The sequence below is a fragment of the Sphingomonas sp. SRI_018 genome (assembly GCF_057586275.1).
This window is the reverse complement of record NZ_JBYCZO010000001.1, coordinates 1,412,834-1,527,493: the sequence shown is the minus strand read 5'-3', so window position 1 is coordinate 1,527,493 and position 114,660 is coordinate 1,412,834. Positions and strand designations below refer to the sequence as shown.

Annotated in this window: 96 protein-coding genes, 1 tRNA gene, 3 pseudogenes and 1 riboswitch (1 of these 101 running past the window's edge); of the genes and pseudogenes, 50 read left to right on the top strand and 50 right to left on the bottom strand. The window is 67.5% G+C overall.

What is annotated here, in order from left to right:
• Positions 1-25 precede the first annotated feature (25 nt).
• From AC2YHA_RS06960 to AC2YHA_RS06865, 20 genes are all read left to right on the top strand, one after another.
• Entirely contained in the window at positions 26-382 is a 357-nt protein-coding gene (locus AC2YHA_RS06960) for an HK97-gp10 family putative phage morphogenesis protein (RefSeq protein ID WP_487400896.1), read from the top strand.
• Complete coding sequence (gene gp17 / locus AC2YHA_RS06955) at positions 372-815, top strand: tail completion protein gp17 (RefSeq protein WP_487400895.1); 444 nt, start codon at positions 372-374, stop codon at positions 813-815. Before AC2YHA_RS06960 ends, gp17 begins: the two co-directional genes overlap by 11 nt.
• A gap of 15 nt (positions 816-830) precedes the next feature.
• Positions 831-1,061, top strand: coding sequence for a hypothetical protein (locus AC2YHA_RS06950; protein WP_487400894.1), 231 nt, complete (start codon positions 831-833; stop codon positions 1,059-1,061).
• The gene (locus AC2YHA_RS06945) at positions 1,058-1,297 is read left to right on the top strand and encodes a hypothetical protein (protein WP_487400893.1); all 240 of its coding nucleotides are present in this window, start codon (positions 1,058-1,060) and stop codon (positions 1,295-1,297) included. Before AC2YHA_RS06950 ends, AC2YHA_RS06945 begins: the two co-directional genes overlap by 4 nt.
• A gap of 63 nt (positions 1,298-1,360) precedes the next feature.
• Positions 1,361-1,807 carry a phage tail tube protein gene (locus tag AC2YHA_RS06940; RefSeq protein WP_487400892.1) on the top strand — a complete coding sequence of 149 codons (447 nt, stop codon included), beginning with the start codon at positions 1,361-1,363 and terminating at the stop codon, positions 1,805-1,807.
• On the top strand, positions 1,804-2,292 hold the full coding sequence (locus tag AC2YHA_RS06935; RefSeq protein ID WP_487400891.1) for a GTA-gp10 family protein: 489 nt from the start codon (positions 1,804-1,806) through the stop codon (positions 2,290-2,292). Before AC2YHA_RS06940 ends, AC2YHA_RS06935 begins: the two co-directional genes overlap by 4 nt.
• Before the next feature lie 8 nt (positions 2,293-2,300).
• Complete coding sequence (locus AC2YHA_RS06930) at positions 2,301-2,468, top strand: hypothetical protein (RefSeq protein WP_487400890.1); 168 nt, start codon at positions 2,301-2,303, stop codon at positions 2,466-2,468.
• 9 nt (positions 2,469-2,477) lie between these two features.
• Entirely contained in the window at positions 2,478-4,775 is a 2,298-nt protein-coding gene (locus tag AC2YHA_RS06925) for a phage tail length tape measure family protein (protein WP_487400889.1), read from the top strand.
• Positions 4,776-4,816: 41 nt separating this feature from the next.
• Entirely contained in the window at positions 4,817-5,290 is a 474-nt protein-coding gene (locus AC2YHA_RS06920) for an HNH endonuclease signature motif containing protein (RefSeq protein WP_487400888.1), read from the top strand.
• Complete coding sequence (locus AC2YHA_RS06915) at positions 5,290-6,009, top strand: hypothetical protein (RefSeq protein WP_487400887.1); 720 nt, start codon at positions 5,290-5,292, stop codon at positions 6,007-6,009. The genes AC2YHA_RS06920 and AC2YHA_RS06915 overlap by 1 nt, the downstream gene beginning before the upstream one ends.
• Entirely contained in the window at positions 6,006-6,551 is a 546-nt protein-coding gene (locus tag AC2YHA_RS06910; RefSeq protein ID WP_487400886.1) for a hypothetical protein, read from the top strand. The genes AC2YHA_RS06915 and AC2YHA_RS06910 overlap by 4 nt, the downstream gene beginning before the upstream one ends.
• Complete coding sequence (locus tag AC2YHA_RS06905) at positions 6,551-6,922, top strand: hypothetical protein (protein WP_487400885.1); 372 nt, start codon at positions 6,551-6,553, stop codon at positions 6,920-6,922. The genes AC2YHA_RS06910 and AC2YHA_RS06905 overlap by 1 nt, the downstream gene beginning before the upstream one ends.
• The gene (locus AC2YHA_RS06900) at positions 6,919-9,117 is read left to right on the top strand and encodes a hypothetical protein (RefSeq protein ID WP_487400884.1); all 2,199 of its coding nucleotides are present in this window, start codon (positions 6,919-6,921) and stop codon (positions 9,115-9,117) included. Before AC2YHA_RS06905 ends, AC2YHA_RS06900 begins: the two co-directional genes overlap by 4 nt.
• A complete protein-coding gene (locus AC2YHA_RS06895; protein WP_487400883.1) occupies positions 9,118-10,248 on the top strand; it encodes a hyaluronate lyase N-terminal domain-containing protein in 1,131 nt (376 codons plus the stop codon).
• Between the two features lie 80 nt (positions 10,249-10,328).
• Complete coding sequence (locus AC2YHA_RS06890; protein WP_487400882.1) at positions 10,329-12,191, top strand: hypothetical protein; 1,863 nt, start codon at positions 10,329-10,331, stop codon at positions 12,189-12,191.
• 79 nt (positions 12,192-12,270) lie between these two features.
• A complete protein-coding gene (locus AC2YHA_RS06885) occupies positions 12,271-12,708 on the top strand; it encodes a hypothetical protein (protein WP_487400881.1) in 438 nt (145 codons plus the stop codon).
• Positions 12,701-13,309, top strand: coding sequence for a glycoside hydrolase family 19 protein (locus AC2YHA_RS06880; protein ID WP_487400880.1), 609 nt, complete (start codon positions 12,701-12,703; stop codon positions 13,307-13,309). Before AC2YHA_RS06885 ends, AC2YHA_RS06880 begins: the two co-directional genes overlap by 8 nt.
• A complete protein-coding gene (locus AC2YHA_RS06875) occupies positions 13,306-13,689 on the top strand; it encodes a hypothetical protein (protein WP_487400879.1) in 384 nt (127 codons plus the stop codon). The genes AC2YHA_RS06880 and AC2YHA_RS06875 overlap by 4 nt, the downstream gene beginning before the upstream one ends.
• Positions 13,686-14,087 (top strand): hypothetical protein, encoded by a 402-nt coding sequence (locus AC2YHA_RS06870; RefSeq protein WP_487400878.1) that lies wholly within the window; start codon positions 13,686-13,688, stop codon positions 14,085-14,087. The genes AC2YHA_RS06875 and AC2YHA_RS06870 overlap by 4 nt, the downstream gene beginning before the upstream one ends.
• On the top strand, positions 14,087-14,362 hold the full coding sequence (locus AC2YHA_RS06865; RefSeq protein WP_487400877.1) for a hypothetical protein: 276 nt from the start codon (positions 14,087-14,089) through the stop codon (positions 14,360-14,362). Before AC2YHA_RS06870 ends, AC2YHA_RS06865 begins: the two co-directional genes overlap by 1 nt.
• A gap of 243 nt (positions 14,363-14,605) precedes the next feature.
• Here AC2YHA_RS06865 and AC2YHA_RS06860 read toward each other — a convergent pair whose 3' ends face one another.
• Both AC2YHA_RS06860 and AC2YHA_RS06855 read right to left on the bottom strand, forming a co-directional pair.
• Positions 14,606-15,064, bottom strand: coding sequence for a hypothetical protein (locus AC2YHA_RS06860; protein ID WP_487400876.1), 459 nt, complete (start codon positions 15,062-15,064; stop codon positions 14,606-14,608).
• The gene (locus tag AC2YHA_RS06855) at positions 15,061-17,004 is read right to left on the bottom strand and encodes a DNA cytosine methyltransferase (protein ID WP_487400875.1); all 1,944 of its coding nucleotides are present in this window, start codon (positions 17,002-17,004) and stop codon (positions 15,061-15,063) included. The genes AC2YHA_RS06860 and AC2YHA_RS06855 overlap by 4 nt, the downstream gene beginning before the upstream one ends.
• Before the next feature lie 655 nt (positions 17,005-17,659).
• Between AC2YHA_RS06855 and AC2YHA_RS06850 the strand changes: the two genes are divergently transcribed.
• Positions 17,660-17,998, top strand: coding sequence for a hypothetical protein (locus tag AC2YHA_RS06850; RefSeq protein WP_487400874.1), 339 nt, complete (start codon positions 17,660-17,662; stop codon positions 17,996-17,998).
• Between the two features lie 77 nt (positions 17,999-18,075).
• On the opposite strand, the gene AC2YHA_RS06845 is transcribed toward AC2YHA_RS06850, so the two are convergent.
• The 4 genes from AC2YHA_RS06845 to AC2YHA_RS06830 all read right to left on the bottom strand — a co-directional run bounded on the left by AC2YHA_RS06845 (position 18,076) and on the right by AC2YHA_RS06830 (position 19,854).
• The gene (locus tag AC2YHA_RS06845; protein WP_233786238.1) at positions 18,076-18,726 is read right to left on the bottom strand and encodes a PilZ domain-containing protein; all 651 of its coding nucleotides are present in this window, start codon (positions 18,724-18,726) and stop codon (positions 18,076-18,078) included.
• A gap of 252 nt (positions 18,727-18,978) precedes the next feature.
• Positions 18,979-19,128, bottom strand: a complete 150-nt coding sequence (locus AC2YHA_RS06840; protein WP_233786240.1) for a hypothetical protein — start codon at positions 19,126-19,128, stop codon at positions 18,979-18,981.
• Between the two features lie 12 nt (positions 19,129-19,140).
• A complete protein-coding gene (locus AC2YHA_RS06835) occupies positions 19,141-19,335 on the bottom strand; it encodes a hypothetical protein (RefSeq protein ID WP_487400873.1) in 195 nt (64 codons plus the stop codon).
• 339 nt (positions 19,336-19,674) lie between these two features.
• Positions 19,675-19,854, bottom strand: coding sequence for a hypothetical protein (locus AC2YHA_RS06830; protein WP_487400872.1), 180 nt, complete (start codon positions 19,852-19,854; stop codon positions 19,675-19,677).
• Positions 19,855-20,024: 170 nt separating this feature from the next.
• Between AC2YHA_RS06830 and AC2YHA_RS06825 the strand changes: the two genes are divergently transcribed.
• Positions 20,025-20,861, top strand: a complete 837-nt coding sequence (locus tag AC2YHA_RS06825; RefSeq protein ID WP_487400871.1) for a hypothetical protein — start codon at positions 20,025-20,027, stop codon at positions 20,859-20,861.
• A 350-nt stretch (positions 20,862-21,211) separates the two neighbouring features.
• Here AC2YHA_RS06825 and AC2YHA_RS06820 read toward each other — a convergent pair.
• The 4 genes and pseudogenes from AC2YHA_RS06820 to AC2YHA_RS06805 form a co-directional block, all read right to left on the bottom strand.
• Positions 21,212-21,478, bottom strand: a pseudogene (locus AC2YHA_RS06820) (arsenical resistance protein ArsH); the annotation flags it as partial.
• Between the two features lie 10 nt (positions 21,479-21,488).
• Positions 21,489-24,284, bottom strand: a complete 2,796-nt coding sequence (locus AC2YHA_RS06815) for a TonB-dependent receptor (protein ID WP_487400870.1) — start codon at positions 24,282-24,284, stop codon at positions 21,489-21,491.
• A gap of 154 nt (positions 24,285-24,438) precedes the next feature.
• Positions 24,439-25,938 carry a glycoside hydrolase family 30 protein gene (locus tag AC2YHA_RS06810; protein ID WP_487400869.1) on the bottom strand — a complete coding sequence of 500 codons (1,500 nt, stop codon included), beginning with the start codon at positions 25,936-25,938 and terminating at the stop codon, positions 24,439-24,441.
• A 187-nt stretch (positions 25,939-26,125) separates the two neighbouring features.
• Positions 26,126-27,304: an MFS transporter gene (locus tag AC2YHA_RS06805; RefSeq protein ID WP_487400868.1), complete on the bottom strand. Its 1,179-nt coding sequence runs from the start codon at positions 27,302-27,304 to the stop codon at positions 26,126-26,128.
• 81 nt (positions 27,305-27,385) lie between these two features.
• On the opposite strand from AC2YHA_RS06805, the gene pdxR reads away from it, so the two are divergent.
• The gene (gene pdxR / locus AC2YHA_RS06800; protein ID WP_487400867.1) at positions 27,386-28,798 is read left to right on the top strand and encodes a MocR-like pyridoxine biosynthesis transcription factor PdxR; all 1,413 of its coding nucleotides are present in this window, start codon (positions 27,386-27,388) and stop codon (positions 28,796-28,798) included.
• 74 nt (positions 28,799-28,872) lie between these two features.
• Here the strand turns inward: pdxR and AC2YHA_RS06795 are convergent, their stop codons facing one another.
• From AC2YHA_RS06795 to AC2YHA_RS06780, 4 genes are read right to left on the bottom strand one after another with little or no spacing between them, the layout of a single operon-like run.
• Positions 28,873-29,616, bottom strand: a complete 744-nt coding sequence (locus AC2YHA_RS06795; protein WP_233786256.1) for a proteasome-type protease — start codon at positions 29,614-29,616, stop codon at positions 28,873-28,875.
• A 19-nt stretch (positions 29,617-29,635) separates the two neighbouring features.
• Complete coding sequence (locus AC2YHA_RS06790) at positions 29,636-30,478, bottom strand: transglutaminase domain-containing protein (RefSeq protein ID WP_487400866.1); 843 nt, start codon at positions 30,476-30,478, stop codon at positions 29,636-29,638.
• 1 nt (position 30,479) lies between these two features.
• Positions 30,480-31,415: an alpha-E domain-containing protein gene (locus AC2YHA_RS06785; RefSeq protein WP_487400865.1), complete on the bottom strand. Its 936-nt coding sequence runs from the start codon at positions 31,413-31,415 to the stop codon at positions 30,480-30,482.
• Between the two features lies 1 nt (position 31,416).
• On the bottom strand, positions 31,417-32,826 hold the full coding sequence (locus AC2YHA_RS06780; protein WP_487400864.1) for a circularly permuted type 2 ATP-grasp protein: 1,410 nt from the start codon (positions 32,824-32,826) through the stop codon (positions 31,417-31,419).
• 107 nt (positions 32,827-32,933) lie between these two features.
• Between AC2YHA_RS06780 and AC2YHA_RS06775 the strand changes: the two genes are divergently transcribed.
• Positions 32,934-33,263 (top strand): hypothetical protein, encoded by a 330-nt coding sequence (locus tag AC2YHA_RS06775; protein WP_233786261.1) that lies wholly within the window; start codon positions 32,934-32,936, stop codon positions 33,261-33,263.
• Positions 33,264-33,387: 124 nt separating this feature from the next.
• Here the strand turns inward: AC2YHA_RS06775 and AC2YHA_RS06770 are convergent, their stop codons facing one another.
• From AC2YHA_RS06770 to AC2YHA_RS06755, 4 genes are all read right to left on the bottom strand, one after another.
• Entirely contained in the window at positions 33,388-33,789 is a 402-nt protein-coding gene (locus AC2YHA_RS06770) for a group III truncated hemoglobin (protein ID WP_487401717.1), read from the bottom strand.
• A 131-nt stretch (positions 33,790-33,920) separates the two neighbouring features.
• Positions 33,921-39,275 carry an autotransporter outer membrane beta-barrel domain-containing protein gene (locus AC2YHA_RS06765; RefSeq protein WP_487400863.1) on the bottom strand — a complete coding sequence of 1,785 codons (5,355 nt, stop codon included), beginning with the start codon at positions 39,273-39,275 and terminating at the stop codon, positions 33,921-33,923.
• 172 nt (positions 39,276-39,447) lie between these two features.
• A complete protein-coding gene (locus AC2YHA_RS06760) occupies positions 39,448-40,818 on the bottom strand; it encodes a class II 3-deoxy-7-phosphoheptulonate synthase (protein WP_487401716.1) in 1,371 nt (456 codons plus the stop codon).
• Between the two features lie 1,158 nt (positions 40,819-41,976).
• Entirely contained in the window at positions 41,977-43,407 is a 1,431-nt protein-coding gene (locus AC2YHA_RS06755) for an 8'-apo-carotenoid 13,14-cleaving dioxygenase (protein WP_487400862.1), read from the bottom strand.
• Between the two features lie 63 nt (positions 43,408-43,470).
• Between AC2YHA_RS06755 and AC2YHA_RS06750 the strand changes: the two genes are divergently transcribed.
• Positions 43,471-44,070, top strand: coding sequence for a TetR/AcrR family transcriptional regulator (locus AC2YHA_RS06750; protein WP_487400861.1), 600 nt, complete (start codon positions 43,471-43,473; stop codon positions 44,068-44,070).
• Positions 44,071-44,191: 121 nt separating this feature from the next.
• On the opposite strand, the gene AC2YHA_RS06745 is transcribed toward AC2YHA_RS06750, so the two are convergent.
• On the bottom strand, positions 44,192-46,219 hold the full coding sequence (locus tag AC2YHA_RS06745) for a prolyl oligopeptidase family serine peptidase (RefSeq protein ID WP_487400860.1): 2,028 nt from the start codon (positions 46,217-46,219) through the stop codon (positions 44,192-44,194).
• A gap of 109 nt (positions 46,220-46,328) precedes the next feature.
• Between AC2YHA_RS06745 and AC2YHA_RS06740 the strand changes: the two genes are divergently transcribed.
• From AC2YHA_RS06740 to AC2YHA_RS06730, 3 genes are all read left to right on the top strand, one after another.
• Positions 46,329-46,404, top strand: a tRNA-Glu gene (locus AC2YHA_RS06740).
• Positions 46,405-46,496: 92 nt separating this feature from the next.
• Positions 46,497-46,676, top strand: coding sequence for a glutathionylspermidine synthase family protein (locus AC2YHA_RS06735; protein ID WP_487401715.1), 180 nt, complete (start codon positions 46,497-46,499; stop codon positions 46,674-46,676).
• 357 nt (positions 46,677-47,033) lie between these two features.
• On the top strand, positions 47,034-47,270 hold the full coding sequence (locus AC2YHA_RS06730) for a hypothetical protein (RefSeq protein WP_487400859.1): 237 nt from the start codon (positions 47,034-47,036) through the stop codon (positions 47,268-47,270).
• 104 nt (positions 47,271-47,374) lie between these two features.
• Here AC2YHA_RS06730 and AC2YHA_RS06725 read toward each other — a convergent pair whose 3' ends face one another.
• The 5 genes and pseudogenes from AC2YHA_RS06725 to AC2YHA_RS06705 form a co-directional block, all read right to left on the bottom strand.
• Positions 47,375-47,842, bottom strand: a complete 468-nt coding sequence (locus tag AC2YHA_RS06725) for a YaiI/YqxD family protein (RefSeq protein ID WP_487400858.1) — start codon at positions 47,840-47,842, stop codon at positions 47,375-47,377.
• Positions 47,839-49,530 carry a DEAD/DEAH box helicase gene (locus AC2YHA_RS06720; protein ID WP_487400857.1) on the bottom strand — a complete coding sequence of 564 codons (1,692 nt, stop codon included), beginning with the start codon at positions 49,528-49,530 and terminating at the stop codon, positions 47,839-47,841. The genes AC2YHA_RS06725 and AC2YHA_RS06720 overlap by 4 nt, the downstream gene beginning before the upstream one ends.
• An 82-nt stretch (positions 49,531-49,612) precedes the next feature.
• Positions 49,613-49,798 (bottom strand): annotated as a pseudogene (locus AC2YHA_RS06715) (LuxR C-terminal-related transcriptional regulator); the annotation flags it as partial.
• A gap of 108 nt (positions 49,799-49,906) precedes the next feature.
• A complete protein-coding gene (locus AC2YHA_RS06710) occupies positions 49,907-51,271 on the bottom strand; it encodes an MBL fold metallo-hydrolase (protein WP_487400856.1) in 1,365 nt (454 codons plus the stop codon).
• 255 nt (positions 51,272-51,526) lie between these two features.
• Positions 51,527-52,432: an AraC family transcriptional regulator gene (locus AC2YHA_RS06705; protein ID WP_487400855.1), complete on the bottom strand. Its 906-nt coding sequence runs from the start codon at positions 52,430-52,432 to the stop codon at positions 51,527-51,529.
• Between the two features lie 99 nt (positions 52,433-52,531).
• Here AC2YHA_RS06705 and AC2YHA_RS06700 point away from each other — a divergent pair, with 99 nt between their 5' ends.
• Entirely contained in the window at positions 52,532-53,281 is a 750-nt protein-coding gene (locus AC2YHA_RS06700; RefSeq protein WP_487400854.1) for an SDR family oxidoreductase, read from the top strand.
• A gap of 81 nt (positions 53,282-53,362) precedes the next feature.
• Here the strand turns inward: AC2YHA_RS06700 and AC2YHA_RS06695 are convergent, their stop codons facing one another.
• The gene (locus tag AC2YHA_RS06695) at positions 53,363-54,247 is read right to left on the bottom strand and encodes an SDR family oxidoreductase (RefSeq protein ID WP_233786287.1); all 885 of its coding nucleotides are present in this window, start codon (positions 54,245-54,247) and stop codon (positions 53,363-53,365) included.
• A gap of 104 nt (positions 54,248-54,351) precedes the next feature.
• On the opposite strand from AC2YHA_RS06695, the gene AC2YHA_RS06690 reads away from it, so the two are divergent.
• The 4 genes from AC2YHA_RS06690 to AC2YHA_RS06675 all read left to right on the top strand — a co-directional run bounded on the left by AC2YHA_RS06690 (position 54,352) and on the right by AC2YHA_RS06675 (position 58,521).
• Complete coding sequence (locus AC2YHA_RS06690; RefSeq protein WP_487400853.1) at positions 54,352-55,239, top strand: LysR family transcriptional regulator; 888 nt, start codon at positions 54,352-54,354, stop codon at positions 55,237-55,239.
• A 116-nt stretch (positions 55,240-55,355) separates the two neighbouring features.
• Positions 55,356-56,117, top strand: coding sequence for a 3-keto-disaccharide hydrolase (locus AC2YHA_RS06685; protein WP_487400852.1), 762 nt, complete (start codon positions 55,356-55,358; stop codon positions 56,115-56,117).
• The gene (locus AC2YHA_RS06680) at positions 56,114-57,826 is read left to right on the top strand and encodes a GMC family oxidoreductase (protein ID WP_487400851.1); all 1,713 of its coding nucleotides are present in this window, start codon (positions 56,114-56,116) and stop codon (positions 57,824-57,826) included. The genes AC2YHA_RS06685 and AC2YHA_RS06680 overlap by 4 nt, the downstream gene beginning before the upstream one ends.
• Positions 57,823-58,521, top strand: coding sequence for a gluconate 2-dehydrogenase subunit 3 family protein (locus tag AC2YHA_RS06675; protein ID WP_487400850.1), 699 nt, complete (start codon positions 57,823-57,825; stop codon positions 58,519-58,521). Before AC2YHA_RS06680 ends, AC2YHA_RS06675 begins: the two co-directional genes overlap by 4 nt.
• 210 nt (positions 58,522-58,731) lie before the next feature.
• Here AC2YHA_RS06675 and AC2YHA_RS06670 read toward each other — a convergent pair whose 3' ends face one another.
• Positions 58,732-59,955, bottom strand: coding sequence for an MFS transporter (locus AC2YHA_RS06670; RefSeq protein ID WP_487400849.1), 1,224 nt, complete (start codon positions 59,953-59,955; stop codon positions 58,732-58,734).
• A gap of 90 nt (positions 59,956-60,045) precedes the next feature.
• On the opposite strand from AC2YHA_RS06670, the gene AC2YHA_RS06665 reads away from it, so the two are divergent.
• Positions 60,046-60,810 (top strand): AraC family transcriptional regulator, encoded by a 765-nt coding sequence (locus AC2YHA_RS06665; RefSeq protein WP_487400848.1) that lies wholly within the window; start codon positions 60,046-60,048, stop codon positions 60,808-60,810.
• 3 nt (positions 60,811-60,813) lie between these two features.
• Here the strand turns inward: AC2YHA_RS06665 and recJ are convergent, their stop codons facing one another.
• The 4 genes from recJ to AC2YHA_RS06645 all read right to left on the bottom strand — a co-directional run bounded on the left by recJ (position 60,814) and on the right by AC2YHA_RS06645 (position 65,159).
• The gene (recJ, locus tag AC2YHA_RS06660; RefSeq protein ID WP_487400847.1) at positions 60,814-62,574 is read right to left on the bottom strand and encodes a single-stranded-DNA-specific exonuclease RecJ; all 1,761 of its coding nucleotides are present in this window, start codon (positions 62,572-62,574) and stop codon (positions 60,814-60,816) included.
• Between the two features lie 178 nt (positions 62,575-62,752).
• Positions 62,753-63,436 (bottom strand): prolyl hydroxylase family protein, encoded by a 684-nt coding sequence (locus AC2YHA_RS06655; protein WP_487400846.1) that lies wholly within the window; start codon positions 63,434-63,436, stop codon positions 62,753-62,755.
• Between the two features lie 82 nt (positions 63,437-63,518).
• Positions 63,519-64,499 (bottom strand): RcnB family protein, encoded by a 981-nt coding sequence (locus AC2YHA_RS06650; protein ID WP_487400845.1) that lies wholly within the window; start codon positions 64,497-64,499, stop codon positions 63,519-63,521.
• Between the two features lie 102 nt (positions 64,500-64,601).
• Positions 64,602-65,159, bottom strand: a complete 558-nt coding sequence (locus AC2YHA_RS06645; protein WP_487400844.1) for a (2Fe-2S)-binding protein — start codon at positions 65,157-65,159, stop codon at positions 64,602-64,604.
• A 118-nt stretch (positions 65,160-65,277) separates the two neighbouring features.
• On the opposite strand from AC2YHA_RS06645, the gene AC2YHA_RS06640 reads away from it, so the two are divergent.
• Entirely contained in the window at positions 65,278-65,496 is a 219-nt protein-coding gene (locus AC2YHA_RS06640; RefSeq protein ID WP_487400843.1) for a hypothetical protein, read from the top strand.
• Here the strand turns inward: AC2YHA_RS06640 and AC2YHA_RS06635 are convergent, their stop codons facing one another.
• Genes AC2YHA_RS06635 through AC2YHA_RS06625 form a run of 3 tightly spaced genes read right to left on the bottom strand, consistent with a single transcriptional unit; the run spans position 65,497 to position 71,414 of the window.
• Positions 65,497-66,969, bottom strand: coding sequence for an efflux transporter outer membrane subunit (locus tag AC2YHA_RS06635; protein WP_487400842.1), 1,473 nt, complete (start codon positions 66,967-66,969; stop codon positions 65,497-65,499).
• Positions 66,966-70,193, bottom strand: coding sequence for an efflux RND transporter permease subunit (locus AC2YHA_RS06630; protein ID WP_487400841.1), 3,228 nt, complete (start codon positions 70,191-70,193; stop codon positions 66,966-66,968). Before AC2YHA_RS06630 ends, AC2YHA_RS06635 begins: the two co-directional genes overlap by 4 nt.
• Before the next feature lie 12 nt (positions 70,194-70,205).
• Positions 70,206-71,414: an efflux RND transporter periplasmic adaptor subunit gene (locus AC2YHA_RS06625; protein WP_487400840.1), complete on the bottom strand. Its 1,209-nt coding sequence runs from the start codon at positions 71,412-71,414 to the stop codon at positions 70,206-70,208.
• Between the two features lie 173 nt (positions 71,415-71,587).
• On the opposite strand from AC2YHA_RS06625, the gene maiA reads away from it, so the two are divergent.
• From maiA to AC2YHA_RS06595, 6 genes are all read left to right on the top strand, one after another.
• Positions 71,588-72,220 carry a maleylacetoacetate isomerase gene (gene maiA / locus AC2YHA_RS06620; RefSeq protein ID WP_487400839.1) on the top strand — a complete coding sequence of 211 codons (633 nt, stop codon included), beginning with the start codon at positions 71,588-71,590 and terminating at the stop codon, positions 72,218-72,220.
• Between the two features lie 19 nt (positions 72,221-72,239).
• Positions 72,240-72,426, top strand: a riboswitch (cobalamin riboswitch).
• A 144-nt stretch (positions 72,427-72,570) separates the two neighbouring features.
• Positions 72,571-74,415, top strand: a complete 1,845-nt coding sequence (locus tag AC2YHA_RS06615) for a TonB-dependent receptor plug domain-containing protein (protein WP_487400838.1) — start codon at positions 72,571-72,573, stop codon at positions 74,413-74,415.
• 5 nt (positions 74,416-74,420) lie between these two features.
• Positions 74,421-75,230 (top strand): ABC transporter substrate-binding protein, encoded by an 810-nt coding sequence (locus AC2YHA_RS06610; RefSeq protein ID WP_487400837.1) that lies wholly within the window; start codon positions 74,421-74,423, stop codon positions 75,228-75,230.
• The gene (locus AC2YHA_RS06605) at positions 75,227-76,201 is read left to right on the top strand and encodes a FecCD family ABC transporter permease (protein ID WP_487400836.1); all 975 of its coding nucleotides are present in this window, start codon (positions 75,227-75,229) and stop codon (positions 76,199-76,201) included. Before AC2YHA_RS06610 ends, AC2YHA_RS06605 begins: the two co-directional genes overlap by 4 nt.
• Positions 76,198-76,947, top strand: coding sequence for an ABC transporter ATP-binding protein (locus tag AC2YHA_RS06600; protein ID WP_487400835.1), 750 nt, complete (start codon positions 76,198-76,200; stop codon positions 76,945-76,947). The genes AC2YHA_RS06605 and AC2YHA_RS06600 overlap by 4 nt, the downstream gene beginning before the upstream one ends.
• Positions 76,948-76,968: 21 nt before the next feature.
• Complete coding sequence (locus tag AC2YHA_RS06595; protein ID WP_487400834.1) at positions 76,969-77,832, top strand: glucosamine kinase nucleotide-binding domain-containing protein; 864 nt, start codon at positions 76,969-76,971, stop codon at positions 77,830-77,832.
• A 125-nt stretch (positions 77,833-77,957) separates the two neighbouring features.
• Here AC2YHA_RS06595 and nagA read toward each other — a convergent pair whose 3' ends face one another.
• Entirely contained in the window at positions 77,958-79,109 is a 1,152-nt protein-coding gene (nagA, locus tag AC2YHA_RS06590; RefSeq protein WP_487401714.1) for an N-acetylglucosamine-6-phosphate deacetylase, read from the bottom strand.
• A gap of 59 nt (positions 79,110-79,168) precedes the next feature.
• On the opposite strand from nagA, the gene AC2YHA_RS06585 reads away from it, so the two are divergent.
• Positions 79,169-80,059, top strand: coding sequence for an N-acetylmuramic acid 6-phosphate etherase (locus tag AC2YHA_RS06585; RefSeq protein ID WP_487400833.1), 891 nt, complete (start codon positions 79,169-79,171; stop codon positions 80,057-80,059).
• Here the strand turns inward: AC2YHA_RS06585 and AC2YHA_RS06580 are convergent.
• From AC2YHA_RS06580 to mtnB, 5 genes are all read right to left on the bottom strand, one after another.
• Positions 80,045-80,881, bottom strand: a complete 837-nt coding sequence (locus AC2YHA_RS06580; protein ID WP_487400832.1) for an MlaA family lipoprotein — start codon at positions 80,879-80,881, stop codon at positions 80,045-80,047. The genes AC2YHA_RS06585 and AC2YHA_RS06580 overlap by 15 nt on opposite strands.
• Before the next feature lie 297 nt (positions 80,882-81,178).
• Complete coding sequence (gene mtnA, locus AC2YHA_RS06575) at positions 81,179-82,228, bottom strand: S-methyl-5-thioribose-1-phosphate isomerase (RefSeq protein ID WP_487400831.1); 1,050 nt, start codon at positions 82,226-82,228, stop codon at positions 81,179-81,181.
• A complete protein-coding gene (gene mtnC, locus AC2YHA_RS06570) occupies positions 82,225-82,872 on the bottom strand; it encodes an acireductone synthase (RefSeq protein WP_487400830.1) in 648 nt (215 codons plus the stop codon). The genes mtnA and mtnC overlap by 4 nt, the downstream gene beginning before the upstream one ends.
• Positions 82,869-83,420: a 1,2-dihydroxy-3-keto-5-methylthiopentene dioxygenase gene (locus AC2YHA_RS06565; protein WP_487400829.1), complete on the bottom strand. Its 552-nt coding sequence runs from the start codon at positions 83,418-83,420 to the stop codon at positions 82,869-82,871. The genes mtnC and AC2YHA_RS06565 overlap by 4 nt, the downstream gene beginning before the upstream one ends.
• Before the next feature lie 3 nt (positions 83,421-83,423).
• Positions 83,424-84,074 carry a methylthioribulose 1-phosphate dehydratase gene (gene mtnB, locus AC2YHA_RS06560; RefSeq protein WP_487400828.1) on the bottom strand — a complete coding sequence of 217 codons (651 nt, stop codon included), beginning with the start codon at positions 84,072-84,074 and terminating at the stop codon, positions 83,424-83,426.
• Positions 84,075-84,160: 86 nt separating this feature from the next.
• On the opposite strand from mtnB, the gene AC2YHA_RS06555 reads away from it, so the two are divergent.
• The 5 genes from AC2YHA_RS06555 to dacB all read left to right on the top strand — a co-directional run bounded on the left by AC2YHA_RS06555 (position 84,161) and on the right by dacB (position 91,927).
• Complete coding sequence (locus AC2YHA_RS06555; RefSeq protein ID WP_487400827.1) at positions 84,161-85,324, top strand: aminotransferase; 1,164 nt, start codon at positions 84,161-84,163, stop codon at positions 85,322-85,324.
• A complete protein-coding gene (locus tag AC2YHA_RS06550; protein ID WP_487400826.1) occupies positions 85,321-87,492 on the top strand; it encodes a penicillin acylase family protein in 2,172 nt (723 codons plus the stop codon). Before AC2YHA_RS06555 ends, AC2YHA_RS06550 begins: the two co-directional genes overlap by 4 nt.
• A 50-nt stretch (positions 87,493-87,542) precedes the next feature.
• Positions 87,543-89,129, top strand: coding sequence for an N-acyl-D-amino-acid deacylase family protein (locus AC2YHA_RS06545; protein ID WP_487400825.1), 1,587 nt, complete (start codon positions 87,543-87,545; stop codon positions 89,127-89,129).
• 109 nt (positions 89,130-89,238) lie between these two features.
• On the top strand, positions 89,239-90,498 hold the full coding sequence (locus tag AC2YHA_RS06540) for a dicarboxylate/amino acid:cation symporter (protein ID WP_487400824.1): 1,260 nt from the start codon (positions 89,239-89,241) through the stop codon (positions 90,496-90,498).
• Entirely contained in the window at positions 90,479-91,927 is a 1,449-nt protein-coding gene (gene dacB, locus AC2YHA_RS06535; protein ID WP_487400823.1) for a D-alanyl-D-alanine carboxypeptidase/D-alanyl-D-alanine endopeptidase, read from the top strand. Before AC2YHA_RS06540 ends, dacB begins: the two co-directional genes overlap by 20 nt.
• Positions 91,928-92,078: 151 nt before the next feature.
• Here dacB and AC2YHA_RS06530 read toward each other — a convergent pair whose 3' ends face one another.
• Genes AC2YHA_RS06530 through AC2YHA_RS06520 form a run of 3 tightly spaced genes read right to left on the bottom strand, consistent with a single transcriptional unit; the run spans position 92,079 to position 97,819 of the window.
• Positions 92,079-93,482, bottom strand: a complete 1,404-nt coding sequence (locus tag AC2YHA_RS06530; protein WP_487400822.1) for an efflux transporter outer membrane subunit — start codon at positions 93,480-93,482, stop codon at positions 92,079-92,081.
• Positions 93,469-94,632 carry an efflux RND transporter periplasmic adaptor subunit gene (locus AC2YHA_RS06525; RefSeq protein ID WP_487400821.1) on the bottom strand — a complete coding sequence of 388 codons (1,164 nt, stop codon included), beginning with the start codon at positions 94,630-94,632 and terminating at the stop codon, positions 93,469-93,471. Before AC2YHA_RS06525 ends, AC2YHA_RS06530 begins: the two co-directional genes overlap by 14 nt.
• A complete protein-coding gene (locus tag AC2YHA_RS06520; protein WP_487400820.1) occupies positions 94,625-97,819 on the bottom strand; it encodes an efflux RND transporter permease subunit in 3,195 nt (1,064 codons plus the stop codon). The genes AC2YHA_RS06525 and AC2YHA_RS06520 overlap by 8 nt, the downstream gene beginning before the upstream one ends.
• Positions 97,820-97,999: 180 nt before the next feature.
• Between AC2YHA_RS06520 and AC2YHA_RS06515 the strand changes: the two genes are divergently transcribed.
• Entirely contained in the window at positions 98,000-98,947 is a 948-nt protein-coding gene (locus AC2YHA_RS06515) for a LysR family transcriptional regulator (RefSeq protein WP_487400819.1), read from the top strand.
• On the opposite strand, the gene AC2YHA_RS06510 is transcribed toward AC2YHA_RS06515, so the two are convergent.
• Positions 98,891-101,203, bottom strand: coding sequence for a TonB-dependent siderophore receptor (locus AC2YHA_RS06510; protein WP_487400818.1), 2,313 nt, complete (start codon positions 101,201-101,203; stop codon positions 98,891-98,893). The two genes, AC2YHA_RS06515 and AC2YHA_RS06510, sit on opposite strands and share 57 nt — an antisense overlap.
• A gap of 239 nt (positions 101,204-101,442) precedes the next feature.
• Between AC2YHA_RS06510 and AC2YHA_RS06505 the strand changes: the two genes are divergently transcribed.
• A complete protein-coding gene (locus AC2YHA_RS06505) occupies positions 101,443-102,309 on the top strand; it encodes a FadR/GntR family transcriptional regulator (RefSeq protein ID WP_233786324.1) in 867 nt (288 codons plus the stop codon).
• Positions 102,310-102,527: 218 nt separating this feature from the next.
• Here AC2YHA_RS06505 and AC2YHA_RS06500 read toward each other — a convergent pair whose 3' ends face one another.
• The 5 genes and pseudogenes from AC2YHA_RS06500 to AC2YHA_RS06480 form a co-directional block, all read right to left on the bottom strand.
• Complete coding sequence (locus AC2YHA_RS06500) at positions 102,528-104,534, bottom strand: MGH1-like glycoside hydrolase domain-containing protein (protein WP_487400817.1); 2,007 nt, start codon at positions 104,532-104,534, stop codon at positions 102,528-102,530.
• A gap of 97 nt (positions 104,535-104,631) precedes the next feature.
• A complete protein-coding gene (locus AC2YHA_RS06495; protein WP_487400816.1) occupies positions 104,632-107,502 on the bottom strand; it encodes a TonB-dependent receptor in 2,871 nt (956 codons plus the stop codon).
• A gap of 308 nt (positions 107,503-107,810) precedes the next feature.
• A pseudogene (locus tag AC2YHA_RS06490) lies at positions 107,811-108,842 on the bottom strand (glycoside hydrolase family 43 protein); the annotation flags it as partial.
• Positions 108,843-108,847: 5 nt separating this feature from the next.
• Entirely contained in the window at positions 108,848-109,864 is a 1,017-nt protein-coding gene (locus AC2YHA_RS06485) for an arabinan endo-1,5-alpha-L-arabinosidase (protein WP_487400815.1), read from the bottom strand.
• A gap of 19 nt (positions 109,865-109,883) precedes the next feature.
• A complete protein-coding gene (locus tag AC2YHA_RS06480; protein WP_487400814.1) occupies positions 109,884-111,434 on the bottom strand; it encodes an alpha-N-arabinofuranosidase in 1,551 nt (516 codons plus the stop codon).
• A gap of 141 nt (positions 111,435-111,575) precedes the next feature.
• Here AC2YHA_RS06480 and AC2YHA_RS06475 point away from each other — a divergent pair, with 141 nt between their 5' ends.
• Positions 111,576-112,337, top strand: a complete 762-nt coding sequence (locus AC2YHA_RS06475; protein ID WP_233786328.1) for a FadR/GntR family transcriptional regulator — start codon at positions 111,576-111,578, stop codon at positions 112,335-112,337.
• A 196-nt stretch (positions 112,338-112,533) separates the two neighbouring features.
• Here the strand turns inward: AC2YHA_RS06475 and araD1 are convergent, their stop codons facing one another.
• Together araD1 and AC2YHA_RS06465 are read right to left on the bottom strand one after the other, a co-directional pair.
• Positions 112,534-113,514: an AraD1 family protein gene (gene araD1, locus AC2YHA_RS06470; protein WP_487400813.1), complete on the bottom strand. Its 981-nt coding sequence runs from the start codon at positions 113,512-113,514 to the stop codon at positions 112,534-112,536.
• Between the two features lie 31 nt (positions 113,515-113,545).
• Positions 113,546-114,660, bottom strand: the 3' portion of a protein-coding gene (locus AC2YHA_RS06465) for a sugar MFS transporter (RefSeq protein ID WP_487400812.1). The gene runs 205 nt beyond the window's last position; 1,115 of the gene's 1,320 nt are visible here — the last part of the coding sequence; the start codon falls outside the window, past its right edge; its stop codon occupies positions 113,546-113,548.

Below are 114,660 nucleotides of genomic sequence, written 5' to 3'. Positions count from 1 at the left end.
CATCCAGAGCTTGGGCGGTCCCGACATGGTGCGGGAGGTTGGAAAGGCCTTGTACGCCGGCGGACAGATCCTTGAACTGGATATGGTCGATTCGATTGTCGCGGGCTCGGTAAGTGGCAAGGGACATATTGCGTCGCTGCCTGGGTCCCCCCCTAATGCCGATACCCACTTCCTTGATCGCTCGATCGAGACCGCGCTGGTGGCACCGCTGCGGGTTGAGGTCAGCGTCAACGCCCCCTATGCCCGGCCGCTGAACTACGGCACTTCGCGCATCGCCCCGCGACCCTTCGTAGAGCCTGCGGTAGCCCGGAAGAAGCGCGAGATCGTCGACCTCGTCCGAGGCGCCGTTCGCAAGATCACGCGAGGCGGCAATGGCGGTTGATTCGACGCTCCAAGTGCGCAGCGGCATGCTCGCGCTGCTGAAGGCCGACGCGCCGCTGGTCTCGCTGGTGGTGAAGACCTCGATGTTCACGCAGTGGACCGCTGCGGTGCCGGCCTATCCGTTCATCCGCTCTGGGCCACCGTCGGGTGTCCCGATCCGCGGTGCATGTCTCGACGGTCTGGACATCACCGTGGCTTGGCACGGGTTCTCGAACGGCATCCGGAACGCCAGCGGCCAAATCATCCTCCCTGCCGAGGACCACGCGGGCCAGATCGGCGCGGCGATGGCGAAGGCCCTCGACCGTAAGGTGATCGTGCTGCCGACGGGCCGCGCCCGCATCCGGTGGGCCGGCGGCCAGCTGCTGCAGGATCCGGAGGAGACGCAGGTGTTCCATACCGTCCAGAATTTCCAGGTGCGGGCAATCACCTCCTGATGTAGCTTCCGCGCCGTGACCGCTCACGATCGCATCCTTGAGGCCCTGATCCGGCTGCTACTGCGTCGCGGCGACCTCGACGGCGGCGAGATCAACGACATGGCGTCGGAGTTGGAGCGCTCCGACCCGAATGCCGCCCATCAGCTTCGGTGCATGTTGGTCGAGGCGAGTGCGCCAGCGGATGCGGATTGGCGCGCGGCAAAGGTGAGGGATCGGTTCCGCGTGATTGAGGGGGACGGGGAATGAGGGCGATAGCATTGTTGGCGGTGCTAGCGTTGACCGGATGCAATGCTGCGGCACACAAAGCCGAACAGCGCTATGCGACCGTCACGACGGACGAAGAGAAGTGTGCCGCCGCAACTGATGCGGCCAAGGCGTGGTCTGAGGCGGGCGATCAGCAGAAGTACAGGAACTGGAGCCTGAACCGCGACATCTACTGCAGTTCCGTCGATTCGAAGCGGAAACTCTACAGCGGGTACTGACCGCCGTAATAGGCCAACTCGCCCCGCCATAGTGTCGCTCCAGCAAACCCGCGGGAGCCGTTCATGTCCTATCCCACCGAGATCGATTGGGCGCTCATCAAGATGGGCGACGGCGCCACGCCCGAGGTCTTCACGCTGATCTGCGGCATGCAGGATGCGACGGTAAACACCACCGCCCAGACGCAGGACCGCTTCGTCCGCGACTGCGCCAAGCCCGGCAGCATCCCGAAGCGTAAGGTCAAGACGACCGGCCTCCAGCAGGATATTACTGGCTCAGGCCTGTCTAACGCCGACACCGTCGCCGACATGCAGGCGGCGCTCGGCAAAAAGAAGAACTACGAGATCGAGTGCTACGCCGACGACGGCACCGATGCCGGTGAACTGCTCGGCACCTTCGCCGGTGCCTATGTCATGACCGCGACTAACCTCAACCTCACGCGCGAGAATGCCGCGTCCGCCGAAATCACCCTCGCCTCGGACGGCGACTGGACCTGGACGCCGGCGGCGTGAGCCTGTCCGCTGAGATCGATCTGGAGTTCGCGGATGGGGAGTACCATTTCGCTCTGCCGCTGCCCCAGGCCATCGAAGTGGAAGAGAAATGCGGCTTTGTTGACGCCCAGGGAAATAGGCGCAGGCGCGGGTTGATCGCGATCTTCGGGGATATCGTCGACGGACTTGCTGTCGTTGACGGGAAGATCGTCGCTGTTCCATCTCAAGGGCGAGCATCGGCGTGGGATTGCCGAGAGATCATTCGCCTCGCCTTGATCGGTGGCCGCTATGGCATCGTGGACGGCAAGCGCGTGGAGGTGACGCCAATCTTGGCGCGCCAGCTCTGCGAGCGCTATGTGGATGGTCGACCGTTGGTAGAGCGCTGGACGCTGGCAGCCGCCATCCTAAAGGCAGCGGTGGAGGGTTTCGAGCCCCCAAAAGTCGAGCCGGCCAAGGCGCCGGCGACCGCAAAGCGAGGACGAGCCCGGAAGAGCCGATCGACGTAGCAGCGGTCATGGCCAACTGCCGCATGATGAATGGGCTGGATTGGCGAACGGTCGGATGGGCCGAATACCAGACCATGCTCGCAGGCTGGAACGCGGCGCACGACACCGAAGGAACCAAGGCCCCGGTCGACGTTGCCCGGCTGGAGCGGTTCATGGCCGCCCATACGGTGCAGTAGGAGGGCACGATGGCGCTCGACGCGAACAGCATCGTAATCGAACTCCTCGCCAAAACCGACGAGTTCAACAGCAAGATTGACAGTGCCACCACCGCGTTCGAAAGCGCGATGGACCGCCAGTCAGATGCCGCCAAACGGTCGGAAGTGGCGCGTGGAGGATCGCTCGATCGCATCCTCGCCGCGATCGAGAATGCCGCCAGCAGGCAGATCGCCGCTATCGAGCAATCGTCCGCTGCGGAGATTGCAGCCGCTGGCCAAGTCGCGAAAGCCCAACAGGGTACGGCCGACGCGATTACCTCATCCGCGGAGCGGATCGCCAGCGCTTTTCAACGCGAGTCAAATGCCGCCGCCGCGTCCGCAGCCGCAGAGGAGCAGGCATCTCAGCGCCGCAGGCGGGCGCGCAAGGACGAGGACGCCGAGGCACAGTCGCTCTCTGATCGTGATGTCGCGCGTCGTCTGCGCTTGCAGCAGCAGATTCGCGGAACCGCGGAAGTTGTCGAACGCAGCAGCGCGGCCGCAGCAAATGCAACGCGCAACCTCTCGTTCCAGATCGGCGACGTAGGGACGCAGCTTGCCAGCGGCGCGTCGCCCTTCCTCATCATCGCGCAGCAGGGGCCGCAGGTCACGCAGGCGCTGCAGGATATTACCGCATCTGGGGCCACGCTCGGTCAAGTGATGAAAGGCATCGCGTTGCCGGGGTTCCTCGCGATCCTTTCTGTGCTTCCATCCTTGATCCAGTACCTCACCAGCGGCTCCGACGCGGCCGAGGCTCATGCCAAGGCGGAAAAATCGTTGGCCGATGCGATCCGTGACCAGGAGGCGGCATCGCGCGCCGCAATCGCGACTGGTCAACGACAAATCTACGTCGATCTCGCTCGCGCTGATGCCGCACTGAAGGTGGCGGTGGCGAAACGCGAAGAACTAAAGGCCTCGCTGGCGAATCGACGAGAGCAGGCATCAGCTGCCGCCGCTGGCGAGCGGACTGGACTCCTGACCCTTGGAATCCCGGGACGGGGCGCCTCCTCGCAGCAGGCAATGGTCCGAGATTTGGAGCGACAAATTGCCGCGCAGGACAGCGCGATCTCAACCGCCCAGGCGAATGTCGTCCGCCGGAGAGCGAAGATCACGCAACAGCTCGTGACCGAGGCGCTCGATCCAGTGGCGCGCGCCACTGGCCATTACGAGCGGCAAGTTGACCTTCTCAACAGCCGCCTCCAGCGCGGTCAGGTCACTGAGGGGCAGTATCGGAGCGAATTGATCCGTCTGACGCGTGAGCGTGATGCTGCCACCTCGGCGACAGAGAAACACACCCGTTCTACCTCGCGTTCGGCCGGCGCATCGAGGGAGCATGCAAGCGCGGCTCGCGAACAGGCCAAGGCACTCGACACCCTTAAGTCCGATCTTGAGAGCTTGGAACGGCAGCTTGATCCCAGCGCCGTCGCCGCCGAGGACTTCGCGAAATCGTTAGATACAATCAGGCGCGCCAGGCTTTCTGGGTTGGTCGACGATGCGCGTGCCGCGGAACTCGCATTCAAAGCGACGATGGCCGAGGAAAAGCGCCTTCGGGAGGAACGAGAGAAGCGCGCGAAGGAAATATTCGGCGATCCGACGCTGGTCCGGCCGGGCTCAACCGTTCAGGAGCAGATCAGAGCCGAGCAGGAGGCCCGCGACCGTGCCGAGCAGGAGACGCAGCGCAAGCGCGAGTCCAATGTGCGCGACCTCGCCTACCTTTACGAGGACCTGTTTACCGGCGGTGTCCGGTCGGTATGGGACGACTTCAAGCGCATGGGTCTGCGGGCCATCGCCGAATTGTTGGCGCAATGGACACTCGCTGCCTTCTCGCCCCAGAAAGACGGTGGCGGCCTCGGCGACATCTTCGGCTTCCTGCCTGGCGCCAGCAATGTCGGATATGGTCGAGATTGGGGCGGCGCGTTTGGATCAAGGTCGAGCGGAATTCCCGGCCTAATCCTATCCCTCTTCGGCCGCGCCAGCGGCGGCTACGTCGCGCCGAACAGCGTCCACCGCGTCAACGAGTCCGCCGGCGGCGTCGAGCTGCTCAAGATGGGGCCGCAGGGCGGTGCCGTGATCCCGCTCGGTCGGGCAAAGGCGGCGCAGCCCGCGGCCGGCGTCACCGTGCTCCAGACCGTCTCCGTCGACGCCCGCGGCGCGGTGATGAACGACCAGTTCGCCTCCATGATCCTGTCGCGCGCCAATCAGGACGCACAGCAGATCTCGGCGGCCTACAGCGGAGCGGCGGTCCAGGCCAGCCCGGCGCGAACCCAGCGTCTCCAGACCTTGGGCACGTGACCGCCGTAATAGGTCGAGCACCCGCCCCATAACGTCCGGGCATGCCGCAGCCCAAAGGCCAGGAGATTCGGATAGAAACGCTCCGACGGATGGCCCGCGACTGCGACCGATCCTCCTGTGTCGAGTGGCCCTTCGCTCGATACAGCACCGGCTACGGAGCAGTTTGGGACGGTCGCGCGAACGTAAAAGCGCACCGCGTCGCCTATGAAGTGGTGCGCGGCCCGATCCCAGCTGATCTCGTAATTCGACATCGATGCGATAACAGAGGGTGCATCAACCCACACCATCTCGAGGTGGGCACGACTGCCGACAACATGCGGGATAAGGTGGAGAGGGGACGGACGGCGCGCGGCGAAAGTCACGGCCGGGCAAAGCTAACCGATAATGATGTCGCTTTGATCCGCGGATCAGCGGAGTCGAGCCGTAGTCTAGCAGCCAAGTTCGGTGTTTCCGCCAAGACGATCAGCAACGTGCGCGGGAGCAAAAACTGGACGCATGTCGAGGCTGCGCGATAATGGCAGCCCTAAGGTACCTGCACCTCTGCCAATTTCAGTTCGCAGACCAGGACATCCGCGTCGTCGGCACCGAGCTAGACGGCGGCACCTCGCTCAGCGGCATCTCCGAACCGATCCAGATCGACGGCGGCGGCTACTGGCAGGCCGACTTCAGCAACGCCGACTTCGGCGGTCCCGACGAGGATGATCGCGCGGCTACGCTGGCCTGGCGGGCGGTCAATGCTGGTCTTGGTGGTGGCGCGCGTGTCGTGTTGCTCCTCTGCGACCGCCATCACCAGCCCGTCGGGCCGTTCGCCACCGTTCCACACGGTGACGAAACGCCCTTCAGCGACGGCAGTGAATACGTAAATCCTACGGTCGAGGCATCCGTTACCGCTGTGCTCAACGGTCAGGCCGGTGGTCTTAATTGTACGTCAATTGACATCTCGTTCATCGGCCCGAAGCCGCTTATTGGCGGGGAGAGATTCACCTACCTAGGTGCTGGCGGGTGGGGCGATCGCTGTGCCGAGATTTATTCGGTCGAGCAAATCAGCGGCGGCTACCGGCTGAAATTCACTCCTCCTATTCGCGGCGGCATCGCTGTCGGCGACACCATTGATTTCGAGAACCCCCGCTGCGTCGTCCGCCGCGCCTCGGCGGCGACGAACGCCCTCAATATGGGGCTCTGGTCAACCGCCTCGATCACCTTCGTCGAGGACATGCGGAAGCCGCCGGAATGAGGCAGTCGATCCTCGTCCGCATCGCATGCGATCCGCCGGCGCGGGTCTGCTCCGGGGTCAACCCGATCCTGATCTCTGCCGACGCGGTGGAGGATGAGGACGGAGCCCTCTACCTCGGCGGCGGAAACCTCGTGTCGGTGCCGGACCTCGAGCAGATCATCAACGGCACCGCGAGCCGCATCCAGGTCACCGTCTCCGGCGTCGGCGCCGACACCCTCCGCCTCGCCATGGAGGACGCGCCGAGCGTCAAGGGTGCCCGCGTCGACATCGGCACGGTGCGCTTCGATGATGCGTGGCAGATCGTGGAGGTTGAGTGGATCGGGCGCCTCCGCGCCGATTCGCTGACCACCGACAGCCAGTCGTCCCAGGGCGGCCGCACCCGCGCGATCACGCTCAGCATCGCCACCGACGACACCGACCGTTCCCATGCGCCGATCAGCTATTGGACGGACGCCGATCAGCGCCGCCGCTCACAGACGGACGCCTTCTTCGACCACATCGCCGGGCAAGGAACGAGCCGACGTTTCGGGCCGCAGGACTGATGGAGCTCGGCGAGTTCCTCAAGCGCCGCGCCGGTTACACCGGGCCGTGGAATTGCAGCACGATGCCGGCGGACTGGTGCATCGAGTGCGGTCACCCCGATTTCGCAGCGAAGTGGCGCGATCTCACCGATGTCGCCGAATGCGACCAGATCCAGCGCGATCACGGTCTCCTCGAGCTCTGGGACGAGGGCATCGGCGATGCTCTGCCGGTGATCGACACGCCCGAGCCGGGCGACATCGGCATCATCGAGTGCATGGGAATCCAGGCCGGGGCCGTCTTCACCGGCGAGCGCTGGGCAGTCCAGGGATTCCGCCGCGTTCACTTCCTGGCACCGGGTCAGCTCGTCGTCGCGAAGGCGTGGCGGCCATGAGCAAGTCGCTGGGTTCGATCCTCATGCTTGCTGGTTCTGCTGCGCTCGTTGCTACAGGCATCGGCGCGGCGGCTGGTCTCGCCCTGTTTGGAACCACGGCGGGCGTATCGGTGGCGGGCATCGGTCTCACCACCTTGCTCACCGCGTCGACAGCGCTGACGGCAGCGGGTAGCCTGATCGCGCGGGCCGGCATCAAATCCCCGCGCCCTGAGCAGATGGAAGGCGCGCTCAAGGCCGCGACACCGCCCCGCGTCTCCGGCTACGGCACCAACCGCTACAACATGGCCTATGCCCTGTTCACGACAGCTTCCGACGGTACCGCGGTCGACGCCGGCGTCTTCCACGACGGCCGCGCATCGGCGATCCGCGCACATTACATCGGCGACAAGCGCGTCACGCTCACCGGCTCCGGCTTCGTCATCGGCCTTCCCGACGGCCAATTCGGCGAGAACGACGATAACGTCCGCGTCGGAACCCGGCTTGGCAATGCCGTCGAAACCGCATTCTCCGAGGTCATCGCAAAGGTCCCGGATCAGTGGACCACCAACCACCGCGGCGACGGCTGCGTCACCGGCTTCATGCTGTCGAAGGCGGTCAAGACCAAGAACTACCAGAAGATCTATCCGTCCGGCGGGCCGAACCAGACCCCGCTGAGCCTCGTGCTCGATGCTCAGCCTGTGTTCGACTGGCGCGATCCGACGCAGAGTGTCGGCGATCCCCGGACCTGGAAATTCAGCGAGAACGCCTGCCTTCACCACGCCCACTACGAGCTGGTGCGCAAGGCACCGTCGCCGACGCTGCCGCCCTCGGACCCGGGCTATTGGTCGGAGATCGCCGCCACCTACACCGCGCGCTGGAATCGGCTGTTCGCGCCAACGCTGAGCTACTGGACCGCGGCAGCGAACGACTGCGACAGCCCGGTCCCGCTGAAGGGCGTCCAGACCATCATGCTCGAGGCGGCCGACAGCGGCAGCGGACATATCACGGTCGCAGCGGTTACCGGTCTCGCTACTGGCATGGCGATCGCCATCTCGGCGACCGGCGATACCTCGCTGACCGAACTGCGCACCGTCACCGGCATCACCACGGGCGGCGGCGGATTCGTGCTGGCGCTCAACGACGACCTCGACAACGGCCATCCCGAAGGGTCTCAGGTCACCTGGTCGTCGAACCCGTCCAGCCCTGCCACCGAGCCCCGCTATCGCGGCTGCGTCGCCCACAAGCACACCGACGACCACAAGAGCGTCATCGCGAGCCTGCTGGCCTGCTATGACGGTTGGGTCAGTCCCCGCGCCGACGGGGCCTTGGTGGTGTTCTCGGGCCGCTATCAGGCCCCGACTGTCGAGATCGGGCCTGACCAGATCATTTCCTACTCGATCCAGGACGGCGTCGACGAGGAGAACGCGATCAACACCGTCGCGGTCAGCTACATCTCGGCGAACCACGACTACAGCGTGGTCGAGACGACCCCGTGGGTCGACGAGGACGACATCGCCGGCCGCGGCAAGGAGCTGTCCACTACGCTCGCCAATCAGGTTCCGAGCCATGCCCAGGCGCGGCGGCTGGCGAAGCGGGCAATGGCGCGAACCATGGCCGCCAAGCGCGGTACGGTCTCGACGAATTACCATGGCAAGACCGTGATCGGTCAGCGCTATGTCCGTCTGCGGATTGTCGAGGCCGGCACGACGTTCCTCGACTCCCCCGTCGAGATCACCAAGCTGGTTCGCAACATCTCGACCGGCGGCGTGACCTTCGAATGGATCCTGGCCGATCCGAACGTCGATGCCTGGAATCCGGTGACGGAGGAAGGCAGCCCGGCACCGGTCGGCAACAACGCGCCGGCGCAGCCGCTCGAAACTCCGGTCATTTCGAGCGCATTGCCCGAGTTCGATTCCGATGGGGTGCGTATCGCGCTCACGGTGGATGCGCCTGATCGCGCCGACCTGACATGGTATGCGCATTGGCGTCTCACCGGAGCGGCGATCTGGGGGCCGGACGAGGTCTATACCGATACCGACCCTGGCCCCGCGGTGGCGCTGCGCACCGGCCTCGTGATCGCCGACGCATCGATCGAGATAGAAGTGGCCTACCAAGTCGGCGATGGTCGGCTCTCGACGTGGTCACCGACGGCGACGGTCGATACCACGGGAGACGGTACCGAGTTCGACGGCGGCGACGCCGGAGGGGTGGTGTAGATGGCTGTCCTGGCGATCTTCCGTATCCGCCGTGACACAGCCGCAAATTGGTCGGCTGTGAATCCAGTTCTCGCTTTGGGCGAACCTGGATTGGAAACCGACACACGCCGGGTGAAATACGGTGACGGCGTTACGGAATGGAGCGAGCTGCTCTATTCCTCAGCGGCGACCACCTGGGGTGCAATCGGCGGCTCTCTTGCCGATCAAGCGGACTTGAAGGCGCAACTTGACGCAAAGCAGCCATTAGATGCTGATCTCACTGCGATTGCCGCTCTCACGACGACAAGCTTCGGCCGTGGGCTGCTGACCGCGCTTGATGCTGCCTCGCTGCGCACGACAGCCGGATTGGGGTCGCTGGCGACGCAGAATGCTAGCGCAGTAGCCATCACGGGCGGCGCCGTCGTCGGGCTAAGCTCGCTGGGCGTAGGCAACAGCACCCCTTCCGACCTGATCCATCTTCAGGGCGCAACCTTTCCGCGCATCCGTCTGGAACGCACCGGCGTCGGTAATTGGGCGCTGGGCAATGCCAGCACGGGGGGGACAAGCAACACGTTCTCGATCTCGCTCAATGGCACGTCGATCATCAATGTGACCACTGGCGGCGCTCTTCACCCTCAAGGAGACAACACGCAATCGCTCGGCCTGTCCTCAAATCGCTGGAGCACGGTGTTTGCTGGAACGGGAACGATCAATACTTCGGACGAGCGCGAAAAGTCGTGGATCGGACCGATGAGTGAAGCGCACCTGCGAGCGGCGCGCCGCATCGCCGATGAGATTGGAGTGTTTCAATGGCTCTCGGCGCGCGCTCTCAAGGGCGATGCCGCGCGTATCCATGTCGGCGTGCGCGCACAGCGGATCGCTCAGATCATGGTGGACGAAGGTCTGGAAGAGCCGTTCACCGACAGCACCCCCTCCTTTCGCCACGGGTTCCTTTGCTATGATGCCTGGGATTCGGTCTATGAAATGGCTCGCTGCCGTGACGGTAAGCCGCTTCGCCGGCGCAAAGTGCGCGCTGCCGGTGACCGCTTCGGTGTTCGCCCGGATGAACTGGCGCTCTTCTTGATAGCTGCTCAGGAACGGCGTCTTGAGCAGATCGAAGCTCAAGTCGCGCAGTTAACCCCTACCGGATAGCCTTGGTCGCATCCCAAGCGCCGTAATCCCTGGGCGATGTCGGCATATCGCTTATCCTGAGTTCTCCAGGAGAAGTATTCATGACAACCGGTACCGACGCGCTCGCGATGGCGTTTCGTGATTTCATCGTCAATGGCGTGCCGGCCTCCGGACCAAACGAACCGGACAAGCCCGAGATTCGGGCTGCGATCGTACAGATCGGCGCGGAGATCGGTGCTGGTATGCTCGATTTCCAGCCGTATGAGACGCTTGCCGCGATGAACGCGGACACCGCGCAGCCCGCGGGCAAGCTCGGCTACGTCTACCGCAACAACGGCTCCCAAGACGACCCGGCGAACGGCTTCTACCAGTGGACCGGATCGGCATGGGAAGACGCGGCATGGGTAATGGGTGCTGTTGCCGCCGCAGCAAACCCACTCATCGCCCAAGCTATCGCAGACACGACACTCAAGGTCGGCGCCAATACCGTAGTGGGCGCGGCTGCGCTGACAGCCAGTTCGCCCGGCGTCGGGAACTCCGCCTTTGGCGAGGCCGCGCTGCGGGACAATACTAGCACGAACAATACGGCCGTTGGCGCTCAAGCACTCAGAGACAATGTCAGCGGCAACGACAACACCGCCATCGGAGCCGGTGCTGCAGGCGCGAATTTGGACGGCGCTCGGAATGTCGCCATCGGCTCGGGCGCGTCGCTGTCGGCCACCTCTGGCGATGACAATGTGATCGTCGGCTTCGGCGCGCATTCCTCCGCAGCCGGGGGTTCGCTCAACGTTGCGGTGGGTCGTGACGCGCTTGCCGCTTATGCTGGAAACGAGGCGGTAGCAGTCGGCGCAAATGCGCTGCCCGCAGCCACCGGCATTCGCAACACGGGAGTTGGCGCCAATGCCGGGCTCGCGGTGATCAACGGCGATTATAACCTGTTCCTCGGCTACAATGCGGGCGGCGGCGGTGCACAATCCGCCAGCGTGACGAACAGCATCGGGATCGGCTTCAATGCGGTCACGACCCGCGAGAATCAGATCACGCTTGGGAACAACGGCAATGACGAGCTGAGGCTCTTCGACTTCACGATGTTCCGCAAAGCGGGGCTCGGCGGGCAGGCGATCTTCATCGGCAATGCCGGCAATTTCACCGCAACGGGAGGCGCCAATATCGCGATCGGCATCACCGCTGGTTTCAGCCTCGCCAATGCGGACAGCAATACGCTCATCGGCTATGAGGCGGGCTACAATATCGTCAGTGGCGGCAACAATGTCGCGCTTGGGGCGCGGGCGCTGATCTCCGGTACGACGGCGCGCGACTGTACGGCCGTTGGAGCGGGTGCGCTCAACAAGATGATCGATGGCGTCGGCGTGACTGCGATCGGGCGCTATTCGCTTCAGTCGCTCGTGCAGGGCGGGAACAATACGGCGCTCGGAGATTCCTCCGCCCGCAACCTTTATGGCGGAGCCGACGCATCCGCCGCCGGCCTGGGCCAGGGCGAGCAGAACTGCATCATCGGCTACGGCACCATGCGGTACGGCTATTACAACAGCTATAATGTCGTGATCGGACAAGGCGCTCTTTATAATGCCGGAAAGCCGGTCGGGCCGTTGCCGGAAGATGGCGGCACGCCGACAGACCCTGGCACGCCCAGCAGCTACAACGCGATTGTCGGCTGGTTGGCGTTCGAGAACACGTCTGGCGGAGGTCATACGGGCCTTGGAGCCAACGCTGGACGGTCGCTCACCGGCGGCAACGACACGATCTTTATCGGGCGCGATGCCGGCTTCGGTGCCGGGCAAAAGATCGATGCGAGCGGCAGCGTGGTGATCGGAGTCGGGGCTGTTTCCACGCGAGACAATGAGATCGTGATCGGCAAGGATGAGGACACGCATCTCACTATCGCAGGCGTGACCTTCACCAAGGCGCAGCTCGAGGCGCTGCTGGCATTGGTGAGCCCATGATCGGCGCCAGAGACTACGATGACCCCCGAATCTGGACTCTCCTCGGCCAATTCGGGCCGCATCGCGGTGAGCTATAACCATGGGTGAGCCGAAGTTGCTCGATCTCGGCGTCCAGGCAGCTGCCGGCGGCGGCAGCTTCGCGCTCACGCTCTATGCGATCCGGTGGGCCTTGAACTGGCTGACGGGCCGCGTCGATCGGCGCGAGGCGCTCGTCCAGGCACAGGAAGAAAAGGTTGACCGCGAATGGCAGATGATCCGCGAGGCGCTTGAGGGGCGGATCGAGAAGCTTGAGACGCAGGTCGACAAGGTGACCCGTGAGAATGAGGCGTATCGCCTAGCGTTCCACCATGTCGCCAAGGCTCTGGTTGCGGCCGATCCGAACAGCCCCGCGCTCACGATAGCCGATCAGATCCTGTCGGTGGCTTTCCCGCTCGACCTTCGCACGCTGGCTGAGCGTGCTGACCTGGCGCTGGACCGCGCCGTTGCGAACAAGCCGGCGGGAGGTGGGAATGAATAGCCACGCGCGCTTCTTCGACTCCGTCCGATCCGGACTGCTCGGCCCAACGCTTTCTCCTCCCGAGGTCTCCGGCTGCTCCGCGATTCTGGCCGCAATGGCCGGCGCGCCGCTGGCATGGACGGCTTATGCGCTCGCCACCGCCTACAAGGAGACGGCGCACACGATGCAGCCGATCGGCGAGTACGGCGGGGATGCCTACTTTTTCCGCCGCTACGACCCGCATGGACAGCGGCCGGATATCGCTGCGCGGCTCGGCAATTCGGAGCCTGGAGACGGGGTCCGCTTCCACGGCCGTGGCTATGTCCAGTTAACCGGACGTCGCAACTACGCGCTGGCATCGACGAAGCTCGGGGTCGACCTCGTCGGCAATCCGGACCTTGCGATGGACCCGGATATCGCCGCGAAGGTCATGCGCAAGGGGATGCAGGAGGGTTGGTTCACCGGCAAACGGTTCGCCGACTATCTTCCCGGTACGGGACGGGCATCGCCGGCCGCCTATACCGAGGCGCGCCGCATCATCAACGGCCAGGACTGCGCCGCAGAGATTGCGGGCTATGCGGTCCAGTTTGAGGCGGCGCTGATCGCAGGCGGCTGGGAATGAAACCGCAGCCCCAGACCTACGCCGAACGCCTCCGCGGCACCATGAGCTGGGCGCTCTTGATCGCCGGCATCGTCTGCGCGGCCATGGCCATCGGTGCGCTTATGATCGCCTGGCGCGGCGGCTGGCCGACGGGGACCGAGCACCAGCGCCTGTCGATCGTCGGATGGGCATTGCTGGGGGCGCTCTCCGGCATGGGCGCGGTGATCGTCAGTCTGGCAATCGGCGGCCCTGTCGGGCGGTTCAAGGCCGGTGTCGGGCGGGGAGGGGCCACTGTCGAGGCCGAGGATCATGATGTGCCGCCGGCGGCAACCGTGACTACGACGACGGTGATCGCGCCGTCGACGTCTCCGCCTCCGTCAGCACCGGAGCCACGCCCATGACCGCGCTCGCTATCCTCGTCCGCTACTGGCGCGAGATCAGCATCGGGATGCTGCTGCTGGCGATCGGCGGTCTGGTGCTGCTTGACGGCCATCATGCCGCTCAGCGGGATAAAGCTCGATCTGAACTCGCTGCCGAACAGGCCCGACATGCTGTCACCCGGCAGTCGGTCGAGACGCTGTCCACCGCGCTCGACGCCAAGAACCGGGAAAGTCTTGCTCGCGCCGAAGCGCTGGAGCGCAGCAAGGCCGAGGACGCCAAGGCCATCGCCGAGCTGGACGCCCGCTACAAGGCCACGGAGAGCCGCGTGGAAGCGCTGCGGGCGATGGCGAAGCAATTCCCCGCCAATCCGTCCTGTCGGGCTCCTGCGGCCTTGCTGGCGCAGCTGGAGGGCTTGTGATGCGCCTCGCCGTCCTCGCCGCGCTATTGCTCGCCGGCTGTAAGACCCCGCCGGCGCCAGGGATTGAGGTGCGGACCGTCATGAAGACGGTTGAGGTGCAGCGGCCATGTGCGGTCATCAAGCCGAAGCGCCCGGCGCCGATCCCGAAGCCATATCCAACCGACGCCCTCCAGCTTGGCGCGCTTCTCGGAGCGAAATTGGCAGAATATGCAGGGCCGGGCGGTTACGCCGAGCGTGCCGAGACCGCGATCGATATTTGCCGGGCGACGCCTTAGGTTCCCCGTGTCTGCGCCTGTGGTTGCGCTGAGAGGCGTGCTTCACGGATAGGGGGTCGTTATGGTCTATCGGCATGGGCCACTCCTTCTGAGCGGGATATAATGAGGCCCGACCGCATCGAGGGCGGTTGCGCGGACCATCCCTCAGCCTGACTCGACTCTCGCCGCCGTTCTCATCATGTTCCGGCGAGTATGCCGACACTGCGACTCACCCAGGAACAGGCCGCCAAGCTGGCACGATGGCTACGAACAGCCGGCGCAGCAATGCGATCTCGCGGGAAGGAGCTTGAGGATGCAGCAGCCGGCCACTCCATGGGCGAGGCCATCCGCAAGAACGCCGAAGTCGAATACGCCAGTGCAGATCACGCCGAACGGCTGGCGGATCGTCTCGATCCCGCCTTCCGCGAATCGCTGGAGCGGACAGGGCTCGGATAGGTTGTCGCGGGCGGTTGGAACACAGCCAGCGAGGCGCCGACCGCGATGAAGCGGTTGGAGCAGGCGGAATCCTATTTGGCAAGGTCCCCTCCTGATCCGCAGCCGCCGTTCACCGATGCGCTCGATCGTCACCGTCTCGCCGTCAGCAAGCTTGTCGATCACGCCGCCGATCACGCGTCTCGCGATCATGCCGGTGGGGACCTCCACAGCATCGCCATCACGCCAGTCTCTGCGCAGCTTGGCGAGGCTCGGGCCGATGTCGGTCATGCTGCCAGCCGCTTGCGCGACGCGCTCGGCTGATTGGCCAGCACCAGCGCCTGTGCCACTGGCGGGCAAACGCTGTTCCCGATCGCGCTGATCTGCTCGGCAATAGTGAGGGGCCGTTCTACCCACTTGCCCCGTAGAAACTTGCAGACGATCGGATCCAGCTTGTAGCTCGGCGGGAAGCCCTGAGCATTTGCCAGTTCGCGCGGCTTAAGCATTCGCAGACCGATATCGACTATGACATAGGTCTTGGCATCGATGGTGACCGTGACGACGGCGTAGCGCGCCAGGGTGGTCACCACGTCCATCGGCTTGTCAACTGCCTGGTGCTGACCGACCTCAGAGCCATAGTACTTCACGAGGAAAGCGGCGACCTTAACCGCGCGCTCCATCATCGCCGGCGGAAGCGCCCCCTCCTCGATCATTGTCGTTTCGACGATGCGCTGCTGCGCACCAGTCGTAGTGGCGGTCGAAAGCGGCCGCTGGGCAGAGCGGCCGGAGAGGTTCTTGTTGCGCGGTCCTCCGTTCGCCTGTTCGAGGTGCGCCGCGACCACGGCATGGTGCTGCCCGCCGGCACGCGCTGTACGCGTCGGCTGCTCCGGATCGCCGCCGGCAGCTGCTTTGTCGCTGCCATAGAAGCTCGACAGGAACGCAGTCACCGCGGCAGCCTGCGAACCCTTGGCGGTGACAGTTCCATAGGGTCTGCCGATGTCCAGCGCGCGCGGGTCCTGCCCCTCGCGTTCGCCGTTGCCCATCTTGACCATTGTGGCGCAGGCGATGCCGTTGGTGTCCTTCTTGGAGGCCGTGACAGTATGATGCGCCTTGTCGATCCGTCGATTGAGTCCGCCCTGCTGCCCATAAGTCGCGAACGGCGCGAGCTGAGCGCCGACCAGCCCCAGCGGCATCGCACCAGCTGGTCGCGTTGGTTCGCCATTCGCGGTAACGGTCGGCATCTCCTTATCGATCGGCGAGCCGACGCTACCGGTGCGAAACTTGGTGATATGCGGGGCGACCTCGACATCAACCGCCGCGATTTCGCCGCGATGGGCGCCGGTGATCGTGCGGAAGGGCTCCTCGCTATCATGAACCCGGACGCTACCCTGGTGCGTGACCGGCACGAGGAATGGCTTCGCCGCATTCACGACATAGCGCATCACGCCGTGGGCGATCCGCCGCTTCGTAGCATCTGCCAGCTCGCGCTTCCTATCGAAGATCGACGGGCAAGGGATGCTCCAATCGATGCACTCGGCCGCGGTGCGATAGGGCAGCAGCTTTCCCTTGAGGACCGCGATCGCATCGGGGGCGCCATGGGTCGGCCTCGGCCAAACGATCGGCAGGCCGTCACACCGCATGACCATGTACAGCCGCTTCCGGCTGGTCGGCGCGCCATAGTCGCAGGCCTTGAGGATGCGCCACTGCACCCGGTATCCGAGAGCGCGTATCGCGCGCACGAAGCGCTTGAACTCGCGCCCTTCCTGGCCTGGGATCGGGCGCCCATCATCATCGAGGGGCGCGGCGTATTCGAACTCCTCGACGTTCTCCAGATAGCCGCACGTCGGGCGCACGTCCTTGAGCCAGGAGATGACCTCCCAGCAAAGCGCGCGAATGCTGCGGTCCTTGACCGGGCCGCCCTTGGCCTTGCTGAATTCCTTGCAGTCGGGCGAGAACCAAGCGCCGGCAACATAACGGCCGCCCGTCGTCTGCTTCGGCAGGAACGGCATCCGAATGTCGGTGCAGTGATGCTTGGTATCTGGGTGGTTCGCCTTGTGGATCGCGAGCGCGGTCTCGCTGTGATTGATCGCGATATCGGGGTCGCGCCCAATGGCCCAGGCAATGCCAGTGCTCGCGCCGCCGCCGGCGAATCCGTCGATGAAGAGGCCATCTACCTCTATCGGCGTGAAGGCCAGCGCGCCCGCGGCGAGGAAGCCGGTAACTGCGCTCATGCCGCCTGCGCCTCCGCCGCAATGGCGGTGAATTCGTGCCCCCGACCTCGTAACGCATTGATTCCATTTGAAGCGGTTTCACCGCCAGTCCGGGCACGAGCCGTTGATTCTATGGAACTTTTTGGTTCCACGGCTGAAACACGGGTTCGATTCCCGTAGGGGTCACCAATAAAATCAATGACTTAGCGGTGCTGGCGATCGAACGAGGTATCGACCCGGCCGGGCCGGGAGCGCCGGAGACGATCCGCTAGGCTGTCGCGCGCTTCGAAGCAATCGCGAACACAACGTTCAAGACAACAGCTGGCCGTGTCGAGGACTGGCCGCAATCGTTTCGGCGCGAGGTCGCGCGCAACATCTCAGTCTTCGCGACGGAGCCGTCGAATTGGAGCTCGCAGAAGCGCCCGACAATCTCGATCGCCGATCTGGGCGAGGGCCACACCGCAAGCGCCTTCCCAACTACGTTCATGTCGCTCGGTTGCCGCAACAAGGTTTCCATCCCTTTCGTTCAAGGCAAGTTCTGCCGGGGCGGCTCCGGGGCGCTACGTTATTGCGGTGAGGACAAGCTTCAGCTGATTGTTTCGCGTCGCAACCCGGCTCTTCTCGGCGCCGCCGCCGCGCCGAGTGATTACCCGAGTGACCCGTCGAGCGATAATCATTGGCGTTTACGATCGTCCGTCGAGAGGCCACGACCGGCGCGCAAAAATGTCGTCGTACAGCTACATGGCACCGCTCGGGGCGGATAAGGCGCCGCGAAAAGGGGGCGTACTTCATTTTCCGGCCAAGCGTATGCCGCTCTTTCCCGAAGCGGCCCAGCAAGACCGACATCAACGCCGATGAAACGGTGGCCTGGTTCAAGAACGAGATGAAGTCGTTCACCGTCGCCGATCTTGAGGAGGTCGAAAAGCGAGGGCGGGATCTCCTTTCGCGCGTCATGCAGGAGACGACGAAGACGGGTTACCAGCGAGCGCTGGAAAGGCATCATCAAGCGAGCTGAGCTTTAGACACGAGAGCGACGGGCGCTCAGTGGTGCCCGCCACCCTCCAAAGATCGATGTGGAGCGGCCGCGGCGATTCACATCGATTTGCCGAGCAGCCTGGATTGCATCTCCGCGATTCCGATCGCTCGGATTGCCGCCTCCCGGTCGGGCGCGATCAGGACTCTCGCCAGATGGCCGAGCATCTGATCGGCAATGTCAAAGTTTTGTAGCATAGGAGCGTGCCGGTTGAGGATTGCCGGATCTCGGATCAGTTGAGAGCTTACGTCTTCAAGAAGGCGCCGAACGTAGGAGACTTCCCGCGCCAGTCGCTCGTCGAGGCCTTCCTGGACATACTCGCTGTTCCTGCTCGTCTCGGCGAGTTCAGCCAGAGGCGTGCCGATGCGCGCCGCGGTCTGGATCGCGTCGACTCTGGCTTGCCCGGCGGGCGTCGCCCCTCGCTTGCCGGCGATCCAATCCAGAACAAATATCCGCCCACGGAACTCCACGCCGCAGCGCGGGGCTGCAATCCATACCACTTTGGCCTCAACCTGCAGCTCTTGCCGCGTGAGGGTTATGATGGTCCCAACCGGGGGGAACGCAGGACCTTCCAGGAGAGCGCCCGTCTCCGACAAGTTTCGGATGCGGACGGTGCTTCTCGTTCCTCCTCCCTCAATCGAGGCAGCGAGAAACAATGCCGCCCGCGGCGCCCGTCGTTTATCCTCGCCGTCTGGTTGATGATCGTCCACGAAACTGTCTCCGACTCAGTATCTTGGAAGTCTGATTTCGCCTTCGCACATGTGCGATACAACGCCGGAATGTCATCGGCGTAGGCGAATGCAGGATGTTCGTCCCTCCTAAGGTCGAGGACGTGAGTTATGCGGATCTCGTGGTAATCGGTCGCGTCGAGAATTATGGAATCATTCGCGACGAAGCGTTCCGCAGGCGGATGCTGGCGTCACCCCATCTGTCTGCGGACCGGTGCAAGCTGTATGAGGACCCTAGAGGATGATCTTGAGGATGCGTCCGCCGGTTTTCCATTCCTGGCTGGCAAGGCTCAGGGCATCCTCGAACTCCTCGAAGATGATCTGCAGGATGCGATCGATCTCCTGCCGCTTCTGCTCCGGAAGATGGTCGAGCCCTGATTTCATCGATCCAACCTATCAGCCTCGGGCGACGAGGCCACCTCCTTCATCGCCTCGATCCTCCTGCATACCGCCGCTCGCAATTTGTTCGAGTTCGCCGATCCGCTCCTTGCATACAGTCTCCACCAAGCGCGCGAGTTCCTGCGCCTGATCGCCGAGCCAACGCAATTGCTCGCCCGTGATGCTGTAATGCTTTGAGTAGCGCGCCTTCACATATGCCTCCTTCAGCAAATTGAACGCGGCGCGTTGCCAATGCGTATCCTCGGGCCAGACATAGGAATCGGCGGTCGATCTTGGCCGCTTGGTCCCGCAGATATCCTACGTTATGGACATGAGGAGTATAAAGCGTCGTCACCAAAAGTGTGGTATGGTACAGTTGTTCGACGCATTGATGTGACTCGAATGCTGCCTTCTTGAATCCTTTCTTCCGCAAGTTCGCTACCTAATCATCGTAAAGCTCCCCGGCGTCGGGGTGCAATTTCTCGATACTCCCGTGCGAGCGCGAGCTCACGTTCCGGAGTCTTCGGTCGCGGCTTGGGGAACGGCTTGCCGTCATCCTGATACAAAAGCGATGCCATCACGTGCGACATCGACGAAGAAGTAGCGACCATCGGCGAGCGAGCTGTTGAAGTGCTGCCGCGAATGAACGATGATTTCGACAGGCAGCTTCACGACGTTGCGGATAAGAAGATCGACGAAATAGCTTGTCGGTTTTCCACCAGAAATCGCCATCAACGATGCGCTGGTGATTGACGATGATCAGGAGGTCGTAATCGGAGCGGTAGCCCGCCGCCGCGCCGGGAGAGAAGGATTGCGGGCACGGCGCTCACCCGGAATTGCTGGCTGGCGCCAGGAGAGGATTTCAAGAATGATGCCGCCGGCTGGTCAATCGGGGAGCCGCTATGTTCTATACAATCATCCTCGTCTTGATCGCCAATTTCATAGCCGCTGAACGCCCCATCCATGAGCAAGGCTCGACCGGATTACCGAATGAGATATCGACCGTCGTTCGAGCCTGCTCGGCGTGGTTTGCCAGCCGAACGTCCGGCTCCGATCCCGCGGTGCTGAAAACGTCCAGGGAATCCTTCTGCTTCGACGGTCTCATCGATTCGACTGGATCGGCTGCGCTGATTGCCGCCCTTAAACCTGTTCAGGCGGACAGGCCGGTATTGATCGTTGTCAGGTCGCAGGGCGGAGGAATCTCGGAGAGTCTGGACGTCTCCGACGCGCTCGCGGGCCGGGATGTGACAGTCGTGGTCCACACCCTCTGTGGCTCGGGCTGCGCGAACAGCATCTTCCTGCCCGCGCGAAGACGGATCATCCTCGATGACGCAGTTGTTGCCTTTCACGGCGGCGCATCCCTTACCCTTGCCGAGAAGTTCGAGAACGACAGGGAGAAATTCCTCGCTGCCAACCCCGGGGCGGATTTCGATCGATTGGCGCGGGAGTGGCGAAAGAAGCTCGAGAGGGACGTCGCCCGTCAGAATGCGATGCTGCGGAACGCGGGTGTCGACAGCGATTTCTTCGCCTGGTTCGACCGCATGGCCGACCAGCCCATTTCGAGTCAGAGCCCGGATTGCGCCGCCAACCCTGAAGCAGAGGCGATCGTCTTTTCGGAGAGTTTCCTTAGCAGGAGGGGGGTCCTGATCTCCTACAATGGCGGGCCTCGAACTGCTGAAGATCTCCGTCGGCTCAACGCGATGCGCGGCTGGGGACGCCGTTCCTGCTTTTGGCAGTGATCAAGGAGGCCAGAGTAAGTTCTGCGCGGGAACAAGTTTTCCTCCATGCCGCCTCCGCCGCGGAAGAGACATTCGGACTGCCCGCGCCGATGCAAGGAGGGTTTCCTCCCTGGGTGACTACCAAAGGCTGCACCATCATAGCGCCGAGCGGGAGCCGGATCGCTCAAGCCGGGCCGAACTCGGCCGCAATCAATCGAGCAGCGCCGGCGTTTCGTCAAAGTGGACTGCTGCGCCATCGTCACCGGGGGAGAGTCAGAGATAGGGTCGACGATATTAGTCGAGTTTCGCCACACCTAACGCCCGACCGACTTGTTCGGCGCGATCGACTATCGGGCTGAGATCGCGCCGCCTCAGCTTCGGCACATTGCGATGCTCGACAGGTCCTTGGTCGGATCGACGACGGTCTTCGCCAATTTGCGCTCGGAATAGCGATCGACGAGCTGGTCGGCGTGCGGGCTGAGCAGCACGGTGAACGCACCAGCTCCTCCATCACGTCGACGATGCGATCATAATAGCTCGACGGCTTCATGCGGCCGTTCTCGTCGAACTCCTGGAACGCCTTTGCGACACTCGACCGGTTGGGGATGGAACATCCGCATCCACCGCGCGAGCAGCCGCTCTCGACGATCAATAGGTCGCCCGCAGCGAGATGCCGAAGCGGCGGTCGTTGAGCTGATACTGCAGCGGCGCGGCCGGCGTACCGATGTAGAGCACATTCATCCGGTTGTTGAGGTTCACCGCGTCGACCGACACCGCGACATGCTTGGTGATGTCGAAGCTCAGCGACGCATCCAGCGAAGCATAGGGCCTGGCATATTGCGGAATGCCGTTGGCGCCGCTGCCGGTCGTCTGGTCGAGGTAGCTCGAGCGCCAGCTCCAGGCGACGCGCGCGGTGACCGGGCCCTTCTCGTACAGGCCGATGACGTTGTAGCTGTGCTTCGACAGCTTCTCGAGCGGCACCTGCTCGGGGATGTTCGATCCCGGCGTCGCGAACGGATTGGTGACGCTGCTGTCGACATAGGTGTAGTTGGCCTGGAGACCGAGGCCGCTCAGCACGCCGGGCAGGAAGTCGAAGAACTGCTGATAGCCGATCTCGGCGCCCTTCACCTCGCCGTCGCCCGAGTTGACCGTCGTGTTCACGTCATAGGCGATGCCATTGAAGGTCCGGACGACGGTGCCGCTGGCCAGGAACCCCTTCACCTTCTTGTAGAACAGGCCTGCGGTGAGCGATCCGCTAGGAGCGAAATACCACTCCGCCGTCACGTCGAAATTGTCCGATTCGATCGGCTTCAGATAGGGATTGCCCGAGCTCGCGCTCGGCCGGCCGGTGATCGGGCTGGTCTGATTGGGCGGGTTGAGCGTGACGTTGGTCGAAAGCTGGTCGAAATTCGGGCGCGCCAGCCCCTTCGAGTAGGCGAAGCGCATCTGGAAGCTGTCGGTGAGCCGCGCACGCGCGTTGAAGCTCGGCAGAGCCCGCGTGTAGCTGTTGTCCACCGCGATCGGGGCGAGCGTGCCGTCTGAGTTGAACTGGGTGCCGATCGACGTCGCCTCGGTCTTCACCAGCCGCACGCCGGCGCCGCCGTCGAAGCGGATGCCGCCGAGCTCGAAGGCATAATCGGCGACGCCCCAGGCGGTATACGTCTTCTCGGTCTGGCTGTTGAGGTCGTTGGGTCGGAAATAGTCCTGGGTCTGCGCGCCGAGCAGCGCATAGAGCGCCTTGGTCTGCTCCCACACGCCGTCGCCCTTGGGGAACGCCGGATAGAGCAGGCCGCCCGGAACGGTCTTGCCGTCGAACCAGTTCTTCGACGGTCCCGGCATCGACAGCTCCGGATTCTGCGTCAGCGGCACGAGCGGGGTTCCGGCCGGCGCCGAGCAGCTCGGATCGGCGCCGAGCGACGTCACGCAGACGCCGTGCCACGTCCCGCGCAGGTCGACGCTGCTGTCGGCATAACGCAGGCCGCCGCGCAGCTTGGACAGGAAGCCGCCGCCGACGTCATATTCCACGTCATAAGCGAACGCGAGCGTATCGGCGTCGTTCCGCTGGAGCGCGTCGGCGATATACGGCGTGGTGTAGTTGGCCGGATTGGTGAGCACCGCCGGGTCGCGCACGTTCCAACGCGGATATTTGCCGGTCAGGTCGAAATCGACGATGCTCGGATGCGGCGCGGTGAGACCCGTCTGCCCCGAATGGCTGTAGAGCGACAGCACGTGCCCGTTGCGGTCCGCATTATAGTAGGACTTCAGATACTGGGCATCGACGTTGATCTTGATCCGGTCGGTCGCCTGCCACGCCAGGTTCAGCGTGTAGTTCTGGCTCGCGCTCCACAGCTGCTGGTCGTAGCGGCCGGTCTCGAACGTCTGGTGCTGCAGCGAGCCCTTGGTCGCATAGCCCTCGTCATTGAACTCGAAGGCCGCGCCCGGGAGAGGATCGGTCCCGTAGCTGATGATGTTGCCCTGCGCGTCCTTGACGTTCGTGCGGTTGTTGTAGTCGTAATAATAGGCGCCGGTGCGGTTGAACCAGTATTTGTTGCCCTGGTACTGCGCGGTCACGAGCAGGTTGTCGCTTGCCTGCCATTGCAGTGCGGCCGCCATGCCGAAGCGCTTGCGGTCGCCCTTGTCGTCGTAGATCTCGAAGCCATAGGGGACCTGCGCGTTGGCCGGCGCCCCCGCGATCGATCCGGGCTCGACCTCAGCGAACGGACCGGCGAGCAGACCGTCCTGGCGATACTGGCTCTTGCTGTAGACCGCGTTCACCAGGATGCCGATCTCGCCGATCCCGGTCTCGAAGCGGTTGCTGTAGAGGCCCGAGATGCTGCCGCCGAACTTGTCGACGCGGTCGTAATAGTTGCCCCGCACGGTGACGCTCATGACCTGGCCGGGCGAATCGAACGGTTTGCGCGTGCGCAGGTTCACCGCGCCGCCGACGCCGCCCTCGATGATGTTGGCGGGGGCATTCTTGTAGACGTCGATGCCGGCCAGCAGTTCCGGCGGGACGCCCTCAAGGTCGAAGGCGCGGCCGCCCGAAGCTGAATAGACCGCCCGCCCGTCAAGGAAATTCTGCACCTGGGTCAGGCCGCGAACCGTGATCGCAGGCTGAGTGCGGTGGTCGAAGTCGGTGGCGCCTTCGCCGTAGCGGCGCTGGATCTGCACGCCGGTGATGCGCTGCAGCGCCTCGGTGGTGTTGGCGTCGGGGAGCTTGCCGATGTCCTGTGCCTGGACCGAATCGACGATCTGGTCGGCGTTGCGCTTGATCGCCTGCGCCGAACTGAGGCTCGCCCGGACGCCGGTGACGACGATATCGCCGGTCGGTTCCGCGGCGCCGGGCGCACCGCTCTGGTCCTGCGCGAGCACCGGCTGCGCGACGGCGATCCCCAACGCGGCAACGGACGCACCGAGCAGATAACGAACGCAAACCACTTTCATCGGGCAGCCTCCTCCTTGGTACGCGTCAGCCGTGGACACATATGTCTTATTTGTCCGACTTTATCGCAGGAATTATTGTCCGACAAAAGATTTCAAATCAGGTTCGGATAGTCGCCTGATCGCGCGGCAGGAACGGCCGAACGCGAACGATGCATCAGCGGCGGCGGAGGAGGAAGGTCGCGATCGAGCGCGGCGGCGCGCGCAATGCTTCACCGGCGGCGATCCGCTCCGCGCGGCGGCCGGCATCGGTGACGATCGTCTCGGCACTCCAGTTGCCCGACAGGGCCGCATCGAGCCGGCGCGGTGAAAGTCCGCCGTTGACGTGGATCAGCACCAGCGTCCGCCCGTCGGGTGAGAGCGCGCCGGCGGTGTCGGGATCGTCGATCGCGACCAGCCGGTATCCCGGCCGGATATAGCGGCTGAACTGCGCCATCGCCCAATATTTCCGCGTGACGTAGAGCATATGAGACCCCGTGGCGGGCGCGCCGAGGTCCGCCTTGACGAGGCCCCAATTGCTTCCCGGCTTGCCGTCGCGTGCGCTCAAGGTCTCGACCGCCTGCCAGAACACCCAGGCCCCGGGCTCCAGCCGCTTTAGATCCTCGACGATGTGCTCGGCGAGGGCGAGCGCCGAGGCGATCCCGTCGAAGTCCTCCGGGTCCTTGGGCAGCGGCGTGTCGTTCTCGCTCATCCACAGCCGGATGCCGGAGGTGCGGGCGATATCGCGCACAGCGGTCTGGTGGACGGAGCCGTAGCTGTGGACGTTGAGCTGCCCGATCCGCGCGCGTGTCGCCGGCGGATAGGCCGCCCAATCCTCGACGAACAGATGTGAATTGGTCTCGTCCGGGGCGGCGATGCGCGTGGCGAGGCGGCGCGCCTTCAGCGCCGCGTCCGCAGCATCGATCATCTTAGCCTGGCGCTCCGGGCTCCAGTGGGTGCCCTCCTGCGTGTTAGCGGCGTACCAATAGTCGGTGTTGGGCTCGTTGAACGGCGAGAGCGTACGGAAGGCGATGCCGTGCCGGCGCTGCAATTCGTCGACGACGCGCGCCAGATAGGCGGCGAACGCCCTCTCCTGACCGGGGCGCAGATTGTCGTCGGTCGCCTTCTCCGCGCCCGAGACGCGGCCGCTCACCGTCATAAACCAGGGCGGCGAGTTGGAGAAGGCCTCGAAGATTGGCGCCTTCACCCGTTCGCGGACCGCGTCGAGCCACCAGCGCTGGTTGGCGTCCTGCGACCAGTCCCACATCGCCGGATGGTCGGGCCGCCACCAATCCTTGCCGCTCCCGCTCGCCGACTGACGCCAGAAGCCGGGCACCGCGGCGCCGACGCGCAGATAGGGCGGCGTCGCCGCCGCATTGCCGCCGCCGATATTGTAGCGCGCGATCGTCCAGCCGAGCCCGTCCGGGCCATAGAAGAGGTCGGCGAGCCGGGCGCGGTCGGCCTCCGGCCAGCCGCCGGTCACATGGGCGAACCAGGCAAGCGCGGTGCCCCAGCCCTCGAACTCGGTTCCGGGCCGTTCGACCGCGGGCCGGATCGTAATCACGACCTCCGCCTCGACCGTCGGGGGAGGCTGCTGCGCCGCGGCCGGGAGCGGGAGCATCAGCGCGGCAAGCAGTGCCGGCGGGATCATGCCGGCTGCGGCACGCGTGCGCCACACACCCCAAGCCTCGCTTTCCCGGTGTTCGACAGCGTGCCCGCGCTCATCCGGCAGCTCACCCCTTGCTGGTTTCTGAACTCGGCGACGGTAGGCACGTTTATCCCCCAAGGAAACACCAATGCTGGTTCCGAAAGGTGCGATGCAGGGTTGAGCAGTGCGCCGGCGCCTCCGTACAGAAAGGGGCGCCTCAGCAGGCCGCTCTCGGCGCTTCGAAAAGCTGGAGGACGAGCAAGGCGACCACCGCGATTCCACCGCCGGTGATCGCGAAGGCGGCGGCATAGCCCGAGGTGGTGGCGAGAGCTCCGAGGACGAAGCCGCCCATTCCGAGTCCGGCGTCATAGGCGGCATTCCACAGAGCGCTCGCGCCATCGGCCTGGCCCGCAGGGGTACGATCAAGCAGTTGTGCGAGGCTCGCCGTCTGTACGATACCGAATGCGACACCGCTGAGCGTCATGCCGGCGAGCACTGCGGTGCTGCCTTCGAAGGCGAGCACCACAATCGCGCCTACCGCAAGGGCGAGGCCGATCGTCATCGCCCCTTGTGGGCCGTGGCGATCGACCGGCCGTCCCGACGCGCAGCGGGCGACCGCCGAGCCCAGCCCCTGCAGCAGCAGGGCAAGCACGATTGTGCCGGTGCCTATCTCCTTGTGCGCCAGCGGCAGGAAAGTGATGGTGGCACCGATGACGATCGCGCTCAGCGCGATCGCGACCGCTGGCCAGGCCGCGCCGCGCAACTGCGGCAGGCGGTGTGAGTGAGGCGCTTGTTCGGGCTGATTGCCATGGCGGGGCAGCGCGACGAGGCAGGCAAGACCAGGCAGGGTCACTGCGGCCGCGACCACGCCGATCGCGCCGGGTCCGAGTTGCGCCAGCACCCAGGGGCCGAGCGGTACGCACAGGATCGCGGGGATTGCCGAGGCCAGCCCGTAGACGCCCATGGCTTCTGCGCGCCGGGTCGGCGGCGCGAGCGCCGCAGCGAGACCGCATGCCGCCACTAGCAGGACGCCAAGCCCGAGCCCCCGTGCCGCGCAGCTCAGCAGTACCAGCACCAGGCTCTCCGAGAAGCTTGCCGGGGCGGGAACCGCCAGTACTAGCAATGCCACCATCATCGCAGTCTTGCGGTCGAGCCGGGAAATGATGCGGGGGGCGTAGAGCTCTCCCGCGATCGTCGTCGCCATGAGCACGCTCGTCGCCAGCCCTGCTGCGAAGTCGCCGTCGAGGGTGGCACTATGTGCGGGAACGGCCGAAAGCAGCAGATAGAAGCCGCTCATCGCCGCCAGCATCAGACCGGACAATGCAAGCATGGATCGTGTGAGAAGGGGTTCTGCACGGCCGGCTGGAACCGGTGCCTCCAGGGGGATCGTCGCCATTTTCCTCTCCAGCGTGACTGTGGAGGTCGTGTTTATCGTGCTACTGGATCTGCAAACATGACCAGTGTAGATTGAGAATCATTGACCAGTTTAACGCCTGACCTACCACTGGTGCTCGACCGCGGTGCAGCCGAGAGCCTCGGATCGCAGCTCCGGCGGCGCCTGCTCGAGGCAATCCGCTCGGGTGCGCTCCGCAGCGGCGTTCGCCTTCCCTCGACGCGCGCGCTCGCCGCACAGCTGGGTATTTCTCGCCCGCTCGTCGTCGACGCCTATGCCCAGCTCGCCGCTGAGGGCTATCTTGCTCTTCGGCAGGGGGCCCGGCCGGTGGTGATTGCCGACGGCAGCGGTGCGCCCATAACAGAGCCTCCGCCGCCATCGACGGGTGATCCCATCCGTTTCGATCACCGGCCTGCAATGCCCGATGTCACTCTGTTCCCGCGCAAGGCATGGGTTCGCGCGATCCGGACGGTGCTCCGCGACCTTTCGGCAAACGACCTTGGTTATGGCGACCTGCGCGGCAGCCCGCTCCTACGCCGCGCGCTGGCGGACTATCTCGGACGGGTGCGTGGTGTGATCGCCGATCCGTCGCGTATCTTCATCACCAGCGGATTTGCTGAGGCGCGCGCGCTGGTTTGTGCGGCGTTCCACGCGCGCGGCATTCGCCGTCTCGCGGTCGAGGATCCGAGCTACAGCGACTGGATCGCCGTGGACAAGGCCGGCCTCTCCCGCATCCCGGTGCCGGTCGACCCGCAGGGGATGCAGGTCGAGGCGCTGGCGAGCTCGGACGCCGAGGCGGCTTTCGTCACGCCGGCGCATCAGTTTCCGATCGGCGGCGTTCTCAGCGCCGGCCGACGCCAGTATCTCGTTCGATGGCTGCGCGATCGGGATGCGCTGGCACTCGAGGATGATTACGACGCCGAGTTCCGATACGATCAGGCGCCGGTCGGCGCACTTCAGGGACTGGCACCGGATCGGATCGTCTATGCCGGCACCGCCAGCAAGACCCTGGCGCCGGCCTTGCGTCTCGGATGGCTCGTCGTCCCGCCCGGCTTCGTCGGCCTGATGAATACGGAGCTGCGCCGCTGGAGCGAAGGCCCTCCGCGTATCGACCAGGATGCGCTTGCGGATCTGATCGTTTCGGGCGGCTATGACCGCCATTTGCGCAGGATGCGGCGTCTATACCGCGATCGCCGCAATCACCTGCTGTCGCGGCTCGAGGATGCCTTGCCCGGGCTCGAAGTGGAAGGCGCGGCCGCCGGTCTGCACGTCACGGTGCGGCTGCCGGAGAAGATCGACGCGAACGGAGAGACGGCGATCCTCGCGGCATTGCTGCGCCGAGGCCTCGCGGCCGAAGGACTCCGACGCTACAGCGACACCGCAGCCGGTCCACGCAGACTGTTTCTCGGCTATGGTCGAATATCGGAGAGCGGCATCGATCACAGCATCCGGATACTGAGCGAGGTTATCCTGGGCGGTCGAGGGCATAGCAGATAACCGCTGATGGCATTTACTCTCGAGCGGGAGAGCTGATTTGCGCCGTTATATTGCCGTTCGGACCGAGTACCGTTCTAAGCGCTCGAACCGATCTCCGGCAGGCCCTTGAACGCCTTGCGGAGTGCCTCGCCCCAATGCTGTGAGATGGCCAGGAAGCGCGGATCGTCGGCCTCGATCCGCTCCCGCGTGTCGAACGCCAGGCTGTCCCGGCGCATCACGGCCAGGTCGAGCGGCATCCCGACCGACAGGTTCGAGCGCAATGTCGAATCCATCGATACGCAGGCCGCCTTCACCACCTCGTCGAGCGGCATCTCGATTGAGAGAACGCGATCGAGGATCGGCTTGCCGTACTTGTGCTCGCCGATCTGGAAATAGGGGGTATCCTCGGTCGCCTCGACGAAATTGCCCGCCGAATAGACCATGAACAGGCGGTGCTGCCCGCCCTTGCACTGGCCGGCGACGAGGATCGTCGCGTCGGCGCCCGAGCCCTCCGCCTGGATCGAGCTGCGATAGCGGTCCTGCAGTCCCTGCATCGCCTCGCCGACCAGTTCCGCGACGCGGTACATGCTGTCGGCATTGAGGATCGTCTCGACCGAGGCGTCCTCGCCCGATTTCTCGATCGCCGTGTTGATCCGGTTGATGACGCCCTGGGTGATCGAGAGATTGCCGGAGGTCATCATGCCGATCGCGCGCTCGTCCGCGGCCTCCCAGATGAACATCTTGGAGAATCGCGAGATGTTGTCGACGCCGGCATTGGTCCGCGTGTCCGACAGCAGCACGAGCCCCTCGGCGACCCGCACCGCGACGCAATAGGTCATGTGATGTGGGGCCCCCGGCTCATTGCTGCTGTTGCTGCTGGATCGCTGCGATGTCGCCCTCGCCGCGAGCGATGCGGACATCGGCGGAGACGGTGCCCGGCCCGCCGCCGGTCACGATCCCGCGTACGGGCGCGGCATCGCGGGCGTCAAGCCCCGTGCACAGCCGGACGTAGCGCTCGGTCGGGCAGATGCCGTTCGTCACGTCGAACCCGATCCATCCGAGGTTCTCGACGAACGCTTCGGTCCAGGCGTGCGTCTCGAACTGCTGGTCCGTTTCGTCGCCGGCCAGGAGATAGCCCGCGACATATCGTGCCGGCACTCCCCGGATCCGCGCCGCGGCGATGAAGATATGCGCGTGATCCTGGCACACGCCGCCACCACCGGCGAGTGCGGCAGCGGCCGATGTCCCGCTGTCGGTGATGCCGCCGCGATAGGGCAGTGCGTCCCTTACGCGGGCGCTCAGCGCGTGGAGGCCGGCGAGCACGTCCGCCCCTTGGCTCAAGCCGTCGCCGAGCGCGGTGATCGCCCCATCCGCCGCCGTCAACGGCGTGTCGCGGAGGAAGATCGCCGGCGGGCACGCATGGCGCAGCCCCTGGACGATGCCGGCCTTGTCCTCGGTCTCGATGCAGCCATGGGCGACGATCTCCAGCTGGTCGCGGTGTCCCGGGCTCAGCCACTGCGCGAAACGCTCGCCATAGCCGCCGACGATCGAGGGCGCGATCTCCTCGCCGTCGACCTCGACATGCCAGTCCGTAACCCGCTGGCCCTCGAAGCTCTGCGGAAACAGCTTGAGCCGCAGCGCCAGGCCGGCCGCGCCTTCGGGATAGCGCATATGGGTCAGGTGGCGGACGACGAGCAGCATGTCAGGCGAAGTGATAGGCCTGCGCGATCTCGCGCGACAGCCGGTTGGTGACGGCGAGGGCGGTCTGGACGAACTCGTGCAGACCGCCCTCGAAAATCTCGCCGCTCTCGCGGCCGTGCAGTTCGGACAGCATGGTCGCGGCGGTTTCATGCGCCTCGCTGCGCCGACCATGCGCGCGTGCGAGCCGTTCGAGATGCCATCCGATCTGGCCGAAGCAGAACGACACCGACCGCGGGAATTGCGGATTGAGGAACAACAGGTCCGCGATCCGCCAGGGGGTATAGTCGCCGCCGCCATAGACATGATGATAGGCGCGCGCCGCCGACAGGGCGTGCAGGACCGACGTCCACTGATAATGATCGCGCACGCCGCCGACGACGGCGGTCTCAGGCAGCAGCACATAATATTTCACGTCGAGCAGCCGGAGCGTCATCTCCGCGCGCTCGAGCGCGCCGCCGATGCGCAGGAAATCATGGCCTTCGTTGCGCAGCTGCCCCGTCTCGACCGCGCCGCGGAACGTGGACGCCCGGGTCTTCACCCAATCGATCAGCTCGGCGAGATCGCGGCGGGCCCGCGCGAGATCGTAATGCTCCAGCCGCCGCCAGTCCTCGTTGAGCGCCTCCCACATGTCCTGCGTGAGCGCGGTGCGTACGGCGCGGCCGTTGTTGCGGGCGCGCTGGAGGCAGGCGCGGATCGACGACGGGTTGCCCTCGTCGAGCAGCAGCAGATGGACGATGTCCGCCTCCGCCACCGGGCGATCGCCCTCGATCAGGCCGTCGCATCCGGTCACGCGCAGCACCGAGCGCCATTCCTCGCGGTGAATCGGTCCCGGCAGGATCGCCATGCGCTGCCCCATCTGGATCAGCCGCGCCGTGCTTTCCGCCCGCTCGATGTAGCGGGCCATCCAGAAGATGTTCTCGGCGGTGCGGCTCAGCATGTCAGTCGTCCAGCACCCAGGTGTCCTTGACGCCGCCGCCCTGTGACGAATTGACGACGAGCGACCCCTCGGTCAGCGCCACGCGCGTCAGCCCGCCCGGGGCGAGGCGCATCCGCTTGCCGACCAGGCAATAGGGCCGGAAGTCGACATGACGTCCGACGATCTCCCTCGTGCCCAGCACCGGGGCGGTCGAAAGGTCCAGCGTCGGCTGGGCGATGAAGTCGGCGGGGGCGGCCCGGATCCGCTCGGCATAGGCGGCGATCTCCGCCCGGGTCGCCTTCGGGCCGATCAACATGCCGTAGCCGCCCGAGCCGTGCACCTCCTTGGCGACCAGCTCGTGGAGATGCTCGATCACATAGGCGCATTCGTCGGGCAACGCGCACCGCCAGGTCGGCACGTTCTGCAGGATCGGCGTTTCCGACAGGTAGAAGCGGATCATCTCCGGCACGAACAGATAGATCGCCTTGTCGTCGGCAATGCCCGCGCCGGGTGCCGAGCACAGGGTGACGCCGCCCGCGCGATAGGCGCCGAACAGGCCGGCCACGCCGAGCATGGAATCGGGCCGGAAGGTGAGGGGATCGATGAAGTCGTCGTCGATCCGCCGATAGATCACGTCGACGCGCTTCGGACCGTGGGTGGTCTTCATCCACACCTTGTCGTCGTCGACATAGAGGTCCATCGGCTCGACCAGCTCGACGCCCATCAGGTCGGCGAGGAAGCTGTGCTCGTAATAGGCCGAGTTGAACGAGCCCGGTGTCAGCACCACCACCGTCGGATCGCTGCCGGCGCCCGCCGGCGCCACTTCCTTGAGCGTTGCGAGCAGGTCGTTGGGGTAGGAGTCGACCGGCGCCACGCGGGTCGACGCGAACAGCTCGGGGAACATGCGCTGCATGATCTCGCGATTCTCGAGCATGTAGCTGACGCCGGAGGGCGTGCGGCAATTGTCCTCCAGCACCTGGAAGCCGTCCTCGGCCGTGCGGATGATGTCGATGCCGACGATATGGCTGTAGACACGTCCCGGTGGATCGAAGCCGATCATTTCCGGCTCGAACGCGCGATTCCGATACACGAGCTCGCCCGGCACGACTCCCGCGCGGATGATCTCGCCGCGGTGATAGACGTCGTACAGGAACGCGTTGAGCGCCCGCGCCCGCTGCCGGATACCGCGATCAAGAACGCGCCATTCCGCAGCCGAGAAAACCCGCGGCAGCAGGTCGAACGGAATCAGCCGCTCCGGGTCGCCGCCTTCTCCATAAACCGCGAAGGTGATGCCGATGCGCCGGAAGATCGTCTCGGCCTCTTTAAGGCGCAATTGGAGCCCGTCGATGCCGACCTCGTCGACCCAGCGCTGGACCTGAGCGTAGCAGGACCGCACCGCACCCGACCGATCGGTCATCTCGAAAAAGCCCATCCGCCCTCCGTCGCCGCACCGCAATGATGCGCTGCACAACGGAATACGCAAGAGCTAATTGGTGCCCTTCTCTCAACCTTCGAGATCGGACGCTCAGGCCTCCGCTGATGGATCCGAAAGTTTGGTCACAGGCGACTTCGTGCCCTCACAGCGATCCGGCGCCCGGTTCGCCTGCCGGAAGTTCAGTCGGTCGCGGTGATCGGGCAGCGCAATCGGGCGATCTGCGCTATGTGACCTCGGACGCATCGGGCAATCTTGCGCTCTCCGATTTCGGGCCGCGCGCGCTGGCCCAGCTCGACCGGCAGATGAGCGTCGACCGGCGCGAGATGCGCCAAGGCATCGCCACCGCGATCGGCACCGCGCCGATCCCCTCCCAGCTCGGAGCGATACCATACGAAGATATCCAATGGTGCTCCCGATGGCACCACGTTCAATGAAGAAAATCTCTATTTGTTTATCAATGTCATACGGTGCCTCCTGTAGGGAGCACTACCTTGAAATGCCGCGGTTTCTCGGCGGCCGATTGGGACATCGCAATGATCGGCGGCGAGTTTCCATCGATTACTGGCGGACATGAAGCAGCCCGGTCCCTTCGCCCCGCGCAAAAGCGATGCCTAGCGATAGGCTCTCGGCGATGCGCGCGGCCTTTTCCTGCATGGCCGCGGCCGCGCGCGGCGGCATCATCTGCTCGGTCGTTTCACGCCAGAGCGTGAGCCAGCGGTCGAACGAGGCGGCCGAGATCCTCTCGCCGTGCCTGGCGTGAACCGGCAGCGGGCGGCCCTTGTAGCGGCCGCTCGACAGCATCACTGACGACCAGAATGCCTGGAGCTTTTCGAGGTGCTCCGGCCAATCCTCGATCGCGTCGTTGAACACCGGACCGATCAGCGGGTCCTGGCGCACGCGATCGTAGAAACGCTCGACCAGCGCCTTCAACCGCTCTTCGGTGATGTCGTCGGTTTCCAGGGAAAATTCTTCGCTCACAGACACATGGTAGGGTGGGGCGCGAAGAATTTCCACCGCTGGAGCGGTTTCGGCTGCGATGGCGCGTTCGGGAGCGGCGCGTCCTCGCCGCGCCGCTCCAATCGGCAAGCTGGCTACCAGCGGAAGCTGACGCCGCCCCGCACGCCTGCCTGCCAATAGTCGCTTCCGAGCCGTCCCTGACCTTCGGCGAAGAGCATCGAGCCGTTGCCGAGGCGCAGGCTGACGCCAGCGGAGCCCTCCGCCACCGTGCGCGGGCTGTTGGCTTCGAGGCTGTCGAACCCGACGAGCACACCGCGGTCGCGCTTGAGGTCGTAGGACACGCCCAAGGTCACGGCGGGCGTCAGCACCATGTTCCCCATCGGCATGTCGCTCGATGCGCGTACCGCGAGCCGACCGCGGTAGCGGTCGTTCCGGTTGGCCTGCGCCCGCAGGCCGTCCGCGCCCAAGAAGCCGTCAACGTCGCTGGAGAGGTAGGTGAAGCGCGCCTTGGGCTCGATCCGCCAGCCGCCCGCCTGCAGGATGTAGCCGACCTCCAGCGACCCGGCGAGACTGTTCCCGTCGTATTTGGCGATGCGCGCCGCCGGGATTTTGAGGTCGAAATCGAATATGCCCATCTGGGTCACGAAGTCGACGTACCAGCCGCCCGATTGATCGGCCTTCTCGAACCAGGTGGCGTAGAGGCCGAAGGCATAGCCGTCGATGTCGAGGTCGGAACGGGCGCTGCGCAAGCGCGGATGCCAGTCGCCGCGGACCAGCCCCGCCGATCCGCCGATCATCAGCATGTCGCCGCCGGACGAAGGTTCGGCGACGCCGAAGCCGATCTGGGCGATGCCGGTGCGCTGGCGATAGCCGACGCGATAGCCCTGGCCGTCGAGCTGGCTGCGGCTTCCTTCGATCCGCATCCAGCCGCTGAGGCCGTGGCTGGAGATCAGCGCCTGGCCTTCGCGTTCGCGGATGTGCGGGAGCAGCATGTCGGTGATCCCGAGCACCGCCTCCGGCGCGACGGTGGCGCCGGCCGCGGACGGCGTGAGCGCGGCGAGGGGGGCTCCGTCCTCCTCGTCGAAGCGCGGCGCCAGCCGGACCTCGCCGCCGTTTTGGGCCAGCTCGTACCGCCACGGGCCGATCGCGGCATAACCGAACGGCTCGTTGAGGGTGAAGGTGGCGTTGGAGCCGCCCGTCGCCGTGATGATCGTCGCGCCGGAGCCTTCCTGGGGCGGCGAGGTGATCGGGCCGCCAATATTGTTGATCGCGGTATCGACCGTGCCGCCGAGCGTGCCTTCGACTGTCACCGTGTCGGCGGTGCCGCCGGTGGCGCTGATGTCTGCATCGACCAGGAGGGTGCCGTTGCCGGTCACGTTGCCGACGACGGTCAGGCTGTCGCCCGCGCCGCCGCCGGTGAGGTCGATGGTGCCGTTGTTGACGAGGCCCTGGCCGGTATCGATCACCGCGGCGCCGCCGCCTCCGGCGATGACGCCCTGATTGGTGAGCGTGCCGTCGACGGTGACCACCGCATCGCTGTCGGTCACGTCGATCGTGTCGATGTTGGTGAGGTTGCCGCCGACGTCGAGCGTGTTGCCGGGGCCGTTGAGATCGATGGTGCCGTCGTTGACGACATTGCCGCCGACGGTGATGGCGGCCCCGCCGTCCGAGACGATTAGGTCGCCGCCGTTGGTGAGGTTGCCGCCGACGTCGATGGTCCCGCCTCCGCCGATATCGGTGGTGCCGCGATTGTCGAGATTGCCGCCGATGTCGATGGTGACGGGCGCCTCGGTCTTGATCTCGTCGGTGTTCACGACGCCGTTGGTGACGTCGATCGTGCCGCCGCCAGCGAGATCAACGGTGCCGCTGTTGTCGAGCGAGCCCGCCGCGATGTCGACCGGCGTCTCCGAGGTGATCGTACCGCTGTTCTCGATTGCGCCGTCGACGGCGAGGCTGCCGCCGCTCGGGTCGATCGTGCCGCTGTTGTTGAGGTCGCCGCCGATGTCGATCACGGTCGGGGCGTCGGCGGTGATGTCCGCTGTGTTCACGACGTCGTCCGTGACGGTGATCGTGCCGCCGCCCGGATCGATCGTGCCGCTGTTGTCGAGATTGCCGTCCACGACCACGTCGACCGGCGCCTCGCTCACGACCTCGCCGGCGTTGGCGAGGTCGCCGCCGACATGCACTTCGCCGCCGGCGTCCGGGCCGCCCGTCACGCTCGACGTCTCGTCGATCGTGACGTTGCCGTCGCCGAAATCAGCGCCACCGGGCGTGATGGCGATGTGGGTGTTCTGGGTGAGGTTGGTCTGCTCCCAGTTGGTGAGGATCGGCAGGCTCGCCGATACGCCCTGGAAGGTCAGCACGTCGACCCAGCCGTCGGCAGCGCTCGTATCGTCGCCACCGTCGAGCAGGGTCAGCTGCGAGAGGTCCGCCCCGCCCGTGACCAGCGCGGTGTCGCTGCCGATGCCGCCGTTGAAGCCGCCGAGCGTCCCGCCGGTCCAGCTGAAGGCGTCGTCGCCGTCGCCCGCGTCGATCATGCCCACGCTGCCGGTGCCCGACAGCGCGATGCTGTCGTTGCCGGCGCCGGCGTTGATGCCGGCCGTCGAGCCGCCTGAGACGGTGTAGGTGTCGACGCCGTCGCCGGTGGTAATGGTGCCGACGATCGTGCCGCCGGTCATATTGATGACATTGGCGCCGCGCCCGAAGTCGACTCGGCCGCCGATCGTGCCGCCGGAGAGATTGAGTGTGTCGTTCTGGAAGCTCGCCGTCAGGTCGCCGTCAATCTGTCCGCCCGACATGGTGACGACGTTATTGGCGATGTTCATGTCGACGAAGCCGATCCGCCCGCCGGTGATCGTCACGAAGTCGCCGTCCTCCAGGCCGTTGACGATCCGTCCGCCCGAGATGGTGGCGGTGTCGAGGCCGCCGCCCTGGAAGACCTCGTTGATCTCGCCGCCCGACACGGTCAGCACGTCCTCGCCGTCGCCCTGGATCACCGATCCCTGGATCTGGCCCGAGGCGACGTTCACCGTATCGACGCCCGCGCCGAAGGTGACGTTGCCCGTGATCGTACCCGTATCGCCTGCGGGCAGCGTCAGCGTGTTGTTGCCCGCCAGGTCCGTGACGGTGCCGACGGTGCCTCCGGAGACGGTATATTGATCGTTGCCGTCGCCTCCGTTGATGGCCGTGAGTGTGCCGCCGGAGATGGTCGCCGTGTCGGCACCTGCGCCGAGCGAGACCGTGGCAACGTCGCCGCCCGATTGGGTGTAGGTGTCGATCCCCTCGCCGAGGCTGGCGGTGCCGGTGATCTGGCCGCTGGCGACGTTGATGCTGTCGGTGCCTGCGCCGAAGGTCACGTCGGTGATCGAGCCGGTACCGCCCGCCGGCATGGTCAGGCTGTTGTTGCCGGCAAGATCGGTGATATCGGCAACGGTGCCGCCGGAAACGGTATAGGCGTCATCGCCGTCGCCGCCGTCGAGCGTCGTCACCGCGCCGCCGGAGACCGTCAGCGCATCATTGCCGAGCCCGCCGAGGACATTGGTGACCGCACCGCCGCTGACGGTGAGCTGGTCGTCGCCGTCGTCGCCGCCGAGGCTGGCGAGCGTACCGCCAGAGACCGTCGCGACGTCTGCCCTCGCGCCGAGCGAGACCGTCGCGACGGTGCCGCCCGACTGGGCGTAGGTATCGATGCCGTCACCGAGGCTGGCGGTGCCGGTGATCTGGCCGCCGCCGACGTCGATGCTGTCGGTGCCCGCGCCGAAGGTGACGTCGGCGATCGTGCCAGTACCGCCTGCCGGCATGGTCAGCGTGCTGTTGCCGAGAAGGTCGGTGATCGCCGACACGCTGCCGCCCGTCACGGTATAGGCATCGTTGCCGTCGCCGCCGTCGAGCGTCGCTACCGTGCCGCCCGAGACTGTCAGCGCATCGTTGCCCGCGCCGCCGAGCGCGGTGGTGATCGTGCCGCCGCTGATGGTGATGGCGTCGTCGTCCGCGCCGCCGTCCACCGTGGTCACCGTGCCGCCGGAGACGGTGATGGCGTCCGCCCCGGCCTCGCCGTTGAGGAAGCCGGCGCTTCCGGTGCCGGAGAGGCCGATCACGTCGTTGCCCGCACCGGCATTGACCCCGGCGGTCGAACCGCCGCTGATCGTATAGGTGTCGATGCCGTCGCCGGTGTTGATCGTGCCGGCGATCGCGCCGCCGGTCATGTTGATGACGTTGGCGCCGCGCCCGAAGTTGACGCTCCCGCCGATCGTGCCGCCCGAGAGGTTGAGCGTGTCATTCTGGAAGCTGGCGCTGAGGTCGCCGTCGATCTGACCGCCCGACATGGTGACGACGTTGTTGGCGATGTTCATGTCGACGAAGCCGATCCGTCCGCCGGTGATCGTCACGAAATCGCCGTCGCTGAGCCCGTTGATGATGCGCCCGCCGGAGATGTTCGCCTGGTCGAGATCGCCGCCCTGGAAGACCTCGTTGATGGTGCCGCCGGACAGGTTCAGCGTGTCGATGCCATTGCCCTGGCTGACCGTGCCCTGGATCTCGCCGCCGGCCATGGTGATGGTATCGCGGCCATCGCCGAAGCCGACATTGCCCGTGATCACGCCCGTGCTGCCCGCGGGCAGCGTCAGCGTGTTGTTGCCGACCGCGTCGGTGACGCTCGCGACCGTGCCGCCGGTGATGGTGAACTGGTCGTTGCCAACGCCGCCGTTGAGCGCGCCCGCGCTGCCGCCGGAGACGGTGATCTGGTCCGCGCCGTCGCCGCCGGAGACTCCCGCGGTCGAGCCGGACTGCACGGCAATCACGTCGTCGCCGGCGTCACCGGTCAGCGTCCCGTTCACCGTCGCGCCGTCGAGCGTGATGCTGTCGTTGCCGTCGTTGCCGCTCACCGATCCGGTGACGGTGCCGCCGCTCAGCGAAATCGTGTCGGCATCGCTCACGCCGGTGCCCGGGAAGAAGGTCTGGCCTTCCCCGGCGATGTTGCCGTTCACCGTGCCGCCGGTCATGGTGATGACATCGGCGCCCTGGCTGCCCGAGACGCGGCCGTTGAGCACGACCGTCCCGCCGATGTTGATCGTGTCGTTGCCGCGCTCGCCGACGATCGCTTCGGTGCCGTCGCCAGCCGATCCGGCGCTCAGGTTGAAGATGTCATCGCTGGTGGAGCCGGAATCCTCGCCGCCGAACAAGGTGCCGTTCACCGTGGCGCCGGTCAGGTTGAACGTGTCGTTCCCGGTGAAGCCGGTGATCGAGCCGTTGAGCGTTCCGCCCTGGAGGTTGATCGTGTCGTCGCCCGCCTGAAGGCTGCCCGGCGGCGTCGAAGGATTGGGCGCCGCCGCGGTGCAGGTGATCACGTCGCTGCCCGCCGTCGGTGCCGGCGTGCAGTCCGCCCGGGCCTGGGCGGAAGACAGCGCAATGGCCGTCAGGCTGGCGCTCGCGAGCCAGAGCGAAGAGGCAAGCCTCGGACGCAAGAGAGCGGGATACAGGCGGGTGCGCATGGATGCTCCTCCTCAAAGCACCAAGTTCACCCCCCCTTTTTGGCTAGGTTATGATTTCGGATTGCGCAGGACGCAACAAATAATTCTAGGAAGTTGACCGGCTTGCAGGCGGATCATCCTAACCACTTGTATTTAGCCGCCGTAACGTGGCCGTGAGAGCTTCCGACTATTCTCAGGCGGCCGCCTTTCTTCGCTCCGAGAGCTCCGCGTTCAGCATCTCCGCCAGCAGGAAGGCCAGCTCCAGGCTCTGGCCCGCGTTGAGGCGCGGATCGCAGTGGGTGTGGTAGCGGTCCGCCAGGCCCTGTTCGGTCACCGCCACCGCGCCGCCAGTGCACTCGGTGACGTTCTGCCCGGTCATCTCGGCATGGATGCCGCCGGCGAAGCTGCCCTCGGCGCGATGCACCGCGAAGAAGCCGCGCACTTCGGCGAGGATGCGCTCGAACGGGCGGGTCTTGTAGCCGGTCGCTGCCTTGATCGTGTTGCCGTGCATCGGATCGCAGCTCCATACCACCGGATGCCCTTCGCGCTGCACCGCGCGGACGAGCTTCGGCAGCCCGGCCTCGATCTTGTCGTGGCCGTAGCGGGTGATCAGCGTGATCCGCCCCGGCGTGCGCGACGGGTTGAGCGTGTCGAGCAGCTTGAGCAGCACATCCGGCTCCAGGCTGGGGCCGCACTTCACGCCGATCGGATTGCCGATGCCGCGCAGGAACTCGACGTGCGCCGAGCCCTCGAAGCGGGTGCGGTCGCCGATCCACAGGAAGTGCGCGCTGGTGTCGTACCAGTCGCCGGTCAGTGAATCCTGCCGGGTGAGCGCCTGCTCATAGGGAAGCAGCAGCGCTTCGTGGCTGGTGTAGAAATTGGTCGCGGCGAGCTGCGGCACGCGTTCCGAATCGATGCCGCAGGCGGCCATGAACTCGAGCGCCTCGCCGATACGGTCGGCCATTTCCGAATAGCGCTGCGCCCACGGGCTGCGGCCCATGAAGTCGTGCGTCCAGCGATGGACCTGATGGAGGTCGGCATAGCCGCCGGTCGAGAAGGCGCGCAGCAGGTTGAGCGTCGCCGCCGACTGGAGATAGCCCTGGATCAGCCGCTGCGGATCGGGCGTGCGCGCCTCCGGCGTGAAGGCGATGTCGTTGACGTTGTCGCCGCGGTAGCTGGGGAGCTCGACGCCGTCCTGCACTTCGGTGTCGGCCGAACGCGGCTTGGCGAACTGGCCCGCCATGCGGCCGACCTTCACGATCGGCAGCTTGGAGGCGAAGGTCAGCACCACCGCCATCTGCAGGATGACGCGGAAGGTGTCGCGGATGTTGTTCGGATGGAACTCGGCGAAGCTCTCCGCGCAGTCGCCACCCTGGAGCAGGAAGGCGCGGCCGGCGGCCACGTCCGCCAGGTCGGCGGTAAGGTTGCGCGCCTCGCCCGCGAACACCAGCGGCGGATAGCTGGCGAGCTGGCCGGTCACGGCATCAAGCGCCGTCTGGTCGGGATAGATCGGAAGCTGGCGCGCCTCGTGCGCCGTCCAGCTGTCGGGGGACCATTGGGCCATGTCATTCTCCTGCGTCACGCTCACGAACCAGTCGGCGTGATCGGCGATGCCGTTGGCGGCGATCTGGTTGACGACCTTGGGACTGGCGCGCTTGCCGTCTTCCTCCCAGCCCTGGACGGTACTGCCGGGCGAATCATACCAGGCGCCGAACGCGGCCCGGGTGAGGCCGCGGTCTTCGCGGAAGCGGCGGATCTTGGCACCGGCGAGAGTCGTCATGCCGGCGCGCTTACCCCGATGGGGTAATGGCATGCAAGGGAAATTTCCCGGACTGGGTAAGGCGAACGCTGGCGCCGGAGAAATGTTGACTAAATTGACGCGGGACGCGGTGTTGCGAGCGGCTCCGAGGGAACGCGACGGCAACGCGGCAGGAACGCCGCAGGGACGCGACACCGGCGCGCCGCCGACGCGACACCGACGCGACACCGACGCGACATCGACGCGACACCGACGCGACACTGGCGCGACGCCGACGCGACAGTTGGGTCACACATGCGCGGCGTCTCAGCTCCATGCAGGCAACATCGGCGCGACGGCTGGGCTACAGGTGCGCGGCACCTCCGCCATTGACGCCAAGAGGCGCTGCTTCTGGCGATTTGTCCCTCGACGACTTCGCTCGGGATGAACGGGATCAAAGAGCGGCCGGCCCGTGAGGTGCCGGAGCGCGCCAAACGAGCAGGGGAAATCCTACATTGCAAGTCCCTTCCTGGGCGCGGTGCGGGAGAGGGAGGGGCCTGCTCGGGCGAAGCCCGGGCGGGAGGGTGAGGGCGCCCTCGCTGGCCTAGGACGGATCGACATTCAATCCTCCCCCGCCAGGGGGAGGTGTCAGTCCCCGCGAAAGCGGGGACTGACGGAGGGGGAGGACGGCGACAAACTATCGGCGTGCTTCCTCCCCCTCCGTCACGCTTCGCGTGCCACCTCCCCCTGGCGGGGGAGGATAAAAGGGGCTGCGCTTTCCGCCGATCTGAATGTCGATCGCCCTAGAGTGGAATTCAGCCAGTTTGAATCTGTTCCCCGGCGAAGGCCGGGGGCCAGTCTCGAACCGCTTGCAGCGGGCCCCGGCCTTCGCCGGGGAACAGCTGCTTCACGCCGGATGGATCAGGCCCTGGTCACCGTCACCCTCCCGCCTTCCCTCTTTCAGAGGGAGAGGGACAGTGTTTGCTAGCTCGCCACCCAATTGCCGTGGAAGCCTGGTGGAACGCGGTGGGGGATGCGGATGCTGGCCTGCGGTTCTCCCTCGAAATCCTGCGCATCGAGGATGACGAGGTCGGTCGTTTCGTTCGGAAGGTCGACCACCAGGCCGATCAGCCAGCCGTCGTCCTCCGCCGCCTCGGAGGAGGCGGGGACGAACACGAACTCGCCCGGGTAGCGGCCTTCGCCGAAATCATGCGTCTGGCGCGTGCCGGCATCGAGATCGTGCTTGTAGAGCCGCGTGTCGCCGATGAACCCTTCCGAGCTTTGCGGCACGCCCAGCGTATAGGCGTAGCGATAGCGCCGGCCGAAGCGGCGTTCGTCGGGACGCGGGAATTCCTGCGGCGTCGGGTCGATCATCCGTCGAACGGCGCTGCGCGTCACCGGGTCGAGCGTCAGCCGCTCGAGCCCGAGCGGCACCGCGTTCGGCCCCTTGGGATCGTCGTCGAACATGGTGGCGTAGGTGACCGCGTCGAGCACGACCTTGCCGCCGTCCTCATAGGCATTGGCGACATGGAAGATGTAGAGCGGGTCGAGATCGATCCAGGCGATATCCTCCGCCGTGCCGGCGCGCGGCAGCAGGCCGATCCGCGCCTGATGCTCGGGATTCCAGCGATAGGGGAAGCCGTGCCCGCCGATCAGCGCCTTCATCGAGAAGGTGACGGGGAGGTCGAGCACCAGCACATAATGTTCGGTGATCGCGCAATCGTGGATCGACGGGCCGTGCTTCACCGCGATCGGCAGCTCGCGGATCACCTGGCCCTCGGCATCGAGCACGACATGGCGCACCTCGTCGGGCCGGGTCGCCTCATAGGCGATGGCGTGCCATTCGCCGGTCGCCGGATCGCGGTGCGGATGGGCGCTGAAGCTGCCCACCAGCGTATCGTCGAAGGGATTGTAGGTCTGCTCCTCGAGATCGTCGGCGAGCTCGACCGGATAGCTGCCCGCCTCGACCAGCGCGAAGGTGCGGCCGGCGATGCCGACGACGTTGGTGTTGACCGTGTCGAAATTGCCGTGGCGTGGCCCGGGAGCGGGATCGACGCCGCGCTTCTCGCCGACCCGGTGCGAGCGGATCCAGCGGTTCTTGTACCACAGCGCCTTGCCGCCCTCGACGCGGATACCGTGGACCATGCCGTCGCCGACGAACCAGTGATAGCCCTTGGGATCGGGATCGACGGGGTTGGGGCCGATGCGGAGATAGCGGCCGTCGAGCACCGATGGGATGGCGCCGGTGACGGGCAGCTCGCGGATCGTCTTCTCCTCGCTCATCGGCGCATGGATGCCGGTGAGGAACGGGTGCGGCTTGTCCGCTTCGGGCAAGCGCTTACGGTTGAACTCGGCGACGGCCTCGATCCCCTTGGTGACGGCGCCTCGGATCAATGTTTCGACGGAGCTTGCCATGGTGCGACTCGCATGGTTGATGTTGATGGTGTAAACATGGGCGATAATGGTAACAGTGTCAACATGACGACGGCGAGCGATGCGGCGAAGCGCGGCTATCACCACGGCGACCTGCGGGCCGCGCTGGTCGAGGCGGGCCTGCGGATGCTGGAGGAGCGCGAGAGCGACGAGCTGTCGCTGCGCGAGATGGCACGCACGGTGGGGGTGAGCGCGACCGCCGTGTACCGCCACTTTCCGGACAAGGAGGCGTTGCGGAAGGCGCTGGCCCATGCCGCCTACGACAGGCTCGGCCAGGCGCAGCGTGCGGCGGCGGTGGGGAAGGGGGACGTGCTCGACGAGTTCGAGGCGATGGGGCGGGCCTATGTCCGTTTCGCGCTCGATCATCCGGCATTGTTCCGGCTGATGCTGAGTGCTCCGGCGCCGGCCGATCCGCTGGCGCTGACGCCGGACAAGGACGACGAGGCGGCGCGGCTGCTGCGCGCCTATGCCGCGCGGCTGGCGGGGGAGGGGGCGAGCGAGTTCAAGGTGCGCACCGTCGCGATGCGTGCCTGGGCGCTGGTCCATGGGCTCGCGGTGCTGATGCTGAGCGGCAACATCCCGCGCGACGAGGCGCTGATCGACGCGGTGGTCGATGCGCGGGCGTTCGGGGGGTATGGGGAATGATCAAATCAAGCCCCTCCCCTTCAGGGGAGGGGTTGGGGTGGGGCAGTGCGGCAGGCGGGAGTCTCGGTGAGACCTCCCCCCACCCCCAACCCCTCCCCTGAAGGGGAGGGGCTTAAATAGGTCACTGCGCCCCCGTCTTCCCCGTCCACTTGCCCAGCCAGCCGAGCACCTCGCGGTACCATTGCCGGCTGTTCTTCGGCTTCAGCACCCAATGGTTCTCGTCCGGGAACACCACCAGCCGCGAGGGGATGTCGCGGCGCTGGAGTGCGGTGAAGCTGGCGATGCCCTGCGTATACGGGATGCGGAAGTCCTTCTCGCCGGTCACCACCAGCATCGGCGTCTTCCACTTGGCGACGTGATTGACGGGGTTCCATTTCTCGAAGGCCTCGGGGTCCTCGAAGTAAGCCTTGCCGCCGTGCTCCCACTCGTCGAACCACAGCTCCTCGGTCTCATAGGCCATGGCGCGGGCGTCGAACACGCCGTCGTGCTGCACGATGCACTTGAACCGGTCCGGCCAGTTGCCCTCGATCCAGTTCATCATATAGCCGCCGTAGCTGGCGCCGAGCGCGCAGGCATTGTCGGCGTCGAGCCAGTCGAACTTGGCGGTCGCGGCGGCGAGGCCCTTCTGCAAATCCTCGAGCGGCCAGCCGCCCCAGTTGTTGCGGATCGCGTCGGTGAAGGCCTGGCCGTAGCCGGTGCTCCCATGGAAATCGACCGCGACCAGGCCGTAGCCGGCGCCCGCGAACACCGCCGGGTTCCAGCGATAGGACCAGCTGTTGTTGCTCGATCCCTGCGGTCCGCCGTGGACCATATAGGCGATCGGCACCTTGCCGGTGGTGCCCGCCGGCTTCACCGCATAGCCCCAGACGGTGTCGTTGTTGGCGCCGGTGAAGCTGAAGCGGGTGACGGTCGGCCATTCGACCCCAGCGAGCTTCTCGGCATTGACCGAGGTGAGCCGTACCGGCGCGCCTTTCCCGCTCCACCAGTAGAAGTCGCCCGGCTCGACCAGGCTGTCGATCTGGAGCACCGCGCCGTCCGCGCTCGGCACCACGGCGGCGACATGACCCTGCTGGGTCAGCCGGGTCACCTTGCCGGTCGTGCGGTCGACGGCGAAGACCGGCACCTCCTGCGTGTCGTCGGCGGTCACATAGAGCTGTTTGGAGTCCGGCGACCAGGCGATCGAGCTCACCGAACGGTCCCAGCCTTCGGTCAGCGCGCGCACCTCGCCGGTGGCGATGTTGCGCAGCATCAGCACCATGCGATCGGCCTCATAGGTCGGCCGCTTCATCGCCGCCCAGGCGAGCCATTTGCCGTCGGGCGACACCGCCGGGAGATTGTCGGTCGCGTCGTTGTCGGCGGTGAGATTGGTCGGCGGCGCCGAACCGTCCGCCGGGGCCGAGAAGACGTCGAGGTTCGTCGACGTCGGCTCGATCCGCCCCGCCTCCCGCAGCGCGAAATAGACGGTCCTGCCGTCCGGCGACCAGGCCAGCTCCTCGCCGCCGCCGAACGGCTTGGACGGCGTGTCGCCGATGAGCGTGCCGACGATCGGCGTGCCGTTGCCGCCGGTCAGCGGCACGACGAAGAGCTGCGAGCGGTTGCCGTCCGCCCATGTATCCCAATGGCGGACGAACAGCTGGTCATAGGTGCGGCCGGATCCCGCATTCGGGTCCTTCTTCTCCATCGGCGGCTCCAGGCTCGGTGCGCCCGGCTTGCGATCGGCCCAGACCAGCAGCTTGTCGCCGGTCGGCGCGAGCTTGAAGCCGCCGATCCCGCCCTTGAGCTGCGTGACCCGCCGTGCGCCGCCTGCCGACGCGAGCGCCCAGACATTGTCCTCGCCGCCCTTGTCCGACTGGAAGTAGAGCGTGCCGTCGGGGCCGAACTCGGGCGAGGTCTCGTTGACGTCGGCCTCGCCCAGGATCTTCTCGGGCCGGGCGCCCTTGGCCTTGAGGTCGAGCCGCCAGATGTCGAAGCGGCCGCGGTTGGCGGCGAGGTCGGTCTCGCGCTGCTGCCACACCAGCCAGCGGCCGTCCTTGGAGACGACGGGCGCGGAGACACGCGACAGCAGGGTCACGTCGTCGATGGTGAGCTGACGGGCGGTGGCGGGGACGGCGATCAGGAGCCCGGCAAGGGCGAAGGTGAAGGTCTTCATGGCGCGCGAGGTTAGCAGCGCGCGATTTGGGCGCAACGTTCCTGAGGGGCGATCAGCGCGCTTGACGTATCCGCCACCCCCCTCTAAGTGCGCCGCTCCGCTGAATCACGGCCCCTTCGTCTAGCGGTCTAGGACGTCGCCCTCTCACGGCGAAAACACGGGTTCGAGTCCCGTAGGGGTCACCAATACCGCCATAAGCCTTTGGCATGGCATGATAAATCTTTCATCGCAGCGCGCCCGTTCGATTGGGTCTTACAATCGTATCGCATAGCGGAGGCTGGTCGCGGCCATCCGTCGGCCGACCCAAGCAGCGGCAGCTGCACCGCTGCAAGCACCTGCAAACGCGGAGGGCGACCCCAAGCTTTTCGAGTTCAATTGCGATACGCCGACATCGATGCTCGAGGCCGCGGTGATCCAATGGGATTGGAAGGAGGCGGTGTTCCCCGAGTTCACCTAGTTCAACAGCCTGCATGAAAAGCTGATCGGACGCTGGGCGGAAATCCGTGCGCGGCTTCTCGATCAGCGGGCCTGGTTCACCCATACGGCCGATCCGTCGCACGCCGTTGCGCGATCGGCGGGTGAGTATCGCCAGGGACTGACCAAGTATCAGCAACTCTATCCGTTGCGCGACTTCGGCAAGCGGCGACCGATACGCTCAAGGAACTGGCACTTGCCTATGCAGCATTGCTGCTGATCTTCACGTTCCTGTTCATGGCGATTGAAGGGCACAACTTCGCCGACAGTCTCTATTGGGCGGGAACCGCCGCGACGTCCAGGCTATGGCGACATCAGCCCCAAGTCGACAGCGGGAGAAATGCTTGCGCTTGCCTTGATGCACCTCTCCATCTTTGGAGTCGTGCCACTGATCGTCGTGCGTTTGATCGAGCGACTGAATCAGGATCGCGATGCATTCACGCATGAAGAACAAGTGCGGATAATGGAGACGCTGGCGAGGATCGAACAGACAGTCGCACGCCTGGAAGCCGGGCGGATAGAGCGGGTGGATGAACTTGGTGGACCGGCGCAAGCCGTGAACCGGGTCGAAAGTTAGGCGTCAAGGATTCGTCCGCCGCGAGTTGTCCCCGCCGAGTGACAAAGACCCACCATCGCGGTCGTCAGCGGTAAATCGGAAACGACAGTCAGGAAGCGAGACAGTCAACCTCCCAAGGCCCGAGCAAGCCGTACCAATACTTCGTCCAATGCTTGCAGGAAGCGTGATCGATCCGTCTTTGAGAAGGGAGGTGGGCCGCCCACTTGCTCGATCCCCGCACGCAGGTCGGCCATGATCGCACGCGTCGCGATGGCGGCGCCGATGGAATTGGCGGTGAATGGTTTCCCGGTCGGAGCCAGCACCGTCGCTCCGGCCTTCAGGCAGCGGTCGGCGAGCAGGATGTCGGCCGTGATCACCACCGTCCCGGCGTCGGCGGTTTCGGCGATCCAGTTGTCCGCTGCGTCGAATCCGCTGTCGACGACCTTGCGGCCGACCAGCGGATGATCGGGCAGGCGCAGATAGCTGTTGCTGACGATGATCACCGGCACGTCGCGGCGAAACGCGACCTTGTAGATTTCCTCCTTCACCGGACAGGCGTCGGCGTCGACCAGGATGCGGAGCGGATCGCTCACCGCCGTGGCGCGCCCTTGCGATATGGCTTGGCATGATGGCGCGGTGCCGGCCGGTTGGGCCCGTTGCGCTGTGGCCGCGCGCCTTGCACCGGACCCGTCGACGGCTCGATGCGCACGTCGTCGTCCCCCTGGGCGGTGCGAGCGACCGCCGCCTGGAATTTTGCCGCGATCGCGCGCGGGATCTGGAATGCGGTTTCGTTGGGGCCGATGCGGATCGCGCCGACCTCGTTCTTGGTGATGTGGCCTCGGCGGCACAGCAGCGGCAGGATCCAGCGCGGATCGGCGTTCTGCCGGCGGCCGATATCCATGCGGAACCATACTACATCGTCGAAGCCGGGCCGATGTCGTTCCTGTTGCGCGGCGCGCCTCGCTTCCGGCGTCGCTTCGATCAACTCCTCGGGCTGGGGCATCGCCGCGCGGTGCGCGCGGACGAGGGCGGCCGCGATGTCCTCGGGGCTTTTCGCCTGCAGCAACCGCTCGGCGAGCGCGCGGTCCTCGTCGTCCACCTCCACCGGCTCGAGCAGTGCGGCGATCAGCCGTTCGCGGTCGCTCGCGCGGATATCCTCGGGCGTCGGCGCGTCGATCCACTCGACGTTGATCCGTGCGCCGCGCAGCATCGCCTCGACGCGGCGGCGGCGGGGATAGGGGACGATCAGCACGGCCGTGCCCTTCTTGCCTGCGCGTCCGGTGCGTCCCGAACGATGCTGGAGCGTCTCGGCGTCGCGGGGCAGCTCGACATGGATGACGAGGCTCAGCGTCGGCAGGTCGATCCCGCGTGCCGCGACATCGGTGGCGACGCATACGCGGGCGCGGCGATCGCGGAGCGCCTGCAGCGCCGCGTTGCGCTCGTTCTGGCTGTGCTCCCCCGACAGGGCAACGGCGGCGAAGCCGCGCTCCACCAGGCTCGCGTGCAGGTGCCGCACGTTGTCGCGCGTGGCGCAGAACAGCATCGCCGTCTCCGCCTCATGAAGGCGCAGCAGGTTGATCACCGCATGCTCGATGTCCGACGGCGAGACCGTCACCGCCTGATAGGCGATATCGCCATGCCCGCGATCCTCGCCGACGGTCGAGATGCGCAGCGCGTCGCGTTGGTAGCGCCGCGCGAGCGCCACGATCGGCTTGGGCATCGTCGCCGAGAACAGCAGGGTGCGGCGATCGGCAGGCGTCGCGTCCAGGATCTCCTCCAGGTCCTCGCGAAACCCCATGTCGAGCATCTCGTCGGCTTCGTCGAGCACCGCGGCGCGCAGGGCGGAAAGGTCGAGCGCGCCGCGCTCCAGATGGTCGCGCAGCCGGCCGGGGGTCCCCACCACGATATGCGCGCCATGGCCGAGCTGGCGGCGCTCCTTCGCGGCATCCATCCCGCCGACGCAGGTCGCGATGCGCGCACCGGTGGCGCCGTAGAGCCAGGACAGCTCGCGGCTGACCTGCAGCGCCAGCTCGCGCGTGGGCGCGATGATCAGCGCGAGCGGCTCGCGCGTGGGGATGATGCCGCCGTCCGCACCCAGCAGCTCTCCGGTCATGGCAAGGCCGAAGGCGACGGTCTTGCCCGACCCGGTCTGTGCGGAGACGATCAGGTCGCGCCCCAGCGCCTGCTCCTCCAGCACGGCGGCCTGGACAGGGGTAGGGGAAGCATAGCCGCGCTCGGCAAGCGCCTGGACGAGAGGCTGGGGAAGGTTGGAAAACTGCATGATCGCTCGGGAGATGGGTGGTCGCCGCCGCGCTACAAGGACAAAGCCCGGCACGCGAGCACATTGCTAGGCCATCGGCGCCTCATTGCGCGTCGACGGGGTCCTGTTCGGCAGGCGGAGACGAGCGATCGATCAGGATCTCCTCGGCTCGTGCACGCGCGGCCGCCTCTTCACGCGTGCGCGCGTCGAGCTTGCCGAAGATCGAAGAGACGTGGTGGTCGACGGTCTTGGCGAAGACGAACAGCCGTTTGCCGATCTCCTTGTTGGTCCAGCCCTTCGTTGCCTGCTATCGCCGCTGCCTTGTCTCGTCCATTTCGTTAAATGAACGTGCTTCGAGGGTCGCCGCCGAAGCGGTTCGCGGTCCGGTCCCGTGTCGTCAATCGACCCCGCGATCCGGCGCGATCATGCGCCCGACGCCCCCGCGATCGTTGCGGGCGACGCGGGCAAGCTCGAGGGCGCGGTCGAGATCGGCCGGCGTGCCGCTCCGCCCATGCACGCCGACGATCGTTCGCACCGGCAGCTTTTCCCGCGCGATGAACGCCGAGAGCTCCTGGCCGGTCGCGAACGCGGCGGGGACGGTGCCACGCTCGGGCAGGTAGAACAGGTCGCCCTGGAACAGCGTGCCCGATCCCGGATCGAAACCCACCAGCATCGTGCCGGAATGGCTGCTCGCGATCGGATCGATGCGAACCGGGCGCTCGCCGAGGTCGAGCGTCGTCCTGGTCGTGACCTCATGCATCCGCGCCGGCGTCCGGTCCCCGAACTGCCGCCGCAGCGCCGCGCTGCCGCCGGCGCCGACGAAGATCTCGGCATCGGCATAGACGGGCAGGCCGGCGACATGGTCGCGATGGACGTGTGAGAGGACGACATGGGTCACCTTGCGCCCCGGTGCGGTCCGCTCGATCAGCGCGCGGACCGTCTGCGCTTCCTCGGGGCTGACCGAGGGATCGAACAGCACGATGCCGCGGCTGCCGACCACGAAGCCGGCATGATAGCCCGAGCCGGCCCCATCGATGCGGTAGGCACCGCTGCCGAGCGCGGTGGCGCGCAGCGGTCCCGCCGGCGTTGCGGGACGATAGGCGGAATCGATGGTCAGTAGCGACCGGTCTTCCGGCCGGGCCGGACGAGTGATGATCGTATCCCAGCGCGCGACAAGATGGCCATCGCGCGTATAGGCGACCTGGCTCGGCCCATAGCGATAACGCTCGGCGCCGATCTGCGCCTCAGTCAGCGCGCCCGCCGTAGTATCGAGGCTCAGCGTGACCGGACGGCCGGCGCGATCGGTGAAGCGCACTTCACCCGCATTGGTCTCATGCTTGGCCGCGAGCGCATCGCAGGCCGCCAGGCCCGGCACGAGCATCCGGAGATCGGTGCCGTCCTTGATCGAGCTTGCCGCATCGTCGCGCTGCAGGACGTCGCCGTCCCGCCAACCGAGCTCGTCGACCGTCGACTCGCCTTCCGCCGTGCCGACGGTGCGGTAGCGGAACTCGATCTGGCCGGGATAAACGGTCGAGGTGCGCAGCAGGAAGTTATCGCCCGGCAGCAGCAGCATCGATTGGCGTGCGTCGATCGTCGTGACGGGTTCGCCGGGATCGTAGCCCTGCTCGGGCGTGAACCGGCTGCCGGCGAGATCGACGAGCACCCCCTGCTCGACCGGGCGGCATAGCGCCGCGAGCGATTCGTCTGCAGCGCCGCTTCCGCCGAAGCTCAGGATGCCCAGGGTCGCGAGCAGTGGCAGCATCATTCTCTCCTAGCCGGTAGGGCAGTGTCGTCGGGGTTTTGAACGCGAACTTCCCTGGTCGATTCAGCGTAGAGCGCCGGCAGCCGCTATGCACCCGTTTCATTCCTTCACGGAAGGGCCCAAGAACTTCGAAGGCAGACCCATTCAGCGAAAGGTTGGAGCGCCAAATAGCCGCGCGGGTGGCAGGTTCCTGATACCTGCCGTTCATTGATCTGCTTGGGAAATGCAGCAGGCGTTGCGTTCAGAAGCGCTGGCTCAGCCCGCGGCCGTCGCCCGGGCGTATCGCATCGGCGGCATTCCGACATGGCGGGTGAAGGCCGTGCTGAACGTGCTCGCCGAACCATAGCCGACCTGCGCAGCAACATGTTCGATCGCCAGCTCACGGCTGCGCAGCAGACGCTTGGCGAGAGCCATGCGCCAAGCCAGCAGATATTCCATCGGCGGCAGCCCGACGATGCGGCTGAACCGAGCGAAGAACGCCGAGCGCGACATTGCTGCCTCGGCGGCGAGATCGGCGACGGTCCAGCCGTGCGCCGGCCGCGCATGCATGGCGCGCAAGGCAGCCACCAGGCGATCGTCGGAAAGCCCGCGCGCGACGCTCGGCACCGATGCGATGTCGGTACCGCAGCGCAGCGCCTCGATCAGCAGCACTTCGAGCAGGCGTTCCAGCACCAGCTCACGCCCCGGTCGCGATTGCCGCGTCTCGTCGCCGACCAGGTGCAGCAATTGCGCGAGCCTTGGCTCGCCGCGGGCGACGACCATCGACGGCAGCAGGGAAACGAGCAGGGCCGCATCGGGCGATGCGAAGCTGCATAATCCCACCTGCATCCTGAGATTGACCGGCTCATGCGCGGGCCCGACCCGGAACCGGCCCTCGCCGAGCTCCGTCGGCACCATCTCGATGCCATGTGGCGGCGCATCGATGCTCTCGATCATCTGATCGTTGGTCGAGGGCGACAACACGAAATCGCCGGCGCGCACGATGATCGGTGGGCGGCCCGCAGCGACCACCCGGCACTGGCCTTCGAGGACCGCGAAATAGACGGGCTTGCCCTCGACGTCGCGGTTGATGCGCCAGCGCCCGGCATATTCGACCAGTTTTGAGAAGCTGGCCGACGGCTGGAGCAGAGTGACGATCTCAGCGAGCGGATCGGTAGGCATATCAGGACTATCGCTAACTGATTCGAGATTTTCACGCATAGAAGGTCCTACAGGCGATGGCTATCTCCGGAGCCCCACGACAACCATCCCGGAGTTCCCATGCCCACTGTTCTGATCACCGGCTGTTCCTCGGGCTTCGGCCTCGAAACCGCGAAGCTGTTCCTCGAGAAGGACTGGAAGGTCGTCGCCACGATGCGCAATCCCAGGGACGGCATCCTCCCGGCGTCCGACAACCTCGTCGTCCTCCCGCTCGACGTCACCGATCCGGCCAGCATCGCCAGCGCTTTCGAGAAAGCCGGCGACATCGACGTGCTGGTCAACAATGCAGGGTTCGGCGCCGCGGTGCCGATCGAGCTGATCGACCCGGAGACGGCGCGCCAGCTGTTTGAAACCAATATGCTCGGCACGCTCGCGACGGTTCAGGCGGTGCTGCCCAAGTTCCGCGCGCGCCGCGGCGGAACGATCATCAACGTCACCTCCACCGCGACGCTGAAGCCGCTGCCCCTGGTCAGCGTCTACCGGGCGAGCAAGGCGGCGGTGAACGCGCTCACGGAATCCCTGGCGGTCGAAATGGAGCCGTTCGGTGTCCGCGTGCATATCGTCCTTCCCGGCCGCTCGCCGGAGACGAGCTTCGGTGACAACGCGATGCCGCACCTGCGCGGGCTCGATAACCCCGACTACAAGCCGCTGATCGAGGGCATGATCGCCAATTTCCGCGAGGATACGGGTCCGGTTACCCATGCGGTCGATGTGGCGGAGGCGGTCTGGCAGGCGGCTACCGATCCCAGCGCGCCCCTCCGGATTCCGGCCGGCGAGGACGCGGTGCAGTGGATGGCCGAGGCTCGTTGACCCGCTCTCAGCCTTCCTGCGAGGATGACGGCGGGGCCGCCGTTGAGCGGCCCCGCCCGGCAATCTCGCGATCACCGGCGCTTACGCCTCGGCCACTCCTTGGCCGGCTACGAGTTCCGATGCGAAGGTATGATAGGAGTGCAGCGGACGGCCCAGCATGACGATGAGGCGCTCGACGTCGCCGGCCTCGGGGATCATGCCGTCGCTGACATAGCGTTCGGCCATCAGGCGCATCTCATAGGCCGTCCATTTCGGCATGAAAGTCGCCATGTTCTGCTCGAACCCGCTCGGATCGTCGCCGCCATAGACGACCGGCCGGCCCAGCACGTCCGACCAGATTGCCGCCACGTCCGTGCCGGTCAACGTATCCGGGCCGACCAGGTTGATGATCTCGACCGGCAGCTTGGCGGATGCCCGGTCGCGGCGGATGAGCTCGATTGCGGCCACCTCCGCGATGTCGCGGGCATCGACCATGGCGATGCCCTTGCTGCCGATGGGCATCGGATAGACGCCGTGGTTGAGGATCACGTCCTTGATCATGTGCTCGTTGTCGATGAAGTAGGACGGCCGCAGGATCGTGGCACTGAAGCCCATCGCCTCGATCATCCGTTCGGCGCCCGATTTCACCGCGAAGTGCGGCACGTTGACGAACCGATCGGCGTGGATCACGGACAGGTAGACGACGCGGTCGACGCCTGCTTCACGGGCGAGATTGAGGGTGATGAGCGCCTGGGTGAACTCGTCCCCGGTGACCGCATTGAGCAGGAACAGCGTGCGGACATCGGCGAAGGCGGCGCGCATCGCATCGATGTCGAGCAGGTCGCCCTTCACCACCGCCACGCCGGACGGGACATTCGCCTTTGCGGGATCGCGGGTCAGGACGCGCACCTCGGCGCCGCGCTTCACGAGCTGGTCGACGACATGGCGACCGACACGGCCGGTAGCGCCGGTAACAAGAATGGTCATTGGGCTTCTCCTGGGTTTGTCATGATCGACGACCCGGAAATTAGTGATCCAGATTCGTCCCAATAGCCGCTATATATGGACAGATCGTCTCACTGGTGGAACGCATGGATCTGCTTGCCCTTGCCGACTTCAATCTCGTCGCCAGGCATGGCGGTTTTGGACGCGCCGCCCGCGCCGCGGGGCGCCCCAAGGCCACCTTGTCGCGGCGGGTCGCGGAACTGGAGGCGGACCTCAACCTGCGGCTGTTCGAGCGCGGCGCCCGCGATTTGAAGCTCACCGAGGAAGGGCGCGCGCTCCACGAGCGCACCGCGGCATTGCTCACCGAGCTCGGCGAGACGGCAGCGGCGATCGCCTCGGGCGGCGACAGGCCGCGCGGTCATCTGCGGATCAGCGTCCCGCTGTTGTTCTCGCAGACGGCAATGGGAAAGCTGGCTGCCGGGTTCGCGCTGGCATATCCCGAGGTGCGCCTGGAGGTCACCACCGACGATCGCGCGGTCGACATGATCGAGGAGGGCTATGATCTGGTGATCCGGGTCAATCCGCGCACCGACGAGACCCTGGTGGGCCGGCCCTTTCTGCACGACCGGCTCGTCGTGGTGGGAAGGTCTGATCTCGCTCGGCCGGACGGTACCGCCGTCTCCGCGGTCGTGCGCGGATCGGCTGATCCGGGTAACATCTGGATGATGACGACGGCGAGCGGTCCGTCACCTCTTGCGATCGATCCTGTCCTGTCTCTCTCTTCGCTGGTCATGGTCCGTGACGCGGTCCGGCTGGGCATCGGCGTCGGACGCCTGCCCCTCTCGCTGGTGAGCCGCGATCTTGCTGGCGGCCGGCTTGTTCAATGGGGTGGGGTTGAGGGCCCGGATATTACGCTGTGGACCTTGTACCCGTCGCGGCGGCTGCTGAGCGCTCGCGTGTCCGCCTTCCTGACCTACCTCAAGAAGCAATTTCCCAAAGGGACGCCCGACGAGCTGGCAGCCTTCATCGACTAGCGAAAGGCGCGCGGATTTCGCTTCACTGATTTCCGAATCTGGTGGAACGTGGCGGTACAGCCGTAATGCGTGACATCGCCCGTGCGGAATCGGGTCGGGCTTTCGGGAGAGACAAGATGCGTAGATTATCCGGTGCCGGCCTCTTCCTTCTGGCGCTGACGGCGACTCCGGCGCTGGCCGACCACCATGATACCGCATCCAATACGCTCACCGCCCGGGAGCGCGCCGAAGGCTGGCAGCTGCTGTTCAACGGCCGCGACCTCGCCGGCTGGCGATCCTACACCGGCGGCGCGCCCGCCTCGTCGTGGACGGTACGCGACGGCGTGCTGATGCTGACGGCGAGCAGCGGCAAGATGAGCGGGGCGGACCTGGTCACCGCCGACAGCTATGGCGCGTTCGAGCTGACGCTCGACTGGAAGGTCGAGCGCGGCGGCAACAGCGGCATTCTCTATCTCGCGCGGAACGTGCCGCAGACCAGGTACATCTACGAGACCGGCCTGGAGATGCAGATCCTGGACGATGCCGGGCACCCCGACGGCAAGATCCCGTCGCATCGCGCTGGCGCGCTCTACGACCTGACGGTGCCGCCGCCGGGCGCGGCACATCCGGCCGGGACCTGGAACCACGCGCGGCTGCGCGTCGAGCCGGGGCGTATCCGGCAATGGCTGAACGGCAAGCTCACCGCCGACGTCACCTTCGGCGATGCCGCGTGGCGGAAGCGGGTGGCGGCATCGAAATTCGCGACCATGCCGTTGTTCGGCACCTTTCGCAGCGGCGTGATCGGCCTGCAGGACCATGGCGAGCCGGTCGCGTTCCGCAACGTCAAGCTCCGCCGGCTCGACGCGCGGGGCATGGACGCCAAGGCAGGCGCCCGGTGACGTCCGGCGCACTCGATCCGGCGGGCGCCGCGGCCGACGTCATCATCGTCGGCTCGGGCGCCGCGGGCGGCATGGCGGCCTATAGCCTGACCAAAGCGGGCCTGCGTTGCCTGATGCTGGAGGCGGGCCGCGACTATGACCCGCAGGCCGAGGTCAACATGTTCGCGCCCGAGAGCGACGCGCCGCTGCGTGGGGCCGCCACGCCCGACAAGCCGTTCGGCTATTTCGATGCGACGGTGGGCGGCGGGTGGCAGGTCGACGGCGAACCCTACACCATGCATGAGGGCACCGACTTCCGCTGGTACCGCTCGCGGATGTTGGGCGGGCGGACCAACCACTGGGGCCGGCACGTGCCGCGTTGGGGACCCTATGACTTCAAGCCCTTCTCGCGCGACGGGCTCGGGGTGGATTGGCCGATCGGCTATGACGACGTCGCCCCCTTTTACGACCGCGTCGAGCGGATGATCGGCGTCAACGGCGGACGGATCGAGCTGGAGAACCATCCCGATTCGCCGGCGGGCTGCCTGATGCCGCCGCCCAAGCCGCGCGTTACGGAAATGCTCATCAAGGCGGCTGCCGAAAGCCTGGGCATCCCGGTGCGGCCGGCGCATACCGCCGTGCTGACGCGCGACATGCCCGACGACGTCGCGCCGCGCAGCGCCTGCTTCAACGCCACGCCCTGCACGCGCGGCTGCACGATCGGGGCGATGTTCCAGACGACCACTTCCTTCCTGCCGATGGCGAAGGCCACCGGGCGGCTGACGATCGTGACCGACGCGATGGTCTCGCGCGTGGTGATGGGTGCGGCCGGCCGAGCCGCCGGGGTCGAGTATGTCGACCGCAAGACGGGCGTCCGCCACCAGGCAAAGGCGAGGGCCGTGGTGCTTGCGGCGGGGACGTGCGAAACCACGCGGCTGCTGCTCAATTCGGGCGACGGCGAACGGCCCGGCGGCCTCGCCAATTCCTCCGGCCAGGTCGGGCGCAACCTCACCGATTCGACGGGCGCGTCCTTCCGCGCCTATGTTCCCGCGCTCGCCGACCGCCCGCGCTACAACGAGGACGGCATCGGCGGGCAGCACATGTACATCCCCTTCTGGCTGTACCAGCAGCAGAAGCGCGGCGAGCTGGACTTCGCCCGCGGCTATCATTTCGAGCTCGGCGGGCGGTTCGGCATTCCGCCGGCGGCCGCGCTGCCGCGCGTGTGGGGGCCGGCGCTCAAGAAGGCCGTGCGCAGCGCCTCGGGTGCCACCATCGGGATGACGCTGCGCGGCGAGATGATCCCCAACAAGGACAGCTATTGCGAGATCGATCCCGCGGTGAAGGACCGGTTCGGCATCCCGGTGCTGCGGTTCGCCTTCCGCTGGTCGCAGAACGAGCTGAACCAGGTCGCGCACGGGCAGCGGACCGCGCACGCCGTCTTCAAGCGGATGAACGCCGTGATCCTCGATCCCGCCCTGCCGCCCGAGAAGATCATCACCGCCGGCGGCGAGATCATCCACGAGCTCGGCACCGCGCGGATGGGCGCGGACCCGCGGTCGTCGGTGGTCGACAGCTATGGCCAGACCTGGGACGTCGGCAATCTGGTGCTGATGGACGGCGCGATCTTCGCCTCCGGCGCGCACAAGAACCCGACGCTCACCATCCTCGCGCTGGCGCTGCGCGCTTCCGAGCGGCTCGCCGAGCGTTTCAAGTCAGGAGCCTTCGCTTGACCCTGTCGCGCCGCGCCACCTTGCAATGGATGATGTCCGCGGCGATGCTTCCGCTCGCGCGCTGGTCGCCGCCGGCGATGGCCGCCGGAAGCGGCGCTGCCCCGCCGTTCGACATCGTCGCGGACTGGCCCGATACGTTGCCTGAGCCACCACCGGCCAAGGGCTATGGCCGCGATCCCGATCTGACCAAGCCCGTGGCGCCCTGGCCGCTGACCCTCAGCAAGGCGCAGCGCACGACCGTCGATCTGCTGGGCGACCTGATCCTCCCCGCCGACGAGCGGTCGCCGGGTGCCGGCACGCTCGGTGTCGGGGCGTTCGTGGACGAATGGATCAGCGCACCCTATCCGATCCAGCGGGCGGACAGGGCGCAGGTGCTCGGCGGGCTGATCTGGCTCGACGCGCAGAGCCGGGCGATGCACGGCGCCGCATTCGATGCGATCACGCCGGCACAGCGCGTCGAGCTGCTGGACGCGCTGACCGCTGCGGCGCCTGCCGCCAAGATGACGGCGCCCGTCGCCTTCATGGATACGCTGCGGTATCTTTTCGTTCTGGGCTTCTACAGCCTGCCGGAAGGCAAGGCCGACATGGGCTTCATCGGCGACCAGCCGACGCCCGGCGATTATCCCGGGCCGACACCGGAGGCGCTGGCGCATTTCGCTGAGGTGGTCAATCGGTTGGGATTGAGAGAGTCCTAGATCCGAACTCGGATAACCTCTCCCGTCCCGCACTCATACAAATTGACCATGGACGATGAAGATGCTTCTGATGGTGGCTCCATCCGGAGAGTAACAAAGCCTGTTTTGTTTATCAGTATCGTAGATGGATAAAGCGCCTCCCGTAGGGGCACCAGCGGAGCGTTTCGGCTTCCGCTTTGCGCCGCCCGGCGTTCCCCGCATATATTGGGATCAGGCTTCGGACGAAGATTGCTTACGCCCGACATCAGGAAGGAACGCGGTGAGCAGGCCGATCGCCGGCAGGAACGCGCAGAGCTGATAGACCGTCTCGATGCTGGTCCGGTCGGCGATCCAGCCGAGCGCGGCGGCGCCGAGGCCGCCCATGCCGAACGAGAAGCCGAAGAACAGGCCGGAGATCATGCCGACCTTGCCGGGCACGAGTTCCTGCGCGAACACGACGATCGCGGGAAAGGCAGAGGCCAGGATCAGGCCGATCGCGATGGTGAGCGGCGCGATCCAGAACAGGCTGACGTGGGGCAACAGCACCGTGAAGGGCAGCGCACCCAGGATCGAGAACCAGATCACGTATTTGCGGCCGAAACGGTCGCCGAGCGGGCCTCCGGCGACGGTGCCGACCGCGACCGCGGCGAGGAAGGCGAACAGGTGGAACTGCGCGTCCTGCACCGACACGCCGAACCGGTGGATCAGGTAGAAGGTGAAATAGCTGGTGAGGCTGGCGAGATAGACATATTTCGAGAAGATCAGCGCCAGCAGGATCGCAATGCCCCTGACGGCATGTCCCTTCGGCAGCTCGTACACCGCCGATGCCCCGTCGCCGGCCTTGAGGCGGACGAGGCCGTGATGGCGATACCAGGCGGCGACGTTCCACAGCACCGCGCCTGACAGCAGCGCCATCAGGGCGAAGAAGGCGAGGCTCGACTGGCCCCAGCGCACCACCACCAGCGCCGCCGCGAGCGGGCCCAGCGCCTGGCCGGCGTTGCCGCCGACCTGGAACAGCGACTGGGCGAGCCCGTGCCGCCCGCCCGCCGCCATCCGCGCGACGCGCGAGGATTCGGGGTGGAAGACCGACGATCCGACGCCGAGCAGCGCCGCGCCGAGCAGCACCAGTCCATAGCTGTGCGCGATCGACAGCACCGTCAGGCCCGCGAGCGAGAACAATGTTCCGCCGGGCAGCGCGAACGGGCTCGGCCGCTTGTCGGCATAAAGGCCGATCAGCGGCTGCAGGATCGAGGCGGTGATCTGATAGGCGAGCGTCACCAGACCGATCTGACCGAAGCTCAGCCCCAGATCGGTCTTGAGCCCCGGATAGATGGCCGGGAGCAGCGACTGCATCATGTCGTTGAGCATGTGGCAGAAGCTGATCGCGACGATCACGCCGAACGCCGTGCCTGTCGCCGCCACCCGAGGCTTCGCTACCGCCGTCATCTCGTTCATCGCTGCTCCTTTCGCGGACGGAGCGATTAGCCCTTCCCATTGCGTCCCGCTTCTCCATATGGGCCATTCGATTTTGAGATCGGGACAGGCATGCAGCAGCGCTATTCGCACGATTATGAGGATGTGCCGCGGCCGGTCGTCGGGATCGGCAACGACTATCCGCCGTCGTTCGAGCTGGCCGAACACCGGCATCGGCGCGGCCAATTCCTCTATGCGGCGAGCGGCGTGGTCGCGGTCAGCACGCCGGACGGGGCCTGGGTGGCGCCGCCCGAGCGCGGCGTCTGGATACCGGCGGGAATGCCCCACGCCGTGCGCATGGTCGGCGCGGTGCAGACCCGCAGCGTCCTGATCGAGCCCGAAGCCTGCCCGGCGCGTGGGCGTACCTGCGGCGTGGTCGCCGTCTCTCCCTTGCTGCGCCAGCTCCTCGTCGTGGCGGCGGAGGTGCCGGCCGAGTATGACGAGAATGGGCGCGATGGACTGATAATGAAGCTGCTGGTCGCAGAGCTCGACCGGGCGCCGGTCATTCCGCTGGCGGTGCCGTTCCCGCGTCATCCCGCGCTGGCGGCGCGATGCCAGGCGTTCCTCGAGCGGCCGCAGGCGACCGCCACCATCGATCAATGGGCCGATGCGCTGGCGATGAACCGCCGCCGCTTCACGCGGCTGTTCCGGCGCGAGACGGGCATGAGCTTCGCCGAGTGGCGGCAGCAGGCCTGCCTGTCGGTCGCGCTGCCGAGGCTCGCGGCGGGCGAGCCGATCACGGCGATCGCGCTCGACCTCGGCTATGACGGGCCGGCCAATTTCTCGACGATGTTCAAGCGCGTGCTGGGGGTGCCGCCGAGTCGCTATCGGCCGTAGGCGTCAATCCACCCAGGCGGCGTCGTCGATGTGGAGCTCCGCGGCCGGGCGGCTGCCCCAGTCGTCGATCCTGGCGCGGCCGGCGAGCCAGAGGCGGCGGTGCGACGGCGCGCCGAGCAGCGCGGCGCCGAGCGCGGTGTCGGCGGCGCGGAAGGCGACCGCCTTGAGGCTGCGGCCGTCGTCGCCCGCCGCGATCGTGCGGACGTGGCCGTTGCCGACCACGTCGACCTTGACCAGCCGCACCGGCCCCGCCGCGACGCGCGGGGCGGGCCAGCCCATGCCATAGGGGCCGCCGGCCTCCAGCGCGGTGACGAGGTCGGGGCAGACTCCGCCCGGCGCCAGCACCGAATCGATCAGCAGCGCGCGGTCGTCGGCGGCGCGGGCGACCGGCTCGGCGAGGCGTTCCTCGAGGAAGTCGGCGAAGGCGTCGAGCCGATCGGCGGCGACGGTGAGCCCCGCCGCCATGGCATGGCCGCCGCCGGCGACGAGCAGGCCGTGCTCCCTGGCCGACAGCACCGCCGCACCGAGGTCGACGCCGGCGATCGAGCGGCCGGATCCCTTGCCGACGCCCGCCTCGTCGAGCGCGATGACGATGGCGGGGCGGTTGAGCTTTTCCTTGAGCCGACCCGCGACGATGCCGATCACGCCGGGATGCCAGCCGGCGCCTGCGACGACCGCGACGGCGCGGTTGCCCTTGGCGTGGATCATCTCCTCGGCGGCAACCTGGACGCCGGCCTCGATCGCTCGGCGTTCCTCGTTGAGGCGATCGAGCTCCTGCGCGATCACGCGTGCTTCGTCAGGATCATCGGTGGTGAGCAGGCGCACGCCGAGGTCCGACTTGCCCACACGCCCGCCGGCGTTGATGCGCGGGCCGAGTGCGAAGCCGAGATCGCTCGCGGTCGGCGCGCGGGTGAGGCGGGAGGCCTCGATCAGTGCGGCGATGCCGGGATTGCGCCGCTGGGCCATGACCTTGAGGCCTTGGGCCACGAAGGCGCGGTTGAGGCCGCGCAACGCCGCCACGTCGGCGACGGTGCCGAGCGCGACCAGGTCGAGCAGGTCGAGCAGGCGCGGTTCCGGATGCTCGGCGAACCAGCCGCGTTGCCTCAGCTCGCGCAGCAGCGCGGCGGCGAGCAGGAAAGCGACGCCGACCGCGGCGAGGTGGCCGTGCGCGGCGCCGTCGGTCTCGTCGAGGCGGTTGGGATTGACGACGGCATGGGCGACGGGAAGCGCGGCGGCGCATTTGTGGTGGTCGACGACGATCACGTCGACACCGGCCCCGCGCGCCATTTCCAGCGCCTCGAACGCCTGCGCGCCGCAGTCGACGGTGACGATCAGGCTCGCGCCTTCGCGCGCCAGCCGCACGAGCGCCTCGCCCGAGGGGCCGTAGCCCTCCATCAGCCGATCGGGGATATAGGGGCGGGGCGCCAGGCCGAGATCGCGCAGCAGCCGCACCATCAGCGCGGCCGAGGTGGCGCCGTCGACGTCATAGTCGCCGAACACCGCGACCGTCTCGCGCGCGGCGACAGCGTCGGCGAGGCGGGCGGCGGCGCGGTCCATGTCGCGGAAGATCGAGGGATCCGGCATGAAGCCGCGGATGCTGGGCGTCCGGTAGGCGTCGAGCCCGTCGCGCGGGCAGCCGCGGGCGAGCAGCAGCGTCGTGACGAGATCGTCCGGCACCAGCCCGTCGCGCGCATCCGCCGCCAGGCCACGCCAGCGCCAGGGCTGGCCGAGGATCGATCGCTGGATGCCAAGCACGGGAGTCATCCGCGTGGCTTAGCTCGATAGAAGGGGCGAGGGTAGGGTGACCGGTGCCCCAATCTCACCGTCACCCCGGCCTTGTGCCGGGGTCCACCGAGCGGCTGATCCAAGACTCGAGCCTCTTGTGCATAGGTTGCGGCACCGTGGACCCCGGCACAAGGCCGGGGTGACGGTGGTGTGCGGGTCAGCGCGGCTTGTACCAATGGTCTTCGCGGAACCATTTGGTGACGATGTATTTGACGCCCTTCGTCACCGCCATGCCCTCGTGGAGCGTATTGGTGTTGGGGCTGCCATCGGGCTTCATGTTGTTCCAGGCGAGCAGCATTCGCTTCCGCGGTGGTACCCGGACGCCTGCCTGCGGGAACCAGGTGGCGCCGCCTTCCTCGACGTCGCTGAGGTAGATCATCGCGGTCCAGGTGCGCTGGCCGCCCTCCGCCTTCATCCGTGGCCAATAGTCGGCGGTCTCGTGGAAATAATCGTGGTGCGCGCGAAATTGCTGGCCGGGGGCATAGCGCTGGCCCTGCATCGTCTCGCCATAAGGGGGATCGATGCCGAGCAGATCGGCGATCCGCTCGTCGATCGGACGCACCAGCGGCGAGAATCGGTCAAGGTCGCAGCTTTCGCTGGTCCGGAAATTGGGATCGCTCGAATAGGCGAGCAGGGTCGAGGGGCGGCGGCCTGCGTCGATCAGCCGGATGAGCGTGTCGCACTCCGCATCGGTGATGAAGTCCTGATGATAGAAGACGTCGGCGGTCTCGACCTTGGCGCGCTTGACCTTGGGATTCGCCTCCAGCCGCGCGACCACGCTCGCGCCGAACTGGGCGCGGGTGCGGGACAGCGATCCTGCCTTTTTCTCAACCACGTTCATGATCCCGACCATGGCGCGGCAAGCATCAAAATCAAGGGGCCGGCCCTCGCGGACCGGCCCCTCGGCGCGTGATCGGGGCAGCTTACCAGAAGATGTCGTAGATCACGTCGACCACCTCGCCCGTGTCCATATCGACCAGCAGCGCGTCGTTGTAGTAGCGCACCCAGCGATAGGGGCCATAGGCCGGCGGCAGGCGATATTCCCAGGGATCGGCGATCCAGTAGTTCTGGGCGAACAGAATGGAGTTCAGCGTCACGCCGATGCTGAACCGGCGATAGCCGTAGTCCCAGCCGTAAGGCGCATAATAGCGCGGCAGGCGATAGGCGTAGCGGTTACGCGAGCGCCAATCCCGCCAGTTGTAGCGATTGTCGTTGCGCCAGCCGCGGTTCCAGTTGCCGCGCCGATCCCAGTCCCGGCGGTCCCAATCGCCCCGGTTCCAGTTGCGGCGATCCCAGTCGCGCCGGTTCGAGTCGCCCCGGCGGTCCCAGTCGCGGCGCTGGTTCCAGTCGCCCCGCCGATCCCCGTCGCGGCGCTCGCTGCTCCAGTTGCGGCGATCATTGTCCCGGTTGCGGTCCCATTGCCCATCGCGACGATCGCGATTCCAGTCGCGGCGGCCGTCGCCGTCGCGGTCACCGCGCGGCACGCCGGGAGTGGCGTTCACCGGAGGCCGGTTGTCGTCGCGGCGGAAGTCGGGGCGGCCGTTGCCCTGCCAGCGGCGGCCGAAGCCGTCGCCGTCATTCCCACCCGGCCGGAAGGCGGGACGCGCCTGGCCGTCGGGTCGCTGGAACTGCGGGCGGCCCTGGAACTGCGGACGGTCGAAGCGCCGCCCGCCATTGTCGAAGCTGCGCGACGGAGCATTTTGCGGAGCACTCGGGCGCGACCAGTCGGGGCGCTGACCGCTCCGCTGGAAACGCTCGCCGCCACCGCCGTTGCCGCGCGGCTGCTCGGCCCGAGGAGAGCCGCCACGGTCGCCGCCGCCTCGGCCGCGCCATTCCTGCGCACTGGCGGCGATCGGCGCCAGCGCAGTCGCCGCGATCAGCGCGGCCAGAATCGCCTTATTCATGTTCGTGTCACTCCACGGCCGGTCGCCCGGCACACGTCTCGATGGCACGCTTATTGCCAGAGGAGCGATGAGCGATGGCTGAATTGGGCTGAAAGCAATCTGTCAGGAAGTCGGCCGCTTCGGCGGCGGCGGAGCGAGCGCCGGGACCGCTCGGGCTGCCTCGGCGGGATCGGTGTCAGGCCGCGGCGTGGTGTCGATCGTCTCGTCGCCGCGCGCGATCGCCGCCGCCTGCTGGATCGCGGCGACGATCCGGGGATAGCTGCCGCAGCGGCAGAGATTGGTGATCGCCGCCCTGATCTGGTCCTCGTCGGGATTGCGATTGGCACGGATCAGCGCCTGGGCGGTCATCACCAGGCCCGGGATGCAATAGCCGCATTGTCCGACGTTGGAGGCGAGGAATGCCTGCTGCACCGGGTGGCTGCGGTCGCGCGACAAGCCCTCGATGGTGGTGACGAAGACGCCTTCGATCTCGCCGATGGCGACGGTGCAGGAGCGGACCGCCTTGCCGTCGATGTCGACCGTGCACGCGCCGCACTCGCCGGTGCCGCAGCCGTATTTGGTGCCGGTGAGGTTGGAGGCGTCGCGCAGCGCCCAGAGCAGGGGCGTGGCGGGGTCCAGCTCATATTCGACCGGCTGGTTGTTGACGGTGAAGCGGGTCATCGGCGTCCACTCTAGCCTGTCCGACGATCCATTGGAACGCGCGCCGCGCTTCGGCCATTGGAACGCGCGCCGCGCTGCGGGGTTGTCGGGCGGAAGCCCCAGGCGATGGAGTGCGGCAATGGCAAAGGTGCTTGGACAGTTCACGATCACGCAGGAAGCCGACGGCTACCTGCTCCATGTCGAGGACGAGGACGGCGAGACCGTCGAATACAGCGCGACCTACGAGCAGCTCGACCTGATCAGCGAGGCGATCGAGGAGCAACTCGACCTGGACGAGGAGGAGGCGCTCGGCCTCGACGAGGACGAGGACGAGGACGAAGCCGTCGACGACGAGTGATCAGCGGGTCCGCGGCGTCGGCGTGGCGGCCGGTTCTGGCGACAGCGGCTTCGGGCCTTCCGGCGTCGCATCGAGCAACGCGTCGCCGCCCAGCGCGCGGTAGAGGTCGACGAGGTTGGTGGCGCGATCCAGCCGCGTGCCGACGTAGCTGCGCTGCGCCGAATAGAGCGAGCGCTGCGCATCGAGGCTCTGCAGGAAGGTGTCGATGCCGCCGCGGTAGCGGGCGTAGGACAGGTCGTAATTGTCCTGCGCCGCCGTGACGAGGCTGCGCTGTGCCGTTTCCTGATCGGCGATGGTGCCGCGGCGGGCGAGCGCGTCGGAGACCTCGCGGAAGGCGGTCTGGATCGCCTTCTCGTAGGTCGCGACCGCCGCATCGCGCTGCGCGCGCGCCTGGAGCAGGTCGCCGCGCGCGCCGCCCGCGTCGAAGATGTTGTAGTCGATGCCGCCCGAGGCGTTCCAGGTGAAGCGGTCGCCGTCGAACAGCGATCCCAGCGCCGTGCTGGCGAAGCCGAGCAGCCCCGTCAGGCTGATGCGCGGGAACAGCGCCGCGCGCGCCGCGCCGATGCGGGCATTGGCGGAACGGAGCTGGTATTCGGCCTGGACCACGTCCGGCCGGCGCAGCAGCACGCCCGAATCGAGCCCGGCGGGCAATTCTGCCAGCGTCGGCGCCGCCTCGTCGATCGAGGCGGGGAGCTGCGCCGGGTCGATCGGCGCGCCGACGAGGAGCTGGAGCAGGTTGACGTCCTGCGCGAGCGCGGTGCGCTGCGCCGCCATATCGGAGCGGGCCTGGGCCTCGGTCTGCTCGGCCTGGCGGAGGTCCGTGCGCGGCGCGATGCCGCCCTCCAGCCGCAGCCGTGTCAGGCGGACGCTTTCCTGCGCGTTCTTCGCCGTATCTTCCGCCAGCGCGAGCAGGCTCTTGTCGGCGGCATAGGTGAGCCAGGCGTTGGCGATGTCGCCGACCAGCGTGAGCCGGGTCGCGCGCGCCGCCGCCTCGGTGGCGAAATAATCCTCCAGCGCGGCGCGGCTCTGCGAGCGGACGCGGCCGAACAGGTCGACCTCGAAGGCGGTGATGCCGACGTTGGCCGAATAGCTTTCGCGTACGTCGTTGCTCGAGCCGGCGTTCTGGGCGTTGGTGCCGCCCTTGCTCGCGCCTGCGCTCGCCCCGGTGCCGACCGTCGGGAACAGCGTGCTCCGCTGCGAGCGATAGGCGCCGCGCGCCGCGGCGATGTTGGCGGCGGCGACGCGCAGGTCGCGGTTGTTGGCGAGCGCCTGCTCGACCAGCGCCTGCAGCCTGGGGTCGCGGAAGATGTCGCGATAGCTGACGCTGGGCAGCCCCGCCTCGTTCTGGCGGAGGTAGGCGTCGCCGACCGGCCAGGACGACGGCACCGGTGCCGCCGGTCGCTCGTATTCCGGCGCCATCGAGCAGGCGGCGAGCGCGATCAGCGAGGTGAGGGGAAGGATCGGGCGGATCATGCCGGCTTCGGCTCCCCTTCCTCGTCGTCGTGGTGCGACGGCCCCTGGTAGCCGGTCGGCTTGCCCCTGAGCCGCGCGAGCCCGTCGCGGACGCTGCGGCGCACCAGTACGAAGAACAGCGGAATGTAGAAGATCGCCAGGATGGTCGCGGTGATCATGCCGCCGATCACCGAGGTGCCGATCGCGATGCGGCCGTTGGCGCCCGCGCCGGTCGAGATCGCCAGCGGCAGCACGCCGAAGATGAAGGAGAAGCTGGTCATCAGGATCGGGCGCAGACGGATGCGGGCGGCCTCGAGCGCGGCGTCGAGCACGCGCGCGCCCTTCCGCTCGGCGGCCTCGGCGAACTCGATCATCAGGATCGCATTCTTGGAGGCGAGGCCCATGGTGGTGAGCAGGCCGATCTGGAGGAACACGTCGTTCTCCAGGCCCCTCAGCGTCACTGCGAACACCGCGCCGACCAGGCCGAGCGGGATCACCAGCAGCACTGCGATCGGGACCGACCAGCTCTCATAGAGCGCGGCGAGGCATAGGAACACGACCAGCAGCGACAGGCCGTAGAGGATCGGCGCCTGCCCCGACGACAGCCGCTCCTGATAGGACAGGCCCGCCCAGGCGACCGAGGTGCCGGGGATCTGCGCGGCGAGCTGCTCCATCCGCTCCATTGCCTGGCCCGAGCTGTGTCCGGGCGCGGACTGGCCCTGGAACTCGAAGGAGGAGATGCCGGAAAAGCGCGACAGCGTCGTCGGCGCCTGCGACCAGGAGATGCGCGCGAAGGAGGAGAAGGGCGCCATCTGCCCGTTCGCCCCGCGCACGAACCACTTGGAGATGTCCTCGGGCGAGGCGCGGAACGGCGCGTCGCCCTGCACGTACACGCGCTTCACGCGGCCGCGGTCGATGAAGTCGTTGACGTAGCGGCCGCCCCAGGCGGTCGAGAGGGTATTGTTGACGTCGGCCTCGTTGAGCCCGAGCGCGGACAATTTGGCCTGGTCGATGTCGATCTTGAGCGTGGCGATGTCGGGCAGGTCGGAGAGGCGCACCGCCCGCAGCGCGGGATCGTTTTCCGCCATGTTCAGCAGCCGGTCGCGCGCAGCGGCGAACTGCTCGCGGGTGAGGCTGCCGGAGTTCTGCAGCTCCATGGTGAAGCCGTTCGACTGGCCGAGGCCGCGGATCGCCGGCGGCACCAGCACGAAGACCTGGGCGTCGCGCAGGCCCGACAGCGCCTGCGCCGCGCGGCTGGTGATCGCATCGGCGCCGTTCTCGCGTCCCTTGCGCTCGTCCCAATGCTTGAGCGCGAGGAAGCCCTGGCCGGTGTTCTGTCCGCTCACGCCACCCCCGCCGCCGCCGCTGACGGTGAACAGCACGCGCGTGTTCTTCGCCTCGTTGGTGAGGAAATATTTCTCGACCGCCTGCTGCACCTCGAAGGTGCGGCCGCGCGTGGCGCCGGCGGGAAGCCGGAACTGGACCTGCGCGCCGCCCTGATCCTCGGTCGGCAGGAAGCTGGTCGGCAGGCGGAAGAACATCACCACCAGCACGGCGCAGACAGCGACGTAGATCAGCAGAAACAGCCACTTACGGTCGACGACGGTGCGGACCGACCGCAGATAATGCTCGACCGTCCATTCGAAGCCGCGGTTGAAGCGGTCCGCCGCCCCGCGCAGCGTCCGGCCGACGATGGGGAAGCGCCGCGCGAGCCAGCCATTGTCCTCGCCGCCATGGTTCTTCTGCTTGAGGACGTGCGAGGTGAGCGCCGGACTCAGCACGATCGCGACCAGCACCGACAGCGCCATCGCCGACACCAAAGTCACCGAGAACTGGCGGTAGATCACGCCGGTCGACCCGCCGAAGAACGCCATCGGCAGGAACACCGCCGACAACACCAGCGCGATCGCGAACAGCGCGACCGTGATCTGGTTCATCGACTCGATCGTCGCCTCGCGCGGCGTCATGTCCGGATTCTCTTCCATCAGACGCTCGACGTTCTCGACCACGACGATCGCGTCGTCGACGAGCAGGCCGATCGCGAGCACCAGCCCGAACAGGGTGAGCGTGTTGATCGAGAATCCGGCGATGGCGAAGATGGCGAAGGTCCCGAGCAGCACGATCGGCACGGCGACCGCCGGCACCAGCACCGCGCGCCAGCTCTGCAGGAACACGAACATGACGAGGACGACGAGGACGATCGCCTCGAACAGCGTCTTCACCACCTCGTCGATCGACAGCTTGATGAAGTCGGTGGTGTCGTAGGGGAAGGCGTATTTGAAGCCGGTCGGGAAGCGCTTCGACTGCGCCTCGACATATTGCTTGACGAGCTCGGCGGTCTCCAGCGCGTCGGCGCCGGGTGCAAGGTTGATGGCGATGCCGGCGCCGGGGTGGCCGTTGACGCGGCTCAGCGAGTTGTAATTCTCCTGCCCCAGCTGGACCCGGGCGACGTCGCTGAGCCGCACGGCAGCGCCGCTCGGCTGCGTCTTGAGGATGATGTCGCGGAACTGCTGCGGCGTCTGCAGGCGCGAACGCGCGGTGACGGTCGCGTTCAGCATCTGGGTGTCCGGCATCGGCTGACCGCCGACCTCGCCCGCCGCCACCTCGGTATTCTGGTTCTGGATCGCGGTGACGACGTCGCCCGGCATGAGCTGGAAGCTCGCGAGCTTGTTGGGATCGAGCCAGATCCGCATCGCGTACTGCGATCCGAACACGTTCGAATCGCCGACGCCGGGGATGCGGCCGAGCGGCTCCTCCATGTTGGAGACCAGCCAGTCGGAGACGTCCCCGTTGGTGTGCGTGTCGGTCTCGTCATAGACCGCCACGATCATCAGGAAGTCGGGGTTCGACTTGGTGACGGTGATGCCCTGCTGCTGCACCTGCTGGGGCAGACGGGATATCGCCTGCTGTACCTTGTTCTGGACCTGGACCTGGGCGATGTCCGGATCGGTGCCCTTCTCGAAGGTGGCGGAAATCGACACCTGCCCGCGCGAGGAGGAGGTCGAGGTGAAATAGAGCAGGCCGTCGATGCCGGTGAGCTGCTGCTCGATCACCTGCGTCACGCTGTTCTCCAGCGTCTCCGCCGAGGCGCCGGGGAAGTTCGCGCGCACGTTGACCTGCGGCGGCGCGACGTCGGGGTATTGCGCGATCGGGAGCGAGAAGATCGCGCCCACGCCGCACAGCATGATGATGATCGCGATCACCCACGCGAAGATCGGACGGTTGATGAAGATGCGCGAGATCATCGGCCGACTGCCTCAGCGGCCCTTGGGTGCGGCGGCGTTGCCCTGACCCTGCCCTTGTTGCGGGGGGCCGATGTTCTGCGGGGTGTTCGCCGGCACCGGCTTGATGTCGGCGTCGGGCCTGAGCCGCGCGATGCCCTGGGTGATCACCTTGTCGCCTGCCTTGAGACCGCTGGTCACGACCCAGAAGGCCCCCTGCGCGCGGGGCGCGGTTATTTGCCGCCGCACAGCTTTGTTGTTCGGGCCCACGACATAGACGGTGGCGTTGCCCTGCGGATCGCGCATCACCGCTGCCTGCGGCACCAGGAAGGCATTGTTGTTGATCCCCTGCGCGAACGTCGCGCGGACGAACATGCCCGGCAGCAGCAGCCCGTCGGGATTGGGGAAGGTCGCCCGCAACGTCACCGTGCCGGTGCTCTGATCGACCGTCACCTCGGAGAACTGCACGGTGCCGGTGTAGCCATAGTCGGTGCCGTCCTCGAGCTTCAGGCGCACCTGCGCGCTGGTCGGCACGATGTTGCCCGAGGCGAGCGAGCGGCGCAGCGCCAGCAGGTCGGTGCTCGACTGCTGGATGTCGACGAACATCGGATCGAGCCGCTGGATCACCGCGAGCGGATCGGCCTGGTTGCTGGTGACCAGCGCGCCGACCGTGGCGAGGCTGCGGCCGATGCGGCCGGTGATGGGAGCGGGGACGCGCGTGAAGCGGAGGTTCACCTGCGCGGATTCGAGCGCCGCTCGGTTCTGCGCGACCGAGGCCTGGGCCTGGCGTGCTTGCGCGACCGCGTCGGTATAGTCCTGCTTGCTCACCGCCTCGGCCGCGGCGAGCGGCTTGTAGCGGTCGGCGCGGATGCGTGCGGCCTCGAGCTGGGCGGCGGCGGCGGACAGGTTGGCGCTCGCCTGGTTGGCGCTTGCCCGATAGATGCTGGGATCGATCTGATAGAGCGTCTGTCCGGCGCGAACGATGCCGCCCTCGGTGAACAGCCGCTTCTGGATGATGCCGGAGACCTGCGGGCGGACCTCCGACGTCTCGAAGGCGGCGGTGCGCGCCGCGAGCTCCGTGGTGACCGGGACCGAGGTCGGCTGCACCACGACGTAGCCGACCGTCGCCGGACCTCCGCCACCACTACCCCGGCCGCCCGAACCGCCCTTCTGCTGAGCGGCATCGCCGCCACTGCAGGCGCCCAGCACCAGCGCCAGCGCCATGACGCCCGCGCGCCATGCCATCGTGCCGCTCCGGGAACCGTTGGTGGCAGCGCTCGATGTCATTAACACCTCATCGTTCGGCGGTGGCGCGACGGTTTCGCAATGCAATAGGATCGCGCGGGCGTTCGCCGATCCTGTCGCACGAGGCAACGGAAATAATGTAGCAAAATGTCACAAGCGGCTCGGAGAAGGTGATGATCCTGCACGGCTATTGGCGGTCCTCGGCGGCGTACCGCGCGCGAATCGGCCTGAATCTCAAGGGCCTCGCCTATGAGCAGGTGACGCACGACCTGCGATCGGGCGCGCACACGTCGCAGGATTATGTCACGAAGTCGCCGCAGGGACTGGTCCCTGCGCTGGAGGTGGGTGGCCGCGTCTTCGTCCAGAGCCTGGCGATCCTGGAATGGCTCGACGAGACGCATCCCGAGCCGCCGTTCCTGCCGGCCGGCCCCGACGATCGGGCGATCGTGCGGGCGATGGCGCTGGCCGTCGCGGCGGACATCCATCCGGTGAACAACCTGCGCATCGTCAATGCCCTGCGATCGGAGTTCGGCGCCGACGGCCATGCCGTGGTCGCCTGGATGCAGCGCTGGATGGCGGCGGGGTTCGACGCGCTCGAGGTGATGGTCGCCCGTCACGGCGGGCGCTTCGCGTTCGGCGATGCGGTCGGGCTCGCGGACATCGTGCTGGTGCCGCAATGGTACAATGCCGAGCGCTACAAGCTCGATACCTCGGCCTGGCCGCGGCTGGCGGAGGTCGTCGCCAATGCCCGCACGCTGCCCGCCTTCGTCGACGCCGAGCCGGAGCGGCAACCCGACGCCGATTGACTTCGCAGCCGCAACGATCCTAATCCGCGCGCCAGATGGTGCCGGGCGACCGGCGAAGAGGGAAGCCGGTGCGATTCCGGCGCTGTGCCCGCAACTGTAAGCCGGGAGCTGGCGGCCAATACGTCACTGGAGGCATCCTGCCTCCGGGAAGACGGCCGCAAGCGACGATCGGCGAGCCAGGAGACCTGCCATCGTGTCGTTCGTGCCGGGCCGGGTCCAGCCGCGGGCATGGGGAAGCATCCCTTCGTAACGACAGCCGATGGCCATCGTCGCGCCCTTGTCATGGGGCGGGCCGGAAATGTCGTTGCTGCTCGCCCCAAGTCGACGCCGGGCGGGCGAGGGAAGTCCGAATGATCCGATCCGCATTGTTCCTGGCCGGGGCCGCCGCGCTGGCGTTGCCCGCCCATGCCCAGGACGCGTCCGACGATGGCGATGACATCGTCGTCACCTCCGCGCGCGCCGCGCAGCCGGCCGACCAGACCGGCCAGGCCGTCACCGTCATCACCCGCGACGAGATCGAGCGCCGCCAGACCGTCTCCATCGCCGACCTGCTCGCCACCACGCCGGGCGTGCAGGTGACGCGCAGCGGCGGTGTCGGCACGCTCACCAGCGTCAGCATCCGCGGCGCCGCGAGCGAGCACACGCTCGTCGTGATCGACGGGGTGCGCGTCAACGATCCCTCGGCTCCCGCCGGCGCGTTCGACTTCGCCAACCTCTTGTCGAGCTCGGTCGCGCGGATCGAGGTGGTGCGCGGGCCGGATTCGGTGCCGTGGGGCAGCCAGGCGATCGGCGGCGTCGTCAACGTCATCACCGAGCGGCCGGGCGAGGGGCTCCAGGCCCGCGCCAATGCCGAATACGGCTATGCCGACAGCGTGTTCACGAGCGGCGGCATATCGGGGCGGAGCGGCGCGCTCTCCGGATCGCTCACCGCCGGCTATCTGCGCACCGACGGCATCTCCGCGGCAGCGGACGGCAGCGAGCGCGACGGCTATCGCCAGTTCGGCGCGACCGGCCGGATCGGCGTCGAGATCGCGCCCGGCATCGGCCTCGACCTGCGCGGCTATTATGCCGACAGCCGTACCGACCTCGACGGCTTCCCGCCGCCGAGCTTCACGCTGGCCGACACGCCCGAATATTCGAAGGCACAGGAGATCTACGGCTATGCCGGGCTCCATGCCGACCTCGCCGGCGGGCGGTTCAGGAACCGGATCGCCTTCACCATCGCCGACGTGAACCGCGACAATTTCGATCCGACTTTCGGCTCGGAGCCGAGCTTCTTCGCGCGGGGGCGCAGCGAGCGCTACGAATATCAGGGCGACTTCACCATCGTCGAGCAGGTCCGCGCGGTGTTCGGCGCCGAGCATGAGGACAGCCGCTTCTACGACGGCACGCTGCGCAAGTCGGCGGGACTGACCAGCGTCTACGGCGAGCTGATCGTGCGTCCGATCGATGTGCTGACCGTGACCGGCGGCGTCCGCAACGACGAGAGCGACACGTTCGGCAATCACACCAGCTTCAGCGCCAACGCGGCGCTGGCGCTCAAGACGCGCACCACCATCCGCGCGAGCTATGCCGAAGGCTTCCGCGCGCCGTCGCTCTACGAGCGGTTCAGCTCGTTCGGCGATCCGGATCTACCGCCCGAGACGGCGAAGAGCTGGGACATCGGCGTCGAGCAGGCGCTGCTCGACGGGCGGCTGCGCTTCGGCGCCACCTTCTTCGACCGCACCGTCCGCAACCGCATCAACTTCGACATGGGCTGCTTCTGCTACGGCAACATCGACCGTACCCATGTGCAGGGCGTCGAGGCGGGACTGACGCTGCGGCCGGTCGACAGCCTCACCTTCGCCGCCAACTACACCTGGATGGAGCCGCTCAACCGCTCGGCGGGATTCGACGGGCTCGACCTCCAGCGCCGTCCGCGCGACCAGTGGAGCGCGAGCGCCGACTATCGCCTGCCGTTCGGCCTGTCGCTGGGCGCGACCTTGCTGGTGGCGGGCGACAGCTTCGACGATGCCGCCAACCGGGTGCGGCTCGACGGTTACGCCGTCGCGGGCATCCGTGCGGAGATGCCGATCGACGACCGCTTCTCGATCTACGGGCGTGTCGATAACCTGTTCGACGAACGCTATCAGACCGTGGCGGGCTACGGCACCTATGGCCGCGCGGCATATGGAGGCGTGCGACTGAAGCTGTGAGGCTGGTGGCGATCCTGCTCGCGATGCTGACCGCCGGCTGCGCCGCCGCGCCGCCGACGGCGAAGGCTCCCTCACATCCGATGCGGGTGGTGAGCCTCGATTATTGCGCCGACCAGTATGTCCTCCGCCTGCTGCCGCGTGCGCGCATCCTGGCGGTGTCGCCGGATGCCGCCGCGGAGTTCTCCTACATGCGCGACGCGGCGAAGGGCGTGCGGCAGGTGCGGCCGACCGCGGAGGACGTGCTGCTGCTGAAGCCCGATCTCGTCGTGCGTAGCTACGGCGGCGGGCCCAATGCGGAGGCGATGTTCGCGCGTGCGGGCGTGCCGGTGCTCCAGCTCGGCTATGCCGACGATCTCGCCGGCGTGCGCCGGGTGCTGGTGGAGACCGCCGCCGGGCTCGGCGAGCGGGCGAAGGGGGAAGCGATGGCGCAGGTCTTCGATCGTCGGCTCGCTGCGCTCCGGCACGGCGGGAGCGGGCGGAGCGCGCTCTACGTCACGCCGGGCGGGGTGACGGCGGGACCGGGGACGATGATCGATGCGATGTTCGCCGCAGCGGGCCTCCGCAATTTCCAGACCGCGTCGGGATGGAGCACGATTCCGCTCGAACGGCTCGCCTATGCGACGCCGGACGTGATCGCCAGCGCCTTCCTCGACACGCGCTGGAAGCGGCCCGATCCGTGGAGCGCGGCCGGCCACCCGCTGGTGCGCCGCCTCGCCGGCCGGTCCACGGCGAACCTCTCCGGCGCATCGACCGCGTGCGGCGGCTGGTTCGTGCTCGATGCGGTCGAGGCGATGGCGAAGGCGGCGGCGCGATGAGGCTGATCCTGCTCCTTGTGCTGGCCTGCCTTGCTGCGCTCGTCGCCGCGTGTTTCCTCGGCTCCGTGCCGTTGTCTGCGCCGCGCCTGCTCGCAGCGCTGACGGGGGGAGGCGACATAGGGGACCGCCTCGTCGTCTGGGCGATCCGCCTGCCGCGTGCGCTCGCCGCCCTGCTGGCGGGGGCCGCGCTCGGGATGAGCGGAGCGGCGCTGCAAGGACTGCTCCGCAATCCGCTCGCCGAGCCGGGCGTGCTCGGCGTTTCGGCCTCGGCGGCGCTGACCGCGACGGTGGCGCTTTACTACGGCCTCGCTGGCGCCTGGCTGTTCGCGCTGCCGCTGGCGTCGATCATCGGTGCGCTGGCGGCGACCGCGCTGATCGCCGGCGTGGCGTTGCGCACCAGCTCGGTGACGACGCTGATCCTCGTCGGCGTGGGGCTGTCGAGCTTCGCCGGGTCGGTGATGGCGCTGCTGCTCAATCTCGCGCCCAACCCCTTCACCCTGGCCGACATGGTCAACTGGACGCTGGGATCGGTCGCCAACCGCAGCTTCGACGAGATCGGTGCGGCGGCGCCGTTCCTGGTGCTGGGCGGCGCGATCCTCCTCGCGACCCGCCGCGGTCTCTCTGCGCTGATGCTGGGCGAGGAGGCGGCGGCCGGGATCGGCCTCGACCTCCGGCGCCAGCGGATCGCGGTGGTGCTGGGGGCCGGCCTGCTCACCGGCGGCTCGATTGCGATCGCCGGGGCGATCGGCTTCGTCGGCATCGTCGCGCCACATCTGGTGCGGCCGTGGGTCGGCCATGATCCGGCGCGCAGCCTGGTGCCTTCGGCGCTGCTCGCCGGCCTGTTCCTGGTGCTCGCCGATATCGGCGTGCGGCTGATCCCGACCGCCAACGAGCTGCGCCTCGGCGTGGTCGCGGCGCTGGTCGGCGCCCCCTTGTTCGTATTGATCGCGGCGCGGAGGCGGGGGGCATGATCGTCGCCGAGGGGCTCACCCGCAGCGGCATCGTCCAGGATGCATCCTTCACTCTCGCGCCTGGCGAGCTGGTCGTGCTGCTCGGTCCGAACGGCGCCGGCAAGACGACGCTGCTCAGGATGGCGCTGGGCCTGCTCGCCGCCGATCGAGGAGGGGCGACGATCTCCGGCGATGATGCCCGCCGGCTTCCGGCGATGGAGCGCGCCCGCCGCGTCTCCTATCTGCCCCAGTCCCGGCCGCTCGCCTGGCCGGCGAAGGTGCGCGATGTCGTCGCGCTCGGCCGTTTCGCCCATGGCGCGGCGCCCGCTCACCTCGGCGAAGCCGATCGGGTCGCGGTGGGCCATGCGCTCGCCGCCTGCGATCTCCAGCCGCTCGCCGATCGTGCCGCCGATACGCTATCGGGCGGCGAGCTCGCGCGCGTGCACCTCGCCCGCGCGCTGGCGGCGGAGGCGCCGCTGATCGTCGCCGACGAGCCGGTGGCGTCGCTCGATCCGCGCCACCAGCATCGCGTGCTCGGCCTGCTCCGCGATTTCGTCGCGCGGGGCGGGGGCGCGCTCGCGGTGCTCCACGACCTGTCGCTGGCGGCACGCTATGCCGACCGGCTCGTCTGGATGAAGCAGGGCCGCATCGTCGCGAGCGGGAGCGTCACGGAGACGATGACGGTGGAGCAGATTGCCGATATCTACGGCGTCACGGCCCGGATAGACGGTCCGGACGTGATCGTCGATGGAATCGCCGCCGGATAGGCGCATCAACCGGGAGTGAGCATGGCCTATTTCCTGGGAATCGATGCCGGCGGCAGCCATTGCCGCAGCCGGCTGATCGATGCGGACGGCACGATCCTCGGCACGGGCAAGACCGGGCCGGCCAATGCGCGCATCGGCGCGGAGCGGTTGCAGGCGACGCTGATGGATGCCGCCGGTCAGGCGGTCGGGATGGCGGGGCTCGACCGCGATCAGGTCGCGACGATCGCCGCCGGCATGGGGATCGCCGGCCTGTCGCATCCTGGCGCGCGGGAGGCGCTGGCGGCGATCGCCTGGCCTTTCGCTTCGATGCATTTCGAGACCGATGCCGTCATCGCCAACATCGGCGCGCACATGGGGCAGGACGGCGCGACGCTGGTGATCGGCACCGGCAGCATCGCCCAGATCCGCTTCGAGGGGAAGAATTTCGCGATCGGCGGCTACGGTTTCCCGATCTCGGACGAAGGCAGCGGCGCAGCGCTCGGCCTCAGCGCGATGCGGCACGCGCTGCGCGCGCTCGACGGGCGCACCAAGCCGACGCCGCTGAGCAGCGCCGTCACCGCTCGCTTCGACCATGAGACCGCGCGCGCGATCGCCTGGATGGATCAGGCGACCCCGCGCGACTATGCCGCCTTTGCGCCGCTGGTGATGGACTATGCCGAGGCGAACGACGCGATCGCCCGCTCGATCGTCGAGGATGCCGCGCAGCATATCGAGCGGTTCATCGAGACGATCTTCGAACGTGGCGCGCCGCGCTGTGCGCTGGTCGGCGGCCTCGCCCCGCGGATGAAGCCGTGGCTGCGTTCGCGGACGGTGGCACGGCTGTCGGAGCCGCTCGGCGACCCGCTCGACGGGGCGCTGCACCTGGCGGGGTATCGGGAGGCTTGATCGCAACGACCTCCCGTCACCCCGGCGAGGCCGGGGTCCACCAGGCGGCGAGCTCTTCGGATCGAGCCGCTTGTCCAGTGCAAGCGGCAGGGTGGACCCCGGCCTTCGCCGGGGTGACGGAATGGCTATTCGCTCGCCTCGGACATCTCGCCCCCGATCCAGGACCGGGTGACACGTAAGTCTTCGTCGAGGTGGACCAAGTCGGCACGCAGGCCGGGCGCGATCGTCCCGGTCTCGCGGTCGAGGCGGAGGAAGCGTGCCGGATTGGCGCCCGCCAGCCGCGACGCCTCGCCGATGTCGAGGCCGAGCATCGCGACGGCATTGCGGACCGCGCTGGCCATGGTCAGCGCCGCGCCCGCCAGCGTGCCGTCTTCCGCGCGCAGTTTGCCGTCGCCGACGGTGATCTCCCGTCCCAACAGCGTGAAGCAGGTCATGTCGGTGCCGGCGGGCGGCATCGCATCGGTGACCAGCATCGCCCGATCGAGCCCGCGCCCGGCGAGCGCGATGCGCAGCGTCGCCGGTGCGACATGGTGGCCGTCGACGATCAGGCCGAACATGCTGGCGCCGTCGTCGAGCGCGGCGCCGACCATGCCCGGCTCGCGGCTGCCGAGCTGGGTCATGGCGTTGAACAGATGGGTGAAGCCCGCCAGCCCCTCGTCGAGCGCGGCGCGTGCTTCGGCGTGGCTCGCCATGCTGTGCCCGGCCGAGACGATCACGCCCGCCGCCGTCAGCGCGCGGATCGCTCCAGGCGGCGCCAGCTCCGGCGCCAGGGTCAGCAGCCGCGCGCCGCGGCCCGGCCGGGTGAGGAGCGCCAGCGCGTCGTCATCGAGGATGCGGAACTTGGCCGGATCATGGATGCCGTGCTTCTCGGGATTGAGGAACGGCCCCTCGACGTGGATGCCGAGCACGCCTGGCACGCCGGCGGCGATCGCCCGGTCAACCGCCGTGATCGCGCGGTCGACCACCTCCAGGTCGTCGCTGATCAGCGTCGGCAGCAGGCCGGTGGTGCCGAACCGGCGATGCGCCGCGGCGATGGCGGCGGCGCCCTCGACGGTCGGCGCGTCGTTGAACAGCACGCCGCCGCCGCCGTTGACCTGCGTGTCGATGAAGCCGGGGAGGAGCCAGCCGCCGTCGAGTTCGACCGTCCGGTCCGCCTCCGGCCGCTCTCCTGCGCCGAGCAGGCGGCGGATGCGCCCGCGCTCGATCAGCAGCCCGTGCGGATTGGGCTCGCCGTGGGGGGAGAGCACGCGCGCGCCGAGGATCGCGGTGGTGGTCATCGCCGCCGTCATAGGGCCGATGCTGGGCACTGGCCAGTTTCGGCATTAGGCTGGCCGCCATGCCTACCGAGACCGTAGACCCGCGCTATACCGACCTCGATCGCTGGCCGACCGCAACCGCCGTGGAGGCGATGCTGGAGGGACAGATCGCCGCCGTCGCCGCGCTCAAGGAGCAGACCGGCGCCATCGCCGCCGCGGCCGAGGCGGCGGCGGCGCGGCTCCGCGCGGGCGGGAGGCTGGTCTATGCCGGCGCGGGCACGTCCGGCCGGGTCGCGATGCAGGACGGGGTGGAGTTGACGCCGACCTACAGCTGGCCCGGCGAGCGGCTGGTGTTCCTGATCGCCGGCGGCATGACCGCGCTTGCGCGGAGCGTCGAAGGTGCCGAGGATGATGTCGAACGAGCCTGCGCCGAAGTTGATGAGGCGGGGATCGGGCGGGACGATGTGGTCGTCGGCGTCGCGGCCAGCGGGCGGACACCCTATACGGTCGCGGTGATCGAGGCGGCGCGTCGTGCCGGCGCGCTCACGATCGGTGTCGCCAACAATGAAGGCGCGCCGCTGCTCGCCGCTGCCGAGCATCCGATCCTGGCCGATACCGGCAGCGAGGCCGTCGCCGGTTCGACGCGGATGAAGGCGGGGACGGCGCAGAAGGTGGCGCTCAACCTCCTCTCGACCGCGATCATGCTGCGCCTGGGGCGCGTCTATCGCGGGCTGATGGTCAACATGCGCGTGTCGAACGCCAAGCTCGAAGCGCGCGCCAATGCCATCGTGCGGGAGGCGGCGGAGGTCTCGCGGGAACGGGCGGCGGCGGCGCTCGGCGAGGCGGGCAACGACATCGCCCTGGCGATCCTGATCGCGCGCGGCATGGACCCGGCCGTTGCGGCCGACGCCCTGCACGTGCATCACGGCGATCTTCGCGCGGCGATCGAAGCCGGGTCAGGGGCGCGGTGACGGCGTGGCCGGCACGACGGTTGCGTCTGGGATCGCGCCGGGCACGGTCTCTGCCGCGGGTACCGGCGTAGCGGTCGGCGCGGCGGGCTGCTCCGACGGGCGGTGTCCGCGCCAGCGCGGGCTGTGCAGGCGATCGATTTCGGCCTTGCGCTTCCGGAGGTAATCCTCGCGCGTCGCGGCATAGGGGTCCTTGGCCGCCTGGAGCTCGGTCAGCTTGTCGTCGAACGCCACCCGGTAATCCAGCGCGCTGAGCGTGTTGACCGGAATGGTGTAGTAGGGCTTGTTGAACGGCTTCCCGACGGCCACCGGCATGACGAGCCGGTCGATCGTTATCCCGAAGAGATCGCGCACCGTCGTGGGGCCGATCATCGGCAGGAACAGGTAAGGGCCCGGCTTCACGCCATAATAGCCGAGGGTATTGGCGAAGCTGTTCGGGCGGTGCGGCAGCTTGAACGGGCGGCGCTTGGCGATGTCGATCGTCCCGGCAAGCCCGGCCGTGGTATTGATCGCGAAGCGGCCCAGCGTCTCGACCGCCTTTCCCGGCTTCAGCTGCAGCAGATAGTTCAGGAAGACGATCGGTTCCTGGAGATGATCGAGGAGATTGTGGATGCCGTCGCGTATCGGCTTGGGGAGCCCCTTCTTGTAGCCCTTGGCGATCGGGGCGACGATGGCGCGATCCACGGCCTGCACCGCCTTGTAGGACTCGACATTGAGCCGTTCGGCCGGATCGCCGGGAGAGCGCCGCCGACCCGAGATGACGATGTCGTCACCGGTCAGCTCGTCGGCGGGCACCTCCTGCGCCGGCGCATCCGCTGTCGGCACTGCCGTGTCGGGTGTTGCCGTGGTTTGGGCGGCTGGAGCTGCGGGCAAAGCCTCCGGCGGGGCGCTCGGCGTTGCCGGCGCGGGAACCGGCGGGGGCGATTCCGGTATCGTGACCGGGGCCTGCTGGCTGCTCACCGTTTGGACCACGGCCGGCGGGAGCGGCATTTCGAGGGCGGGCGATGGCAAATTTGCGAACAGGACCGCCGCGCCGAATACAGGAACCATTATTTCTTATCCCCCGCTGCCGACCGGCACTCGCGCTTCATTGCGCGCGATTCGACTTCATCCTGACCGGCTTTAGCCGATCCTGTCCAGCACGCCGCGCTCGGTGATGTAACCGGTGACGAGCCGGGCCGGCGTAATGTCGAACGCCGGGTTGCGCGCCGGCGACGCGGTGACGCGCACCGTTGCGAGCGTGCCGTCGCCGTCGGGGCCGGTGAGCAGCGCCAGCTCGTCGCCGTCGCGCTCCTCGATCGGCACCGCGTCGCCGCTCGGGGTCGAGGGATCGAAAGTGGTGTAGGGCAGCGCGACATAGAAGGGCACGCCGGTATCGTGCGCCGCCAGCGCCTTCAGATAAGTGCCGATCTTGTTGCACACGTCGCCGTTGGCGGTGACGCGGTCGGTTCCGACGATCACCGCATCGACGTGGCCGCGCATCATCAGCAGCCCGCCCGCATTGTCGGCGATCACGCTGTGCGGCACGCCGTGGTTGGCAAGCTCGAAGGCGGTGAGCAGCGCGCCCTGGTTGCGCGGCCGCGTCTCGTCGACCCAGACGTGGAGCGGGATGCCGGCATCGTGGGCGAGGTAGATCGGCGCGGTGGCGGTGCCGTAGTCGACCGTCGCCAGCCAGCCCGCGTTGCAATGGGTGAGGATGTTGAGCGGCCGGTCGGGATGGCGGGCGTGCAGCGCCTTCAGCAGCTCCAGCCCGTGCTCGCCGATCGCGCGGCACAGCGCGGCGTCCTCGTCGCAGATCGCGTCGGCGCGGGCGAAGGCGGCTTCGGCGCGGGCGGCAGACGGAAGTGGACGGACCGCCTCCGCCACCTGGTCGAGCGCCCAGCGCAGGTTGACCGCGGTCGGACGCGTCGCGAGCAGCATCGCGTGGGCGGCATCGAGCGCGGCGTCGTTCCCGTCCTGTGCCAGCGCCATCGCCAGGCCATAGGCGGCGGTGGCGCCGATCATCGGCGCGCCGCGGGTCCACATCTCGCGGATCGCGCGCGCGGCTTCGTCGGCGCTGTTGAGCTCGACCCAGCGGATTTCCCACGGCAGAAGCCGCTGGTCGAGGATGCGCACGCCGCGCCCGTCGGCAGTGCGCGCGATCGAGCGGGTGGGGCGACCTTCCAGGATCATGGCAGCACCTCGGCCAGGCTGGCGATGTCGCCGCTGACGCCGTCGCGGTCGATCAGCAGCGCGGCAAAGCCGGCCTCCCGCGCGGCATCGGTCTCGGCCGAGACGTCTGAGACGAACAATATGTCCCCCGGCGCCAGACCCAGCGCGTCGGCGATCGCGCGATAGGACCCGGGCTCGCGCTTGGCGCCGACGTGCGTGTCGAAATGGCCCGACAGAAGCGGCGTGAGGTCGCCGGCGATGCTGTGCGCGAACAGCTGCTTCTGCGCGGCGACCGAGCCCGACGAATAGATGTGCACCGCGATGCCGGCCTCGCGCCAGCGGCGCAGCGCCTCGACCGTGTCGGGATAGACATGGCCCTTGAGCGTGCCGTCGGCATAGCCCTCCGCCCAGATCATTCCCTGCAGCGTCTTGAGCGGCGTGGCCTTGCGATCCTCGTCGATCCAGCGGAGCAGCGTGGCGATCGGGTCGTCCTCCGGCGCTTCGGCGCGCACCTGGTCTAGCAGCGGGGCCGTCTCCGCCGGATGCCGCGCGACGAAATCGGCGAGATGCGCGCGGGCATAGGGGAACAGCACGTCGGCGACGAAGGCGATGCTGCTGGTCGTGCCCTCGACGTCGAGGAGCACGGCGCGGGGAAGATGGGTCACGCCGCGACCGGCTCGTGGCGCGGGAAATGGCTGGCGATGTCGTCGCCGGTCATCTGCGCCACCCAGCCGTCCGAGTTGATGAACAGCCGGATCGCGGCGAAGCGCGGTGCGGGCCCCATGTCGAACCAGTGCCGCATCCCCGCCGGCACCGAGATGAGGTCGCCGGCGGTGCACAGCAGCGCATGGACCTTGCCGCCCTCGTGCAGCGTGAACAGTCCCTCGCCCTCGACGAAGAAGCGCACCTCGTCCTCCGAATGGCGATGCTCGTCGAGGAACTTGGTGCGGAGCGCCGCGCGGTCGGGATGGTCGGGACGCATCCGGACGATGTCGACGGACTGATAGCCGCCCTCCGCGCGCAGCCGGTCGATCTCGGGCGCGTAGGTGGCGAGCACATCGGCGTCACTCGCATCCGCGGCGACCGCGCGCAGCGGCCAGCGTTCGAAGCGCGCGCCGATCGTCGCCAGCGCGTCGGCGATGACGGCGGGATCCTCGGTATCGAGCTCGGGCGAGGTGCCGTCCTGCTCGTCGTAGCGGCGAAGGCGGGTCATGGCTTATATCCTCATGCGGAAGCTGCGCTCGGCGAGATCGGCGGCGATCAGCCATTCGATCGCCTCGGCGACGCGTTCGGCCTCCTCGACATCCTTGCCCCAGGCGTAAAGGCCGTGGCTGCGGATCATGAAGACGGGCAGGGTGTCGCGTTCGGTAAGCGCCGGCGCGACCGCCGCGGCGATCACCGCCATGTCCTGGCTGTTGTCGACCACCGGCAGGCTGCGCCGCGTCTCGTGCGTGGCGATGCCGGGGAAGGCCTTCAGCATCTCCTGGCCCTCGAACGCCCAGCGGCCGGCGCGCGGCTCGGCGCGGCTGAGGCCGACGGCGTTGGGCGAATGCCAGTGCAGCACCGCGCCGGTCGCCGGGAACAGCCGGTAGAGCATCAGATGCAGCCCGGTCTCGGCCGAGGGGCGGCCCTCGTCGATCGCGGTGCCGGCGGCGTTGACGCGCATGAAGTCGGAGGGCGTGAGACGCCCCTTGTGCCGGCCCGAGCGGGTGATCGCGATGCTGCCGTCCGACAGCCGCACCGAATGGTTGCCGGAGGTGGCGGCGGCGAGGCCGCGCCGGTCGAAGCGCTCGCCGACGGCGATCAGGGCCGTCACGGCGCTCATCTGGTCGAGGGGAGTCACGTCGGCGGGCAGAGGTTCGGGCATGGATATGCCAATAGCGCGGCGGCGGTTTCCCGGGCAATGACGAGTTGCTAGGCATCCGGCTCGATTTTCTTTCGGGAAGGCGTTTCATGAACCCCGTCTATGCCGCGCTCGGCACCACGATCTTCGAGGAGATGTCGGCGCGGGCGCGGGCGAGCGGGGCGGTCAACCTGGGGCAGGGCTTTCCCGACGGCCCCGGGCCGGAGCCGGTGCTGCGCGCGGCTGCGGCGGCGCTGACTGAGCGCTCGAACCAATATCCGCCGATGCTGGGGCTTGCCGAACTGCGGCAGGCGGTCGCCGATCATTATCGGCGCCATCAGGACCTCGATCTCGTGCCCGAGGAGGTGATCGTCACCTCCGGCGCCACCGAAGCGCTGGCGGCGGCGATCCTGGCGCTGGTGACGCCGGGCGACGAAGTGCTGCTGATCCAGCCGCTCTACGACGCCTATCTGCCGCTGGTCGAGCGTGCCGGCGGCGTGCCGCGGCTGATCCGGCTGGAGCCGCCGGAATGGCGGGTGACGGAAGCGATGCTGGAAGCGGCGGCGGGCCCGCGCACGCGCCTCCTGATCCTCAACAATCCGGTCAATCCGCTCGGGACCGCGATGGGCGAGGAGGAGCTGGCGGCGATCGCCCGCTTCTGCGTCGCACGCGACGTGATCGCGGTCTGCGACGAGGTGTGGGAGCACGTCGTGTTCGACGGCGCCCGGCACCGGCCGCTGATCGGCTTTCCGGGGATGCGCGAGCGGACGGTCAAGATCGGCTCGGCGGGCAAGATCTTCGCGCTGACCGGCTGGAAGGTCGGCTGGATATGCGCGGCGCCGGCGCCGGCACGGGGGCTGTCGCGGGCGCACCAGTTCCTGACCTTCACCACGCCGCCCAACCTGCAATGGGCCGTGGCGGAGGGGCTCGCGCATCATGGCGGCTGGATCGAGGCGGCGAGTGCCGGCTTCCAGCGCTCGCGCGACCGGCTGGCGAAGGGGCTGGCTGGGTTGGGGCTCGTCACGACGCACAGTGCGGCCACCTATTTCCTGTCGATCGACCTTGCCGCCTCGGGCATCGCGATGGACGACCGCGCCTTCTGCGAATGGATGCTGGAGGGGGCCGGCGTGGCGGGCATCCCGATCTCCGCCTTCTATGCCGAGGCGCCGGTCACGCATCTCGTCCGGCTGTGCTTCGCCAAGGAGGATGCGACGCTCGACGAGGCGCTCCAGCGGCTCGCCGTGGCTCTTCCCAGGCTCGAGGATCGCCGATGACCCGTTCGATGCGCGTCGCCGTCGCGGCGCTGGCCCTGCTCGCGACGAGTGCCACACGGCCGGACGAGCTGGCGGAGTGGCGTGCCCAAGCCGCGAGGGTCACGATCACGCGTGACGACTGGGGCATTGCCCACGTCCACGGGCGGAGCGACGCGGATGCGGTGTTCGGGGCGATCTATGCCCAGGCGGAGGACGATTTCCCGCGGGTCGAGATGAACCTGCTGACCGCGCTCGGCCGCACCGCCGAGGCGGAGGGGGAGGCGGCGATCTGGCAGGACCTGCGCCAGCGGCTCTATGTCGATCCGGAGGCGCTGAAGGCGGATTACGCGAAGAGTCCCGCCTGGCTCCGCGCGCTGATGGATGCATGGGCCGGCGGGCTCAACTTCTACCTGGCGACGCATCCCGAGGCGAAGCCGCGCGTACTCACCCGGTTCGAGCCGTGGATGGCGCTGTCCTTCACCGAAGGCAGCATCGGCGGCGACATCGAGCGGGCGGATCTCAGGAAGCTCGCCGAATTCTACGGCGCGCCGCCGAAGGTCGCGCTGCTGGAGCGGCCGCACAGCGACGAGCCGAGCGGCTCCAACGGCATCGCCATCGCACCCAAGTTGACGCGGGACGGCCACGCGCTGCTGCTGATCAACCCGCACACCAGCTTCTTCTTCCGCTCCGAGCTCGGGATGGCGAGCGACGAGGGGCTGCACGCCTATGGCGCGTCGACCTGGGGGCAGTTCTTCCTCTACCAGGGCTTCAACGAGCGGCTCGGCTGGATGCACACGTCGAGCGGCGTCGATGCGGTCGACGAGTTCGCCGAGGCGATCGAGAAGGATGGCGACCGTTACCTCTATCACCACGGCAAGATGCTGCGCCAAGTGACGGAAAAGACGGTGACGATCGCCTGGCGCCGGCCCGACGGCAGCATGGCGCGGCGCAGCTTCACCACCTACGCTACCCATCACGGGCCGATCGTCCGCGCGGAGGGCGGCAAGTGGATCGCGTTCGCGATGATGAACAAGCCGGTGCCGGCGCTCGAGCAGAGCTGGCTCAGGACCAGGGCGCGCGATTTCGCGGGCTATCTCAAGGTGGCGGCGCTGCAGGCGAATTCGTCGAACAACACCGTCTATGCGGACGCCGACGGCCATGTCGCGCTGCTGCACCCGCAGTTCGTGCCGGTGCGCGACGACCGGTTCGACTATCGCGGGCCGGTCGACGGCAGCGATCCGGCGGCGGACTGGCGGGGGCTGACGCCGATCGCGAAGTTGCCCGAGGTGCGCGATCCTGCCGGCGGATGGCTCTACAACTCCAACGACGCACCTTGGCGCGCGGCCGGCGCCGACAGTCCGCGGGAGGCGGATTTCCCGCGCTACATGGACCAGGCGGGCATCAATTTCCGCGGCGACCATGCGACGGCGCTGCTGGAGCGGGCGAAGGCGTTGACGCCGGAGGGGCTGGAGCGGATCGCCTATGACCCGTGGATGCCGGGCTTCGCGATGATGGTGCCGAAGCTGGTGGCGGCGTGGGAGGCGCTGCCGGCGGGCGACCCCGGGCGCGGCCGGCTCGCGGGGCCCGTGGCGCTGCTGAAGGACTGGGACGCGCGCTGGTCGGAGCGCTCCGAGGCGACGACGCTCGCCAATTTCTGGGGCGAGGAGCTCTATGCGGTCGCGCTCCGTGCCGCGACGCCGGTGCGGGCCAATGTCTATGAGTGGATGCGCGACCGGCTCACGCCCGCCGAGCGGCTGGCGGCGCTCGATCGCGCCGTCGAGCGGATGCAGCGCGAATGGGGCGGCTGGCGCGTGCCGTGGGGGGAGGTCAATCGCTTCCAGCGCAATGACAGGGCGATCGTCCAGACCTTCGACGACGCCAGGCCCAGCATTCCCGTGCCCTTCGCCTCGGCACGCTGGGGGAGCCTCGCCTCGTTCGGAGCGCGCGCCTATCCCGGCACGCGGCGCTGGTACGGCACCAGCGGCAACAGCTTCGTCGCGATCGTCGAGTTCGGACCGAAAGTGCGTGCCTGGGCGGTGTCGGCGGGCGGGGAAAGCGGCGATCCCGGATCGCCGCATTTCACCGACCAGGCGAAGCGCTATGCGGCCGGCGACCTGCGGCCGGTCTATTTTTATCCGGAGGAGCTCAAGGGGCACATAACCCGGAGTTATCGGCCGGGTGCGAAATGATCGGTGACGCCGGCTTGACCGGCGCGGGGCGGTCCGGAAGGATCGCCGTCATGCTGGGCTCGGGGTTCGACAGGCGGGGGATGGCGCGGATCGCGGCGGCGGGCGTGCTGCTGGCGACGATGGTCGGTGCCGCGCCGGCGCCGGTCGAGGCCGACCTGATCATCCGCGGCGGCACCGTCTTCACCGGTGACGCGGCGCCGTTCACCGGCGACGTCGCCATTGCCGGGGACCGCATCGTCGAGGTGGGGCCGCATCTCAAGCTGGCGGCGAAGCGGACGATCGACGGCAAGGGCATGATCGTCGCGCCGGGCTTCATCGATCCGCATACCCATGCCCAGGCGCTCGCGTCCGACGACGCCCGGGAGCGGCTGGTGCTGCCGTTCCTGATGCAGGGCGTCACCACCGCCTTCATCGGCAACGACGGGGGCGGCAGCCCCGACGTGGCGGCGACGCTCGCCTTGCCGAAGACCAAGCCGGTTGGGATCAACTATGCCACCTTCGTCGGCTTCGGAGCCGTGCGCGAGATGGTGATTGGCGAGGTCCGCCGCGCGCCGACCGAGGCGGAGCTGCGGAAGATGAAGGATCTGGTCGCTTCGGCGATGTGCCAGGGGGCGATCGGCTTCTCGACCGGGCTGTTCTATGCGCCGCAGAGCTTCTCCACGACCAAGGAGGTGGTGGAGCTCGCCCGCGAGGCGGCGGTGCGCGGCGGCATCTACGACAGCCATATCCGCGACGAATCGAGCTATACCGTCGGGCTGGAAGCCGCGGTCGACGAGGCGATCACGATCGGCCGCGAGGCCGGGATGCCGGTCCACATCAGCCACATCAAGGCGCTCGGCGTCGACGTGCAGGGCAAGGCGCCGGTCATCATCGCCAAGGTCGAGGCGGCGCGCCGGGCGGGTCAGCAGGTGACCGCCAACCAATATCCCTGGTCCGCGTCGGGCACGAGCCTGGTCGCCTCGCTGGTGCCGCTGTGGGCGCAGGACGGCGGACGGCCGGCGCTGCTCCAGCGGTTCGACGATGCCTCGCTCAAGGACCGGCTACTCAAGGACATGGCCGAGAACCTGCGCAAGCGCGGCGGGGCGGACATGCTGCTCATCACCGACGGGCCGGAGAAGGGGCACCGCCTGTCGGAGGTGGCGGCGCGGATGAAGCTCGATCCCGTGGCCGCGGCGATCGCGATCATCCGCGTGAAGGACCCCGCGGTCGCCTCGTTCAACCAGAGCGAGGCCGACATCGCCGCCTTCATGCGCCAGCCGTGGGTGATGACCGGTTCCGACGCCTCGACCGGCCATCCGCGCGTCTACGGCAGCTTCGCGCGGAAATATGCGAAATATGTGCAGCAGGACCATGTCATCACGCTGCGCGAGTTCATCGAGCGGAGCTCGGCGCTGACGGCGGATACCTTCGGATTGAAGGGCAGGGGGCATCTGCGGGCGGGTGCGTTCGCCGATGTCGTGGTGTTCGACCCGAAGACCTATCGCGAGCGCGCGACCTATGAGCAGCCCGAGCAGTTCGCGGAAGGCGTGCGGACGGTGGTGGTGAACGGGCGGATCGCCGTCGACAATGGCCGACCGACCGGCGTCGCGGCCGGGCGTGCGTTGGCGCATGTGCCGCCGAAGGGCAGTTGCTCCTGATTTCGGATACGTCACCCTCACCCTTCCGGCGCTTCGCGCCTCCCTCCCTCTCCCAATGGGAGAGGGAAGGGCCCCATCGCGATAGCGATGGGAAGGGTGAGGGTGACCAGTGGCCAGAGCTGCCATGATCCGCGCCTGGTTCGCCATCGCCTTGTGGAAGCGCGTGCTGGGCGGCGTCGCGCTGGGGTTGCTGCTGGCCTTTGCCTGGCCGGAGGCGGCGCCGTCGGTCGCCTTCATGGGCGAGCTGTTCGTCCGTGCGATCCGGATGCTGGTCGCGCCGATCGTGCTCGTCACGATCGCGTCGGGCATCACCACGCTTGCGGACCCCAAGCGGCTCGGGAGCCTGGGCGGGCGCACGGTCGGGTTGTTCGCGCTCACCACCTTCGTCGCGGTGTCGGTGGGGATGCTGGTCGCGAGCGTGATCCGGCCGGGCGTCGGCGCGCCGCTCGGCACCGCCACCGCCCATGCGCTGGGGCCGGCAGTCACCCCCTATGAGCAGCTGATCGGCATCGTCCCGCTCAACATCGTCGAGGCGCTCGCCAAGGGCGACATGCTCGCGCTGATCTTCGTCGCGATCCTGATCGGGGTCGGCACCGTATTGGCGGGGGAGGCGGGGAAGCCGTTCGCGAACCTGCTCCAGTCGCTGTCGGCGGTGCTGCTGCGGATCGTCGGGCTGGTGATGGAGGCGACGCCGTTCGGCGTGTTCGCGCTGATCGCCAATGCCGTCGCGGCCAATGGTGCGGCGGTGTTCGTCAACATCGGCTGGCTGGCGCTGGCGGTGGTGCTGGGATCGCTGATCCAGATGGTGGTGGTGCACAGCCTGATCCTGCGGCTGCTGGCGCGGCTGCCGGTGCTGCCGTTCTTCCGTGGCATCATCGATGCGCTGGTGGTCGCCTTCTCGACCGCGTCGAGCGGGGCTACGTTACCGGTGGCGATGCGCGTCGCCGGCGACAATCTCGGCGTGGGGCGGGCGGTCTATTCGACCGTGCTGCCCTTGGGCGCCAGCATCGGCAAGGACGGGACGGCGATGTACGTCGGCCTGCTCAGCCTGTTCGCGCTGCAGGCCTTCGGGGTGCCGATGACGCCGCTGGTCTACGCGACCGTGCTGCTGACCGGCGCGCTGGCGGCGTTCGGTACGGCGCCGGTACCGTCGGCCTCGCTGTTCATGCTGGCGGCGGTGCTGTCCGCGGTCGGCGTCGCACCGGAGCAGACCGCGCTGGTGGTCGGCTTCGTGCTGCCGTTCGACCGGCTGCTCGACATGACCCGCACCGTGCCGAGCGCCAGCGCCAACCTCACCGTGGCTACGACGGTGGCGCGCTGGGAGGGGGAATTGGATGAGGACGTCTATCGTGCGCCGAACGACCGCTAGCCTCGCCCTGGCGCTGATGCTGGCTGCCGCGCCGGCGCCGGCGGCCGACAAGGCGCCGCTGGCCGAGCGCGTCGCGGCGACGCTACGTCAGATCCAGGGGCCGGGGGCGCGCTTCGGGCTGATGGTGACGACGCTGGACGGACGGGAGATCGTGGCGCTGTCGCCCGACGACCGCTTCGTGCCCGCCTCCAATACCAAGGTCTATACGACCGCTGCGGTGTTCGCGAACATCCCGGACCTGACCCGGCCCGACACGGTGGGCGGCGCGGCGGTGCGGCTGGATGGCGACGACGTGATCCTCGAAGGCCATGGCGACGCGCGGCTGTCGAGCAAGGCCGACTGTACCGTCGACTGCCTGGCGACGCTGGCGGACGCCGTCGCCGCGAAGACCCGCAGGGTCGACGACGTGATCGGCGACGACAGCGACTATCCCGACGAGCGCTGGAGCCCGGGCATGGGCTGGAACAACATCCAGAGCCGCTACGGAACCGGCATCTCCGCGCTGACCGTCGACGACAATGAACTGGCGATCACCGTGCGGCCGGGGAAGGCGGGGGGCGCCGCCACGGTCGAGGCGCTTCCCTACTACGCGATCGACAATCAGGTGACGACGGTGGCGGACGGCAAGACCGCGCTGCGGCTCTTCCGCATGCCCAACAGCCGAGAGCTCCGCATCGGCGGCACCATCGCCGCGGATGCGACGCCGGTCGAGCTCGCCGTCGGCATCGACGATCCCGCGGACTTCGCGGCGTGGCGGCTGAAGGCGCTGCTCGTCGCGCGCGGGGTGAAGGTGAAGGGGCGGGTAGACGTCCGTCACCGCCCGCTCACGCCCGCCGACGATCCGAAGGTGCGGGCGGGGGCTCCGGCGGCGATGGCGCCGGCGACGACACCGCTGCTCAAGCTCACTCCGCCGCCGCTGATCGAGGACCTCACCCACACCAACAAGGTCAGCCAGAACCTTCACGCCGAGCTGCTGCTGCGCCGGATCGCGCGGCTACGGGGCAGCGGCTCGATCGCCGACGGCCAGGCGGCGGTGGAGGCGATGCTGGAAAGCGCGGGGGTGCCGCGCTGGGCCTATGATTTTTCCGACGGATCGGGGATGTCGACCTACAACCGCGTCACGCCGCGCGCGACCGCCACGCTGATGCGCTGGATCGCCGCGCAGCCATGGGGGGCGGCATTCCGCAGCACGCTGCCGATCGGCGGCGTCGACGGCACGCTGGCGAAGCGTTTCAAGGGCACGCCGCTGGAGGGCAAGGTGTTTGCCAAGACCGGCACGCTCAACCAGGCCAATGCGCTTGCGGGCTACATGACCGCCGCCAGCGGACAGACGCTGGTGATCGCCGCCTATGCCGGCGACATGCCCGGCGATGCGTCCGCCACCGCGGCGATGGACGCGGCGCTCAACCTGATCGCGGCGGAGAATTAGGCGTTCCGAACTCCCTCTCCCTTTGGGAGAGGGAGGGAGCCGCCGAAGGCGACGGAAGGGTGAGGGTGACTATGGCCAGCGTGGTCACCCTCACCCTCCCACTCAGACTGCGCCTGAGCGGGCCCCTCCCTCTCCCAAAGGGAGAGGGGTGCTAGGAGTCGCTCGCCCCGCCGCCGAGCGCTCGTACCATGTCGACCGCGACCCGCAGCTGCTCGGTGCGAAGCTGCAGCAGCGCGCGCTCGGCGTCGAGCGCGGCGGTCTGGGCGGTGACCACCTCGAGATAGTCGGAGGCGCCGTCGCGGTAGCGGGTGAGCGCGAGTTCGCGGGTGCGCTCGGCGGCGGCGACCGCGTCGCGCTGGTTGCGTTCCTGCGACTGGAGCTGGCGGGCGGTGGCGAGGTCGTCCTCGACCTCGCGGAAGGCGGTCAGCACCGTCTCGCGGTAGTTGGCCGCCGCCTCGTCATATTGGGCGCGGGTCAGGCGGACGTTCGCGCGGCGCTTGCCGCCGTCGAAGATCGCCAGTGCGGCCGAAAGCGGCCCCAATGCCCAGAAGCTGTTCGATGCGCTCAGGAGATTGCCGCCGGTCGCCTCGAACCCGCCGGCGGCGCCCAGCGTGACGCTGGGGAACAGCGCCGCGCGCGCGACGCCGATCTCCGCGTTGGCGGCGGCGACGCGGCGCTCGGCGGCGGCGATGTCCGGGCGGCGCTCCAGCAGGGTCGAGGGCAGGCCGGCGGGGATGGCGGGCGGCGCCGGCTGTGCGTCGGCGACGGCGAGCGTGAAGCTCGACGGCGACTCGCCGATCAGCGTGGCGATCGCATGCTCGTCGCGGGCGCGCTGGGCGACGACCGCGTCGAGCTCGGCCTTGGCGCTGGCGAGCTGACTCTGGGCGCGGCTGACGTCGAGGCCGGAGGCGATGCCGCCGGAATGGCGCGTGTCGGTCAGCTCGAACGCGCGCTGGAAGGCGGCGACCGTCTCGCGCAGCAGCACGATGCGCGCGTCGAGCCCGCGCAGGTCGAAATAGGTGGCGGCGAGCTGCGCCTGCAGGCCGAGGCGGACCGCGGCCATGTCCGCCTGACTGGCCTGCGCATCGGCCTCGCGCGCCCGCACCGAATTGCGGACGCGGCCGAACAGGTCGAGCTCATAGGAAAGCGAAGCTCCCACCTCGAAGTCGTTGTAGGTGGCGGCATTTCCCGGCGACAGTGGGCGGCCGGCCGAGACGCGGCTGCGCCCGGCATCGCCACCGACATCGACCTGGGGGAAACGATCCGCCTTGGCGCCGCGGACGAGCGCGCGCGCCTGCTCATAGCGGGCGGCTGCGGCGGCAAGGCCCGGGTTGCCGGCCTCGATCCGTTCCTCCAGGCCGTTGAGGGTCGGATCGCCGAACAGTTCCCACCATTTCCCCGGCGTGGGCACGTCGCCGCCGGCGGGCTGCCACGGCCCGAGCTCCTTGTAGGCGGCGGCAGTAGTGACGGCCGGGCGCTCGTAGCGCGGCGCCGTGGCGCAACCGGCGAGTAACAGGACACCGCCCAGCAATAACGCCGCCCTATTTCGCGGCATCGGCCTTGCCCTTCTCGGGAGCGATCGGGCGCACCGGGTCGCCGGTCTGGAGCGAGTCCGGCGGGTTGTCGATCACGCGATCGTTGGGCGACAGGCCGGCGGTGATCTCCACCACCTTGCCCTGGTCGTGGCCGAGCGTCACGGTCCGCAGTACCGCCCGGCCGTTGCGGCCGAGCAGGGCGACCTGCGTGCCCTTCTCGCCGATGATGAGCGCGCTCGGCGGCAGCGTGACGGTATTGCCGGCGCCGCGCAGCGGGAAGCTCGCCTGGGCATAGGCGCCGGGCTTGAGTGCGCGGTCGCCGTTCGGCGCCTGCAGCTCGACCAGCACGGTGCCCGAGGCCGGATCGACGGCGCCCGCCGTGCGCGTGAGCGTCGCGTCGAAGCTGCGGCCGGCATATTCGGGCAGAGTGAGCTTCACCGCCATGCCGGGGTGGATCTGCGCCGAGTAGAGCTGCGGCACGCGCACATAGGCGCGCATCCGGCTCACGTCGGCGACGGTGAACAGCGGCGCCGCAGAGGCGTTGCCCGCGGTGACGAGTGCGCCGATCTCCGCCGAGCGGCTCGTCACCACGCCGTCGAACGGCGCGACCAGGCGGGTGAAGCCGGTCAGCGCCTGCAGGCGCGCGACGTTGGCGCGCGCGGCGTTGGTGACGGCGGTCTTGGCAGCGAGGTCGCCGAGCTTCTCGTCGGTCTCCTGCTTCGATACCGCGTCCTTGGCGAGCATCGTGCTCCAGCGCTGCGCGGTGGTGCTTGCGAGCTGCTGGTTGGCGCGTGCGGTCTGGAGGTCGGCGCGCGCGGCGGCGAGCTGCTGCTCGACCTCGGGCGCGTCGAGGATGGCGAGCAGCTGGCCCCGACGGACCGTGTCGCCGAGGTCGACCAGCCAGCGGCGGACATAGCCGGTGGTGCGGGCATAGATCGGCGCGCTGTTGAGCGCCTGGAGGTTGGCGGGCAGCGTCAGCGCGTCGCTGGCCGCGACCGGCGTGGGGCGGATCAGCGTGACGCTGGGGATCGCCTGCGCCTCGGTCCAGTTCGCCAGCGTCTCCTTCGATTGGACGCGGCTGTAGATGCCGCCGCCGACCACCGCGACGGCGGCGAGCGCGGCGATGCCGCCGGCGAGCTTCAGCCGGCTGTTGTTGCCGGGCTCAGGCATGGGCTTCCTCCAATTGGGTCGGTTCGCCGCTCGGGGCGGCGGCCTTGCGGCGGTGCGCGAGGCTGAAGATGACGGGGACGAACATCAGCGTGGCGAAGGTGGCGACGACGAGGCCGCCGATCACCGCGCGGCCGAGCGGGGCGTTCTGCTCGCCGCCCTCACCGAAGCCCATCGCCATCGGCAGCATGCCGATGATCATCGCGAGCGCGGTCATCAGCACCGGGCGGAATCGGACGAGACCCGCCTCCAGCGCCGCCTTGGTGGCGTCGCCGAGCTCGGCCAGCCGCTCGCGGGCGAAGCTGACGACCAGGATCGAGTTGGCGGTCGCCACGCCCATGCACATGATCGCGCCGGTCAGCGCCGGCACCGACAGCGTGGTGCCGGTGGTGAACAGCATCCAGATGATCCCGGCGATCGCCCCCGGCAGCGCGGTGATGATCACGAACGGGTCGAGCCAGCTCTGGAAGTTGACGACGATCAGCAGGTAGATGAGCACGATCGCGCCGATCAGGCCGAAGGCGAGGCCGGAGAAGGCGCTGTTCATCGTCGCGTACTGGCCGCGCATCGTGACGGTGACGCCCTTCGGCGTCTCGGCCTTCAAGTCGTCGAGCACCTTGTTGATGTCGCCGGCGACGGCGCCGAGGTCGCGGCCGTTGGGGGTCGCGAAGATGTCGATCACCGGCGCGATGTTGTAGTGGGAGACCACCGCCGAGGCGTTGCTGCGCGCGATCGTGCCGATGCCGCCGAGCACCTGGCCGCTGGCGTTGCCGGCCCCGGTCACCGGGATGTTGGAGAGGTCGCCGACCGATCCCACCTTATACTCGGGCGTCTGCGCGACCACCGCATAGGACACGCCGTTCTCCGGGTTGAGGAAGAAGACGGGCGCGGTCTGCTGGGTGCCGGCGAGCGAGCTCGCGAGGCTGGTCGTCACGTCGCGCTCGGTGAGACCGAGCTGGCCGATGCGGCTGCGGTCGACGTTGACGTTGAGCTGCGGATAGCGCGACGACTGCTGGATACGCGCGTCGGCGACGCCGGGGATCGAGGATATGCGACGCAGGATCTTGCGGGCGAAGGCGGCGTTCGCGTCGACGTCGCGGCCGGCGATCTGGATGTCGATCGGGGCGGGCGAGCCGAAGTTCAGGATCTGGCTGGTGATATCCGCGGGGAGGAAGGCGAACTGGGTGCCCGGGAATGCCTTGGGCAGCTCCTCGCGCAGCTTCTGCACATAGTCGGCGGTCGGGGCGTGATCCTCGGACAGCTGGATCAGGATGTCGCCGTCCTGCGGGCCGACCGTGCCCGAGTTGTTGTAGACCGTGTTGATCGAGCTCACCGGCAGGCCGATGTTGTCGACCAGCGATACCAGCTCCTCGCGCGGGATGATCGTGCGGATGCGCTCGGCGATGCGGTCGAACTGGGCCGAGGTCTCCTCGATGCGCGATCCGACCGGGGCGCGAACGTGGATCGCGATCGATCCGGCGTCGACCGAGGGGAAGAAGTTCTGCCCGAGGAACGGCACGAGCAGGAACGACGCCGCGACCACGGCGAGGAAGCCGATCACGAAGGGTTTCGGCACCGACAGCGCTTTCTCGAGCAGCTCGCCGTAGCCGGTGCGGATCTGCTCGAAATGACGCTCGAAGCCGCGCTGGAAGCGCACCAGCGGATTGCGCGAGCCGGGGCTGCCGGCCTCATGGATGTGGCCGGGCGCGTGCGGCTTCAGCAGGTACATCGCCATCGTCGGCACCAGCGTGCGCGAGAGGATGAACGAGGCGATCATCGCGAACACCACCGCCAGCGCCAGCGGCACGAACAGGAAACCGGCGACGCCGGGCAGGAAGAACATCGGCACGAACACGATGCAGATGCACAGCAGCGACACGAACGCCGGCGTCACGATCTGCGCCGCGCCGTCGAGGATCGCCTGGCGCACCGGCTTGCCCTGCTCGAGGTGCCAGTTGATGTTCTCGATGGTGACGGTGGCGTCGTCGACGAGGATGCCGACCGCGAGGCTGAGGCCGCCGAGCGTCATGATGTTGAGCGTGTTGCCGGTCCCCGACAGCGCCAGGATCGCCGCCAGGATCGCGAGCGGGATCGAGACGGCGATGATCACCGTCGAGCGCCACGAGCCGAGGAACATGAGGATCATCAGCGAAGTGAGTGCGGCGGCGATCGCGCCTTCCTTGATCACGCCCTCGACCGCGGCCTTCACGAAGATCGACTGGTCGCCGATCGGCACGATCTTCAGCGCCTCGGGCAAGGTCTCCTGGAGCTTGGGCAGCGCGTCCTTGACGCCCTGGACGATCGCCAGCGTCGAGGTGGCGCCGTTCTTGAGGATCGTCATCAGCACCGACCGTGAGCCGTCGACATGGACGACGTTGGTCTGCGGCGCCGATCCGTCGCGGACGTGGGCGACGTCGCGCATGTAGATGGTCGCGCCGTTCACGACCTTGACCGGCAGGTTGTTGAGCTCCTCGACCGATCCCGGCGCGTTGTTGAGCTTCACGCTGTACTGGTAGCCGCCGATCTTGGCGAAGCCGGCCGGATTGATCTGGTTCTGCGCCGCGATCGCCTGGCCGACGTCCTGCGCCGACAGCCCCTTGGACTGCAGCGCCTGCGGGTCGAGGTCGATCTGGATCTGCCGCTGACGGCCGCCGGAGGGGTAGGGGACGGCGGCACCGGGGATGGTGACCAGGTTGGTGCGGATCTGGTTCTGCGCGAGATCGAAGAGCTGCCCCTCCGACATGCCCTTGCCCGACAGCGCGAGCTGGACGATCGGCACGGTCGAGGCGTTGTAGTTGAGGATCAGCGGCGGCGTGACGCCCGGCGGCAGCTGGCGCAGCACCGTCTGCGAGACCGAGGTCACCTGCGCGGTCGCGGTGCGGATGTCGGCGCCGGGCTGGAAATAGATCTTCACCACGCCGATGCCCTGCATCGACTGGCTCTCGATATGGTCGATGTCGTTGACGGTGGTGGTGAGCACGCGCTCGAACGGCGTGATGATGCGGCCCGACATCTCGTCGGGCGAGAGGCCGGCATAGTTCCAGGCGGTGGCGATCACCGGCACGCGGATGTCGGGGAAAATGTCGACCGGCGTGCGGATCGCGGCGAGCACGCCCAGGATCACGATCAGGATCGCCATCACGATGAAGGTGAGCGGACGCGCGAGCGCGGTGCGGACGATCCCGATCAAGGCTGCCGACTCCGACTTCCGGCCGGGCAGCGGAGGCTCGCCCGAACCCGCGATGGGTGTTGCACCAGCGGACTCCTAGGTTTCCGGCCGCGCGCCGGACTGGAAAAAGCGCAATTGCGCAGTGCAACATCGCCGTCCAATATTGTTTACGGCATGATCGATAGCTAACTCATATTAATCATGGAGCTGAGACACCTTCGCTATTTCCTGGCCGTCGCGGAGGAGCTGCACTTTGCGCGGGCGGCGCAGCGCGTCGGCATCTCGCAGCCGCCGCTCAGTCAGCAGATCGGCGCGCTGGAGCAGGAGCTGGGCGTGCGCCTGTTCGACCGGACCAGTCGCACCGTCCAGCTGACCAGCGCCGGCAAGGCTTTTCTCGAGCCTGCCCGCGCGACGTTGGCGCAGGCCGATCGCGCGGCGCAGGTCGCGCGCCGTGCCTCGCGGGGGGAACTGGGGGAGCTCGCGGTCGGCTTCAACGCCTCCGCGCCGTTCATCCCGAAGGTCGCCAACGCGATCGTCGAGTTCCGCAACCGCTATCCGGACATCCGCCTCGCGCTGACCGAGGTCCACGGCACCGCCCAGCCTGCGCTGCTGGAGGACCATTCACTGGACGTCGTTTTCGTGCGCAACGTGGACCGGATGGCGCTGTCCCCGCGGATCACCGCCACGCTGCTGCTCGAGGAACGCTTGTTCGTGGCGATGCGTCCGGAGCATCCGCTCGCCCGCCGCAACGAGGTGGGTTTACGGGACCTCGCGGGCGAACCGATGGTGCTCTACTCGCGCGAGGGCGGCAGCTGCTTCACCGACCAGCTCATGGAGCTGCTCGACCAGGCCGGCGTGGAGCCGGTGATCGCGCAGACGGTGCGGGAGGTCTCGACGCTGTTCGGTCTCGCCGCCGCCGGGGTCGGCGTGACCGTGCTCGCCGAGTCCCTCTGCGCGCTCCAGTCGGCGCGGCTCGCCTATCGTCCGCTCGCCGATCCTACGGCGATCACGACGATGTGGCTGCTGCACCTCCCGGAGCATTCGCTGACGCTGCAATGCCGAAACTTCCTCGACATCATCCGGCGTGACGGCTCACCACTTGAACCTCAGCGATCCGGTGACGGTGCGGGACGCGCCGAAATAGCATGAGTTGGAGAAGGGGCAGGCCGAGATATAGCGCTCGTCGAGCAGATTGGCGGCGTTGACCGCCACGCTCCATCCGCGCAGGGCCTCGCTGGCGTAGCCGAGGTCGTAGCCGACCATGCCGTCGACCAGCGTGAAGCTGTCGGTGGTGAAGGCCTGGAAGGTGGTGACGCCGTTGATCACCGCATATTTGGTCGACCCGTCCGATCCGCCGACGTAGCGCACGCCGCCGCCGACGCTGAGGCCGCCGATCGGGCCGGCGGAACCGCCCTTGCCGAAATCATAGGATAGGAAGGTCGAGGCTTGCCACTCGGGGGTGCCGAGCTGGCGGGTGCCGGTGGTGGTCGGGGTGCCGCTGTCGGTGGCGGTCGGCGGGACGGCCGGCGTGCCTCGGGTGATGATCGCGTCGGTGTAGCTCGCCGCCAGCACGACGTCGAAGCCCGGCGTCACCTCGCCGCGTCCCTCCAGCTCGACGCCGCGCACGCGCACCTCGCCGATCTGGATCTGGGCATTGGAAGGAATGCCGCCGGTCCCGGCGCGGGGATCGGTGACCGGCACCTTCTGCCGCTTGAGATCATAGACGGAGAGGGTGAAGAGTGCCTTGGCTCCCCTGGGTTGGAACTTGAGCCCGGCCTCGTACATCTTGCCGGTGACCGGCTCGAAGGGAATGCCCTGATAGTCTGCCCCGGCCTGCGGCTCGAACGATTCCGAATAGCTGACATAGGGCGAGAGGCCGAAGTCGAACTCGTACAGCGCGCCCAGCCGCATCGTGAAGGCGGTCTGCGAAAGCGGCGTGATCCGGTTATTCCTGTTGGTGTTGGGATTCTTGTTGACCGTAATCTGGTTGTACCAGTCCCAGCGCCCGCTCGCGATGAGCTGGAGCCGGCCGATTGTCATCTGGTCCTGCAGGTATAGGCCGGTCTGATCGCGCTTACTGTAGGTATTCACATAGTTGGGCGAGAGGGCGGTCAGGTCGAAGCTCGGCATCGTCCCGCCGTAGACAGGCGCGTAGAGATTGAGGTTCGGCATGCTGGTGAGCGGATCGTTCGTCTGCCCCATGTTGAACTGCTGGAAATTCTCGCCCGAGATGTACTGATAATCGATGCCGGCCAGCACGTTGTGGCGTACCGGGCCGGTCGCGAACTTCGCGTTCAGGTGGTTGTCGAGTGTCAGCGTGTCGAAATCCTCGTCGGCGCCGCCGCCGCCGCGGATGATGGTCGAGTAATCGGTGTTGCGGTTGGCGCCGGTGCCGGTCGTCGCATAGCCGGCCACATAGATCTGGCGGTAGCTCAGCCTGTTGTTCTGGAAGCGGAAATTCGACCGGAACGACAGCTGGTCGCTGAAATCGTGGCGGAACAGCGCTGTGATCGCCTTCTGCTTGTGATTGTAGCGCTCATAGCCGGGATCGCCGGTGTTGAGGTGCAGCGGGACCGGCCCTGCGGGGCTCGGCAGCACCGTGCCATAGGCGGGCACACCCGAGTAGCCGCCGCCCGACGGTGCGTGCTGATAGGCGGCGATGAGGGTGAGGCTGGTGTCCGGTCCCGGTGCGAAGGTCAGCATCGGGCTGACGTGATAGCGTTCGCTCTCGGTATAGCGGGTGAAACCGTCGGCCTTCTGCCAACCGCCGACGACGCGGAACAGCAGCTTGCCATCCGCCGTCAGCGGCTGGTTGAGATCGGCGACGGCGCGGAGCGAATCGTAGTTGCCCGCCTGCAGCTCGACGCGGCCGAAAGGTGTCGTCTCGGGCGTCTTGCTGGTCAGGTTGACGAGACCGCCTGGCGTCGAGTTGCCGTAGAGGACCGAGGCCGGCCCCTTGACGATGTCGATCTGCTCGATGCGGTTGAAGTCGGTCTGCGGCATCGAATAGGGGCCGGCGAGCAGGCGCATGCCGTCGAGGAAGATGCCCGGCGCGAAGCCGCGCAGCAGCAGCTGGTCGTATCGGGTGACGGTGCCGCCGCGCTGGTTGGCCGCGACGCCGGCGACATAGCCGAGCGCCTGGTTGATCGACAGCGCGTTGCGCCGCGTCAGCTCCTCTTGATCGATGACGGTGATCGTCTGCGGCGTCTCGATGAGCGGCGTGTCGGTCTTGGTGCCCGATCCGATGCCCTGTTCGCGCAGGCCGGTGACCACGATCTCCTGCGGGTCCGAGCCGTCGCCTGGCTCGCCGTCGTCGGCCAGGGCAGTCTGTGACGCAAGCAGCCCGGCAGCGATCAGCGCTGCCCGAGAAGCCCGCCAAGCCCAGCCGCGATGTCCGACCCGCATTTGATTCCCCTTTTATTGCGATTGATTCGCATTCGCCGTTAAGGGGCGCCGGTGCATATGGCAATGCATGATGAGCGAGCAGGGGAGGGCGTCAGGTCGATTATGGCCGGTGCGGGGTCAACACCGGATTTGAACAGCGGCTTTATCTCTCGTGGCGGTACCTAGGCCCAACTCCTTGAGTGTCGGACAATATCCGCTTACCTCTCGTCCAAGCCAGCTCGGTTTAAGGGGGATTTCTTTTGCGCGATCGACTGCCCGGCAGGAGTAGCGAACGGCGGAGCGTCGAAACGGGGCAGCCCGGGCCGGATGCCGACGATCGCCACGATACCGCTGCCGGGAAGCATACGGCCATCGCGACCGCCGACATCATGGCCGCGCGGGGATCGAGCGGCGTCATCGGATCCGCTGCGGGGCAGGTCGCCCGGGCGATTGGCATGGACATCCTGAGGGGCACGATCGCGCCGGGGCAGAAGCTGCCTGCCGAGGAGGATATTCTCGCCCGTTTCTCGGTTTCCAGGACCGTCCTGCGCGAGGCTCTGAAAATCCTCGAAGCCAAGGGGATGGTGAAGTCCAAGACCCGAATCGGCACGGTCGTCCGGGATCGCCACAGCTGGAACTTTTTCGATTCCGATGTCCTGGCATGGAAGATCGACACCGGGCTCGATGCGGCGCTGCTGCAGACGTTGCGGGAAGCGCGTCTCGCGGTCGAGCCGTTCGCCGCGCGGCTGGCTGCCGAGCGGGCGACGCACGCGGACATGGCGGAGATGGCCGAGAGCGTGCGGCTGATGCGCGAGGCGGTGGGGGACCGGCATCTGTTCGCGCAGGCGGATCTGCGGTTCCACCGCGCGGTCGCGGCGGCGTCGGGGAATTTCGTCCTGGGGTCGTTCGCCGCCGTCATCGAGACGGCGCTCGTCTGCGCCACGCTCCTGCTGCCGCTGGAGGATGCCTCGCTGCGGACCGAGGCGGTGAACCGGCATGAGGACCTGCTCAAGACGATCGCGCGGCGCGAGACCGAACGCGCTGCCCTGCTCATGTCGGACATGATCAATTTCGGCGCCGCGGTGGGAGAGGTGCCGCTGCCGCAAGCGGAGGCGTCTGAGGCTTAGGACGGATCGACATTTGAGGTTGCAGGTCTTCCGTAGCCCGGTTTCCAACCGTCACCCCGGACTTGTTCCGGGGTCAACTGAGCCTCGCGGGCTGCTTTCAAACCTCTTGTTCAGTCCTTGCCTACCGGTGGACCCCGGAACAAGTCCGGGGTGACGGTGAGGAGGGTTGAGAGGTCAGTCTTTTCCTCAAATGTCGATCGTTCCCGGCGCCGTCGCTTTCAGAACAGCTTCAGCTCGACCAGGCGCACCGGGTGGCCGTTCGCGGAGGTGGAGGCCACCCGAATCCGGGAGGTCCGCACTTCGCGCCATCGGACGTGCGTGATGCCGTTCGGCGCCACGGCCGTCGTTCGGGCGACGTCAACCCATCGGTTGGCCTGCGCGTCCCAGCTTTGCAGGCGAACGTCGGCCGGCGCGGCGATCTTGCGGCCGTCGGCGAAGAAGGCGAGTTCCGCCCGCGACAGCGCGACCGGTTGTTCGAACTCCACCGCGAACCATGGGTTTTTGTCGTCCGCGGCGGAGGTCCAGCCGTTCGCCATCTCTGGGAAGAACCAGACCCGGCCGTCGATCGCGTCGTGAAGCGCCTCCGGATCGGGATTGCTGGAGGCGCTCGGCCGGGGAAAGGTGCCGCGGACAAGCTGGACGGCGCGGTCGATCGGGCGCGCGATGGGGGAGGGGGCCACTCGCGCGAGAGGGACGACGATCCGTCCAAGGTCCGCGCGTCGCGCGACTTCCTTGCCGTCCGCCTCGACCCGAAGCCCCGCGCCGCGGCCGTAGTGGCGTCCGTCCGCATCCCAGGTCACCGACAGCGTGCGGCCGTGATAGGGGATGCCCTCGGCCCGGAACCATGACAGCCCATCCGTGCCGGATGCGGGGATCAGCGGATTGACCTCGAGCATGTCGTCGGCGCGTGGGCGGATGCCGACCAGGCCCGTCATCATCAGGTCGATGAAGCCCGAATGGAAATAATGATGGCTCCGCGCCAGTCCGACGATCGGCTTGCCGGTCGCGGGATCATAATCCTCCTCGAGGTCGAGGCGGTCGCCCTGATAGTGAAGCCTGGCATATTGCCGCAGCAGCCGCAGGAAGTCGTTCCGCGTCACCGTCGACTGCTTGTAATGGTCCAGCAGGTTGATCATGCCGGCGAGGACCTGCGTCGTCTGGAAGGGCCAGACCGGGCCGTTCCACTGGCACTCGGGCGCGGTGCCCTCGTAACGGAACTGGCGCATGTAATGGGGATAGCTCGGCTCGACCGTGCGCAGCCCCGCCGGGCCCGCCAGCCGATCGGGATCGAGCAGGTGGCGCCACGCCGCGGCATAGCGACGATCGTCGTCCGGCAGGTCGAACGACCATGGCACATAGCCGACGAGCTCGCGTCCGCGGATCGGCTCCCAGTAGCGGACGTGGTCGTTGGACACTTTGTAGCGGTCGATGAAGTGCTCGAACGCCGGGTTCCACAGATCGCGCTGGACATGGGCCTTGATGGCCTCGGCGCGCGCCGCATAGTCGGCCGCGGCGGCCTCGTCGCCGGCGAGCATCGACAGCTGCGACAGCGCCCGGGCGTTGGCGAACATATAGGCGTTGATCGACGGCCGAAACGCGTCGCCGCCGCGGAAGCCGTCCTTGCCGCCCGAAGCGTCGATCGACGATATGGTGTATTCGGTCGCGTCGAGCAGCGGCTCGATCCAGTAGAGGCCCTTGGTGAAATCGAGATGATCGTCCCAGGCGCCGAACAGCAGCCGCATGGCACTCAGGTGACGCAGCGCCTCGGCGCGGTCGCCGTCGACGAGGTAGCGGCTCCAGACCGCGTCGGCCATATAGTCGGAGAAATGGCGGTCGTTCCCGCCCCGGTACATATAGTCGACATAGTCCGCGGCGAACCGGCGGTCGCGCATCCACCTGAGCTCGCCGAGGTGAAAGCCCGTCGCGTCATTGAGGCTGGCATAGGGCTCGCGCTGCCACGACACGTCGTCGAGGAACTCGGTGGTGATATAGCCCTGCGCGCCGATGTCGCGCTGGTGCGCGCGGACGATCTGCCAGCGATAATAATAGACCGCATCCAGCGTCGGGTCCGAGGACTCGAACAGCGGGATCCGGTTCCGATACCATTCGGCGTCGTTGCCGAACCGGGCGGCCAGTGTCGCTTCGGCGTTGCTCGCCGCTGCCGACGGCGCTGTCGCCGTAAGCAATGCCGCGGCCAGCAGGCCGGCTCGGAGGTGCCGACGCACCGCCGCGCCAAGCCCCGTCGCGATCGGAGGACCGGAACGTCTTGGGATCATCGGTCCTCCGAAATGCGCGGGCAGGCTATCGTGCCTTAGCGGCAGATCAGTTGAAGCTGTAGCGCACCCCGACCGCGAAGGTCCGCGGGATCAGCACGGTGCCCAGGTTGAACTGATCGGCGTTGCCGACGTCGGCGAAGCGGTAATATTCCTGCTGCTTGGATCGCGTCAGGTTCACCGCGTCGAAGGTCAGACCCAGCCTGTCGGTGAGCTTGGCGGTCAGCTGGAAATCGAGGCTCCGTTCCGGACGGCGCCACACGCCGATCGGATTGGCGAACAGCCGTGCCTCGTTCCGGGCCAGGAACTCCTTGCGGTAGACGTACGACAGCCGCGCGCCGATCGGGCCGTGATCATAGGCGAGCGTCGCATTGTACGAGAGGTCGGAGACCCCGAAGAAGGACGAACGGTCCTGCGCGATCAGGTTGCCGCCATTGTCGTAGCGCGGGATGTTTTGCGACGAATCGAGCACCGTCACGCTGCCCTGAACACCTAGTCCGTCGAGGAAGCTCGGCAGATAATGCGGGAAGTAGGTGACGCCGATTTCCACGCCCTTCAGCACGCCGTTCGATGCATTGAGCGGCCGGGTGATCGCGAAATAATCGGTCGCACCCGCGACGATGCCGTTGTTCGGGATATATTCGAGCTGGGTGACCGGAACCACCAGCCCGTCGATCTCGCGCCGGAAGCCCGTCACGGTGATGGCGCTGTCGCGGTCGAAGTACCATTCCACCGCCACGTCGTAGTTCTTCGAATGGGTGGGCCGCAGGTTTGCGGTGCCGGCGGTGCCGCTGCCGTAGCCCACGTTGGTGAGGTCGCCCGTCAGCGCATAATTCGGGTTGATGTCGCCGAAGTTCGGCCGGCGCAGCGTTTCGCCATAGTTGGCGCGGATGCGCAGGTTGTCGGTGATTTCATAACGTGCCGTGAAGCTCGGCAGGAAACGCTGCGACCCCGGCGAGGACGAGGATTCGGCGCCGTTGTTGTAGCGATCGAAGAAGTGCGCGTCGGTATCGACGGTGACATAGCGCACGCCCCCCTGGAGCTTCAGCGGGCGGCCGAAGATCGACACCTCCGCATCGGCCTGAATGTAGGCGGCGAGCGTGATCTCGTCGACGTCGAAGGTCTTGGTCAGCGAAAGCTGGTCGGATGTCTTCAGGCCGTACAGCCCGCGGACCTGGTCGGCATTGTCATAGAGCCAATAGCCGTTCGCCAGCACCCAGCTGCTCGGAACGTCGGCCCGGCCGTCGAAGAAGTCCGAGTTGGTGAAGGTCGCGCCCTCCGGCAGGCTCGACAGCGGACGGCCCAGCACGCCGGCGTCCTGCGTGCGCACCGCGTTCGACGCTTTGCGGTCGTCGAAGCGGAAGCCGGCCTTGATCTGGCGGAGGAAGCCCGAATCCCAGGTGTAGTTGCCGTCGAGCGTGAAGGTGATCGCGCTGCCCTTGTCGCGCGACGCATTGTCGTAGAGCTGCGCGACGTTCCAGACCGAGGGATCGGTCAGCAGGGAATCGTCATCGAAATGATAGGACGGGATGCCGCCGCCGGCGTTGAAGTCCGCCGTGATCTGGTTCGCCACCCGATCGGTGCGCATCGCGATGAACGAGGTGTTGTAGGTGCTAGTCTGATAAGCGACGTCGGCGACGATGTTGCCGCGATGGCCGAGGTCCCACTTGCCGTTCAGCGCATAGACGAAGCTGTCGGTCTTGTTCCGGGTATAGTCGCCGCTGTTGAAACCGTAGACGCTGTTCGCGACGCGCGACTTGACGATGTTGGTGCCGTCGTAAAGCGTCGGCGACTGCGGGTTCGCCCAGAAATCGACGAAGCTGAACTGGAGGCTGTTGAACGTCTCGCCGCGGAAGCCCGCGTAGAAGGCTTCGGCGGTATAGACCGAGCTCGAGTTCGGGGCCCATTGCAGCGCGATGTTGGCGGATGGGCGCTCGCGCTTGCCGTACAGGTCGGAGCTGAACACCGCGTCGCGCGAGAGATAATAGGGGGTGGTGACGCCGTTCACCACCATTGTCGACCCGGCCTCGGTCGGCAATCCGCGGTCGAGCCCCACGTCCCATTCGCCCAATCCCGGCGCCACGACATAGTCGCCCGTGACCGGGTTCCGGCCTGCGGGGAAAATGCGCTGCAGCGGCGTCAGCCCGGTGCCGGCGGCAGGGGTCTCGGTCGCGAACGGCACCAGCGCGCCCGCCGTCGTCGACATCGTCCGGTATTTGCTGCGCGTGTAGCTGCCGTTCACCAGGATGCCGATGTCGCCGATACCGGTCTCCCAGCGGTTGCTGACGAGCAGCGCGGCATTCGGGTTCACCTTGTCGGCTTCCTGGTCGTAGATGCCGCGCGCCAGGGCGGAGAGGGCGAAACCATCGAAGTCGAATGGCCGCCGCGTCACCACGTCGACCTGGCCGGCGAGGCCGGTCTCGATCTGGTCCGCCGAACGCGTCTTGAAGACGTCGACGCGCTTGATGAGGTTCGCCGAGACGTCCTGGAGCGAGAAGGACTGGCCGGCCGCGGTGAAGATGTTGCGGCCGTTGAGCGTGGTCAGCGCATCGGGAAGGCCGCGGATCTGGATGCCCGCCGCCTCGCCGCTCGCGCGGTCGGTCACCTGAACGCCGGTGATGCGCTGAAGCGCCTCGACGACGTTATTGTCGGGCAGTTTGCCGACGTCCTCGGCCACCACCGCATCGACGATCTGCGTGGAGTCGCGGCGGCGGTTGAGCGCGCCGACGATCGAGGCGCGCACGCCGGTGACGACGATATCCTGCTGCTGGGGGTCACCGGTGTCATCGGCCGCGGTGCCGTCGGCGGCCTGATCCTGTGCCGCTCCGGCGTCGCTTGGCTGAGCCTGGGCATAGGCCGGGCCTGCGACGAGCAGCGCCAGAATGGATACCGATGCGAGATTGCGAGGCTTGAGTGCCATGTGTTCTCCCCTCCCTTGGATGGTTGCCAGAGCGCTTCTCGGGGCGCTCATTACTCATACATTATCCTATGTCGAGTCGTGAGCTGCCGCAAGAGGGAACGCGCGTTTTGACGCCCTTTTGCTACGAACGGCCAGCGATCGGTTGTCGGACTATAACGATTACAATAATCCGTATCGTCATGCCGGACTTGTTCCGGCATCCACCGCCCCGCAAGGAACTGCGGCTCATGGTTTCCGATGGATGCGCCGGAACAAGTCCGGGGTGACGATAGGGTGACGGATTCCCGTAATCCGCTCCGCTACGCGCGCGGCAGCGGCCCGTTGGCGACCGGCAGGCCGAAATCCGGCGTCCCGTCCGGGCGGTAGCGGATCGGCTGGATCCGCGTGTGGCGGTTGGGATCGAACAGCGGGTCGCCCACGATCTTCTCATAGTCGCGCGCGTGGTAGACCAGCATGTCGCGACCGCGCTCGTCGACGGTGAAGCTGTTGTGGCCGGGGCCGAATATCTTGTGCTCCGGCGAGGTTTTGAACACCGGGACCTGCGACTTGGTCCAGGCGGCGGGATCCATGATGTCGGCGTCGTCCCGCGCGGTGAGCAGCCCCATGCAGTAGCGCGCATCGGTCGCGCTCGCCGAATAGGTCATGAACAGCCGGCCGTTGCGCGCGAGCAGCGCGGGGGCTTCGTTGACCTTGAAGCCCTGGACCTCCCAGTCGAGCGTCGGCACCGACAGGCGCGCCGGCTTCGCCGCCAGCGTGAGCGGCGTCGCGAGCGGAGCGATGTAGAGGTTCGAATTGGTGTCGATCCCCGGCTCGCGCTGCGCCCAGGCGAGGTAGCGCGTGCCCCGGTGGACGAAGCTGGTCGAATCGAGGTTGAAGCTGTCCCACGGCGTCTGGAGCTGACCCAGCACCGACCATGTTCCGGTCATCGGGTCCGCGCCGTCGCAGGCGATCGCATAGGTGCGGATGCGGAACACGTCCTCGCCGCCGCCGCTGGGGCCCGCGGCGAAGTACATGATCCAGCGCCCGTCGATGAGGTGCAGCTCGGGCGCCCAGATGAAGCCCGACATCGGCCCGCTGTCGAGATGGCGCCACAGCACCGCCTCCTTGGCCGTGGCGAGCCCCGCGAGCGTCCGCGAGCGGCGCAGCACCAGGCGGTCGTACTCGGGGACCGATCCGGTCATGTAATACCAGCCGTCGGTGTGGCGGAACACCTGCGCGTCGGCGCGCTGCCGCACCACCGGATTGACGATCGTCGGTGCCGCCGTCTGCTTCGCAAGGAGCGGGGCAGCGCTCGCGGCCGCGGCGCCGGCGACGAAGGTGCGACGGGAAAGCAGGTTCATGGGAATCAGTCCTCAGCTTGCGGCCAGCCGTCCGCGCCCCAGCGGATCGGGGCGATCCGGAGCGTGGGGGCGCCTTTGTTCTCGCGATCATAGGCGTGGTAGACGAGATAGTCGGTGCCGCGGTCGTGCATTACGCCGGCATGGCCGGGGCCGCGGAAGCGCTGCTTCTCGGGCAGGTCGGCGCGCAGCAGGATCGTGCCGCCGCCATTCATCATCGCGCTGCCGTCTTTGCCCAGATAGGGGCCGGTGATTGCCTTCGAGCGGCCGACGACGGTGTAATAGGTGCTGTTCACGCCCTTGCAGCAATAATCGTAGCTGGCGATCAGCCAGTAATAGCCGCCGTGCGTGATGATGAACGGCGCCTCGACCGGGTCGGGCGCCCCGGCGGGGGCCGGGCGGCGCGCGAGCGAATGGGGCTTTTCGCCGGGGTGGAGCAGCTTGCCGGTCTTGGGATCGAGCGCGAAGAGCTTGATCCCCGACCAGAAGCTGCCGAGCGCCAGCCAGTGGCGCCCCTCGCGGTCGATGACGAAATTGGGGTCGATCGCGTTGAAGTCGTCCTTCTCGGTCGACATTACCACCAGCCCCTCGTCACGCCAGCCGTAGCCGGGTGCGGCGGGATCGAGCGTCGAGCTGGTGAACAGCCCGATCGCCGACCGGTTCGAACCGAAGGTGGAGACCGAATAATAGAGGCGGTAGCGGCCGTTCACATGGGAGATATCGGGCGCCCACATGTCCTTGGCGCCCGGAACCGCCTTCAGCGCCCAATCGGGGATGCGGTCGATCAGCGGCCGGCCGGCGGTCCAGTGCACGAGATCCGTCGACGTGCGCGAGCGGATGAAGCGGCCGCCATCGCCGCCGGTGCTGAACACGTAATAGGTGTCGCCTTCGCGGATCAGCACCGGATCGTGCGTCGGGACGAGGTCGCCCGTCAGCCGATCGTTGAGCGTGGCCGGGCCACCCTGCGCCCCTGCCGCCGTGGCGAGCAGGAGAGCGAGGGTAGCCGCCACGATCCTCGGTTGCACGGCCACGCCCCGATGCCCGTCAGCGCAGCTCGAGCATGACGACCGATTTCGCCGGCAGCGTCGCCGTCAGCTTGCCCCCGGCCAGCTTGGCGCCGGTGAACCGCACCGGTGCGACGGTGGGAGCGACGCCATAACCGTTGGTCGCGGTCATCGTCGGCGCGGTTAGCACCTGCCCGCTCACCGTCCGCGCGGAGAGGCCGGTGAGCGTCGTCGTGACCGTCGCCGTCTTGTTGGGATCGAGGTTGGCGAGCGCGACGTGGACGACACCCGCCTTGTCGCGCACTGCCGAAGCGCTGACCGAGGGCATCGACCATTGGCCTCGCGTATAGGCCGGCGCCTCGACCGTGATCGGCAGGACGGTGGCGTCCATGTACGGCTTGTACATCATGAAGACCTGATAGGTCGGCGTGAGCGCGATCTTCGCCCCGTCGGTCAGGATCATCGCCTGCAGCACGTTCACCATCTGCGCGATCGCGCTCATCTTCACGCGGTCGGCGTGCTTGGCGAAGATGTTGAGGTGGACGGCGGCGACCAGCGCGTCGCGCAATGTATTGTGCTGGCGCAGGAAGCCCGGATTGGTGCCCGGATCGGACGCGTACCAGGTGCCCCATTCGTCGACGGCGAGGAAGATGCGCTTCTGGGGATCGTACTTGTCCATGATCGCCGAATGTTTGGTGACGAGCTCGTCCATCCGCAGCGCCAGGCTCATCGTCTCCGCCCAGCCGTCCTCGCCAAAGTCGCTGGAGTTGGCGCGCGGCGGCCAGCTGCCCGGCACGGTGTAATAGTGGAGCGAGAGGCCATCGACCTGGCCCTTCGCCTCGCGGATCATCGTCTCGGTCCACTTATAGTCATCGACGTTCGCGCCCGAGGCGATCTTGAGGATGCGCGTACCCGCCGGCGCCTTGACGAAGGTCGCGTAGCGGCGCGTCACGTCGGCGGCGTATTCGGCGCGCATGTTGCCGCCGCAGCCCCACAGCTCGTTGCCGATCCCGAAATAGGGGAGCGCCCAGGGGGCCTTATGGCCGTTGGCAGCGCGCTCGTCGGCGAGGCTGCCGGCCGGTGCGGTCATATATTCGACCCACTCGGCCATTTCCTGCGGGCTGCCGTTGCCGACGTTGCCCGAGACATAGGGCTCGGCGCCGACCTGCTCGACCAGGTCCATGAACTCGTGGGTGCCGACCGTGTTGGGCTCGGTGACGCCGCCCCAATGGGTGTTGATCTTGACCGGGCGCTTCGTCTTCGGCCCGATGCCTTCGCGCCAATGATATTCGTCGGCGAAGCAGCCGCCCGGCCAGCGGATCACCGGGACGCCGAGCTGCTTGAGCGCCGCGATCACGTCGTTGCGGAAGCCGCGCGTGTTGGGGATCGGTGAATCGGGCCCGACCCACAGGCCGTCGTAGATGCCCTTGCCGAGATGCTCGGCGAACTGGGTGAAGATGCGGCGATCGTAGACGGGCCCGGGCGTGTCGGCGCGGACCACCGCGGTGGCCTGCGTCTGCGCGGGCGCCGCGCCCGGAACAGCAACCGCCGCCGCCAATATGCCGAACGCCGTCATGACCCGAAGCTTCATCGCATCCTCCCTGTTTCGCCGTGATCCGTGCGGCACCACCGCCATGGACATTCTTTATACTCAGACATATTCTTCTCCAAAACGCAATCGTCGTTTGAAGTCGGCGGTCACGTTGATAAGAGTCAGCTCGGGAGGATGGCGATGACGGATCAAGCGCGCCCGAACGGGGCGTCGGAGCGCGAAACCGCCAACGGACGCCAGCCGCGCGGGACGGGGCGGCGGCTGCACGGTGCGATCGCGCACAAGCTCGGGATCGACATCGTCTCCGGGGTCTATGCGCCGGGCGACACGCTGTCGGGTGAGATCGCCTTCTCCGAGGCGCTCGACGTGTCGCGCAGCGCCTATCGCGAGGCGGTGCGGGTGCTGGTCGCCAAGGGACTGGTCGAGAGCCGGCCCAAGGCGGGCACGCGCGTGCTCCCGCGCGAGCGTTGGAACCTGCTCGATCCCGACGTCCTCGCCTGGGCCTTCACCGGCGAGCCCGACATCCACTATGTCCGCTCGCTGTTCGAGCTGCGCGCGATCGTCGAGCCCGCCTGTGCGGCGCTGGCTGCCACGCGCCGCGACCGTGCCGAGCTCAAGGCGATGAAGGATGCGCTCGCCGCGATGCGGCGCCACACGCTCGCGACCGAGCAGGGGCGTGCCGCCGACCGGGACTTCCACCATGCGATCCTGCGCGCGACGCACAACGAGACGCTCGTTGCCCTGTCCGCGAGCATCGGCGCCGCGGTCAACTGGACGACGCAGTTCAAGCAGCGCCTGCGCGAGCTGCCGCGCAACCCGATCCCGGATCATGCGCGCGTGTACGACGCGATCGCGGCGCAGGACGCCGACGCCGCGCGGGACGCGATGCGGGTGCTGGTTGATCTCGCGCTTGAGGATACGCGGACCTCGATGGCCCGCTGACCGCGTCGCGTCATTCGACGGCCATGATTCAAGCCCCTCCCCTTCAGGGGAGGGGTTGGGGTGGGGTCTGGCCTCAAGCGATAGGGCCTGCCGCACTGCCCCACCCCCAACCCCTCCCCTGAAGGGGAGGGGCTGAGATAAGTAGCGGGGGCCGTAGATCGATCCTAATTGTCCGACTTGTCGCCGCCGACACGCGTTACAGCGCCCGCACCGCGACCGTCACCGCGGCAGCCTGTCCGATCGGGTTGCGCACCGGCAACGAAAAGGGCGCGGCGGCGATCTCGAACACGTCGCCGGTCTGGGTCCGCACCTCGTCGCTGAACGAAAGCGTCGCCGTGCCGAAGAAATGGACATGGACGTCGCCGGGCCGGCGAAACAGGTCGTATTTGAAATGATGGTGCTCGAGGTTGGCGAGGCTGTGCGACATGTTCGCCTCGCCGGAGACGAACGGCTTTTCCCAGATCGTCTCGCCGTTCCGGACGATGCGGCTCGTCCCCTCGACATGCGGCGGCAGGTCGCCGAGCAGCAGTTCGGGGCCCAGCGCCGCGGGCCGGATCTTCGAATGCGCCAGCCACAGGTAATTGCCGCGCTCGGTGACATGGTCGGAGAATTCGTTGGCGAGCGCATAGCCGAGGCGGACCGGCGTGCCGTCGTCGGCGATCAGGTAGATGCCGGCGATCTCCGGCTCCTCGCCCGCATCGAGCGCGAAGGCGGGGGAGGGCAGCGGTGCGTCCGGCGCGACCAGCTGCGAACCGTCGCCCTTGTAGAACCATTCGGGCTGGACGCCAGGGCCGCTCTCGGGCTTTCCGCCCTCGACGCCCATCAGGAACATCTTCATCGAATCGGTCTGCTGCGCCGCGTCGGTCATCGCCCGGTGCATCTTGTCGCGCCCCTCGGCCGAGCCGAGATGGGTGAGGCCGGTGCCGGTCAGCAGCAGATGGGCGGGGTCCTGATGGTCGATCGGCGCGAGGAGCTCGACCGACGCGAGGTCGAGCGCCGGTCCTTCGCCCGCGGCCCCGACCAGCGCGGCGAGCGTCGTGCCCTCGGCAAGCGCCCGGCGCGCGAGGTCGAGCGTCGAGCCCGCACCCGGCACCACGGCCGGCGCTCCGCCGTCGCGGATCGCCGCCACGCCGCGCGAGCCGTCGGTGGTGCGGTACTGAATCAACGAAATCGTCATGAACTAACTCCTGGTGGTCGCGCGCGGCGTATCAGCTGAGCTGCTGGTCTTCGATCGGCTGCTCCCCGCCCGAGACGACCGGCTTCGATCCCCAGACAGCGTAGAACAGGACATAGAGCTCGCACGCCGCGGTCAGCAGGAACGAGGTCTGGAGCCCGTAACGGTCGGCGAGCCAGCCCTGCACGATCACCAGTGCCCCCCCGGCGATCGCCATGATCAACAGGCCGGAGCCTTCTTCGGTCAGCGGACCAAGGCCGCGGATGCCGAGCGTGAAGATGGTCGGGAACATAATGGAGTGGAACAGCCCGACCAGAATCAGCGACCACATCGCGACCGGACCATGCGCGAAGGTCGTCACCACCATCGTGACGAAGGCGCCGATCGCGAACCAGGCGAGCACGCGCTCACCCGGCACGCGGCGCATGAGGAAGCTGCCGACGAACCGGCCGACCATCATCCCGCCCCACAGCAGGAACAGGTAATGCGACGCGCGTTCGTGGGTGAGGTTGCCGATGTCGGGCTGACTGACGAAGTTAATGAACAGGTTGGCGACGCCGATCTCGGCGATCAGGTAGATGAAGATCGCCGGCACGCCGAACACCAGATTGCGATGGCGCCACAGCGAATGGCCCTTGCGCTCCTCTGCCGAGACGCGACGGGTCTCCGCGCCCATATCGGGCAGGCGGTAGCGCGCGATCACGATAGCCAGCACCACCAGCACCGCCGCGACGATGAGATAGGGAAGCTGAACGGCCTGTGCGTCGGCGAGCCGCTCGGCGGCGGTCAGCTTGCCGGGATCCGTGGTGGTGCCCGAGGTCGAGCGGCCGAGGATCAGATAGCCGCCGAACAGCGGCGCCAGTGTGGTGCCGAGCGAGTTGAACGCCTGCACCAGGTTGAGCCGCGACGATGCGGTCTCCGGCGGTCCGACCACGGCGACGTAAGGGTTGGCGGCGACCTGGAGCAGCGTGATTCCGCTCGCGATCACGAACAGCGCCACGAGTGTCACTTCATAGGACGGGATGCGCGCTGCGGGGATCATCCCCAGCGCACCGGCCGCCATGATGATCAGGCCGATCACCATCGACTTCTTGTAGCCGATTCGTTCGATCAGCTTGGCCGAGGGGATCGAGGCGACGAAATAGGCGA

Bases quoted from the DNA above. Each gene is read 5' to 3' on its own strand.
- AC2YHA_RS06785 (WP_487400865.1), bottom strand. From the start codon at position 31,415: ATGCTGAGCCGCACCGCCGAGAACATCTTCTGGATGGCCCGCTACATC.
- AC2YHA_RS06685 (WP_487400852.1), top strand. From the start codon at position 55,356: ATGCGTAGATTATCCGGTGCCGGCCTCTTCCTTCTGGCGCTGACGGCG.
- AC2YHA_RS06565 (WP_487400829.1), bottom strand. From the start codon at position 83,420: ATGACCCGCCTTCGCCGCTACGACGAGCAGGACGGCACCTCGCCCGAG.
- AC2YHA_RS06555 (WP_487400827.1), top strand. From the start codon at position 84,161: ATGAACCCCGTCTATGCCGCGCTCGGCACCACGATCTTCGAGGAGATG.
- AC2YHA_RS06930 (WP_487400890.1), top strand. From the start codon at position 2,301: ATGGCCAACTGCCGCATGATGAATGGGCTGGATTGGCGAACGGTCGGA.
- AC2YHA_RS06915 (WP_487400887.1), top strand. From the start codon at position 5,290: ATGGCAGCCCTAAGGTACCTGCACCTCTGCCAATTTCAGTTCGCAGAC.
- AC2YHA_RS06480 (WP_487400814.1), bottom strand. From the start codon at position 111,434: ATGAAGCTTCGGGTCATGACGGCGTTCGGCATATTGGCGGCGGCGGTT.
- gp17 (WP_487400895.1), top strand. From the start codon at position 372: ATGGCGGTTGATTCGACGCTCCAAGTGCGCAGCGGCATGCTCGCGCTG.
- AC2YHA_RS06775 (WP_233786261.1), top strand. From the start codon at position 32,934: ATGGATCCGAAAGTTTGGTCACAGGCGACTTCGTGCCCTCACAGCGAT.
- AC2YHA_RS06615 (WP_487400838.1), top strand. From the start codon at position 72,571: ATGATCCGATCCGCATTGTTCCTGGCCGGGGCCGCCGCGCTGGCGTTG.
- AC2YHA_RS06815 (WP_487400870.1), bottom strand. From the start codon at position 24,284: ATGAAAGTGGTTTGCGTTCGTTATCTGCTCGGTGCGTCCGTTGCCGCG.
- AC2YHA_RS06880 (WP_487400880.1), top strand. From the start codon at position 12,701: ATGAATAGCCACGCGCGCTTCTTCGACTCCGTCCGATCCGGACTGCTC.
- AC2YHA_RS06940 (WP_487400892.1), top strand. From the start codon at position 1,361: ATGTCCTATCCCACCGAGATCGATTGGGCGCTCATCAAGATGGGCGAC.
- AC2YHA_RS06475 (WP_233786328.1), top strand. From the start codon at position 111,576: ATGACGGATCAAGCGCGCCCGAACGGGGCGTCGGAGCGCGAAACCGCC.
- AC2YHA_RS06945 (WP_487400893.1), top strand. From the start codon at position 1,058: ATGAGGGCGATAGCATTGTTGGCGGTGCTAGCGTTGACCGGATGCAAT.
- AC2YHA_RS06640 (WP_487400843.1), top strand. From the start codon at position 65,278: ATGGCAAAGGTGCTTGGACAGTTCACGATCACGCAGGAAGCCGACGGC.
- AC2YHA_RS06890 (WP_487400882.1), top strand. From the start codon at position 10,329: ATGACAACCGGTACCGACGCGCTCGCGATGGCGTTTCGTGATTTCATC.
- AC2YHA_RS06645 (WP_487400844.1), bottom strand. From the start codon at position 65,159: ATGACCCGCTTCACCGTCAACAACCAGCCGGTCGAATATGAGCTGGAC.
- AC2YHA_RS06865 (WP_487400877.1), top strand. From the start codon at position 14,087: ATGCGCCTCGCCGTCCTCGCCGCGCTATTGCTCGCCGGCTGTAAGACC.
- AC2YHA_RS06825 (WP_487400871.1), top strand. From the start codon at position 20,025: ATGTTCTATACAATCATCCTCGTCTTGATCGCCAATTTCATAGCCGCT.
- AC2YHA_RS06750 (WP_487400861.1), top strand. From the start codon at position 43,471: ATGACGACGGCGAGCGATGCGGCGAAGCGCGGCTATCACCACGGCGAC.
- AC2YHA_RS06885 (WP_487400881.1), top strand. From the start codon at position 12,271: ATGGGTGAGCCGAAGTTGCTCGATCTCGGCGTCCAGGCAGCTGCCGGC.
- AC2YHA_RS06920 (WP_487400888.1), top strand. From the start codon at position 4,817: ATGCCGCAGCCCAAAGGCCAGGAGATTCGGATAGAAACGCTCCGACGG.
- AC2YHA_RS06795 (WP_233786256.1), bottom strand. From the start codon at position 29,616: ATGACCTATTGCGTCGCGGTGCGGGTCGCCGAGGGGCTCGTGCTGCTG.
- AC2YHA_RS06905 (WP_487400885.1), top strand. From the start codon at position 6,551: ATGGAGCTCGGCGAGTTCCTCAAGCGCCGCGCCGGTTACACCGGGCCG.
- AC2YHA_RS06830 (WP_487400872.1), bottom strand. From the start codon at position 19,854: ATGGCGATTTCTGGTGGAAAACCGACAAGCTATTTCGTCGATCTTCTT.
- AC2YHA_RS06670 (WP_487400849.1), bottom strand. From the start codon at position 59,955: ATGAACGAGATGACGGCGGTAGCGAAGCCTCGGGTGGCGGCGACAGGC.
- AC2YHA_RS06910 (WP_487400886.1), top strand. From the start codon at position 6,006: ATGAGGCAGTCGATCCTCGTCCGCATCGCATGCGATCCGCCGGCGCGG.
- AC2YHA_RS06925 (WP_487400889.1), top strand. From the start codon at position 2,478: ATGGCGCTCGACGCGAACAGCATCGTAATCGAACTCCTCGCCAAAACC.
- AC2YHA_RS06690 (WP_487400853.1), top strand. From the start codon at position 54,352: ATGGATCTGCTTGCCCTTGCCGACTTCAATCTCGTCGCCAGGCATGGC.
- AC2YHA_RS06895 (WP_487400883.1), top strand. From the start codon at position 9,118: ATGGCTGTCCTGGCGATCTTCCGTATCCGCCGTGACACAGCCGCAAAT.
- AC2YHA_RS06855 (WP_487400875.1), bottom strand. From the start codon at position 17,004: ATGAGCGCAGTTACCGGCTTCCTCGCCGCGGGCGCGCTGGCCTTCACG.
- AC2YHA_RS06765 (WP_487400863.1), bottom strand. From the start codon at position 39,275: ATGCGCACCCGCCTGTATCCCGCTCTCTTGCGTCCGAGGCTTGCCTCT.
- AC2YHA_RS06755 (WP_487400862.1), bottom strand. From the start codon at position 43,407: ATGGCAAGCTCCGTCGAAACATTGATCCGAGGCGCCGTCACCAAGGGG.
- AC2YHA_RS06960 (WP_487400896.1), top strand. From the start codon at position 26: ATGGTGCGGGAGGTTGGAAAGGCCTTGTACGCCGGCGGACAGATCCTT.
- AC2YHA_RS06870 (WP_487400878.1), top strand. From the start codon at position 13,686: ATGACCGCGCTCGCTATCCTCGTCCGCTACTGGCGCGAGATCAGCATC.
- AC2YHA_RS06840 (WP_233786240.1), bottom strand. From the start codon at position 19,128: ATGAAATCAGGGCTCGACCATCTTCCGGAGCAGAAGCGGCAGGAGATC.
- AC2YHA_RS06875 (WP_487400879.1), top strand. From the start codon at position 13,306: ATGAAACCGCAGCCCCAGACCTACGCCGAACGCCTCCGCGGCACCATG.
- AC2YHA_RS06510 (WP_487400818.1), bottom strand. From the start codon at position 101,203: ATGCGGGTCGGACATCGCGGCTGGGCTTGGCGGGCTTCTCGGGCAGCG.
- AC2YHA_RS06705 (WP_487400855.1), bottom strand. From the start codon at position 52,432: ATGCCTACCGATCCGCTCGCTGAGATCGTCACTCTGCTCCAGCCGTCG.
- AC2YHA_RS06530 (WP_487400822.1), bottom strand. From the start codon at position 93,482: ATGCCGCGAAATAGGGCGGCGTTATTGCTGGGCGGTGTCCTGTTACTC.
- nagA (WP_487401714.1), bottom strand. From the start codon at position 79,109: ATGACCACCACCGCGATCCTCGGCGCGCGCGTGCTCTCCCCCCACGGC.
- AC2YHA_RS06595 (WP_487400834.1), top strand. From the start codon at position 76,969: ATGGCCTATTTCCTGGGAATCGATGCCGGCGGCAGCCATTGCCGCAGC.
- AC2YHA_RS06495 (WP_487400816.1), bottom strand. From the start codon at position 107,502: ATGGCACTCAAGCCTCGCAATCTCGCATCGGTATCCATTCTGGCGCTG.
- AC2YHA_RS06630 (WP_487400841.1), bottom strand. From the start codon at position 70,193: ATGATCTCGCGCATCTTCATCAACCGTCCGATCTTCGCGTGGGTGATC.
- AC2YHA_RS06665 (WP_487400848.1), top strand. From the start codon at position 60,046: ATGCAGCAGCGCTATTCGCACGATTATGAGGATGTGCCGCGGCCGGTC.
- AC2YHA_RS06695 (WP_233786287.1), bottom strand. From the start codon at position 54,247: ATGACCATTCTTGTTACCGGCGCTACCGGCCGTGTCGGTCGCCATGTC.
- AC2YHA_RS06545 (WP_487400825.1), top strand. From the start codon at position 87,543: ATGCTGGGCTCGGGGTTCGACAGGCGGGGGATGGCGCGGATCGCGGCG.
- AC2YHA_RS06900 (WP_487400884.1), top strand. From the start codon at position 6,919: ATGAGCAAGTCGCTGGGTTCGATCCTCATGCTTGCTGGTTCTGCTGCG.
- AC2YHA_RS06700 (WP_487400854.1), top strand. From the start codon at position 52,532: ATGCCCACTGTTCTGATCACCGGCTGTTCCTCGGGCTTCGGCCTCGAA.
- AC2YHA_RS06525 (WP_487400821.1), bottom strand. From the start codon at position 94,632: ATGCCTGAGCCCGGCAACAACAGCCGGCTGAAGCTCGCCGGCGGCATC.
- AC2YHA_RS06550 (WP_487400826.1), top strand. From the start codon at position 85,321: ATGACCCGTTCGATGCGCGTCGCCGTCGCGGCGCTGGCCCTGCTCGCG.
- maiA (WP_487400839.1), top strand. From the start codon at position 71,588: ATGATCCTGCACGGCTATTGGCGGTCCTCGGCGGCGTACCGCGCGCGA.
- AC2YHA_RS06655 (WP_487400846.1), bottom strand. From the start codon at position 63,436: ATGAACGTGGTTGAGAAAAAGGCAGGATCGCTGTCCCGCACCCGCGCC.
- AC2YHA_RS06515 (WP_487400819.1), top strand. From the start codon at position 98,000: ATGGAGCTGAGACACCTTCGCTATTTCCTGGCCGTCGCGGAGGAGCTG.
- AC2YHA_RS06605 (WP_487400836.1), top strand. From the start codon at position 75,227: ATGAGGCTGATCCTGCTCCTTGTGCTGGCCTGCCTTGCTGCGCTCGTC.
- AC2YHA_RS06650 (WP_487400845.1), bottom strand. From the start codon at position 64,499: ATGAATAAGGCGATTCTGGCCGCGCTGATCGCGGCGACTGCGCTGGCG.
- AC2YHA_RS06790 (WP_487400866.1), bottom strand. From the start codon at position 30,478: ATGCTGCTCGTCGTCCGCCACCTGACCCATATGCGCTATCCCGAAGGC.
- AC2YHA_RS06860 (WP_487400876.1), bottom strand. From the start codon at position 15,064: ATGACCGACATCGGCCCGAGCCTCGCCAAGCTGCGCAGAGACTGGCGT.
- AC2YHA_RS06720 (WP_487400857.1), bottom strand. From the start codon at position 49,530: ATGCAGTTTTCCAACCTTCCCCAGCCTCTCGTCCAGGCGCTTGCCGAG.
- AC2YHA_RS06710 (WP_487400856.1), bottom strand. From the start codon at position 51,271: ATGCTGCCACTGCTCGCGACCCTGGGCATCCTGAGCTTCGGCGGAAGC.
- AC2YHA_RS06780 (WP_487400864.1), bottom strand. From the start codon at position 32,826: ATGGGCTTTTTCGAGATGACCGATCGGTCGGGTGCGGTGCGGTCCTGC.
- AC2YHA_RS06805 (WP_487400868.1), bottom strand. From the start codon at position 27,304: ATGGCGACGATCCCCCTGGAGGCACCGGTTCCAGCCGGCCGTGCAGAA.
- AC2YHA_RS06600 (WP_487400835.1), top strand. From the start codon at position 76,198: ATGATCGTCGCCGAGGGGCTCACCCGCAGCGGCATCGTCCAGGATGCA.
- mtnB (WP_487400828.1), bottom strand. From the start codon at position 84,074: ATGCCCGAACCTCTGCCCGCCGACGTGACTCCCCTCGACCAGATGAGC.
- AC2YHA_RS06760 (WP_487401716.1), bottom strand. From the start codon at position 40,818: ATGGCCCAATGGTCCCCCGACAGCTGGACGGCGCACGAGGCGCGCCAG.
- araD1 (WP_487400813.1), bottom strand. From the start codon at position 113,514: ATGACGATTTCGTTGATTCAGTACCGCACCACCGACGGCTCGCGCGGC.
- AC2YHA_RS06585 (WP_487400833.1), top strand. From the start codon at position 79,169: ATGCCTACCGAGACCGTAGACCCGCGCTATACCGACCTCGATCGCTGG.
- mtnA (WP_487400831.1), bottom strand. From the start codon at position 82,228: ATGATCCTGGAAGGTCGCCCCACCCGCTCGATCGCGCGCACTGCCGAC.
- AC2YHA_RS06730 (WP_487400859.1), top strand. From the start codon at position 47,034: ATGCTTGCGCTTGCCTTGATGCACCTCTCCATCTTTGGAGTCGTGCCA.
- AC2YHA_RS06635 (WP_487400842.1), bottom strand. From the start codon at position 66,969: ATGATCCGCCCGATCCTTCCCCTCACCTCGCTGATCGCGCTCGCCGCC.
- AC2YHA_RS06745 (WP_487400860.1), bottom strand. From the start codon at position 46,219: ATGAAGACCTTCACCTTCGCCCTTGCCGGGCTCCTGATCGCCGTCCCC.
- recJ (WP_487400847.1), bottom strand. From the start codon at position 62,574: ATGACTCCCGTGCTTGGCATCCAGCGATCGATCCTCGGCCAGCCCTGG.
- AC2YHA_RS06625 (WP_487400840.1), bottom strand. From the start codon at position 71,414: ATGGCATGGCGCGCGGGCGTCATGGCGCTGGCGCTGGTGCTGGGCGCC.